The organism is Burkholderia sp. ZZQ-2, from assembly GCF_050768715.1.
Lineage (GTDB): Bacteria > Pseudomonadota > Gammaproteobacteria > Burkholderiales > Burkholderiaceae > Burkholderia > Burkholderia cepacia.
Genome location: NZ_LDVA01000385.1, coordinates 55,982 through 158,685 on the forward strand (window position 1 = coordinate 55,982; position 102,704 = coordinate 158,685).

Consider the following 102,704-nt stretch of genomic DNA (forward strand, 5'->3'; position numbering starts at 1 on the left):
GGCCTCGATCTCGCGATTCGAGACCGGCTCCACCTCGATTGGCGAGGCCGCGCGCTTTGGTCGCGAATGTTTGCGTTGATCGCGGCCGCCGGTGTCGTCAGTTATGCACTCAATCCCGCCGCCAAGGAAATCGCCGTCGCGTCCCTGGTGGCGTTCGGTTCGGCAGCCGTGGCGAGCGCAGTCGTGTTTCAACTCGCACGTCGCTTTCCGATACTGGCGCGCGCAAACGGCGCGAACGTCGCGGGCGCGGCTGTCGACTCCATCATCTTTCCGCTTATTGCGTTCGGGGCCGTGTTTCCGACGATCGCCGCGTTGCAGTTCGTCGCCAAGGTGGCTGGCGGCGCCTTGTGGTCGTGGGTGGTGTTTCGAAACACTCGATCGGTTCAGGCGGGAATCGCGAGCAATGTGGTCGATCGTTGAGGACGGGTTTGCTTTTCGCGGCATTCGCTACGTTCGAATGCGCGTCTGGCAGGACGCCCAAAAGCAACAATCCCGACCTGTTGCGCCGTACTCCATCGCCATGCGCTTGCCGTCCGAATAGCGGCGACGACGTTTTGATAGATGAAGGCCGAAGCGCATCCAGCATCTTGCGCCAGCTTCAGCGCCTGACTCACCTGCTCAAGAAAGGGAAACAGCGCGATGACGTTGCGAGGATGACGCGGATCGGAACCTATCGGGCGGGAACCCTGGCCAAGCGTCTTACAAGCAGTGCTGCAAGCACCTCCAGCTGATACACGATCGCCACGACGTTGTACGCGATGAGGGCAAAGTCACCAAAATCCACCGGGTGCATGTGATAACCGATTCGGTGGTTATCGATGATTTTTTCGAACGAGGCAATGGCCGACGGCAAGCTGACGACGCTCCCGCAGATCAACAGAACGCTGACTCCCGCAACGTATTTGATTCGCGCCTTTTGCGGCAAAACGCAAGTTGCGAGAAGCAAGCCGATGCCGCCTGCGGTGGAAAAAAGAAAAGACCACGCTATAGGCCAATCCACGGCCCAATCCAGCAAAAAATGGATAAACACAAGCCACGACAAGATCAGCAGGGGCATCGCCGGCGCGACTCCAGCGAGCAGATAAAACGACGCCCTCACCACCCTGAGAGTCGTCATAACCGTAATCTTTGGCCTTGAATCGGTTTGCCGTTCCGTTGTCTGGGCAACGGGTTTACTCTTTGACCGCATGGATTCCCCGAGAAGCCTCGAATTCCAAATCCTGTGGAGCCCATCAATTTACCGTAGAACGCCGCTCCGCCAATAGCGCGCGCAAAACGCAACCGGAAATTTGACCGCCCGCTCCTTTCGGCGCATTGGCGCGGCTGCGTTCATTCACTCGGATTCCCGGCACCGCAATTTTCGACTGCACGAAGTACGGCACTCGGCATGTCTACGCGATCGCGATACCGTCGGCCGGAATGCCCCCCGCTCGTGTGAGCGATGCAGCTCAAGCACGACTTCGAGTTGTTCCCGACTGGATGCTCAAAATGGATGGATGGCGAGCAGAACGCTCTGGAGGGAGACGACGAGGCTCGAATCGACGCTATTGCGCCTGATTGCCTCCCGCAAAGCAAAACAGGCGCCTAGGCGCCTGTTTTGTTAATGCATTCGGTGGGGTGGCTGATGGGACTCGAACCCACGACGACAGGAATCACAATCCTTATACATTTTTCATATATATCAATACGTTAGCGTCAAACATTGGAACATGTGGCGCCGGCAATACATTCTCTGGTAAGAGGCGGCATCCCGATCTTCCAGAAAAATTTGCTCGCTTCGGAGACGGTTTGCACACCATCCCGGGCACCCGGACGGCACTGAAGATCCTCGCGCAGCGTCGACGAATGACTAGCACGACCGTCCTTTCAAACGTCCACCGGACCACCGCTTGGCCTACGGCTTAGAAGAACGGCAGATTGAAAATTGAAGGAAACGAAAGCGATGTAAAATCAACGACTTAAAGCGATAGCCAACTCCTAACAGGCGGCGCTTTCGTACCCACTTTTGCCGTTTCGTAGGCACTTAGGGCACAGAGTGGGCACACCCAAGCCTCCGACTTTCGCGTCGGTTTCCCGCCATAGAAATACAGGCCGCAATCGCGGCCTGACAAATCGGTCATTTCTCGGGTTCACACTTCTGAGGGACAAGCGCCGGATGCTTCGGCTTGTTGATTCCTTTTGAAGAATGACTGGCAGGTAAATTTTCGTGCATCACGCAATTTGAAATCTGCGCGTGATTATCTACAAAAACTTGAGTCGATCCGCCGTCTTTCGACGAATCTTTCTCTTTATCTTTTTCCGGCGAAGGCACGTAAGTAAGATATGCATGAATAAGCCCAAGCCCCAAGATGCCAAATGCCACAACCGCAATCCACTTGACAATTCTAAAGGTTGGCTCCCCTCTTTTCACGCGCTTCCATTCCTCACTCAGGACTGATTTCGTCGTGTCCAGCAACTCCTTTGTAAGGCGCTCCTCCTCACTTTTTCGATTGCCACCCGTATACGCAGCTATCAGCCCCCCTCTGAAATTGGATACCTGACGAATCAATTCCGCGTGCTCTTTAGGGTTCAATCGCAAAACTATTCGATGCTCGACCGACTGTAGACCCTGTATTAGTTCGAAATTATCGTCAAGGAATTTTTTCTGTTCGTCCGGCTTCCCTGCCTTAGATCGATATAACGCCGTAACCTCCGTCGCACCAGAAATGAATTGCGAAACATCTTTTCGAAGCTCATCAATCCAAGTTTGACGAAACTCTGAGGTTTTCTGCTCTTTCGTCAGCACCGTGGATACAAACACCACGAGCCCGGCGATAGCCGCGGCGACAATTGAGCCAACTGCGGCATCAGGCAACTGCATAAGCAAGCCCCCTTTAATAATTAGGGCACATCCTTACGAATCATCCCTCAATATTGCAAGAAAATACATATCACCAGCGCGCCGATCAAACGCTCCGTATTCATATATGGGGCAAGCGATTATGGTGAATTTTACGGGATTCCGCTTTTTCAGATAACCCCTCAAACTCGAAAATCCCCTGTCAGTATGAATATGAAGATTAAATTCCTTCTTTGATATCAAATTTAGCGCCTTCGCCTTTGATATGCCACCATTCCCGGAATCCAAACTACGAAGTGTAATGGGTATTTCAACCGGATCGCCCAGAGTTCGAATAGAAACGACCTCGTGAAATGCGGCTGATGTGCGGTGATCAAAAACAAATGTTGACAGCGCTCGCTCGGCAGACAAGGAAACCTCCACATAGCTTCCGTCTCCTTCGCGCGCTCGAATGGCCGACGCTATTTGATCGAACTCCTTGACAATAGACCTATCACCATAAGCTCTAGTCTGACGAGCATCCACTTGATCGAAAAAATCTTGATACGGAATAGGTTCCTGCGCCCCTGCCTTATAATTTATTAATCTTTGCTCTACTTGATCGACCAAATTTTCTCGCTCGATCTGATCAGGCGCCTGCGCCTGCTCATATGCTGGCGTTACGGCACCATCAATTCTCTTAACGATTTCACCGCTATCATCGTCGCTACCCAATAAATCCGCAATGAATCCACCCTCACGGGTTTGGTTCATCAAAAATTCTGTCGACTCATAATCCGAACGCCGAAGCCTAGCATTCTTTACAATACCAGAAGTCTTTATATCGAGATAGGCCCTATCTATTGATGCCTGAATATGACCAAGAGTCTTAGTGAATGTGCGCAATTGAATTGCGTGATTCTTCGCGATTGGCCCATCGAAATGGATTGAAATTTTACTCTTTCTCATAATACCCCGACGAGGAGCGACCCCTCGGCCTCATAGTTGCGTTAGAATTATTCAAACTGCGACTGGAGGATAGCACATTACAACAAACAGAGTTCAAACGCGATAGTGTGATTTTTAGCGGACCAATTCACGTTCGCATTATTACAATATCAGCATTCGATTGGACCAAAAAGCTTTCCCCTTCCTTACACCGCGAAGCGTTATGCTGAAAATGGCGTGACGCTGAATCACTTCGGCTCGGCAGCCATCTCGTCGGCCGGATAGAACTGCAACATTGCACGCACTGCCTCAATGTTCGGCGTCGTCAGCCACTCCTCCCAGTCGTCGGGCCGCAGGATAACGACCGCGCGCTTCTCGTCGTCCGGCTTGTGCATCCGAGAAAAAATCGGGTGCCCCTCGCCATTCACCGTGATCATGGACATCGTGTGATGCTCAGCCCCGTCCGGGCTCGTCAGCGTTCGCCAAATGCCAGCGACGCACATCGTTCGCCAGTCGGTCAACCCGATCCGGTGCCACACGTTCTTCCCCGTCTCGTAGCACGGCTCGTAGATCCAGTCGGCCGGGATCAAGCAACGGCGCCCGGCGCGCCAGGCCGGCCCGTACAACGGCGACTTCCCGAGGTTGTCGTCGCGCACGTTCATGGTGCTGCGCATGATCGGCGGCTTCCGGCCCTGCTCCTTCGCCTTTTCGATGTTGGCCTTCTGCAGCGCTCGCGGCCAGAAGCCGAAGCCGGCCGCCAATGGTCTGAGCTTTCCGTCGACATTCGCGACGATCGGCGCGAGGTAGTCCTGGTAGATCTCCGGCTTCCACGGGAAGTCGCGGTACAGGTCGCTGAACGGCTCGATCCTCAGTTCGCGGATCTCGTAGTCCTCGTGCGGCGCTCGGTAGTTTGTACACATCGCCCGTCCCCATTTTTCCGGCCTTGACTAGGGTAGCTTATCGCGAAATATACTGTGCTTTTATACAGTGGTGATGGCGTGATCAAGCCGGAGTGGGCTTACATCTGGGAGTACGTGTTCCAAGGCGACAAGACGCGCCGGAGGACGCCTATCGAGCTCACGAAGCAGGAATTTGAACTGTGGATCGATCAGGACGAGAGGTCGACGTTCCTGAGCTCGTGCACGCCGATCGAGGCCACCCGAATTGATCGCAACCGCGTGCCGCTCACGGATCCGCGCTTCAAGTTGAAGCCCAAGATGCCGGAATTTGATGCGCCGACCGATGCCGAGCTGCGAGCCCTATGGCGCGAGTACACGGACTTGCAGGTGCGATGGCTGATCCTCGAGATTCTTGCTCTTCGAAAATCGCTGGACAGGGTTCAGGAGTGGTTCGACTACGTCGACAAGAACATCCCCGACCGCGGGGAGCTGAGCGGTGGGAATGGAAAATTTCAGGAGCTGCGCCACCTTCTCCGGAAGGAAAAGGGGCGCGCCGGGATGATGTGACGCGCAGCAGCCATGGCTGCGAGCTCGCCAATTGTGGAAGGTTTCAGCGCGCGGCCGCCGTCAGGGCGTCGTAGTCGCGCTCACACTGCTGGCCGGCGATGCGGGCGCGGTCAGCGTACTCTGCCAAGTCGCCCGCGCGCTGGTCAGCGCGGCTGAGCACGTCGGCAAGCAGATCGAGGGCGTCGCCGGCTGCCGGGCTTCCGGTTGTAGCGGCGGGATGGCGGGCGGCTGCGACGAGCTGGTCGACGCGCTGCTGCAGGCTGCCAGCGGCAGCACGAGCAGCAAAAGCATCCGCCAGCGCAGCCGTACGTTGTTGGTTCGCATCGTTTGCGATCTCCTGTTGTGCCGCGGTGCGGCGTTGTTCCTCGGCGCGCGCGGCCGCGACGGCGTCGATCTGCGCCTTCTGCGCGGCCACGACCGTCGCGCGCGCACCGTCGGCGTGCCCCTTGAAGTAGCCGCCGGCGAGGCCGACGACAGCCGCCACAATGACGGCCAGCCAAACACGTGGATCGAACCAGGTCATTTCGGCTCCTTCGCGTGCAGTTGCTTCAGCTCGTCCGGCGAGTAGACGAAGCCCGGCAGCAGGAACGCCTGCACGCTCCAGACGGGATCGCTTTCCTCGTGCCGGCCGTGATCCTTGCCCCGGTGATGGAGCGCGCACAGCAGCAGTTGGTTGTAGGTCGAGTCGACGAACGCCTCCGGCCGCGCCGGATCGAACGCCTCCCAGTCGAAGCCCTGCGTCAGCCGGATCACGTCCCAAACTGGGTGCTGGCGCGGGATGGGCACGATGCGCTGCAGCTTGTGGCTGAACATCGTGTCGACCTGGTTCAGTGCGACGCCGCGGATCCACTTCCAGTCGATCGCATGCGAGAACGCCCACTCGAAGAACCGGTGGTGCGACTCGACGGCCTGGTCGTCACCGCAGACTGCGCAAACGTAGCCGCCCGCCGCTTTCATCGCGCGCTTGCTCGCGCGGAACGTCGGCGACTCGGCGCGCGGCTCGTGATCTGGATAGAAGACGTCCTCGGCAAGCGTGCGCCGCGTCTCGTGGGTTTTCGTGGTCGTCATAGATCGCGCTCGCACAGTGCACGCTCTTCAGCGCGCCGTTTCACCAGACCCGGAAGTACGCGGCCGCCGGCCGTCACCCACTGCGGCCGCCCGTTGTCCGCCTCGTTCATCGCGCGGCACGCGCCCTTCCAGTCACCGGCGTTGAACCGCTTCGCCGTCGTGCTGCCGCAGTACGCACCGGCGCCCACGTTGTAGGCAAAGCTCACAGCTGCCGCGAGCTGGTTCGTGTGCCCCTTCAGACCCGGCGTGCACTTCAGCACCGGCTCGGCATGCTCGATGAGCCGCTGCTCGAGGCGCGCGTGGCACTCCTCCGGCGTGAATCGCTGCCCGGCGTGCACGTCCTTCGTGTCGCCGTTGCACGCCGTGATGATCCCGATCGGATCGGGCCGCGCGACGAGCTCGAGCCCCTCGAATTTCGGGACCATGGAAAAAAGAAGGGCTGCCGCAGCAGCCCCTACAACGCTGGCAAGCGTCTTCTTCGGAACGTTAACCATCGAGCAATGCCCTCTTCCCTTTGTTCTTGACCAGGTAGTACGCCTGCAGCCCTATGTACGCGATGGTCGCGACGGCTACCCACCAGTTGATGTCGTGGCTCGTAAGCCATAACCAGAGATTGCCGCCAACCGCCGGCACAGCCTTTGCTGCGCTCGCAACGACCTCGCTCTTCATCAAGCCCCCGTAATGAAAAAGCCGTCCGAAGACGGCTGGTAATAACTCGTTACGCCCATTGTTGGCCTTTACATGCGCCAGTTCCAACGGAGAAAAACCATGTCAGGTATTATTTCGTCGTTAAAAAATAGCGACTTGAGGGAATTAATGGCTCGCGGCTTTATCGGCTCAATACTTTGCGGACTTCTCCTGTCTTGCGCAGCTTGCGGCGGCGGCGATGGATCGTCGGCCTATGCCGCAACTCCTGCTACGCAAGAGCAGAAGTCTGTACTGATCGAAGCATATGGCGACAGCACTACGCTCGGCGCCCAAACAGTCGACGGAGTTTTGACGACTACGCAAAACAGCGAGCCTGCGCAGCTGCAAGCCCTTCTTCAGAAGCGCTTCGGAACGTCTGTCACCGTAAAAAACGAAGGTGTCGGCGGAACGCAGGCATTTCAGCTCCTCTCGGGAACAGACGGGAAACATCCGGAATGGAAAATCCAGATGGAACAATCGAAGGCCCAGGTAGTATTGTTGAACTTCGCGCTCAACGACTTCTACTACTGGAAAGCTCCACAGCCTGGCGAGTACGAAGCGTCACCGAGCGAGTATGCGAAGATTCTCGGATACCTCATCCAGACCGCTCGAGACGCAGGGAAGATCGTAGTGCTGCAGGAACCTAACCCCACTTGCAAGCAGCCCGATCCCGGCACGATTATTCAGTATGTTGAAGCACTTCGATCAGAAGCTGCACTTCAAAATGCCCCGCTCGTCGCCCAATTTGAGTTCGATCAGACAACCCCGGATTGGAAAAGCATGATGACCGATTGCGCGCATCCCGACGATCAGCTCTACGGAATCAAAGCCAAACAGACATTCTCCGTTGTCGAGCCGATCGTGGAATCGATCATTGGTCGTTAACCAATTCGATTGCTCCCGATGGAAACTGAGCAGCATACGAGATCCATCGGGAGTCCGTTTCATCAACGAGCCCTTGATGAGGCCACACCTCAATATCCTGCGCGCATCCGAAAGATGCGATGATGGTCGTTTCGGATTCGTCAGAGAACGCGACGCTGATTTTCATATGTCCCTCAGAATGAGTATGCGCAGACATTGACCACGAAGTTCAACGTCCCGGCGGACACGCCTGCGCGATAGTAAAGCGTTTGAGGAGTCACAATCGGGATTTTCGGAAATGAGGTTGTCAAGGAGCCACTTGCTGTTGGACTCGTCGTGCCAATCGCCACACGACCGACTTCAATAGAGCTTCCACATACGACACCATTTGTTCCCGCACCTGCCGATGACGACGAGATCGTATAGTCCCCTCGGCAAAATCGTGCATTGGGAGGCAACGCAGCAGCAGCCGAAAAAGACGTCAACGATGCCTGAGCCGTCGATGTTGAGAGGACAGTGTTATTCCCTATCCCGACTTCACGATCGAGCTGCAGGCCAGGGACGAACTGCCCGTTCCCATTCGTCGGCCAAACGCTGACGAGCGCCGTTGCTGCGATACCAGCCGGTGGATTGGAGCCGCCATATACGCTTCCAAGAACGGTTGAGGTGGCATTGCTTGCGAACAATTTGCGAGCGCCAGTGGACGGGTTGTAACCTGCATATAGACCGACATATCCCGACACAGGGGCCGATCCGGTATCCATCCCCGTCGTCGCGAGGTTGATCGCCTCGTTGAAGTTCGCGAGCTTGTAGGCCACGCCACCGAGCGCTGTTTCGACGACAACCTCATCGGCGGTGAACGTCGCCGATGTGCTTGCCACGGGGACGCCCATTGCGGCGTTGCGCATCGAGCCGACAACGGCGCCACTTGCTCGCTGCACGAAAGCCGTGGTCGCAAGCCTCGTGCTGTTGTCTCCAGCAGCAGCAGTCGTTCCGAACTGGTTGAACAACTCCCCAGCCACGTCCCACTTCACGCTACTTTCGTTAATCAGCTCGAAGAAACCGTACACACCAACAGCGAATGTGTAAGTGTCGGCCCCGCTAGTAGGCACATTCAATTGCCCCGGCTTATTTGCCGTAAGAACGGAAGCAATCGGCCCGGCGTACTTGAACACACGGATTGCGGATCCGCCAGGAAAGGCGGTTGCATCCGGCAACGTCAACGTGCCGTTTCCGTCCCAAGTAATCATCGCCCCGATGTCAATGGCACTCAGGGTAGCGTTGCCAACATATCCTCTCGGAGACCGATAATTACCGAGGGCCTGCTGCACAAACGCCGTCGTCGCCAGTCTCGTGGTGTTGTCAAACTGAGGTGGTGTTTGTGCGATCGGGCTCCGCGTGTAGTGCGAGATTACAGTCCAGTTTGAGGCGTCAGAAACGAGTTCTACCGTTGCACCGACGTCGAGTGAAAACGAGGACGACGCTGACGCTTGGTTGTAGATGCTCGCGGAGGCGGTTGAGATCGTGACGGGGGTCGAGTTGTTCGTCACATTGGTGATGCTATACACCAAGTTGTCGGTCGATGGAGCAGGCAAAGTCACGGTGATTGGCCCGTTACCGCCCACCTCGATCCACGACCCCGAATCGGAGGCAGCCAAAGCGCCACCCGTTATAAACTTCCGTACCTGAAAGTTTCCTTGCGCACGCTGTACAAAAGCCGTCGTCGCCAGTCTCCCGCTGTTATCGAATTGCGGCGGCGTCTTCCAGTTCGCGCCTGCCATCACAGCCGCATACAGAAGCGCTACCGAGCCGCCGACCAGTTCCCAATGGTCGATCCCGTTCGACTGCAACGCCATCGTGTCGCCGGCGTTCAGGACGATGGTTTTAGATCCCGTCGCCGGGATAGTGTCCGAACCCTGCGCGGAAAACGTAACCCCAGCGCCGGCCATACTATAGACCTCAATTCGGGCACCGCCAGGAACTGCTGAGGCGGGCGGCAACGTTAGCGTGAATGCCGACGGGCCACCCGTATAGATCACGGCACCGCATACCGAGGCCGGCAATGTAGCCGTCGCCGTATAGACCACGAATCCGCTGGCCTTCAACCCTTGACGTTGAATAAACGCTGTCGTCGCCAGCCTCGTGCTGTTGTCGAACTGCGGAGCCGTGATCCCAGCCGCGTTGATCGCTGCTTGCAAGTTCGCCAGGAGCGCCGCAATCGTGCCATCGTCGACCGAATTCTGGCCGGAAAAGTTAGCGGTGAACTGCGCCAGCACCGCCGCCATGATCGAGCTCTGGCGCCACACCTTGTTGAGCTGCGCCGACAGGGCGGTGCCGGACTGGAATCCCGACAGACGGGCCGCCAGCGCCGCGTACGTCGCCTGGTCGATAACGTTCGGGGAGCTGCCCCCACCGAACACGAGAAAGTCGTTCGTTGCCATCAATGCTCCGAGCATAAAAAAAGCCACCCGAAGGTGGCTTGCAGACAATGCGATTGGCGGTTAAACGGGCCTGCTCCAGGCTCCGACATCGAACCCGGCCACAAGCTGATTGCTCATGTCGAATCCGAACAGGGGTGATCCGTCGACGGTCGTGACGACCGTGTAGTTGACCCGAACACCTTCGGGCTTCAGGGGGATGTATCCGCCGGAAAGCAGCGCGAGGAACGTCGCCGGCGGGACCTTCCCGGCAATGCCGATCGTCATCGACATGTCCTGGTGGTCCTCGATGAACACGTGCGTGCCCGCGTCGAAGATGCTGTTCAGGATCGCCGCGCTCTGCTCGAGCGTCCCATCCCAGTGGTTCGCGCCGATCTTCGCGCGGATGACCAGCCGGTACGTGTCGTCGTCCAGTACGGTCAGCCCCGAATCTGGATCGAACGGTCCCTTCCAGGTGCCCTGGTCGAAGCCGAGGCCTGCGATGTCGAACGAGAAATAAACGCCTGTCAGCGGTGTACGGATCTTCCGCGACACTCCAACCCAGAGCCCGACGTCGTCCAGCTGGACGCCTACTGCGTTATCGAGATCGAACCTGCCGGGCATGCTCTGCAGCACGCCCATCTGGTCTACGAGCGGCTGTACGAGCGATTCGACGGTCGCCATGAACCGCGGCTTGTCGCTGTGCTCTGACGTGATCAGCGCGGTGTATTCGGTCAGGTCAGCCATCAGGTCACCACCAGCGTCACGTTCGCCGGCGTGCACGACGCAGCCTCGTTGAACAGCAGCGCGACGTCCGGCGCGCCGGGGCCACGCGGACCAGAGAGCGTCAAACCAGACAGCTTGAACGTCACCCCGCCGCCCACACTATTCGCCGCGGTCAAAGCGTCGCCCCATTCGACGCTGCCGGACAGGCCGCCGCCGATCTGCACGCCGTTGATGTAGTCCGACACCGCCTGCTGTATCTGCTGACCCGCCTGCGTCGTATATCCGCCGAGCGCCTTGATCGTCACGGTTGCCCCGATCGGTGCGCCTGTCGGTCGGAAGAAGCTGATCGTGATCGGCCGGCCATAGATGTCTGCGACGACGATCGACGTCGTGCCGAACGTGCCAGCGCCTGGCGTCTTCTTCGCCGCGATCGCATTCGCGATTGCAGTCGCGTCGCCACCCTCGACGACGAGCGAAATCGAGTGCGACGGGATGCCGTTGGAGTCGGTCGCGCTTGTGTCGTTTTCGTATGCGACGTACCGCGTGACGCCGGGCACGTTCGCCACTGCACCGATGATGCCGTCGAGAACCGTGAGTGATGGCAGCGCGGTCGACACCGTCTGCCGCTGCCGCAGCAGCGGATCCTTTTCGACTGGGGCGCCCTCGGCAGCATCCGCCGGGTTCGTCACCGACTGCCAGCCGAGCGCTGGCGTCGCGATCTGGTTGATCGTGCCTGCGCGCGCGGATACGTCGCCGATCGTCGCGCACGTCGCCGTGACGGTGATGGTGCCGCTCGGCGGAATCGTCACGGTGGCCGGCAGCATCCACTGCACGCCATTGGCGTCTTTCGCCGCGCCATTCGTGATCGTCTTGCCGGCCTGGCCGATCAGCACGAGGTCGGCGCTCGAGTACGACGCGACCTTCCGCGCGATCCCATTGATCTTGACGTTGCTCGACAGCGCGTCGCCCTGCGCGGTGGCGGGGCTGAACGACCGGTAGATCGCGATGGCGACCGAGTTGACGTCGCTGATCGCCTTCGCGAACACACCGAGCAACTGGCCGTCCTGGCTGTCCGGCTCCAGGTACGTGTCGGCGCCATAGATCGAGCGGAACTGATCCTGCAGAAACGCGAACGCTTCCGCGTACGTCGGTGCGGTGATGCCGTTCGCGTCGATGGTGGGTGCGAGGGTCGTGATAGTCACAATGTCGCCTGTACCGTGGTGTTGCCGTAGATGGTGTTGATCGTCGCGGTAACCGTCAGCACGCGCGTCTCGGGATCAGCCGTACTCGAGTAGCTCGTAAGTTCGGTTACACCCTGTGTGCCGAGGATGCACGTGCGGATCGCCGCGTCGTACTTGCCGCTGGTGTACTTCCCGAGTACGTCGGTGTCCCACGGCATGCCGGCCGTCGTGTCGAGGAACCATTCGCCGCGCAGCAGGCGCAGGCGCGTCAGTACGGCCTGCGCGACCGCCTCGGGTGTGTTCACGAGGAAGTCAGCCGCGCCCCCACCGAAGACGTAGTCGCCTTCAGCATCGAGTTTTCGGTATCGCATGGGAGTCTCAGTTGACCGGGCCGGTGTTGCCGCCCTGCGGATCGGAGTGCGTGTGCGTGTCGTCGACGCGCTTACCATTCGCCGTGATCTGGCCGATCACGTTGAGGATGCCGTTGAACACCGCGGCGGCGCCGCTCGCAGCGCTGCCGACCATGCCACCGACGAACGTCAGCAGCCCGGTGATCGTCACGGCCGCCGAGAACGTCGACAGCGGCGCGACGACGTCGAAGCCGCCCGGCGCGACGATCTTCACCTTCTGCAGCGTCGGGTTCAGGTCGATATACGTCGCGCCGTCGTCGCTGCGCAGTTGCGTCGAGGTGCCGCTGACGCCGACGAGCGCGCGCGGCCGCGAACGAAAGCCGAGCAGCGCGAACCCGTCCGACAGGTCGTGCATGCGGAGCTCGGCTTGCTCCTGCACCCCGCCCGACTGCCACCACGCATCGATGCATCGCGAGGCGAACACGACAAGGCACTCATCGCCCTGCTTGACTGGGAACGTCAGCGTACAATTTCCGCCAGCTGGAAACTGGACCGGGCAGTCGACCAACAGCGGCAGCGCAACGCTCTGGATCGTGCCGTCGATGCCGCGCACCTGCGCTTTGATCGCCGGCTGCACGCTGCACGTCGGCGGCCGATCGGCGGCACTTTCGAACGACTGGATGATGCCGGGCAATGCTGTCCAGACACCCGCGCGCACGCCGTCGAACGCTTCACGCAGTGCGACCTCCGGGTCGCCTACCCTTTCACGTCGATCCATGGGATGAAAATGAAAAAACTGCTGTTGACCGCCGCGCTGCTCGCGCCGCTCGCCGCCATCGCTGACGACGCCTACGTCTACCCGTTCGCCGGCATGAAGGTCGGCGTGACGGTGGACAATCAGTTCCCGACGATCCTGTACACCGCTCAGAAGTGCGACCTGCCACTGGCGAACGCGCAGAACATGCGGCGCTACGAGTCCTACCGTGGCGTCTGGGACATCGGTTGCTGGGGCGAGACGATTGACGGCGACGCCGTGATCATCGTTCCGAAGATGCCGACGAAATCCATCCCGCTCAATACTCTGGCGCGGGCCGACGTCAGCAGCTACATAAACTCGGCAAAAATGACCATCAAGGCGCTTCCGACGTACGGCCGCTAGCCGAACCTCTTGATCACGTCGGCGGGTGGCACCGCCGCCTTGTCTTTGAACGAGTCAGGCAGCACAGTGACGTCGGCTGCGAGGCAGACCACGCTCGTGTACCACTCTTCGCCGCGCGTGTCTCCACTGACCTCCGCGAGCATCACGTAGTAGAAGCCGTCGTCCTGCAGCTTCGCCTGCATCTCGATCCGCTCGTTCTCGGCCTGCTGGCCCACGTTCAAGCTGTACTCGTACTGCTGAATGCTCGCGTTGTCGAGCCAGATCAGCCGGCCGATCTTTACGCTCGGATTCAGCAGCATCTTCACCTCGATGCCGTTCGCCGTCTGCTGCGGCAGGCCGACCATGCCAGTCGCAGAAGTAATCACCGGGATCTCGCCAGGCATGTATGCCGTCTCGGGCACCATCACCACCTTGCCGTCTTGGATGCTCCAGACGGTCTGCGTGGTGCGCGCGGTCCATCGCATGAAGTCCCGCGCCATGCCAAACATCACCTTGCCTCTCGGCAGCGGATTCGATGGCAATTCTGGTAGATAGCCCTGCTGCACGCCATACTGGCCCATCGCAGTGCATACGGCCGCCACATGGTCGGCCGGCGTCGACCCGGCCGCGAGCGTCGTGTTCACCACGGCGAAGTTGTACGCGGAGTCGCCGTCCGCTGCGGTGATGTCGATGAATGTATCCGTCTGGCTCTCGCGCCCGCGCCGTACCTGCTTGATCTGTCCGTCGAAGATGATGCCGTAGTTGCCCTCGTAGCCGGCCTGCAGCACGACGCGCGTGAATTCCTTACTTTGGGCTCGTCGTGCCGTATTCGCGGACACGTTGTAGACGCGGATCCGCGCCGAGTTCGGCGTCTGCAAATCGCCCCGCTGCACGCGGAACACGATCCGCAGCTCGGACAGGTCGAGTGCTTCTCCGCTGTCGAAGCCGATGATCAACGATACCTTCCGGCCGAATTGCTGAACGCTCATTGATCCGTTACCCAGAAAACGTGCGACCCGATGCCGAGATCCTCGTACGTCGGAACGTCGTCAGGATCAGCGGCGCCCTGCACCCACAGCCGCCCTTGAAACCCAAGGTGCTTGTACTGGCCGAGCAGGTCTATACCGGTAACCAGCGGTATGCCCGATACCAGGGGATTGTCCGATGCGTCAGCGATGTCGAGCACCCACCCCGCGCCGCCGGCCTTGCGGTACTGGACGGTCAGGCGATAGTCAGTCCCGCTCAGCGTCACGGTGAAGCGCTCCGGGCGCGGAGAAAACGGAATCTCGAAGAAGCTCGGCATCACATACTCCCCGGCGGCACCGCGCCGCCCGGCGCTGGCGTCGCGGGCATTGCTGCTTTCGTACCGCCATTGCCCGTTTCAGCCGTCGAAGCCGGATCGGCCTGGTTCTCTTTCGGAGGAAGTTTCGTAACCTGCGTCGACACGATCCGAATCTGCTTGAGCGTCGCCGTCAGGATCAGCGCGCTCGACGTCTTGGCGTCAGTCGTGAGCCGCAGCCCCTGCAGAAGCATGTTCTGGTAGAAGCGGCGGCTCGTCGTTACATCGAACGGCGTGCGCGACTGCTGTAGCGCAAGCAGCTGCGAGTAGATCGCATTCACGTACTGCGCCGATGGCAGGCCACCGCCATCGAACGTCGCTTCCGCTGCGCCGAGCAGTGCCTCGTAGTCGGCATTGCTCCAGCCGCAACGTATCGCGACATCCGGCTGCCGCTTGAAGGCGTGATCGGTGATCTGCGCCCCTTGCTCGACCGGATGCTCCGTGATCGTGAGCTCGTCGTTGTAAACCTCCTCGATCGCGACCTGCACCGTAATGCTGCCGATCTTCTTCGGCGAGATCATGATCATGTCGAGGATCATGCGACTACCCCCTGAAGGTTTCGAACCAAGTCGGAATTCACCGCACGCTGCTCACGCTCAACTGCCCGGCCCGCTGCGGCTGGATCACCAGCGCCGTCCACGTGAATCTGCGTGGTCTGGTTCACCTCGACCTTCGTCGCAGCCGCCGACGTGGCCGCGGCTTGCGCCATCGCAGCGGCCGGCGTCTGATAGGTCGCGCGCGTATTGCGCAGCGCCGCCTCCATCTCGGCAGCCGAGATGCTCGCGCGGTTGTTTCCCTTGCCAGCGTAGTAGCTGCGACCGGTATCCGGATCTGCCACGCTCGCCCACTCGCGCGATGCTGCCCGCAATGCCGCGCGCAGGTCACCGCTTCGCCCTTCCACGTAGTCGGCGATCGCGCGCCGCTTGTTGCGCACCAGGTACTGTTCGAAGATCCGATCCTGAAGCCGTCGATCGAACATCTCGTTGCCTTTCAGCTTCAACCCACGCGCAGCTTCGGCCAGCGTACTGCCGATGATTTGGTAGCGTCCGGCCGCGTTGAATTGCCCAGCACGCTGCGCGGCCATGACCTGCGCCAGCGTCATGCCCTCGAGGTTCTCAGTGCCGGCACGGTAACCGCCGCGCGCGCCGCGATTCACGCTGTTGTAATCGCCTTCACCGCGTGCGATCAGCTTGCCGAACGCCGTATCCGCGAGCTGGCCGAGACGGCCGGCGAGACCGCTGTCGTCGGGAATGGAAACACGCTCAATCTGCGGCGCCGGCAGCTGCGGCGGCTGCGGCGGCTGAGTCAGATTTTTCGGACCGGACGTTACCGAACTCGGTACAGATGCCTTTTCGCCAGGCTGCGCGGGCGCTGAAGCCGGAACAGGCGCACCTGATGGAGCCGGAGCCGGAGCCGCCGCCGGTGCCGCTGCCGGGGCAGGAGCCGGTGTCCCCGACGACTCGCGAACGGGAGTCGGTTCCGGCGCACTGGACGGCGCCTGAGTTGTTGGCTGATCCGAGCGCGGCGGAGTCAGTTTCGCGCCGCCGCCGTCCTTCACGCTGTCTATTTCCTCCTGCGTGTAGCCGCCAGTCGCGTCGAGGCCGCGGCGATCCGTTCCCGTCAGCACGTCCCAAATCGAGCGGAACCGGCCGCCGGACGCCTTCGAAATCCAACCGTCAACCGAGTCGCGCAGCGCATCGCCGATTTTCCAGCCAGCGAACGCGGCGCCGGCAATCGCAGAAAGCCGCCCCAACAGCGTGATCAGGCCGCCGACATTTCCAATCAGGCCGGAGATAACGGAAGCAGTACCGGTGCCCGCCGCGCCCATCGCGCGAAGCGCCGCCGCGGCTTTCCAGATGCCGCGCGCGATCTTGAACACCCCCAGCGCATTCAGTGCCACGCCCAGCAACAAAATCTTCGTCGACCAGCCGTTGGTGCCGTGGTCGAGCTCGACAAACTTGTCGGCCAGCCAGGCTAGCGGCGGCCCCATTGCTGCGGCCGCCTTCACGACAGCGTTCGCGACATCGGTGATCCGATTCGCGATCTCATCGCCGTGCTCGTCCATCCACCGTTGAAAGCGATCGAGGCTCGGCCCGATCTTCTGCAGCATCGAGCCCTCGACACGGATGCCGAGATTCTCGAACGACGTGCCGAGGCCGCGCAGCTGCGTCATGAACCGGTGCGAGTCGTCCGCAGCCTTGTCCAGACCCGTCGTCTGCGACATCTCGCGATACTGCTTCAGGAGCTTCTCGAAGTCCCCGTTGCGCATCGCGAGCATCAGGTTCTCGTCAATGCCGAGAATGTTGCCGTATTGGCTGGCAAGCCACGTCGGCTTGTTCGCTAGCGACTTCCCGAGGTCCGACATGATGTCGACTGTGTCGCGCAACTCGCCGTTTGCGTTGCGCGTCTGCACGCCCAGCGTCGCGAGATAACCCTCGCCCGCCGGGTTGTTGCGCAGGAAGCGCGCAAGGTTCTCGATCGTGCCGGTGGCCGCCTCGGCGGAAACGCCCATGTTACGGGCGGCGAACTCGAAGCCGCGCAGGTTGGTTGCCGATGCGCCCGTGCGCTGCGACACGAAATACAGGCGCTCGAGCTTCGACGCGAATGCCGCGACGCCGGCGCTCACCGTGAGCGCGGCGCCGGATACGGTCGCGATCAGCTGCTTGACGCCCTTCGTCGTGCCTTCGACGCCTTCCTTGAAGTTCTTCAGGCCCTTCTCGTCGACCTTGAAGCCCAAAGCCACGAGAAATTCACGGATGACTACGCTATCGGCCATTTTTTAATCCGATGATGGGTATCATTTCAGGTCGATACCGTCTGACATCTAAACCGCGTATGTCACGAACAAAAGCACTCACGCAGGATCGTCTCAAACAGCTACTTCACTATGATCCTGGAACTGGCGAATTCACGTGGCGCGTATCTCGCGGAACCGTGAAAGCTGGATCGAAGGCCGGCAGCAACAACCAAGGGTACGTTGACATCAGCATCGACGGAGTAATGCACAAGGCGCATCGCCTCGCGTGGCTGTACATTCACGGGAGATGGCCGGACGACGAACTCGACCATCGAGTCGGTCGCCGATCTGACAATCGAATCACTCAGATCCGCGAAGCTACGCATGCCGAAAACATGCGCAACCGAGGCGCATACGCGTGCAACAAGTCTGGCTATGCCGGAGTCGACTGGCGACCCAGTAGAGGCGTATGGCGCGCTCGCATTGGTCTCGACGGGAAGCAAATCCATGTCGGGAACTTCGCCACAGCGGAGGAAGCGCACAAAGCGAGAATTGCACGGCTGAAGGAGATGCAGGACGAGTTTAGGCGCCTGCCTCTTGAATCCTACTCAGATGCTCCTGAATAAGCGCTTGATTCTCGCCCTGAACCGCTAGCATGTCATTCATCAGCGCAATGTCGGCGAGGTCCAACGTGCCATCCTTCAAGCTCTCGTAGCTACACATGCCGCGCATGACCGGATACAACAGCCAGTCCTCTCCTCCCGGAAGGCTCCGTAACTCTAACGAGCCGAGGTCTCGCTCGCCCCGGGGCTGGAAAGGAGACCTTGAATAAAATTGCCCAGGTTCGCCACCACAACGCGCACGACGAGCGGCAGCATCACGTCGATTCCGATGTCGTCGAACATCGACGTCTTGTGAGCGATGTTCCAGACCTTCGCCCAACCGGCGCCCTGCCAGCGCTCGACGACAGACAGGCACGTACCGAAGACGAATTCAGCGTCCTCGTCCTTCAGGCTGGCCAGCGCATCAGCGAACGGCTGCAGCACCGGCGCGATTGCGTCGACGAGCGTCAGCAGCTCGCGCGGCTGGTCGACTACAGGCGCCGCCTCCTCGCCGCTGGTGAGCGCCGCAAGCGCGGCGTTCGCGCGGGCCTGCTCGCGCGCGACATCGGCCTGCTCGAGTTCGGCGTAGAACTTCATCAGCACCGGAATCATCGGCGGGATGATCGGCGCGATGCGCCGCGACACGTGGAACTGCTGCATCGCGCTCAGCTTGCCGATCGCGTATCGCACGCTGTTCAGTTGGACTTCGGTCGTCATGCTCAGTACGTCCCGAGGATGTTGTCGATCTTGATCGAGTCGAAGACCCATTCGACGATGTCGCCGTCCTTCGCGTATTTCAGATCCGGCGCCTTCTTGAACGCGCAGCTGCGCGCGGTCATCACGTCGCCGGCCGCCGTCTGCCGAACCTCGATCAGGTTCTTGCCCCACAGGCGACTGTCGAGCGACTGTGCGTCGTACAGCGCCATCAGCTTCGCGTTAATCGGCGCGGTCTTCAGGTAGCGCAGCGTGACCTGACCAGACTTGTCGGCATGCAAGCTGTGCATGCCCTCGCCATCCGAGCCGATCGTCATCGTGTTCTTGTCGCCCGCGCGCACGATCGTGATGCCTTCTTCCGCGGTTGCTTCGCCGTAGCCGAGCGAAAACGCGCCGCCCGGGCCCACGATCGTCGCCGCGACGTCCTGAAAGCTGTAAGTCGTCATGTTGAGATGCCCCTGTTAGCGATTGACGTTGACGAGGATGTCGACGCTGTGGATCGCGCCGGCTTCCTTCGCCGCGACCTGGAACGTGACGGACTTGCGCGCCTCGCGATCGGCCTGTGACTGTGTCGCGATCGGCGGCGCATAGACGTAGTAGCCCTGTGCCAGCGTGTCGCCCTGATTCAGCGCGCCGAAGCCGGCCGAGTTCCATACGCCCGGCGCGAGATACCCGTTGTTCACCCCCGCCTCGCCGGCCGCGGAGATCGTGGCCGCGATCGTGGCGTTGCCGCCGTCGGTCTGCGGGATCTTCGTCGGGCTCTGGTACAGAAGGTTGTAGACGTCCGTCTCGATGCGGTTGCGGAACCAGATCGCGTTGTATACCGAGTCGATAAACAGGCCGCTCGGTGTAACGCCGTACTGGATGATCGACGTGTCGTTGCTGTAGTTCACGAACACGTTGCAGTTCTTCGCCTGCAGGGTGTTCGCCTGCGTGCTGGTCAGCTGTTCGGCAGCGACGCTCGGCTCCTGCTTGAACATCACCGTGATCGTCGTGTTGTTCCCGTCGAAGTTCACCGTCAGCAGCCGGCCAAGCAGCGACGACACCGCGTACGGCGTCGCACTCGAGTACTGCACGGCCGTGTACTGGAGATTCAGCGCCTTCAGCTTGCTTGCGATGTCGGTCGACACAGTCGAGTCGAGCACCTGCGGGTTCTGCGTCGTGATGCCATAAATATGGCGCTGGTCGGCCTCGATGAGCGTTGCGACCGCGATGTGCTGCGTGTCGGTGATCGACGCGTCGGCAAAATCGAGGCCGAGGAACTGGTTCGCGAAGCGGTCGAGGAACACCGCAGCAGCGTCGACCGGCTGTTCCGGTGCAATGCCGGCGGCCGGCGTACCGGCGAGGCTGCTGGTCAACGCCAGCATGGACGAGACATCCGTGCCACTGCCCGGCGCGGTCGCATACCCGACGGTCGAACTCGTGCCCGACGTGCTCGAGGTCACCACGAACTGCGAGCCGCTCCACGCGAGCGTCGCGCCGGTCAGCTTCGCGTTGATCACCGTCGCGACCCCATTCAGGTTAGTCTGCGCGGAGAAATCGAGTGCCGTGACAGTCTTCGCGGTGCCATCGATAGTGATGTTGAAGGCGCCCGTCGTGATCGCCTTCCAGACAGTGATGTCCTGCTGCGCCGTCGACAGGACGCCACCACGCAGCGACCCGGACGTCGCCGTCTTCGCCCAGCGGCCGATCAACAGTTCCTTCGGCTTCGGTTTTTGGTTGAAGTACAGCGCAGCGGCGTAGTACTCCGGCGTGTTGGTGCCGAAGTCGGGCGTCACCTCGTCGATGCCGCCGTACGAGCGCGCACGCTCGTTCGTATCGATGATGGCGGACGGGCCGAGAATCAGCCCGGTGTTCATGTTTGCGCCCTGCGCCGCGAGTGCGGCGAGGTTGATCGTCACGTTGATCAGACGCGACACAGGGAGACCAGTTGCCATAAGTAGCCCCAAAAAGAAAAGCCGCATTTAAGCGGCCAAGTAAAAACAAATGCGGAAATCTACGACTGATAATCGACGGCGAACGCGTAGGGTTTTCGTCACCCAACATCCCCAATTTTGGAGATGCCTACGATCACATTTCTCTGACAAGATCATTCCCGCGCATTCCAATCGGTATGCGACGACGATAAGGAGACCATCATGGGCAACCCTGCGGCAGCAAAGGAGCATGTTTACTGGTCGATCTGGCACGAGGGCGTTCCCGTATTTTTCACTCCCGACCCAAACGCTCAGCTCACTCAATACATTCGGTCAACCGCAGAAATGAGAGCTGCAATCATGGCCACCCAGGCGCACAACGGCGTTGCGCGAAATCTCATTGCAGGACTCAATGATGACGAGCTACAGCAGTTGATTTTGAGTGCGCCTGCAGAGATAGGCGCAATGACTTTCGCTCACGATACGATGAGTGGCCATTTCCACTGGGTCTGCTATCACGAAGGGTATCTCCCCGAGTTTCGCCAATGGAATTCAGATCAAAACTATGCGGCAATTCGAGCGCAATACCACTCCGTTCAAGATCACAACCCTGACGCACGAAACTTGCTTGCGGCAGTCGACAACACATGGATTAAAGCCTTGATCGACAGCTATTAATTCAGCCCGGGCCAGATGCATCTCTGCATAGTTGCCTGGCCCTTCATTCCTTTATCTCGAAAGCCACCGACTTCAGATTGAGAACCGCATAGGAACGCGTAATCTTGCGGCGCAGCGTCACGGTCATGTCGTAGCGCCGCACCCATTGCTGGTTGACGAGGTCCGGCGCCGCGCGGATCGGGCCGACGCCGACGAATGCCATGTCGTGCAGCTGGAGCTGCTCGCGGTTCTGCGGGATCGCGAGTCCGTCGGCGAGCCGCTGCGCGTAACCCTTCGCGCGCGGCCCGTAGAACGTGCACATCACGTCGACGTCCTGGTGCCGGATGTACGTGTCGTGCCCGTCACCCGTGCCGTCGTGATGAATCGCCGGGCCCGCGTCCGGCTCCTGCTCCTGCACGCCGAACGCGCACCAGTCGACGGACGGCTCAGGCTGCTTCGGCACGGTCGGCTGCCAGCGCGGCCGCACGAGGTCAGGCGGCAGCGCCGTGACGCCCGCAATCAGGTCGTGCACCAGATCGTCAAGGGCATCGTCCTCGGCCGGCGGCGCATCGACGGCTGGCGCCAGGTATCCGCCGGTCGAGCTGTCGTTCATGGGGTCATCCCGAAAGAGGCTTCAGGTCGCACGTCGCGCAGACGAAGCCGCGGCCGAAGTGCGAATAGTCGTTCACGTTGACGACGGTGTAGGTGCGCCCCGCCCACACGACTTCGTCGGCGTCATGGCCGGCACTCCCGTCCATCAGCCGGAACATCGTGTGCAGGGTAATCGAGCCGACGATCCGACTGCCGTCAGCATTGCGGTGCAGGATGTCGCCCTTGTCGCTCGTCACGACGGCGGCGAACGGCGTCGATGCCGCGGTGTTCTGTGCGCGGCCATGGCTGTCGACCGTCTGCGACATGCGATTGCAAATCAGGCCCGTATCCATGAAATCGGGATCAAGCAGGACCTCGGTTACGTCGAGGAAGGCCATAGCGCGGGCACCAACGAAAAAGGGCCGCTCGTTGCGGCCCTTGGATCGGAGAGACTGGGAACTACTTCTTGCGGACCACGTATGTGATCGCGTTGCGATATTGGGCCGTGTCGACCAGCGTGTTCTCACGCGTGACGCCGCGGCGCCGACGCGCGGCCAGCGTCGATTCGGCCAGTTCGGGGGCGATGTTACTGTTGACCTTCGCGCGCACGGAATTCTGGCCCGCGAGGCCCGCCAACTTGAGCCGACGCTCAACCTGTTCGAGGTCGCCGTCGAGCGCCGCCTCGACGCCCTTCTGAAGCTGCGGCTCGAACTTCGGCCGCGCGTCCTGCACGCCTGGCACCAGGTGCGGGCGCGCCGGTATGTTGTTGGCCGGCGAGCCGTTTTCCATGATGTATCCGATCTCGGCGTTGCTGAGCGGCTCGCCCTCATCCTTCCGGCCAGCGGTGCTGTCCGGCACGCCGACCAGCACCTCCTTCTGCACGAGCCCGCTGATCGACTTCAGCACCTCGTCGAGGCGGTCGATTTTCATGCCGTCCATGGGATTCTCCCGATGGGCAGCGACAGCATTACAGCTGCATGCCGCCCGAGCCCATCATCAGCGCCATGCTGAGATAACGAACGCCGTACATCGTGGCGTTCCAGAAGCCGCCGTCCTTGATGGCGACGGCCTCGGTGTTGTAGCTGGCGCTGACCTTGTCGACGGCCTTCGACGACTGCGGCCCGGTCACCTGCCCGGGCACGCCGCCGACTGCCGCCGTCTTCTGATCCTTCAACGCCAGCGCGAGATGATGCGCAGTAACCAGCGCGACGCCCAGTTCAGTCAGCTCGCCCCAGCGATCGGCATTGACGAGCGAGACCGCGACCGTCATCCAGAATTGGACGAGCGAGTCGGGGTACGTCGTCGTGTCGTTGAACTCGGGAAACGACTGTCGGAACTGGGCGATATCCACGTGTCACCTTGCCAATATGCGGATGCCCGGCGCGCGCCAGCATGGCGCAGCGCCGGGAGGCCATTATGCCTTCTTCCCGCTGCCGGACTTCTGCGCCGCGCCGTCGGCTGCGCCATCCTTCGCGGCCGCCGCGGCGTCCTTCTGGGCTGCGTCGAAAGCGGCAACCCGCGCGGCGAGATCCTGCTCGCTCGCCGCAACCGCAGCTTCGCGCGTGTCGAGCGCCGCCGCGCGGTCGTCCAGGCCCTTGCCGAACGTATCGAGCTCGACGCGCAGCTTGTCGAGACGATCGGACTCGGCTTGGAGGCTCGCCTTCGCCGCTGCGGCTGCCGTCGCCTGATCGGTTGCGTCGCCCGGCGAGCCAGCCGAATCGGCGGATTTCTCCGGCAGCGGGCCGGTGTGCGCCTTCGCGTACCAGTGCTCGGCGATGAAGTCCTCGACCTCCTGCACACCAGCCTCGACGCGGCGAATGACTTCCTCGCCCTCGCGGGCCAGCCGGATCGTGAACGCCGTCAGAACGTTGATCTTCGCCATGTCAGATACCGTCCCGGTAAGCGGCCGTCGTGCCGTAGCGCCATTCGACGCGGCCGATACGCGACCAGTAGGTCGTGATCTGGAACAGCGAGCGGTACTCGAGCGGCGTGCGCTGCAGGTCCGTCATCGGGAACTGGACGTACTTCTTGTCGCTGTTGTACGCGACCATCCGATCCACGGTGCCGAGCTGGCCCTGCGTGCCACCGGCGCCGGCGCCGATCAGCCACTTGAGCTCGAGGATTTCCAGCGGCGTGCCCTGCTGCGTGCAGATGTTGTTCTCGAGCAGGTACGTCAGGATCGACTTGTTGCCGGCGTCGCTCACGATCTGCGATGCAACCCAACCGAGTTTCGCGGGCGGCAGCATGAGGCGGTTCGGCTTCACCTTCCAGCCGGACGCCTGCCATGCCGAGGTCAGGATCTCGTTGACGTCTTTGAGGATCTCTTTCGGCGTCTTCGTCTCCCACTGCGGCGTGCCGGCGGCGCCGTTCGCGACGTTCGAAACGCTCCCGACGGCGCCGATCGAGTTCACCAGTCCGGTGAAGCTCATCTGCGGATCGCCGTAGTACACGATCTGGTCGAGGTCCATGTTGCGCTTCATGTTCATCGCCTCGACCTTCTGCGAGTCGATGGGCATGCCGAGCGCTTGCGATTTGATCAGCTCGGGCACCGTGTACTTGACCTCAGCACCCCAGAGCAGCATCGGCTGTGCAGTCTTGCCGATGTCGACCGACGGGCCTGCGAGCGCGTTGCCCTCGTTCGAGATCCAGTTCAGGCCGTTCGGGTTGATACCGCCGCTCATCCCGAACGCCGAGTTCGTGAACGACGCGACTTCGTCGGCCGCCGACACGTCACTGCGGATGTAGATGTCGCGCGACCAGGTGTACTCGACGAGCGGCTCGTTCAGCGTCTGGTCGAGGCGTTCCAGCTGGCCGACGAGGAACGCGCCGGTCGAGTCGATCGTCTGGCGATCGTACGTGTACTGCTGGTCCTGCGTACGCGCGCGGATCAGCCGGCGCGTCGCGTCCGCGACGGCCGCCGACATCGGGATCGAGGCCCCGGCCCGGCGCAGGTGCTTCAGTTCGGACATGTCCATGTAATGGCTCCAGAAATGCAAAAGCCCCGCGATTGCGGGGCTTCGGGTGAAGCGCTGTTCAGCGCCGGATCAGATGTTGACGGCGATTTCGACGATGCCGTATGCGTCGGCCGGGCCGGTGAAGTACCAGTTCGCCGGCATCGCGACGGTGTTGGTGCCGTCGACTGCCGCTTCGAAACCACCGAGCGGCTTGCCGGCGGCGGCCGCCGCGACGCGCACGTACACCGTACCGTTCTTCGTGGCCGGCGCGGTACCGCCCAGCGCGGCGTCGAAATAGCCGCGCTTCAGGATGTCGGTCGGGCCGCTCGTCGGCGGCGTCGACGTCCCGAGCGGATCCGTGCCGTTACCCTGAATCGGGTACGCGCGGAGGTTCACGCCGTACACGGACGCCGCGGTGTCGGCGGCATTGTTAATCGGCTGGATCTTGCCGTTCACCATTTTCACGGGAACGCCGAACGCGGTCGGCGGTGCCGTCGGGTCGATCAGTTGCGTCTCGATCGTCGCGACTTCGGCGCGCTGAAGGTCGCCGGGGAAACCCGCCGGCATGCGGTACTGATAGGCTTGATACGAGGGCATGTCGGCTCCTTTACTTGCGGACCTTCCAGAATTCCGCGTGGATTGCGTTGATGTCTTTCCGCTCGGCCTGAGTGGAATCGTTCGTCCGGCGCTGCGTGACGCCAGAGTTCTTGCCGCGCACGACTTCCGACGCCGCATTGAAGAACGCCGTCACGGAATCGCAGGTCATGCTGGCCACGTTCGCGCCGCCGACGACCGACTTGACCAGTTCGGCGTTCTCGTTTTCCAGCGCCGCGCGCAGTGCGCGGCGGCGCAGCACGCAGATGGCGTCGACCGTCTTCTTGCGTGCAACCTTCGCGTCGAAGGTCGGCAGCCGCACGCCCGGCGCGAGGATCTCGGCGCGCGAGAGCGCGTCCTGGAACTGGTCGCGCAGCGCGGTGCTGTCGCCAGTACGCGTGCCGGTCTTGTCGTCGTCGCCTTCGCCGGCACCGTCGCTGTCCATCGTGCCGGTACCGTCCAGATCGTCGTCATCGCCGTCACCGTCGCCGGTCTGCGTGCCCCCGCCTTCGAGCTTCGTCACGCGATCGGCGAGCGCGTCGATCTTGCCGTTGGTGGCTTGGATCGCGTCGAGCACCTGCTTGAGCGGGTCGCCTTCGCCACCACCCGCGCCATCGTCGCCGGTGGCCGAAACGCCAGCCTTCGGATCGGCGCTGGTACCGGGCATATGGATATGAATCTGGGGCTGGCCGTCGCCACCCTCGCCGCCTTCGTCGCCGGTCATCTCGCTCGCGACCTTCTCGAACGCTTCGGAATCGCGCGTCATGAACGCCTTGCGCAACGCGTCGACGAACTTGGAGCCTTTCTTGGTTGCCATGCTTGCATCTCCTGTCGGGAGTAGGTTGGAACTGCTATCCCCGATCGAACACACGGGGCCACAGCGGGCGCTTTTCACGAGGGCGACGTGGTTGCCCACGATCACCACCTGTCGCGCCCGCCCAGGCGCAATCTGTTCGTAGTCGGCGTCGTAGCCGTTGCTGACCTGTGTGAGCGCGTCCGCACCCTTGCTCTGGACACGTCGGATCGCCTCGGCGTCGGTGATCAGCAGGTCGGCGAGCATCAGCTCGGCCTGGTCACCCTCACCTTGCCGTACGTTGCGGACCGTGCCGCGCGCCACCGACATGTAGTTCGCCGGCGTCACAAAATCCGGCGGGTGGTCGATCGTGATCGGCTTTCCTTCGAAGCTAGCGAGCGTCTCGGGGCTGAACAGCACGTCGGCCGTGCGCTCGGCGACGATGACGCCGTCCTTCGCCTCGATCTCGGGCAGCTCGAAATAGGCGTAGTCCTGCGCGCCGACGCGCGCGATCGGCACGGCCTCGCAGAGCAGGAAACCTTCCGGCGTGATCGACTGCCGCTCGCCGAGTTGCTCGGTCGCATATACGCCCGACGCGGTGATGCCGTCGCGCGTATGCGCGCGTGCGCGCGCGCCGCCGGCGCCGCAACCACAAGCGTGGTCCGCCGTTGGAATTCGAATGGTCCGCATCTGGATCGAAATTGGAGGTACGTCGTTGATTCAGCAGGGAATCTGCAAGTCGCGAGGACTTGGCTATAATGCGAACTGGGACGGTCGCCGGAGGTGAGCCGACTGCCGAAAGGCAGGGGGTGCCTTATTTAAACGACGGCCGGCCCTATTCCCCTTCCCGCACCAGGCCTTGGTTGTAGTACCGATGGCCGTCGTAGAACACCTTCACCGTGATCACCGCCCGATAGTTCTTGCCGTCCAGCTTGAGCGGAGCCGAGTACGTCTCGACCGCCTTGACGTTCGGGTCGCCGCGCTTGTCGGGCTGCGAGTCGATCAACCGAGCCTTCGTCAACAGGTCCGGCAATGCCGGGATGGAACGCAGCACCTCATCGTGACCGGTCGCCACGGTGTGTCGGATTCCACCGTTCGTCACCTCGATCTGGTTGCCCGTCGCCACGTTCTTGAACTTCTTCCCAGCGAACTGCTTGCCGTAGGCGATCGCCTTCTGGCGTAGTTCCTTCATGCTGGTGAAGTCGCCAAGCTCATTGCCCTTCAGCGTCGTCGGCGGGGCCACCGTCGGCCCAGTGGCCCCGCCTGCTCCGAACTGTCCGTTCGCGGCTCGCCGATGCTTCGATTCCTCCCACGACGCGTCATACGTATGGAAGTAGATGTGCAGATGCTTGGGCATTGATCAGTCGGGTTTAACGGGCGTGGCCCGGCTGGTACGGTGTGCGCGCGATTGCTGAACGTTCAGTGTTCGATGCTGGTTCGGACGCCGCGCGCGATGACGCTGCGGACTCGCTCGTAGTTGGGTTCGGTCCGGGTGAGACGACACCAGGCGGCCAGTAGTCGGACATACAGCGGCAGCCACCATGCAGTGCGCACGCATACGCGCAAAGTGATTCGATTCGCCATTTCAGTCCTTCGGAAGCACGACTTCGGCCCAGCATCGGCAGTTGTAGATGCAGCCCGGATGCGCCCGCGCGCCGGTCCGCTTATCCGCGATCGGCGGCTTGTCCCACGTGAAAAACTTGCCTTCCAGCTCGCGATGGTCCTCGCGCACGTCCGAGTCTCCCGACGTCCGCCAGAAGTAGCCGGGACTGCCCACGTCGAGCGCGCGCGCCTCGGTGAGCGTCGCGGCCGTGCGACTGACCTCGGTTCTCGCGATCGTGTCGGCCCGGCTTTTCGCGACCCGACCGGACTCCTGAATCGACTTCGAGATCTGCGCGGCGCGCGTGCCGTCGACGATTCCTTCCAGCGTCAGCCGGTGCACGCGCTCGGCTGCGTCGAGCGGAATGGACTTGATCAGCCGCACCTGCTCGGACAGGAGCGCGCGCATCGTCTCGCCGGTGGCCGCGCCGCGGATCTCTTCGCGCAGCGCGCGCGACATGTCGGCGGCCTGCTTCATCCACATCTGCTCGTCGCGCCGATTCAGGTCGGCGATCATGCGCGCCGCGGTCGCCTCGGCCCAAGGCGCGAGCGCCTCGGCGTACCGACGCAACAGCTCCTCGATCGTCGGCGCATACGACGCGTCATCGGACGGAAAGCCGTTCACGAGCACGCCGACCTGATGGGCGATCTTTCGCAACTGGCTGCCGTACTGCCGCTCGGCACCGCTCAGCCGGACAGGGTTCTTGCGCCGGTCGCGCTTTCGATCGAGGGTGAGAATCATCGACGTCGGAAGAGCCTGCGAAGCAGAGAGTCGTTCGTACGTGAGGCTGCGCCCGGCGCCGGGCCGACCGGAAGCGTTGAATCAATTCCCGGCGGGTCCTCGCCCTCTTCGTCGCGCTCGGCCTGTTCGATCGCTTCGTCAGGGATGTCGCCGAACATGCCGGTGTCGGGCGACGACGCCTTCAGCTCGCGCATACCCTGGCTGCGCGGGATCAGGTCGGCGTCGACGGCCTTCGTCACCGAATCGACCGTCTTGTTGCCGATCTCTGCCTTCTCCGCGGCCGACATCTCCTGCAGCGGGTTGAACTCGTACGAGAAGTCCTCGGGGAGCGGCTGCCCGATTTCCGAACGACACATCACGTCGAGCAGCCCGTGTAACGGATTGCGCAGCCGCCGCTCCTGCCGCGTGTGCACCTTCTCGTGATACAGCAGGCGCGAACCTTCGCCGGTGTCGCTCAGGCCGGCCGGCTGCTGGCCGAACAGGCGATCGAGCGGAATGCCCGTCGCGCCGCTGAGCTGCATCGCGAACTGCAGCATCACGTCGGACAGCCCGCTGAACGTGTACTGGTGCGTCTCGAACTTGTCGGTCGCGTCGATGAGGGTGATGCCCTCGTTCGACTGCCCGAGCCGGATCATCTCGACCTGCTTCAGCAGGCCGTTCAGCGCCGGGCCGCCGGCCGCGATGATCTCGCGCAGCTTCTCGACGCTCAGTGTGCGAAGGTGCGCCTTGTAGACGAGCTGGCCGGCGCCCACAGTCGCACTGTCGAACGCGATGAGCCGGTCCCACATCGGCTCGAGGATCGACAGACCCCAGCCGTTTTCGCTGATGCGCTGGTAGAACGGCAGCGCTTCGCCGTCCATCCGCAGCACGCGCGAATGGTGAATGCGCCCCTGCGGCAAACCGATCGCCGTCGGCAGCACGTCGTAGTACTTCGGCATACCGAGATCGGGGCCGAACTCGGTCACGACCTCGCCGACCGGCGGCGCAACCATCCAGCGGTCGAGCACCAGCAGCCCCTTGAACTGCCCCTTCCCGATCGTCTCGCGCCGAAGCGGCTGCGACATGTCCTGGCCGTCGATCAGCATCACCGCGATCGCACCGCCGTACAGCTGCGCCCATTTGCCGGTGTCGCAGAGCTGGTCCCAGATCGCCTTACGCGTGAGCGCCGTCTCCATCTTCGACACGTCGGTCGGATCGAGCCCGGACATCTCGATGCCCTTGCGGGTCATGTCCTCCGGGATCGCGTCCACCGCGGCGCGCACGATCCACGAACCGCGATAAGCGGCTTCCAGCCAGACGCGGTTGCGGCTCTGGTACGTCAGCGTGTACTGCGCCGCCGACGCCTGGTTGTCGGCGCCCCATCCGAGCCGCGCTTCGAAGTTGGCGAACGAGTCAACCGTGCGATGGGCATGCGTTGCCGCCGGCGCGCGCGGCGGCCGCGTCTGTTGCTTCCGTTTCGACATTCCGGGAAATCCTGTCGTGCTCAACCGGCAAGCCGCTCCCAGACCGACAGGTCCTTCGCGCCTCCCAGCATGTCGTTGATTGCGTCGACCATCGGGTCAATCTGGTCGTCGTGCATGTGCGTGTCGTCAGCGGTGAACGAGTCGCACTCGGTCAAGAAGTCGCTGACCCATGGGGCATCCAGCGGCACGCCGACGTTGCCGGCGTCGATATGGCTCACAACATCCATCACGCGCGTCAGCTTGTCCTTCACGCGCTCGATGCCCTCGATCGGGATGCCGCCCTCGGCCTGAATGTCCTGGATCAGCCCGGTGCCGCTGGACTTGTCCTCGACCTTCATCTGACGCAGCACCGGTGCGCCCGGATCGTCGGCGCCGATGGCCGCATGCTTGTTCCAGAAGTCGATCGCGCGACGCTTCAGCTCGGGCGCCTTCCACTTCCCGCGCACCAGGTCGATCAGGTACAGACGGTTGTCGTACCCAAGCCCCCAGCACTCGAACACGCTGTAGTCGTTCCGCTCGGCGGTCTTCTGCGCGGTGTCCGCGAAGATCTTCCGGTACTGGAGCTGCGGCAGCGCGCCGTAGCGCAGGAACTTGCCGCTCTGGATGATCCCGCCGCCCAACGGCGACGGCCGCTGCATGTACTGGCCGTTGAAGACGTACGCATCGGCCTTCTCGGACGCGAGCAGCTCCTGCAGCGGCTCCTTGTACGGCCAGTAGCTGTAACGGCCGTCCTCGTCTCGCTCGTCGCGCTCGACGCGGTCGCGGATGTGCGCGGGCAGCTTCGCGACGTACTCGTCCGTGATCAGCGCCGGGATCTCGATGAACTCCCAGTCGCCCGGCAGCTTGCGCGCCTTGATGAAGCCTGTCGGATCTTCCTCCGCGAGCCGCTGCATGATCACGATGATCGGCGTGTCCGGATTCGCCTTCCGGCTCTTCACGGTCGACTGCAGCTTGCGGTTGGCTTTGTCCCGGTTCGTCTTGCTGTACGCGTCCTCGACCTTCAGCGGGTCGTCGATGATGATCGCGCCCTGCCAGCCGTCGGCCATGTGCCCGGCCCGGAAGCCAGTGATCTGACCGCCGAGAGAAACCGCGTACACGCCGCCGGCTTTCTTCCCGTCGACGAGCACGTTCCAGCGCTTCTTCGACTTCGCGTCGTCAGCCACCTTCAGCGGCCAGAGTGCCTGGTACTCGTCCGATGCGACGATGTCGCGCGCCGTCTCGCTGTTCAGCAGCGCGAGGTCGTCCGAGTAGCTGATGTGCAGGAACCGCGCGCGCGGGTTCAGCGCGAGGCCGCGCGCGATCAGGTTGATCGCGACCAGCTCAGTCTTCGACGAACCCGGGGGCACGTTGATGACGACGTTCTTCAGCGTGCCGTCGATCACGCGCTGCACCGTATCGGCGATCAGCACGTGGTGCCAGTTGACGCGGAACTTGATCGCCTGCCGGTGCTTGAAGAAGTACCGGCTGAAAAACAGGTGATCCCGCTCGCACTTCGCCTTCAGGACGGCCCGCTCGATGGCAGGGTCAATACTCGTCTTCGAGCTTGGCGACGGCGTCTGCGACCTGCTTTTCATCGACGACGACCGTCCTCTGATCGATTGGGGCGCCGTCCTTACCGGTGTGTTCGAGCCGGTGCTTGTTCGTGAATGCGTCCCCTGATTCCTTGGCTGCCTGTTCGAGCAGTTGAGCCATCAGCGGGATGTTGCCGCGCTCCTCGGCGACGCCGACGGCGCGATCGAGCTTGCGCAGGCGCACCGCGCGGTGCGCGACGCCGATGCGCGAGGTGTCGTTCAGGAATTCCTCACGCGTGCGCTCGAAGATCACGCGGTACTTCTTGCTGAGCGTCTCGCCCGCCCGCTTCGTCGGGTCGTAGCGCTCGCACTGCTGTGGCGACACCTCGACGCCGAACTCCTCCCGCACGGCCTTCGCGGTGCGCGAGATCGTCTCGAAGCACGCCAGCGCCTGCACGATGTACACCTTGATCGCGTCGGAAAGTGCTGCCATAGCGGGAAACGTTCGGGTTATGCGGCCCGCAGAATGCAGGTGCCGCAGGCGCGCGCGATGTCGGCGTGTCCGACCTCGGGCGCGCGCCGGGCCGCATCGACCAGCTTCGCCGTGTCACCCGCGCCGCCGGCCACGCCGTAGCGCCGGACAATGCCGACGAACTCCTCGACGTCGTGCCCGCGGATGCCAAGCTTCGGCATGCCGTCCTTCGTGAAGGCCGGCGCACCGAACTCGTCGGTACGCTGGCCGATGTGATACAGCTCATGCTCGACCAGCGCGCACCACTGCAGGTCGTTGCAATCGCGCGCGTAGTGCGCGTCGAGCGTGATCAGGAAGGCCGGCACGCGGCCGAACCATTCGAGGAACTGCTGCTCCTGCCTGGCGCGCTGCCAGCCGCCGGCGCGGATCGTCACCTCTTCGCACTGGCCGACGACGCGGCGCATCTGACGGACGTTCTCGACGGCAGCCCAGAGATAGGCGACGTCAGCGTCGACCAGGTGCGCGTGGTCGGGATTGTGCAGCGACGCGCCCGCTCGCAGGAGCGTCTCGTTCACCCACTCGGCGACGCCGTCGGCCGGCACGATTCTCCGTATCCAGTTCAAGTCGTCAAACAAGCCGTCAGGCGGCGATGGGCGAGATATTGGCAACATATTCGCTTTCGCAGCAGATCTGATCATCTTGTGATATCTGCAGTTTGATTCAAATAATTAAACAATCAAGCCAATTCCGCCAATTTTATTAAAAAAAGAAACTATTAAAATAATTCAACAACATTGACTGAAATCACTTAATTAACGCAATATCTCCATGGCCGCGAACGCAGCTGCGGACACCCGTCTAATAAGCGCTAACAGGAGAGCATTAATGACCACAGCACGAGCAACAGAGCAGGCCGTCGAACTCGTCAAAACAGCACTCGCATCCGGTTTAATCGCGCCCGCCACCGGCGACCGATGGTTTATGGACCCAACCAAAAATGGCGAGGAGCTTGGAAAATTTGTAGGTGCATTTGTCGCCAAGATCGCCAAGGAAATAGACGCCCTGTAGCAAATCAGGTGTGACTTATTAAAAGCCGAGAAAGTGACAAAGCCCGCTGGCTTTCGCTCAGCGGGCTCGGAAATTCTGGTGCCAGCAGGGCGGCGGAAACCCGTCTGCACCTTTCGGCGCGCTGGCTGATCACCTCGCTGCGTCTTTCCCGCCGGCACCGCTAAGGCCGAGCCAAGTATAGCGCGGCACACCACAACGAAAAAGCCCGCTGGCTTGTCGGCTCAGCGGGCTTTGGTCGCAACTCTGCAATCTGGCGAAAATCTACACCCTATCCGCCACATTTGCAAGGGGAATTTTCGCTGTACCCCTTACGCCTCAACAGCCTCCGCGATCGTCACGTTGTTCCGCTCGAAGAGCGGAGTCAGCCGCGTCACGGCCTGCTGCTCCAGTCCGACCAGGCGCTTCCTGATGATCTGGGCGTTCCGCTCGAGCGTCCGAATCGTGACGTGCGTCTCCTCCGAAATCGCCCGATATGACAAGCCGTCCTGACGCTGCCGAGCCTGAGAGTGCCCAGCAATCAGCGCCATGATCGCGTCGCTGTTCGTCACGGTAAGCGACGGTCGCAGGTACGTTCGCATCTCGACCAGCGCGCGCTTCCACTCAGCCGACGGCGGGATTCCAGGGTCAGCCGCCCGCGTCGCGCTTGCCGGCCGCGCCGGCATGCCGCAGGCATAGCGGAGCCACACCGCATTGCGCTCCGGCTTCAGCAGATGGTCGTGCACGGCCGCGACGACCATCGCGCACTGGGCCCGGATTTCGTCACCGCTAAGCCCGTCGAAGTTGATCGTGCCCGATGAGCTGCCGTACAGGTAGTCGAGAAACTCAGCTTGCCGAGCAGTCAGGCGGCCGACGGATTCAAGGATCTGGATCAGCGCGAGGCGGAACTGTTGCTTCTGCCGCGGCGGCAGCGACGTCACGAGAAAGCTGACGTGCAGCGCCTGTTGCGTGTTCTCGAAGATGGCGATCACCGGCCACCCCGCGTCATCATCGCCAGCGCCTGGCGCGTGCTGAGCTCGGCCATGTACCCCGACAGGTTGCTCGTGAAGTCCGGCCGGATGCGCGTGTCGACGTGCGTGCCCGGCGAGCGGCTCGTGCCCGCGAGCGAGTACATCCGGCCGCGACTCTCCGAATGGCAGTCCAGCCGCGCGAGCGCAACGTCGAGCGCGAGCAACTGGCGCACCGACGAAACGGGATGCTTCATGCGGCGTGCGAGGTCGTGCGCCGAATACCGAACACCGGGCTTCATGGCCGCGATGATGGCGTTGATCGTGAGTTTTCCGTTTGCTTTCAAGGCCCCGCTCCTTATGCTGACTTCAGATTCAATTCGATCGCCTCGATCCGCACGCCCGGCGTGCGCGCGTAGCGCTTCGACACCCAGAGGTCGACGACCTGGCCGTCGTCGACGTACACCACCCCGTTCATCCCGTCCTTCAACGCCTTGACAACGTTGTCCGCGTCCGGCTTCTTCGTCGCGCCGATGGCGCCGGCGGCCGCCTCGCCCTGTCGCTTGTTCGACCAACTCGCCGGGATCGGCAGGCCGATGTGCACGATCAACCGAATCGGGCCGGCGTACGGCGCGGTGCTGCGCATCGCCGCGCGCGCGGCCATCTTCACGAGGTTCTCGTACCGCTCGGTTTTCTCGGGCGTGTAGGTCGTGACGTGCGCGCCGCGGCGAGCGAACTTCGGGCGCCCTTTCGCCGCCGGGTTTCCCGGAACGACGAACTCGACGCGCTGCGCGACCGGTGATGCCGCGATGAGCGACTGCTGGGTCATGCCGTCACCTCGCCGGCCACGTCGTCGGTCACCAGCACGCCGCTGATCGGGCGCAGCCACGCATCCGGAATCCATCCGGTCTTGAGCTCGCACGGACGAAACGTGAGAACGTCCGTCCCCGGGATCGGCGTCGGTGCCTCGACGTACCAGCAGAAGCCGAGGCCCAGGTAGTCGCCGTAGGGTGCCTTCACCTCGACGATGCGGTCGCGGGCTTTGCCACGCGTGATCACGGCCATGTCGCCGACTTTGCAGTTCATCGCCCTTCCCCCATCAAAGCGCCGGCCGCGATGGGCCCGGCAGTGTTGCGAAATGCGCGGTTGTGGTCGTCCCACCACGGGCCGTCGCCGGCCGCGTCGAACACGCGCAGCTTGAAATCGAACGGAGGTTCCTCGCGGCCCTGCTCGATGCCGAGCGTGCCGCCGTGCTCGACGATGCCGGTCCACGAGCGCCACCAGTCGCCGACGGTGCGCGTGCCTGTCGCGGCCGTTGCGGTGCGCGCGGCGAGGAGATCGCCGAGGATCAGGTCGAGGAATCCGACGTTGAGCGGTTGCTCGGAGCGCTCGCGCTCGCGGCGCTTGCGGCCCGTGGCGATGGCCGCGCGCAGGTCGGAGGCCGTCACGCCGCGCGCGGGCCAGCTCGCCAGCCGCGCGTCATCGGCGGCGAAGCCGACGCCCGACGAGCGAAGGATTTCGACGAAAGCGGCGGCGATCGGCGCATCGTCGCCTACTGCCTGTGCTGTGCCGCTGCCGCTTGGGTTTACATCTTGGTTATTGGTTGTTGGTTCTTGGTTAGTTTTAGAACCGGTTATGTCTGGGGGGGCGCTGGCATCCGGATGGGAACCCGGAGAAAACCCACTGGGTTTTTCTTGGGTTCCGGACGGGTTAGGTTTGGTACCCGACCCGCTACCTGTTCGCTTCTTCGGCCGGCCGCCCTTCTTCCCGTTCTCTTGGGCCGTTTCTGCGCGCGAACGGTACGCCGCGATCTCGATTTCGCAACGATCGTGCACATACCCGGCGTCGGTCTGGGTGAACTTGAAGCGCAGCAGATTGGCAACCGCGCGACGCTCCTCCTCGGAGCTGACGCCGACGGCATAGCACACTGCATCGAGATCGAGCGGGAGTGGCTTCTCGGTGTCGTAGTAGACGTCGATCAGGTCGCGATAAATCCAGCGCTCGACGCGGGTCATGTTGACCGTGCCGGACCGGAAATCGCCGATGTGATGGGGGTAGTAGTTCACGGCGCCCTCCGTTCAGAGAGCGCCGGCAGTGGATGTGTTACTTGCGCCGCTTGGCGAGCGCAATCAGCGCTTCGGCAACTTGCTCCGCGCATTCGAGCGGAAACACGACCTCTTCCCGCACGACCTGTTGCGAATCGACGTCCATCGAATTGACGATGATCTCGACCTTCCCGTCGCTCGTGGGCGCCACCATGATCTCCGGTCGCGCTTCGATCAACAGCTCGAGCGGTAATGGTTGATCCTTGCTTTCCGACATATTTGCGTCCTTGCTCCGCCATAAAGAGGAGCCGGGCACGCGTCATCTGGCAGACGGAAATGACGCACCGGTGCGCACCGGTCGCCCGACGAAAAAATCGATGATAAGGCATCGATACGCCCTCAATGCGAAAGCGGTAGCTGAGAGGATTCGAGAGTTCCTTCATGCAGGCTCGGCAAGATTCCCAATGGGCCATTCGACGCAATCCATGACGTCCTGCTAGGATCACAAACTCCATAAAACGAGGTGACCAATGAGCAAATACGTGTTTCATGCGAACGACTGGACGGTAAATTTTGAGCCGATCTCGAAAGGCTCCGGGACTTGGGCATCGAAATGGACTGCAGCGCGTGGCGGGCCAACGTCCGTCGGCCAAATTCAGCGTGATGTCGAAATTCGGTCCTCTGGCGAAATCGCACTGCACGGATCCGCAACCGAAGCGGCAAACCGCGCGAAGGAGGAATGGCTCAATGACCACGGGCCGATTCGACATGAGGAAGGAGCAGCGTTCTTCGAGCCTGCAGTGTTTGGCAAATGGCACATCGGACTTGGGGTATGGGCCTGCGACATGACCCACACCGCGCCAATTTGGTCGTTCAGCGGGAACGCTGTTCAAGCCTTTGAGAATCGCGAAGAAAAATTCTCGAGTGGCAGCTTCCGATTTGCGACGGTCGAAGAGGCCTTTGCCGATGCGGAAAGACTGTTGAGCGAGCGGTACGGTCCGCGCGACGAGTAACGAAACAGGCGCGGCTTCCGCGGCACGCATGATCGCCTTGGTCAGTGTGTGGCCGCCCTTTTGGTTGCCGATCGGTGCAGCGAGCGGCCATACGCATTCGGGCGCCCACATCTGGCCTGCGCCGACCGTGATCGTCGTTGGGCTAAGATCGGCGAATCGCATTCGTACGCGACGGACCATAAGACGAGAAACCAGATGCCAATCGTGACCGTAACTGCCGCAATCGCCGGCCTGAAGAACGCTATTGATTTGGCCAAAGCAGCCATCGCCGCTCGCGACGAGCTGAAGCTCGCCGAGATGCAGCAGTCGATCAATGATCGCGTGATCGACGTCCAAAACGCGGCGCTGGCGTTGCAGGAAAAGCAAGCGGCCGCCCGTGATGAGATCGACGAATTGAAGGAGCAGGTCCGTACGGCAAACGCAAAGGCAGCTGACCTCGAGCGCACCCTCGGCGAGCGCGCAGCGTACAAGTTGTACGAGGTTTCCGATCGGGCTTTCGCCTACCGCTTCGTAGGCGATGACGAGCCCGAACACCTCATCTGCCAGCCGTGCTACGACGGCCCAGCTCACCGAAAGACAGTCCTCAAATTCAATCCGATCAACGGAAGATACGCTGCCCATTATGTCTGCCCGACGTGCAGGAACATCGTACGTGGATAGTTTCGATGCGACGCTCATCGTGCCGCCTGCCGCTGGCGTGACACGGTGAAACTGGGCGCCGACACATGCCGCACGCTCGGACATTTCAGTCACCACGTGCCGCCCTCCTTCTGGTTATCGATCGGCGCCGCCTCGGGGCGTACGCGCTCGAGCATCCAGAGCTGGTCGGCCCGGAACGCGAGGTAGTCCTGCGGGGGATCGCGGAAGATGAAAAGGTGCTTTTCCTCGACGATGCCGAGGTAGGTCATGGGGCGCCCGAGCTTGCGGGCGAAATGCTTGCCGACGTCGCGGTGGCTGAGCGTCAAGGTCATGCCGCCGCCTGCCGCTGGCCGAACGCCTGCTGAACGAACTCGCCGATCGCCTGCTGGCTGAGCCGACGGTATTCCTCGATCGCCTTGCGCTCCTGGATGGCGAGCCACTGTCGCGGGTAGTCACAGCCCGTGAACATGCAGAACAGGTGCAGCTTCGTCGCCGGGAACGGACGGCGGCCGGCGACCAGGTCGGCGAAGTGCGGATAGTGGATCCCGCAGTTCAGCGCGAGCGTCTTCCGGTCGAAGCGACGCAGGCCCAGCTCGAGCGCGCGCGTCAGGCAGTCCTCGAAGCTCATCGCCTCGACTTCCCCGTCCGGCAGCGTCGCGGCTTGGACCCACGGCGCGAACATCCTGAATTCGGTCTGGTTCATACGAAAAATCAATCGTTACCCAGTTGATTACCCACTTGCTTACCCAGTTGGCGCCGGGGCGAAATAAAGGCCAGGAAAACACCTGGCCAGCTTTCAGCTAATGCGAACCATCGCCATCAGTCGACGCCTGTACGGAGCGCGTCGCGCTGCCCCCCTTCTGCAGTGCACGCGCCCAAACGTCCCAGCTCAGTTGCTACGGCGGGATCAGGCCAGATCAGGTGCCAGTCGGTGGGACGAAAGTCCCTGTATGGGATGCCGACGGCATTCCCCACGAGAACGCAGTTCTCAGGTCTCATTGCATTTGGGGAATGCAGCCACTTGTGAATGTGTGGCTGCTTTTTGCCGATCAGGCGGGCAAGTGCGGACTGCGACCCAGCTTTCTGGATCGCTGCAAGCAGAGCCGGCACGGAGCAATTGGTCGGTTTCATGCGGCAATACTATAACCAAAGTTATTCATCTGCAAGAACTTTGGTTATTTGCCGGCTTACAACCAAGGTTATAGGATGCCCGCTATGGAAAATCCTGAATTCGGGCGCCGGGCGAAGGAACGTCGCGAGGCACTGGGCCTATCCCAGAAGCACGTCGCGGAACTTGTCGGCGTATCGCAGCCGGCGATCGCCAAGGTTGAAAGAGGCGGCAGCACTACGACCACGAACGGGTTCGCACTCGCGCGCGCGCTTCAAACCACATTGGAGTGGCTCGAATTCGGCGATGAAGCTGAGCCGGTTCCGCCAGGCTACGATCGGCTCGACGAGATTGGCCGCGCCAAAGTCGAGGCGTACATCAGTGGGCTGTTAGCACAATCAGCTCCGCACCGTTCGTCTGCTCAGGACGAAGACAGGCCCGTCGGCGACTGATCCTCCACGCTTCTTGTGGAAGCGGCTCCAGCGATGCATCCCAGAATGAAAACTCCCGCGTAACGACAGGCCGCTTCATTCTTCCCGTGAAACCGAACGCGGGCTTCTCGAGCAGCACATCCCATCGACCATCTGACCGCAGCCGCTGAATCGCCACGATCGTGCCGACCAGCGCAGGGTTCCTGCTCGTCACCACCCTAGCCAAGTCCCCGGGCCTGCAGCGCAGACGCGTCTTCAATTCTTCTTCCACAGGACGCCCTCGTCTTCGGTTTGTCACGATACTGTATGCATGTACAGTAGTTTATCCCCAGTTCCCGAAATCTTTCAACTGTTGTCAGCAGGCGCTTACCAGTCTGCTCGTCGCCGCGTTGTTACAAATTTCCGCACCACTCGATAACTTTGGTTGTTGACACGTCGATAACCTTAGTTATAATTCCCATCAACGCGGCACCGACGCCGCGCCACCGCCTCCAGCGGATCGCTCTCTAACAATCGAAGGTATGCCGGGACCGCACACGCGGAGCAACCGGCCGGCGCGATCAGCGTCGTGAGTCAGGACAGGCGCAGCGCGCTAGGCCGATGTTTGGCTACCGCTTGCAGGCTTGAACGAACCTGACACAAGACAGCCAGCACCATGTGACCGATGGCTTCGTAATCGGAACAAACCTCGCGCGGCCCGGAGCCGGCTCGGCCGGGAGTAGTCGGGCGCGCGAGTGATGCAGTTCTGACCGGTGGCGGTTCTTCTTCTGAGGCGTCACCAGTGAGGGCTGCGCACGCAGCGTTTCAGTTCAAGACAGAAATTCAGTTAGCAATCCTACTTTTATTTGGAGGATGCGATGCATAGTCCTCGAACCCATCAGCACAATCTCCGCGTTCTCCCGGCCCGCGCCGAGCAGCACGCCGACCAGCTGCAAGCCGCGGCAGACGATGCCGCGCTGGCGCGCGACGAGCGCAATGAAGCGATCGCCGATGCCGTCACGTTCGACGTGCTGCCGTTCTCGACTGAGCAGATCGCCCTGCTCGACGCTGCGCTGCGCCGCGGCTACATCGAGGACGTGTACGAGGTCTGGAACGTCTGCAAGAACGTGCTCGCCGCCGAGATCAAGCGGCGCGTCGCCGATGCAGATCTCGCCGTCGCGCCGCGTTTCGCCAACGTCTACTGCTCGGGATGCGGCCAGATATTCGGCCCGGGCAATGCCGGATTCTCCAGCTGCGCCGACCACGCCGGGCGTTGCGCACTGGACGACTGACCACGCAACACGAGGAAGAACATCCATGCGAATTACTACCGATGTGCTCGCGACACTGAGCGCAGCAGAAACGACCGGGAACCAGCTGAAGCTGGTTGGTCAACTCGAACGCTCGCTTTATGAGCGCACGAACAAAGTGCTCGAAGCAGCTGGCGGGAAATGGAACCGCAAGGCCAAGGCGCACGTGTTCGACGGCGATGCTGGTGACGCTATCGAACAGATCATCCTGACCGGCGAAATCACGATCCCGCAGGACTTTGGATATTTCCCGACGCCGTCCAGCGTGGTGGATCGCCTGATCGAACTCGCGGACGTTCGCAACGGACACCGCGTCCTTGAACCGAGCGCAGGCCGAGGAAACATTGCCTGCGCATTCCGCGACACGGCCGTGGACTGCTACGAGCTCCTGCCGGTGAACGTCGACGCGCTCAAGGCGCTCGGTTACGACCACTGGTCCATCACGCTCGCCGACTTCCTTGCCGTCGAGCCGTCGCCTGTCTACGACCGCGTTGTGATGAACCCACCGTTCGAAAAGCGCGCTGACATTCATCACGTTCGGCATGCCCTCCGGTTTCTCGTGCCTGACGGACGGCTCGTGTCCGTGATGTCGGCCGGCGTCCTCTTCCGCACTGATCGGCTGACGTCGGAATTTCGCGCGCTCGTCGACGAACGTGGCGGCTCGATCGAAGAACTGCCCGAAGGCGCGTTCAAGGCTTCCGGGACGATGGTCAATACCGTCATCGCCGTGATTCCCGCCTGACCAACCGCGCCCGCACTGCGGGCAATCACACCACACCGAGGGACCACATGAACGAGATCAAGCACACGCCGGGGCCATGGATCTGGGCGCCCGACTACAAGGGCCTGTATGGCGCCGGACCGAGCAACGCAGTTCTCGATCACGAGTTCTGTGAAGGGATGTGGCTGGCCCACGTCGAGCAGCGAGAAGCGAATGCGAAGTTGATCGAGACCGCGCCCGACATGGCCGCCGCCCTCGAAATGATCGCCGCAGAGGACGACGCAGCGCGGCACAACGGCACGCCCCTGCTCACGTCCGGCGTTCGCATGACGCTCGACGCCGCCCTGATCAAAGCCGGCCGCAAGGCTGCGCCGGAGCCGGTGCGGATCGTGACGATCGCGGGACGGGGGCTGTGATGCGCTTCGACACCGAAGAAGCTTTCTTTCGCGCGACCTACAACATGGCGGGCATATCGCCGGCACAGATGGGTGAAAACGCGGAGATATCCGTGCGTACCGGTGAGGACGTCCGCTATGCGGTAACTAGCGACGCAGTGAAGCTCGTGCGCGCTGCGTTCGGCGTTCACCAGCGTTGCATCGCTCAGGTCGACGGAAACTCGACGCTTCTCGAATACCGCCTTGTCGGCGCTTCGCGCGATCTCCCGGAGGGTTGGAAGGTCGTGGTGATGGCTGAGCGCGGTGCACTGCGCATCGACCTCTACAGCCCCGACGATGAGCGTGTCGAGTTCCCGGGCATCCACCGCGACGAACTCGCGGGGCAAGTCTATGACGCAATTCAAGCCGCGCTCGCTGGCGCACGGGAGGCATGATGCGCGCCCCTCTCAACAGCCTATCGCCTGTATTGCGCGATTACAAGCGATCGCCTGTATCGCGCGTGCGCTACGTGATCGAAGGCGCGGCATGGGCATTCGCGTACGGCGTCGCGATCGGCGCGCTCTGGTTCGGTGCTGATCTGGCCGGCCCCTACCTGCGGAGTCTCGGATGACGCCCTTCGACCTCCTCGGTGCGCTGCTCGACCGGGTATTCGAATGGAATCCCGTGGCCGGTTACCTTGTCGCACTCGCGATAGCCGCCGTGTGCACGTTCGTGCTTGCCCGGCTCAACGCAGACGGCACGGCCGTCACCGCCCTCGTCATGAGGCCCGCATGAGCCGCTTCATCGATCACGCTGACCTCTTCGAGCGCCGGCACCCGCGTGCTGCGCGCGCGCTCGTTCTCGCGACCTTCATCGCGGTTGCAGCTATCGCGATCGCAATCGACTGCTTCAGCAAACGCTTGGGGATTCTCTAAGCGCCACCGTCGCTCCCCATCGACGTCACGTTGTCCACCACATCCAGCGCGCTGTTCGATGCGCGTCTCTCGTCGTTCAATCTGGAGTCCCAAGACATGAAAACCATCGACACCCTGCCCGTCGAGTCGTCGCAGATCCACAGCATCGGCTACGACGCCGAAACCGAAACGCTTGCGGTCCGTTTCAAGGATCGCAAGACGAATGCACCGACGTCGCTGTACCACTACACCGGCTTCACGCAGGCGAACTTCGACGCGCTCAAGGGCGCCGACTCGCTGGGCTCGCATTTCTACAAGCACATCAAGCCGTTCCCCGAGCGCTTCCCGTACGTGTGCATCGAAAAGATGCCGGCGCCGGCCGCGGAGGCCACCGCCGAAACTGCAGGTGCGGCATGACTCCCTCGGTCTACACCGTGCGCGCGTCGAGCTGGGCCGGCCTGTTCGATTGCGCGTATCGCTGGGAAGGCATCCACCTCCTGAAGATGCGCAACGTCGTCGGCCTGCGCGCGGCGCTCGGCACCGCGATCCACGCCGGCACGGCCGTCTTCGACCAGGCACGCCTCGACGGCTCCGGTCTGACGGTCGACGACGCGGCAGGTGCCTTCGTCGACAAGCTGCATGATCCGGAGAACGAATTCGACCCGGCGCGCGACGACTTGAGCTTGTCGGAAGCCGAACGCATCGGCCTCTCGCTCACCACGAAATACTGCCTCGAGGTCGCGCCGCGCTACGACTTCATCGTCGTCGAAATGGAGACGAAGCCGCTCGACATTGAATGCGGCGGCGGCATCACGATTCGCCTGACCGGCACGATGGACCGGGCACGCGTGCGCCGCACAGCGCTCGGCCCGGGCATCGCCGACCTGAAGAGCGGCTCAGCCGCGGTGCAGAAAGGTGTGGCGGTCACGAAGGGACACGGCCCGCAGATCGGCACCTACGAGATGCTCTACGAGCACACGACTGGCGAGCTGATCGCCGACACCGCCGAGATCATCGGCCTGAAGACCAAGGGCACGCCCGAGGTGGCCACCGCATCGGTGAAGGACGCCAAGCGCGTGATGATCGGCACCGAGGACGAGCCCGGCCTCATCGAATTCGCGGCCGACATGTTCCGCACCGGCCGTTTCTTCCCCAACCCGAAATCGCTGCTCTGCGACGCGAAGTACTGCCCGCGGCACGGCATCTGCAAATTCCACGAGTAACGAGGCACCCATGAATGCACCCGCACAACTGAGCGAAGTGAAGGCAGCCGGCGGCGTGCCGGCGCTGATGCCGGACCAAGCCGTCGACATGTTCACCGAGCGCGGCTTTGTCCTGGCCAACCGCATCGCCAAGGCTTACGCGAGCAGCGATGCTGTTCCGGCACAGTTCCGGTCACACAACCTGAAGAAGGCGAACGGCGAGGAAATCTGGGTCGAGAACCCGTCTGCGATCGGCAACTGTCTCGTCGCGATCGAGGTCGCGCGCGCCGTCCGCATGTCGATTACCGCAGTGATGCAGAACGCCGACATGATCGAAGGCAAGCTGCGGTGGTCGGGCAAGTTCGTGATCGCCGCCATCAACGCGTCGGGCCGCTTCACGCCGCTGCGCTTCCAGATGATCAGCCGCGGCAAGATCACGGCCAAGTACAAGGAAAAGACCGGCTGGAATCAGCAGGCTCGGAAGCCGATCTTCGAAGAGCGCGAGGTCGAGGTCGATGACATCGAGTGCATCGCCTGGGCACTTCCGCGGGGCACACCGGAACCGCGTCTCGCGCCCGAACAGGTTCGCCAATACGCGGGCCGCATGCTCGACCTTTACCGTGACATCGGCATGCCCGTGATCGAATCGGCGCCGGTCAGCATGCGAATGGTCGTCGAGGAAGGCTGGTACGGGAAGGCCGGATCGAAGTGGCAGACCGGCCTGCGCACGCTGATGTTCCAGTACCGCGCCGGCAGTTTCTTCGGCAACATCCACGCGCCCGACATCGTCATGGGCATGGGTCGCACTTCCGAGGAAGAAGCCGACATCGTGGACGTCTACCCCGACGGCTCCTTCACCGTGCAGACCACGACGCTCGACACCCTGCGAGCGGGCCCGGCACATCCGGCCGAAGAGGTACGCCGCACCACCGTAGCGGCCCCCTCCACGCCGACCGACGAGCAACCTCCTGAAGACGAAGGCGACAACGCAGGCCAGAGGGAAGCCCGGGCGTCGGATGAGGTACCGGGCGACGCTGATCACGCACCGCAAGGCGGCTTCGACTTCGACGTGAGCGGCCTGGTGCTCGGCATCCGCGAGGACATCGAGTCGGCCAAAACCCCCGAGGATCTCGACCTCGCGCGCAGCGCGATCAGCGGCGTGCCTGACGAAACCGCCAAGGCCGAACTAAACGCCCTTGCCTCGGCGCGCATGCGCGCCATCACGGCGGCGGCTGATCAGGCGGCCACCGGCAAAGCGTCGTCTCAAACGACCGCACCGGCCGGCCGCCGGGCACGCGGCCCGATCAGCGCCGATTAACCCCCTCTATCGCCGCCAAGGATTTCGACATGACCGACAAGAACGTTCTCCAGATGACCGCCGACAGCATCGGCAAAGACCTGCTTTCCGCGTTGGTAACCGAAATGAAGCTAATGCCCGACATCTGGGTAAAGCTCTCCGAGAAAAAGCAGAACGACGTCATCGACAGGCTGAAGGCACGCGTCGACCACAACGTGAAGATGGCGACGCACCTCATCGCCAGCAACGGTCGCATCGTCGTGCAGGGCGACCTCGACCAGATCACGATCAAGGACGGCGTCAAGGCGGTCGTGAAATTCGGCGGCTCTCAGCCGAACCTGCACGAACTCTACGAAGCAAGCGGCAAAGCCGTCCTGGTCGTTGTCGCGAACCCCGACGAGCACACCGGCGGCATGGACGAGATCCGCGGCGAATCGGATCAGCGCGGTTTGGACCTCGGCCGCGAGTACACCGACCAGGACGGCGACGGCATGGACGGCGACAAGCCGGATAGCAACGTCGTCGACGCCGATTTCCGCGAGGTGCCGAAGCTTGGCGACGGCCCGACCCAGGCGCAGCTCGACGAGCAGCATCAGGCCGGCCGGCAAGCGGCCGCCGAAGGCAAGCCCGAGAGCGAATGCCCCGTGATGGCCGGCGAGCTGTGCATCGCATGGATGAAGGGCTGGAAGGAGTGGCATGAGGAACAAGCCGCATCCGGCAACGAGGATCCGCTATACGCCCAAGTCGAAGCGTTCGTGATCGAGCAGCAGAAGGTGACGATTTCGAGCGTGCAGCGCCAGTTCAAGATCGGCTACAACCGCGCCGCGCGGCTGATCGAGCTGCTCGAAGCCAAGGGCGTCGTCAGTGCGATGGATTCGGACGGCGGCCGCACGGTGCTGCGGCCGCGCGAAACGCAGGGAGAGGAATCGTGAAAATCACCGACATCTACGTGGCGAACGTGCTCGGCATCCGCACAGCGGATATCCGGCTCGCGAAACCGGTCACCCTCTTCACCGGCCCGAACGGTGCTGGGAAGAGCAGCCTGCAGGAAGCGGTTCGCATGGCGCTCACTGGCGACACCGTGCGCGTCGCGCTGAAGAAGGAATACGGCTCGCTCGTCACCGAGGGTGCGGACGGTGGCCAGATCGTGGTCGCGTGCGGCGAGCAGGCGAACAGCGTCACGCTGCCGTCCGGGAAGCTCAAGCGCGAGCTCGCCGAGGATCCTCGCCTTCCTCTGGTGCTCGACGCGCAGCGGTTCGCGCACCTCGGCGCGGCCGAGCGCCGGACGTTCCTGTACGACCTGATGGGCGTGAAGATCGGCGTCGACGAAATGCGCGCCCGGCTGCTCGACAAGCTCGGGTTTCGCACCGACGCGGTACCGGCACCAGCCGCCGCGCGGCTCGCGGCCATCACGCCGATGCTGCGCGCCGGCTTCGAAGCGGCGCAGAAGGAGGCGGCCGACCGCGCGCGCGGCGCGAAGCAGTCGTGGCGCAACGCGACCGGCGAGACGTACGGCAGCCAGAAGGGAGCGACCTGGCGCCCGGCACCGGTCGAATTCGACGAGGCAGCATTGCGGAAGCTCACGGGCGACCGGGCGACGCTTGACGATCGGATCGGCGAACTGCAGCAGCAGATCGGCGCTGCCGACGCGGCGGACACTGCGGCACGTGCGCGTGCATCGAAAATCGCCGATCTGCGCACGCGCGCCGCCGGTTACGCGAAGGCGGTCGAGCTTGCGCAGCTCGCCGACGAACAGGTCGCCGAATTCCTGCCCAAGGTCGAAGCGCTTCGTGTGCGCGCCGGCGCGGCGCCGGCCGGTACCAAATGTTCGTGCCCCGAGTGCGGCGCACTTCTGCGCTACCTCAACGGCGTGCTGTCGGCGGCGGCCGCAACCGGTGCGCGAGACGCCGACGCAGCTGCGAAGCTACCCGAGTACGAGCAGGGCCTGAAGACGCTGCAAAACGCAGCCGCAAACCGCAAACGCGATCTCGAAGCGGCAGACGCGGCCGCGACGCAGTTGCGCGCTCTCGAAGACGATTCGGCGGACGGTAGCGCGGCCGCCGCACGCGAGAGCGGCGACACCGCGCGCTCGGAGCTGGCCGACCTCCAGCGCCGCCGCAAGCAGCTCGACACTGACATCGCGACGCTACGCGAAATCGAGCGGCGCGCCGCCGGCGCCGCCGACCTTGCAAAGCAGGCTGCAGCGCTGCACGAAGACGTCGCCGCGTACGAGGCGATCGCCGACGCACTCGCGCCGAACGGGATCCCGGCCGATCTGCTCAAAGAGGCACTCACGCCGATGAACGAGCGCCTGACGGACCTCGCCGAGATGTCCGAATGGGCCGACGTGACGATCACGCCGGAGATGGAGATCTTCGCCGACGGACGCGCCTACGCCCTGCTGTCCGAATCGGAACGCTGGCGCGTCGACGCGCACATCGCCGCGGCGATCAGCCACTTCTCGGGCCTGAAGCTGCTCGTCCTCGATCGCGCCGACGTCCTGGTCGGCCCGGAGCGCGACCGGCTGCTCTATTGGCTCGACGATCTCGCCTACAGCGAGCAGATCGACACGGCACTCGTGTTCATGAGCCTGAAAGCGCCGCCCGGCGGGCTGCCTGATTCCATCGAGGCTTTCTGGGTTGAGGGCGGTCAGGTGGCGCCGGCCACGCAGCATGCAATACGGGAGGCAGCATGAGAGAGGACATCGAGAAGTATCTCGCCGCCACGTCGGAAGCCACAGCGAAGGCCGTGGCGACCGGAACCGGGCTCCCGCATCTCGACGTGACGAAGGAGCTGAACCGGATGCTCGGCGAGGCCGTCGTCGAGCGCGAAAAGCGTGCCGGCGGCGGCAACGAGTACGTGTACTGGCTCGCGCGCGCAGCGAAGCCGGCCACGCCGACCAGCAACACACCGGCCGCCGCCGCAGCGCCGGAGCTGGTATCGGTCGGCGTGGTCGAGAAGTCGTCGGACCCGAATGCCGGCGTCATCGACGTCGTGCGGATCATCGCGGACCTACGCGCCGAAGTCGAACGCCTCACCGCCGAGCGCGACGCCGCGCAGCAAAGAGCCGACACCTGGCGCGCGAATACCGCGGCGCTCGAGGCGCGCATCGACGAGCTGACACTCGGCCCGGTCGGCGCACGCGCGCCGCTGTTCGTGACGGTCGGCAGGTATTGCAAGCCGAAACGTCACACGTCGCTCGAGAAAGCCCAGCGGCGTGGCAGCGCGCTCGTGCGCAGCGAGAAGGAATCCGAGGTGCTTGTGCTCGAACCGGTCGGCCGGATCGTGCGCGGCACGCAGTGGATGGCGCGATAACGCCATCCCTCTCCCCCAAAATTCACTATTGAAAACACCATGAGCCACTTTTCAGTACTCGTCATCGGCAATGATGTCGAGACGCAACTCCGGCCGTATCACGAGTTCGAATGCACCGGCGAAAACGATGAATTCGTGCAGGACGTCGACAAAACCGACGAAGCACGCGCCGAATTTGGCGAGCAGACCGAGACGCGCCTGAAAGCTCCGGACGGCTCGCTGCACAGTTTCTTCGACAACGGCGGCAACTGGCGCCCGGAATTTTCTCAGCCCGATCCCGACGCGCCCTCGTTCGCTCCTGGTCGACGGATGCGATTCGTCCCGCCGGGATACGAGCTTGTCGAGGTACCCACTGCGCAACTGAAGACGTTCGGCGATTGGCTGGCCGGCTGGTACGGCTTTACGTGCGTTCCGTTCGGAGAAGCGCCGGATACGGACGGCGTGCACAAGTTCGGATACGCCATGCTCGACGAGAGTGGGAACGTTACGAAAGTCGTCAAACGCACCAATCCTCGGAAACAGTGGGACTGGTGGGTCGTCGGCGGCCGATGGTCAGGGTTTCTGCAGCTGAAAGATGGCGCAACTGGCGCACGCGGTCGCCCTGGGCTCATGGGTGCATGCGCCGACGACGGCCCCGGCCGAGCAGACGTCGCTCGCAAAGGTGACATCGATTTCAACGGTATGCGAGACGCGGCCGGCAAGAAAGCCGGCGAACGCTGGGACAAGGCGGCCGCTGCGCGCGGCGATGCAACGTGGCACGACTGGGAGCACGTACGCGAGGTTCTGCATGCAGGCGACATCGACGCCGCACGCAAGGCATACCACGCTCAACCGGCCATGAAGGCAGTGGCAGCCGCGCTCGATAACCCATGGCATGGCGTCGACGAGTACCTGACGCCGCGCGACCAATACGTGCAGCAGGCCCGCGACAGCTCGACGGTGACCTACGCTCTCGTGAAGGACGGTCAGTGGGCCGGGCGCGGCACGATGGGATGGTTCGGCATTTCGCATGACGAACGCGACTGCGACGACTGGAACCGGAAGGTCAATGATCTGCTCGACAGCATGCCCGACGACACGATCATCACGGTCGTCGACTGCCATATCTGACCCACCATGAGCGCTGCCGACAAAAAGACGCCGTGGAACCCGTCGCGCCGCGCGACGGCCCGCGTCAAGAACCCGCTTCCGGCTCCGACAAGTTGCCCTTACGACGGCGGGCCCGTCGAGATCGTGAACAACTCTGCGATCTACGGACGCGCATACGGCGACTGGCCGTGGGCGTTCCTCTGTCGTTCCTGCCGGGCATACGTCGGCCTGCACCCCTTCACCGCCATTCCACTCGGCACGCTGGCCGACGAGCCGACCCGCGAAGCACGAAAACGCGCGAAAGCTGCCTTCAACCCGATCTGGCAATCCGGCGCGATGACGCGCACCGACGCATACATCTGGTTGGCACAACAGCTCGGCATCGCGAACCACGAGGAATGCCACATCGGCTGGTTCGACGTCGCGACATGCGATCGCGTCGTGACTGTCATTCAACAGGAGTTCCCCCGATGACCGATACGCAAGACCCACTCTGGCGCGCGCTCTCGCGCCTCGAACACGCCGAGCTGAGCGACAACGATCGCAACCTGTTGCGGCCGGCGTTCGCCGCGATGCACGGCAGCCACGCAATGCGCATCCCCGAGGAGATCGTCAAGCTGATCCGACGCCTCGACGCGGCGCTACCGAATACGACGGAGGCATGACATGTTGCTGGACAAGATCAGCGGCGCCGACGCCGCGTTTCGCGGTCAGATCGAAGACCTGTACTGGGGCGGGAAGGTTGGCCGCGAGCCGCATCCGGTGCGCGGATACGGTTGCGACGTTCTGCCGAATGGATGGACCGAAATCTCGTGGGACGAATTCGCGAAGTCATCGTTCTTCCGCTACTCGCCGATCGCGACGGGCTGGTTGCGAACGCTCCTCGGCGACGCACGGATGTTCTTCATGCACGACCAGATCAGCTACGCGCTGATCGGCGATTACTGGGGCGGCACCGTCAGAGTTTTCCGATTCGGCTGCAAGCATGTGATGGACCGGAAGAACGTCGGCAACTTCATGAATCAGTACACCTGTACGAAGTGTGGCTTCAGCGAAACCATCGACTCATCGGACTGAACGCCCACATCTCACCCGGGAGAACATCATGCTGCGCGCCCTTCTCTTTTCCATCAGCAGCCGCCTGCCGTGCCGAATCATCAGCGATGCCGGCCGCCCCTACCTCGAGCGCTACTACCTGGTCACGCTCTTCGGCGTGCGCGTGTACCTGCACCGCTTCGTCGACAGCGATCCCGATCGCGGGTTGCATGATCACCCGTGGCCGTGGGCCTTCTCCCTGATCCTCACCGGCTGGTACTACGAGCAGACGCGCGCCGGCACGAAGATCGTGCGCTGGTTCAACGCACTGATCGGCGATTCGTTCCATCGCGTGATCCTGCCGCGCGACCACGGCGTGCACGAGTGCTGGACGATCTTCGCGCACCGCGCGCGCCGCACGAAAGAATGGGGCTTCCTGCGCGACAAGGGACAACTGGGCCGCGTGTACACCGCACACAAGCCCGGCGCAGACGACCAATGGTGGAAGCGCGCCGCTCGCGGCCGCGCCGAACCGCAGCGAATGCCTCGCTGAACAGACAGAGCATCACCGCGTGGTTTACCTCGGTCCGCGCGGCATTCGAAGGGCGCCGAATTTATCGGCGCCCTTCTTTTTTCGACTTCCCGTGATTCCCATGAACATTCGTCGCGAATTCAAGGTTTTCGGCTTCTGCTCCGGCCTCGGAGCGGGCATGAAAGGTTTCAAGAAAGCTGTCTCGCACGTAGGGACAATGACCGGCACGTGGCGCGTGCTTGGGGGTATCGACAACGATCCCGCCGCGTGTCGCGACTTCCGCACGATTGTCGGTGTCCCGTGCACGCTCATGGACCTCTTCACACGCGAGCAGTACACCGCGTTCCACAGTGCTGAGCCGCCGGCAGGCTGGCGAGAAGCGACGCCGGAAGACGTGCGCCGCGCCGCCGGTTACGAGCACCCACATTGCGTGTTCATCTCGTCGCCGTGCAAGGGCGCGTCCGGGTTGCTGTCGGAAACGCTCAGCCGCACGCCGAAATACCAGGCGCTCAACGAGCTGACGCTGCGCTGCGTCTGGCTGATGTGCGAGGCATGGAAGGACGATCCGGTCGAGCTGATCGTGTTCGAGAATGTGCCGCGGCTCGCGACGCGCGGCCGTCACCTGCTCGATCAGATCGGCAAGATCCTCGAGCACTACGGCTACGCCGTGAACGAGACGACTCACGACTGCGGCGAGATCGGCGGTCTTGCGCAAAGCCGCAAGCGCTTCCTGCTCGTCGCGCGTCAAATGGCGAAGGTGCCGGCGTTCCTGTACGAACCGCCCCTGAAGCGCCTTCAGGGCGTCGGCACGCTGCTCGGCCGCATGCCGTTGCCGGGCGACATCGGTGCGGCCGGCCCGATGCATCGCGTGCCGTCACTGCAGTGGAAAACGTGGGTGCGCCTCGCGTTCGTCGAAGCGGGCAGCGATTGGCGCAGCCTGAACAAGCTCGCGATCGAGAACGGTCACCTGCGCGACTACCTGATCGTGCCGGACATGCACAACGGCGTGCTCGGTGTGAATCGCTGGGACGAGCCGAGTGGAGTCGTCGCCGGCGCGAGCCGCCCCGGCAACGGCTCATTCTCGGTCGCAGACCCGCGATTTGCGCAGAGCGCGAAGTGGAACGACGGCCACGCCTATGGCGTGCTGCCGTGGGATGACCACTGCGGCACGATCGCGGGGCAGCAGACACCGGGACAGGGCTACTACACCGTCGCCGACCCGCGTCACGGTGGCCCGGCGAAGCACAACAACGAATTTCGGATCGTGCCGTGGGATGACGCTGCAGGTGCGGTCACCAGCGCTCACGGCACCGGCCAGTGTGTGCAGGATCCGCGTTCGTCAACCGGGTTCGAAGGCGCCGGCAAGTACCGCGTCACGGGCTTCGACGAGCCGGCCGGCACGGTCATCGCACGCAGCGACAGCGGCCAAGGCGCATTCGCGGTCGCCGATCCGCGCCCGGGCATGCGCCGCGAGCGCGGCGACGCGTACCTGACTGGCGGCCACTACGGCGTCGTCGGCTGGGACCAGCACAGCGGCGCAGTGTCGGCCGCCGCCGGCCACGACAACGGCCGCTGGTCCGTCGCCGACCCGCGCATGCCCGCGGCGAACGAGAAGACTGTCGCCGTCATACGCGCGCTCGACGGCACGTGGCACCGGCCCTTCACCACGCTCGAACTCGCCGTCCTGCAATCGCTCGTGGAACCGGAGGAGCAACTTGAGCTCGACGGCCTTTCCGACCAGGCGTGGCGCGAGCGCATCGGCAACGCCGTGCCGCCCGACGCAGCGCAAGCGATCGCCGAAGTAATGGGCACGACGCTCCTGCTCGCCGAATCTGGCGAGACGTTCCAGCTTTCATCGACGCCAGTCTGGGTGCGCCCGATCGCGATCGCCCTGACGGTCGCGCCGCAGACGTTCTGACCAGCGAGGACAACCACCGTGACCGACTGGATTGACCGCTGCCACTTCGACGACTGCCGCGAGTTGGTGCGCAGCCTCATACCATCGTTCCGCGCCGAACGTCACTTTCGCGCTACCTCCAGGTTTCCTTTCCATCGCGGAGCGTCTTCATCGAGATAGACCATTTCCGTCGGTGGATTGTTGAAAAGATTGTCTCGCAACGCCTGGCCGATCGCATCTCGCACAACGTCTGCAGCACAGTTGTACTGCTTCGCTTCCGCAATTGGACGAGGGATGTCGACGCTAATTCTCAAGGATTTCTTACTGTTTATCCGAAAAATGTTGACAACATAGCTAGCGGCCGCGCCGACAAAGACGGCGCGATGTGCAGCCTCTCCATCGTCAAGTCCGATTGGGAAAAAGGTGAAGTCAGCAGTTCCAAGTTCGAGTTCTTCCACGACAAAGCCCTCCGATTCGTTGGACGAGTCTGCATCGTGCCACGGAACGAAATTCCCGCAAATAACGAAGCCTTTACCAACCGCTTACCTTTCGGCATTTTTGGAGAATTTTTTGTAACAGTCTCAATGTTCACAGCAAAACGTAAAGGAAATCTACTCACTGAGGACCTTCCTAATGACCACCCGCAACAAAAATGGCCGCACCGATGTGCTGACGGCGCAAGCGGCACTCGCGGCAATCGAGACGTTCGAAATCGTCGGCGAAAACAATTCGTCGCGCGACCCGAATGCCGACGATCGCTTCATCCTGACCGAGTACATCGCGCATGCGTTCGACGGCTACCCAGTCGATCAGGCCGCCGCCTCGGCCACTGAAACAGGTGCGGAAGGCGCGGTCTACCAGATCCTGACCGAAGAAGGCGCATGGCTTGACGTACCACAGCAGATCTACGACCGCACCAAGAGCGATCCCGCTCTCACGCGCATTGTCTACCGGGCACCGGCGCGCGCCATTCAGAAGGTGGACGGCTGGCAACCGATAGCTACGGCACCGAAGGATGGCTCCGAGATACTGCTGAGCAACGGCACCCACGTGCAGCAAGGCTGGTCGGTTCACGACGAAGGCGGTACCACCGAGCACCGCGACATGGATGGCCGATATATCGGTCAAACCGACAGCGACGGCTACATCGGATGGTGGGACGTGGGTGGCGGCATCCAGCCCGAGCCTGATCGATGGATGCCGATGCCGGAAGAGTCCCACTCGCCCGCTATGGCGGCGGAGGCGGTGGCGATCCCGGCCGGCTATGCGCTCGTGCCGATCGATCGCTCCTACGATATGCGGGCGAAGGCACTCATCGCCTTCAACACTACCGAGCAAGCCGGGAAGGATCGAGACGATGCGCTCGATGCCGCATACCGCGCCGAGCTTGCCGCCGCCCCGCAGCCCGCGCAGGCAGACGCTCAGGTCGGGCTGACGAACGATCTGCGCCAGCGTTGCCGAGAACTGCTCGAACTGAATGAAAAAGGCGAGTCACCGCAGGTCGCCCTTCGCGTTCTCGCCGACACGTACCACCCCGATATTTCCGCACATGACCGTCGGTCGATGGCCGTATCGCAGACGCATATCGAAGCGCTGCGCGCCCTTCTTGCCGCCCATCCGGGCCAGCCGGAGCCGCGCGCTGAGGCGTCCGATGACTGGATCAGCGTTACGGCACAGCGCCCGTGCGATGCGGGGATTGCTTCATGCGATGACGTTCTCGCATGGAACAACGATCCTGGCTTTCCGACAATCGTCGAGGCGCACTTCGTCAGCCCGGGTTTTCCCGAGTACACGCACTGGAAGCGTAAGCCGATAGGCCCTGCCAATATCGCCCGCACTGGAGCCTCAGCATGAGCAAATTTCATAAACTCGACGCGTTGATCCTCGCGTCGATCGACGACACCCCGAAAAAATTCGCAGCCGTCAATACTGGCGCAGTGCGCGAAGAAAGCGAGCGGCTCGCGCGCGAAGAATGCCGGCCGACCACATTCGGTGAAGTCGTTGGCTGGCGCATCGTTGACCGGCGTCTCCAGGCAGTGCGCAAGACCGGGAAGATCCGATCGACGTCGAAAGGATGGGTGCGAGTATGAAGAGCACCGACGACATGCTGACCGAGATGGAGCCGATCGTATCGCGGTGGATTCGCGAGTGCGGCACCTGCATGGATGGCGCAAGTTATGCGGCTGCGCTGGAGCTGGCAGCATACGTCGCCATTCACCGCACCATGCCTGACGGTGAGGCGTGGCGACCGATCGAAACTGCGCCGGCCGACACGGAAGTGGTCGTGTTCTGGCTCGATCCGGAATCTCCCGAGCACCCGGAGCGCTACGACTTCGACATGCTCGACGATGGCTGTTGGCGCCAGTGGACCGATCACTACGAATGGGCGCATTCCGTTGCGCCGGCTGGTAGCCGGCTGCCTCGCGAACAGCCACCGTACACGCACTGGAAACCACTCGGCACACCTACGCGCGCCATCGACGCCACCCACTCCGGAACGTAATCATGGCCGATTCTGTCGCGCGAGGAAGTTGAGGCGCAGCAACCGACTACGACCAGTTCAGTGGCGCACACCGTCGACTAGAAACCAAGTTCGCGCCTCAAGCGCTGCGGCAACGGCCCGGGCTAGCGATGCGCCGCAATTGGGGCACTCATAGTGCTCCTCGAATGGAGCGCCCCTCCGTGTAACAACCCCAACCAATTCGAGATGCCGCGGCTGCAAATCGGCAGATTCGCCATGGATAGCGACGCACTCTCTGCATGGGGTCACGGTCTTCATGAGTACCGGCTTAACCATTCTTCGGAAAACTGTTTCGCGTAGGCGACCGCTTCGGCCTCGGTGTCGAACTCGCCAAGTTTCCGAAAGGCCGCCTCGCGGCTGAATCCCACCTTCGTCACTTCGACCTGCGCGGCGAACTTGCCGTCGTCGGTCGGGCGTGGCGTGCAGTTCATCTCATACCCACGCATCAGGAAAACCGTCTTCATCTGGTGCTCGCTGGAAAAAACCGGAGGAATCGTAGCATGTCGACGTCGACACGGAACCCGTGGACGACCGGCGAGATACGTCTGCTCGCCCGCCTCTATCCGTCCCACATCCCATCCAAAGCGCTCTACGCGGCGTTTCCGCGACATCCGCGGAAGTCGGTGCAGACCTATGCGCGGACGGTGCTGAAGATCTCGCGGCCGCCGCGCGACCACAAGTCGGTCGCGGCGCCGGCATGGAATCACATGCGCGCCATTCTCAAAACGGAACAGCTGTCGGTTCGCGAGTTGGTGAAGCGCTGCGGAGTCTCGCAGCAACGCGTCAGCGAACTGCTGGCGATCCACCGCACCGAGGTGCACATCGTCGATTGGATTCCGCCCGTCGGTCGAGCGCAGTGGCGCCCTGTTTGGGCTGTCGGAAATGCGCCGGACGTGCCGTGCCCGGCAGCGATCAAATCGAAGGCAGCGCGCGCCGCCCGAAGCGCCATGAAGCGCAATCCGTTTCTCACTGCGGCCGGCCTCGTGACGATCCCCGTCGGCGAGCCCGGCCGGATCTTTCAGCAATCCATGGACGACACCGACGAGGAGCTTGCGGCATGAGCGAGAACAGCAAAATCGAATGGACGGACTCGACGTTCAATCCGTGGGAAGGCTGTGCGAAGGTCGGCCCCGGATGCGACCACTGCTACGCCGAAGCACATAACGCGCGGTTCGGCGGCGGTTCGGCCGTGAACTGGGGCCCGGGCGCGCCGCGCCGCCGCACGTCGGCCGCGAACTGGCGCAAGCCGCTCGCCTGGAATGCTGCGCACGCCGACTTCTTCGCCGAGCACGGCCGTCGCCAGCGCGTGTTCTGCGCGTCGCTCGCGGACGTGTTCGACAACGCAGTGCACCCGATGTGGCGCGCCGACCTGTTCGAGCTCATCAAGCGCACGCCAAATCTCGACTGGCTCCTGCTGACGAAGCGGATCGGCAACGCGCGCGAAATGATCCAGGCCTCGGTCGAGTGCCTGATGGACGCTGACCGCGACTGGCCGTGGCCCAACGTCTGGCTCGGAGCGACGATCGTCAACCAGGCCGAGGCCGACCGAGACATCCCGAAGCTGCTCGAGGTGCCGGCACGTGTGCGCTTTCTTTCGATGGAGCCGCTGCTCGGACCTGTCGACCTGACATCGATACCGTGGCGGGGCCATCGTGTCAGCGCGCTCCAAGGATGGAGCAGCACCGAGCACGGTCTGCACTGGGTGATCGTCGGTGGCGAAAGCGGAGCCGGCGCGCGGCCGATGCACCCGGACTGGGCCCGCTCGCTGCGCGACCAGTGCGCGGCCGCCGGTGTGCCGTTCCTGTTCAAGCAACACGGCGAATGGGCGCCAGGCTCTGGCGACTTCGGCGAGGGCCGTATTGAAACGGCGGCTATCGCGCTTGACGGTCGAGTCGCCGTCGGCGGCTACCGCGTAGATGACTACCCGCGCGGCGCCACGAGCGGCGATGGCTGGTCCATGGTTCACCGCGCAGGCAAGCGCACTGCCGGCCGGCTGCTCGACGGTCGCACGCATGACGAATTCCCGGAGGTCATCCGATGACGCAATTACTTTGTCGGCAACCCTTCAAAGTCATACTCCTCGAAGATCTTCGCATCCGTGTCCGCAAGCACGCCGCGCGCCGCGGGCGGTCCTTCGAGATAGATTCCGCTCGCATGCTCCGGCGCAATACCCTTCGGATAAAAGTGGACATGCATTTCCCTCGTGTACTCCGGATGTCCGCGCATGCGCTCGTTCACCATTTCGATGTATTGGACGCGCGTCAAACTGGGCTTTGCCATGTCGATCTCCGGGATCGTTGTTCGGGAATCCTAGCATGACCGAACGCCCTACCTTCTTATATCGAGACAGCCGTACTCGTGATCTTGTTTGCCAAGTCGAAGCACAATTTATTCGCTTCTCCAATGGTCCTGAACAATCCATCGAAGTCGGCCGCATCCATCTTGCGATGTCTGGCAATTGCCTCTTCAAGATCATTTCGCAGCTGACGGATGGCGGACCTAAGCATCAGTGTTGGCCTGACGAAGTCCGGCGAAGGGAGATCGTGAAGCGGAATTTCATTAAGAACCCGCTCCATACCGCGAACCTCGTCCATTTCAAAGCGCGCCATTCCGCTGGCAACACGGTGCAATGCTGCGCGATCTGGCAATTCGCGTTGAACATAGCTTGTGACACTCGTCACGCTTTCGGCTATTTCTCGAAGAATAGACGCGACTTCTTTTCGCCTACGTCGCTCGCTCGCGACCTGCAGTCTGCGAGCGCTGTAGCCGGCCCACACAATTGCGACAACCGACGCAACGGCCTGAACCCACGATGCCGTACCTGGATGACACTCAATCCAACCGTCAATGCATACCATGCGTGAACTCCCGATTTTATTTTCCGGCCCGATGGTACGGGCCATCCTCGAAGGTCGCAAGACGCAAACGCGGCGCGTCGTGAAGCTGCCGCACAACAACCCGCTCGGTGTGTGGGAACCGACGAAGGCCGGCGGCGGCTCCGTGAAGTATGTCGGTGGGACGCCCGCGCCAGAGCTGGCCGCGATCTGGCACACGCGTACCGGCGATTGCTACGTCTGTCCGCATGGTGACGTCGGCGACCGTCTATGGGTTCGCGAAACGCACGAGGTGCGACGCATTGGCACCGAGACGTTCGAAGGCGGCCGCTCGATACGCCGCTATGCCGGCCTGGCTTACCAGGCTGACGACGGCCGCGCCGAGGTCGACATCGATCTCAACACATTCCAGGCGCTCGACGCCAAGGAATCCCGCGGCTGGTCACCGTCCATCCACATGCCGCGATGGGCGTCGCGCATCACGCTCGAGATAACCGGCGTGCGCGCCGAGCGCCTGCAGAGCATCAGCGAATCGGATGCGCGCGACGAAGGCGTGACGATCGAGGACCATCACATGCGCGGCTACTGCACCGGCGCCTTCCGGCCGCCGAGCATCCGCGCTTTTCACGATCTCTGGGACAGCCTGAACGCCTCGCGCGGGTACGGCTGGGACACGAACCCATGGGTCTGGGTCGTGGCATTTCGAAGGATTGCATCATGAGCCTCTACCTCACCACCCCGGAGCTGGCCGAGTTGATCGGCTGCAAGCCGCGCAGCCACGCGTGCATGAAACGTTGGCTTGAGCGCAATCACTGGCCGTTCGCGGTCAACATCGCCGGCGTACCGCTCGTCGCGCGCGAGTACTATGACGCCCGCATGAACGGCACCGCCCCCTCGACACCCGCGCGCCGGCACCGCACCGCCGCGTCAGAAGAACCGAACTTCGCCGCACTGTAATCATGATCGGAAGACGGAAACGGCCGGACGGGTTGCCCTTCCGGCTCTACGCCCATTACGGGAAACACAAGGTCAGCTTCGGCTACAAGCTGCCCAATGGCAGATGGGCATTCCGCCTGTCGGCCCCGGCCCACAACAAGGAAGCCCTCGCCGAGATCCGCAAGCAGGCGATCGAGCGCGCGGAGGCGCTCAACGGGAACGCGATCGAACCCGGCACGGTCGAGGCGCTCGTTGCGCGGTACTTCGAATGGCAGGACGGTCTGCCGCACGCAGACGAGCGGCGCAAGGCACAGTCCACGCTCGACGAGAACCGCGTCGAGGCGAAACGCCTGATCAAGGTCTTCGGGAAGATGGCGCCGGCCGCCATCAAGCCCAAGCACGTGTATGGCTACCTGGACAAGCGCGCGCAGCTCGGCGCGCCGGCGAAGGCGAACAAGGAAATCGCGCTCCTGTCCGCGGTCCTCGAATATGGCCGGCGCCGCGGCGAGCTCGAAACGAACCCGTGCCGCGGCATCGAGTACAACCCGACGCGGCCGCGCCAGAGGTATGTGACGCAGGCCGAGATCGAGCTCGCGGTCGAGGTCGCGCGTTCCCGCCGAAGCGTCGGCGACCAGCATCCCAGCTCGGCATACCTGATTCTCGCGCTGTGCGTGCAGGCCGCATACCTGACCGTCAGCCGGCCGACCGAAATGAGGGAGCTACACCGCCAGAGCATCCGGCCGGAAGGCGTCGAGGTGCCGATCGGGAAACGCAAGGCCGGCGAGCAGCAGCGCGTGAAGCTCGTGCTGTGGTCACCTGAGCTGAAAGCCGTGATCGATGAAGCGCTCGCGCTGCAGCGCACGTCGAGCGTGCACGTCTTCGGTAACACGGCCGGCCAGGTGTATACGCGCAGCGGGTGGAACACGAACTGGTCGCGGCTGATGGGCTACTGCGAGAAGGAGGCGCAGGCGCGCGGCGTGCCGTTCGAGCGCTTCGCGCTGCGCGATATGCGGCCGGCCGCTGTGACCGATCGCCAGGAGGAAGGCGACGACAGAATCATCGATGCGACCGGCCACGCAGACGAACGCATGGTGAGAAAGACGTACGATCGTCGGCGCCAACGCAAAGTGCGCGCGACTCGATAGCCCTACGACAGTTTCCCGTGGCAGCGTTTGTATTTAGCGCCACTGCCGCACGGGCAGCGTTCGTTCCTGCCGATCTTTCGTTGTGCACGGTGCGGGGCCGGGCGCGCAGTCTGCCGCGCCGGTTGAGCGCGAGATTGCGACGCCACCGGGGCCTGCGCTGAAACAGACGCACTGGCTTGTTGGGTATCGGCGTGAATGAGATCTTTCAGCGTATATCCGGAACTCGCCTGCAGGAGTGCCAATGCCGCTATTAGCAACCCGATAAATACATACCACTGGTCTTTATTCGAGGGAAGCCACGATAGCAGCTTCGCCGCGCCGGGCGCCTGCTTTTCGGCTTCTTCCTTGAACTGATCTGCTGACCATCCGTCCTTTCGAGCCGCGAGCGCAATTTGCTCCAACATCTCGAGGCGCTTATGCGGAAACTCGCCTGCGTGCGCGAATTGAATCAGGCCGTCGAGCACGCCGTAAATACCATCAGGAATCGAGCCCATGCCGCCGCACTTTGGGCACGGCCCCGACTTGCAGCCAGTGAATAAATTATCGTGAACCCCGTTCTCCATCTTCATGCCAGATGGAAACGTTGTCCCGCATCGATCACAAATCGCTGGCAAGCGAGCCATATTCGCCCCGGTATAAGACGCAAAAAGGCCCGCTCTTTGGCGGGCCATTTCTGCTTTATCTTCCAAGTTTTGGAATCTCATCTTCCAAAACTTGTAACACGTCAGCTTGATTCTGCTGCAAGTGCTTGAATTTGTTGGGGTGGCTGATGGGACTCGAACCCACGACGACAGGAATCACAATCCTGGACTCTACCAACTGAGCTACAGCCACCACTGTTACTGCTTTTTGTTCTTCGCTGCTTTTGTGTTTCAGCAGCGAAGAACAAGATTATACGAACACTTTTGAATCTTGCAAAGCTTTTTTTTCAAAAACTTCTTCGGCCTCGTTCAGATGCGCGCGCGCCTCGTCGAACACGGCCAGATCGCCGCGTGCGAGCTTCTTGTTGTCCGACAGCACACGACGCCAGCCACGTGCACCGGGCATGCCGCGATACAGTCCGAGCGCATGCCGCACGATCGCGCCGAGGTAGGTGCCGCGCTTCAGTTCGGCCGCGCAGTATTCGATCAGCTTCGCCTCCGCCTCTTCGCGCGTCGGCGTCGCTGCCGTCGATCCGTAGAAGCGTGCATCGACCTCCGCGAGCACGTACGGGTTGTGATACGCCTCGCGGCCGAGCATCACGCCATCGACATGCTCGAGATGCTGCGCAACCTCGTCGAGCGTCGTGATGCCGCCGTTGATGACGATCTCGAGCGAAGGAAAATCGCGCTTCAACCGATACGCATAGTCGTACTTGAGCGGCGGGATCTCGCGGTTCTCTTTCGGCGACAACCCTTTCAGGATCGCATTGCGTGCATGCACGACGAACGTTTCGCAGCCAGCCTCGGCCACCGTGCCGACGAAGTCGCGCACGAATGCGTAGTCCTCGACCGCGTCGACACCGATCCGGTGCTTGACCGTAACCGGCACCGACACCGCATCGCGCATCGCCTTCACGCAGTCCGCGACGAGCTGCGGCTCGTTCATCAGGCACGCGCCGAACGCGCCGCGCTGCACACGCTCGGACGGACATCCGCAATTCAGGTTGATTTCGTCGTAGCCCCACTGCTCGCCGAGCTTCGCCGCGCGCGCAAGATCGTCGCGCTCGCTGCCGCCCAACTGCAGCGCGACCGGCGATTCGTTCGGCGTGAACGCAAGATGCCGCTGGGCATCGCCGAACAACAGCGCGCCCGTCGTGATCATCTCCGTATACAGCCACGTATCGCGCGTCAGCGTCCGGTGGAACGAACGGCAATGACGGTCGGTCCAGTCGAGCATAGGCGCGACGGATACGCGGCGAGGGGGAAGCGAGGACGGTACGGACATGGATTTCGGGCAACAGGCCAGGCGGCGCGGAAACAACCCGGTATTTTACCGCAACAGCGTGCAGGCCTGCCCGGCATGCACGCTACCCCTCGCCCAGCTCCGCATCGACCGCCCGCCGCGCCTCGTTCAGCACGCGCTCGATCACGCGTCGTTCGGTCAGCAGTATCCCGTCCACCTTGACGAGCCGCCAGTCGATCCGCACGGCATCGCCCTGCAGCACGCGGTAATGCGCATGCTCGCCGTCCCAGACCTGCTCGGTCTTCACCTCGATCTCGAAGCCGCGGTACGGCTCGCTGAAATCGCCGAGGTCGCTGCCTCTCGGTTCCATCGCACGCTCCGTGGCGACGCAGCGCCGGCCGCCCGCGCGGCCGGCGCCGTGCGCTCAATCGTATTCGTCGGACAAAAAGGATTTGCCATCGGCCGTCAGGTCGACCCGGTCGGCCGCCGCCTGATAGATCAGCCCCTCGTTCAGCAACGCGTAGACGACGTCATCGAACGCAGCGGGAACCGGCCGGCTTTCACCGAACTGGTCGATCCACTTCAGCGCCTCGATGGCTTCGGGGGAAAGGATGGGGGTCATGCGTGGCCTCCGGCATCGGTGTCGCTCCATCCTAGCACTTCGTCCGGACGTCGAATACCAAGGCAAACGCGCTGCGCAAATGCCGGGCGGCGCCAACGGGCAGGTTGCCCGCGGCGCCGCACCGGCGCGGGACACGCGCTCAGAGGCGTGCGATCGATACTTCGGTCGATTTCACGAGCGCGACGACTTCCGCGCCGACCTTCAGTTCGAGTTCGTCGACCGAACGGGTCGTGATCACCGACGTGACGATGCCGAACGGCGTCTCGACGTCGACCTCGGAGACCACGGATCCGCGAATGATCTCCTTCACCTTGCCCTTGAACTGGTTACGTACGTTGATTGCAGTGATGCTCATCAGGTTGATCGCTCCGAAGAAAAAGATCTCAGAACGGGCGGCCGCTGCCGCCCGGATTTAAACGGCCCAGCGGATCTGCCCGACCGGTCGAACGTTGTCTGCCTCGTGCACCTCGCCCTGTGCGTCCGTACCGGGCCCGCCGGCGAGCACGCGTTTCAGCACGCGGTCCTCCAGCGCCGCAAACGCGGCCGATGCGCGGGCGCGCGGCCGGTCGAGCGGCACCGGCTGATCCAGCGCCACGCGCCCCTGCTCGATGAGCAGGATGCGGTCGCCGAGCGCGACGGCTTCCTGCACGTCGTGCGTGACGAGCAGCGCGGTGAACCGATGCTCACGCCACAACCGCTCGATCAGTGCATGCATCTCGATGCGGGTCAGCGCGTCGAGCGCGCCGAGCGGCTCATCGAGCAACAGCAGTTGCGGCCGGTGAACAAGCGCGCGGGCCAGTGCCACACGCTGCCGCTGGCCGCCCGACAGTTGCGCGGGCCAGTCGTTCGCACGCTCCAGCAGGCCGACTTCGTCGAGCACCGCGCGCGCTTTGTCGCGCGCGCCGCGTCCGAGGCCCAGCATCACGTTCTGCAGCACGGTCTTCCATGGCAGCAGGCGCGCATCCTGGTACATGATCCGCGTGTCGAGCACGCCGCCGCCTTCGCCACGCGTCACGAGCGCGCCGCTGCTCGGCTGCTCGAGCCCGGCGACGAGACGCAGCAGGGTCGACTTGCCGCAGCCGCTGCGGCCGACAATCGCGACGAAGCTGCCGCGCGCGATGCCGAGCTCGACGTCGTCGAGCACCGTGCGTGCGCCGAAGCGCTTGCTGACACCCGACAGCGTCACCGCGTCGTCGGGTGCCGGGCTTCCTGCCCGCCGCCGCGCGAGCGGAACGATGGACGCACTGCCGTCACGGTCGAGGATCGCCGCATCCCGCGCGTCGCCGTCTGTGACACGCGCCTGCGCCAGTTCGACCTCGAGGTCTGCGCCGGCAAGCGGGCCGTAGGCGGCCGCCGAAGTCGTCGCATTCATGCCTTTGCTCCTGATTGATAAGCCGGGTGCCAGCGCAGCGTCACGCGCTCGAGCCATTTCGCCAGCACGTCGGCCAGCTTGCCGAGCACCGCGTACAGCAGGATGCCGACCACCACCACATCGGTTTGCAGGAATTCACGCGCATTCATCGTCATGTAGCCGATGCCCGACTGCGCCGAGATCGTTTCCGCGACGATCAGCATCACCCACATCAGCCCGAGCGCAAAGCGCACGCCGACGAGAATCGACGGCAGCGCACCGGGCAGGATCACGTCGCGGTACAGCGCAAAGCCGCGCACGCCGTAGCTCTTCGCCATCTCGATCAGGTTGGCGTCGACCGAGCGGATCCCGTGGTACGTGTTGATGTAGACCGGAAAGAACACCCCGAGCGCGACGAGGAACAGCTTCGCCTTCTCGTCGATGCCGAACCACAGGATCACGAGCGGAATCATCGCGAGCGCCGGGATGTTGCGGATCATCTGGATCGTCGAATCGAGCGCGACCTCGGCCGCCTTCGACAAGCCGGTCGCGAGCCCCAGCGCGAGGCCGACACCGCCGCCGATCGCGAAACCGAACAGTGCGCGCCATGTGCTGACTTTCACGTTCGCCCACATTTCCCCCGACGTCACGAGCGACCAGGCCGCTCGCACGACCGCCACGGGTTCGGGCAGCACGCGGGTCGACAGCCAGCCGATGCGGGCGCCGACTTCCCATGCCACCAGCAGTGCGAGCGGCACGAGCCACGGCGCGACGCCGCGCCATGCGCGGGCGGCCAGGGCCGCCCCCGTCGCCGACGTTTTCGTTGTCATCGCAGGCCTCCTGTCACTCAGCTCTGGGCTGCCTTCGGCAGATAGCTGTTGCCGACGATCTCGCCGAACGGGCCGGACAGCGGGCCGGTCGCCTTCGCCGCGCCGTTGCCCTTGATCAGCGGGAACACGAGTTCCGCGAAACGGTACGACTCCTCCAGGTGCGGATAACCGGACAGGATGAAGGTTTCGATGCCGAGATCCGCGTATTCGCGCATGCGCTCCGCGACCTGTTCCGGATTGCCGACGAGCGCGGTACCCGCGCCGCCGCGCACGAGGCCGACGCCGGCCCACAGGTTCGGATACACCTCGAGTGTCTCGCGGCCGCCGCGCTTGCCGCCGTGCAGCGCGGCCATCCGGCGCTGGCCTTCCGAATCCATGTTCGCGAACGCCTTCTGCGCGCGGGCGATGGTTTCGTCGTCGAGGCGGCTGATCAGGCGCTCCGCGTCGCGCCATGCTTCGTCCTCGGTCTCGCGCACGATCACGTGCAGACGAATCCCGAACTTGATCTTGCGGCCGCGGGCTTCCGCGCGGGCCCGAATATCGGCGATCTTCTTCGCGACGGCCTCGGGCGGTTCGCCCCAGGTCAGGTAGGTGTCGATGTGATCGGCCGCGATCTGATGCGCGGCCGGCGACGAACCGCCGAACCACAACGGCGGATGCGGACGCTGCACGGGCGGATACAGCGCCTTGCCGCCCTTCGACTGCAGGTGCTTGCCGATGTAGTCGAACCCGCCGTTGTCGTGCGACGCGGACAGCAGCCCGCGCCAGATGTTCAGGAAGTCGTCGGTGATTTCGTAGCGCGTGTCGTGATCGGCGAACAGGCCGTCACCCTCGAGTTCGGCGGCATCGCCGCCCGTCACGACGTTGATCAGCAGGCGGCCGCCCGACAGACGGTCGAACGTCGCGGCCATCCGCGCCGACAGCCCGGGCGACGCGATACCGGGGCGGATCGCGACCAGGAACTTCAGGCGCTGCGTCGCCGGGATCAGGCTCGACGCAACGACCCACGCATCCTCGCAGGAACGGCCGGTCGGCAGCAGCACGCCCTCGTAGCCGAGCGTGTCGGCCGCAACCGCCACCTGCTTGAAGTAATCGTAATCCGCGGCGCGTGCACCTTCGGCCGTACCGAGATAGCGGCTGTCGCCGTGCGTGGGGATAAACCAGAACACATTCATCTGCTGCTCCTGCTTGACTGTCCTTGCCGGAATTTGAAAAAACACCGCCCTGCTCGCGTCGCGGATCAGCGGCGCATGCATGGTGTGCGTTCGAATCGGGATGGTTCGCCGGTCAGGCCGTGCAGCGGGCGAGGACGCGATTGCACGGCTGTTTCTGGGAAATCAGTCTAGGGATCGGTACAGGGCTTTGGAACGATTTTTTTGAGCTTAGGTTTTCCGCTTTCGTGATTAGCACGACGCTGGAGCGAATATCACCGCGGGCGGGCCCTATAATGGCGCACCTATCCGAATAACTCCGCGCGTACAGCCCCGGCCGTGCGCGCCTGCGGTGCACTCATCGATGCAGAAAGTCATCCTGCCATTCCTGTCCGGCTTCCTGGCCGCCCTGTTCTTCCGCGAAGCCACGCTCGCACTCCTTCATACGGCCGATCTGATCGCCGCAACCGGCTTCTCCACGCAGCCGTTCGCGCCGCTCGGCATTCCTGAATTTGTCGCGAATGCGCTGATCAGCGCGTGCTGCGCGATCCCGATGGCGTGGCTGCTGCGCGTCTCGCCGGAACGCGAGGCATCGTGGATCGGCGCGCTGGTGTTCGGCGGCATCGTACTGACGGCCGCCCGCGTGTTCGCGATCGATCCGCTGCGCGGGATCTGGCCGTCGGGCAACATGATGCCCGTGCTCGCCGCCGGCTTCGCGGCAAACGCGGTATGGGGCTTCGGCGCGCTCGTGTTCATGCGCGCGTTCATGTCGGACGACGCCGGCGACGAGTAACGCGGGCGCAAGCGCTACGCCCTTCGGCCGCCGGGCGGTCGATATCCATGCAAAAGGCCGCCTGCACCTGCAGGCGGCCTTTTCGTTTCCGGCTCGCGCGTCGGTCGGCCCGACGTCAGTCCTGCAGATTCCGCAGCGGATGCGTGTCAGGTGTCCACGGGCTGTCGAACATCGCGAGCACGTCTGCACGATCGATATCGGCGGACGACTTGAAGCGCCAGACCGGCTGGTGGTCCTTGTCGACGATCAGCGCGCGCACACCTTCGATCACGTCGCCGCGCGCGAACGTCGAGCGTGTGAGGTCGAGATCGCGCCGCAGGCAATCGGCCATCGTCGCGCCGCGTGCACGTTCGACGACTTCCAGCGACACGGCCATCGACAGCGGAGACAACTGTTCGCGCATCGCATGGGTCGCCTTCTCGACCCATCCGTCGACGGCCGCGCAATCCTGCTCGGCGTCGAGCGACGCGAGAATCGCGACGATGTCGGGCTGCGCGAAATGCCGGTCGATCCCCGCGCGCGCGTCGGCGAGCGCCGACGTGTCGGGCGTCGGCACGACCTTGTGTGCGGCGGCCGCCTCGGCTACGCACGCGACGGCCTGCTCGCCGCTGTCGATGCGCGCGTGGCGCAGCGTGTCGAGCAGCGCCGGCAGCGCGGCATCGGGCAGATAGACGTCGGCGAGCTGCGCGTACAGCGCGCCGGCCGCGTCGAGCGTCGCGCCGGTCACGGCGAGATAGCGGCCGATCGCGCCGGGTGTGCGCGCGAGGAACCAGCTCATCCCGACGTCCGGGAACAGGCCGATACGCGTTTCCGGCATCGCCATCTTCGTCGAGTCGGTCACGACACGCAGGCCGCCCGTGTGGCGCGCCGCCTGCGAAATGCCCATGCCGCCGCCCATCACGACGCCGTGCATCAGCGCGATGTAAGGCTTCGGATAGGTGAAGATCGCGTGGTTCAGCGTGTATTCGTCGATGAAGAACGTATCGACCGCATCGCGGTCCCCGCGCTGCCATGCGTCATGGAAGAAGCGCACGTCGCCGCCCGCGCAGAACGCGCGCGGATGCGGGCTGTGCACGACGATCGCGACGACCTCGGGATCGTCGCGCCACGCGTCGAGCGCCTGCTGCATCAGCCGGATCATGCCGACCGACAGCGCGTTCAGCGCCTTCGGGCGGTTCAGTTCGAGAAAGCCGATGCGGTTCGCGACATACGCGCGTACGTCGGGCTGGGCGGATTCGGCGGAAACGGCAGCGGAAGTGGGAGTGGAATCGGTCATGAGGGCCATCCGGCAAATGGCAGTCGCACGCTCAGTGCGCCTGCATCTTCGAAAACAGGTTCAGCACCACGACGCCCGCGATGATCAGGCCGAGGCCGATCACGGCCGGCAGGTCCGGCACCTGGCGATAGAGCAGCATCGCGACGAGCGTGATCAGCACGATGCCGGCACCCGACCAGACGGCATAGATGATGCCGACGGGCATCGTGCGCAACGTGAGCGACAGGCAGTAGAACGCGATGCCGTAGCCGGCGACGACGAGCGCCGACGGCCAGAAGCGCGTGAAGCCGTCCGCCGCGCGCAGCGCGGACGTGCCGACCACTTCCGCGACGATCGCGATCGCGAGCCATGCGTAACCGGGAAGCTGCATCGCTCAGTTCCTTGCGAGGGCCAGCAAGGCGTAGTCGTGGCCGAGCTCGGCACACAGCACCTCGACGACGAATTCGTGATCCGCGCGCTGCGGCAGCCCGGACGCGGTGATCGAGCCGATCACGCCGGCGCCGGCGACGGTCAGCGGAAACGATCCACCGTGCGCCGAATATTCGGCGATCGGCAGCCCGTGCTTGTCCGCCAGCGTCGCGCCCGCCTGCTGCATGCGCAGGCCGATGGCGTACGAACTGCGGCGGAAATGGGCGACGACGTTGCGCTTGCGGCGCACCCAGTCGGCGTTGTCGGGCGTGGCTCCGGCGAGCGCTGCGTAGAACAGCGGCTGGCCGAACGTGACGATGTCGAGCGCGACCGCATGGCCGCGAGACGCCGCGAGCGCATGCATCCGGTTGCCGAGCGCCCACGCGCGGGCCGAGTCGAAATGGGGAAACACGAGCGCCTGTTCCTGCGCGCCGATCGATTGCAGATCGTGAGCGATGTCCATGAATCCGTCGATGCAGTAATGAGAGTTGCAACGGCGCCGATGCGATCGCGCACGGCGTCGCTGGCGAAGAGGCGAAACAAACCGTTCGATTCTAGCGCACGCGCCCGACGTACCGTCCCTACAAGACACGACACGCGATTGTCAGAAAGTGCTTGCACACGTTCGGGTAACTCCTTATAATTCATTTCTTCGACGGACGCGGGGTGGAGCAGTCTGGCAGCTCGTCGGGCTCATAACCCGAAGGTCGTAGGTTCAAATCCTACCCCCGCAACCAACGTCCCGATTCATGCAAAAAGCCCGGCTCAGTGCCGGGCTTTTTGTTTTTCCGTCGCATTTCCCTCCCCTCTTCGCGCATCGGCACCTTCCGCTTCGCGCGACACGCGGCCGGCATGCGCAGGCGTTCAAGAATGCCGCGACCCGGTGATACACTCGCATCACCTCGTCCCTTCCACTCGACATGAAATTCTGCTCCGTCTGCGGTCACGAAGTCATCGCGCGCATTCCTCCGGGCGACAACCGCGAGCGCTTCGTCTGCGATCACTGCGGCACGATCCACTACCAGAATCCGCGCAACGTCGTCGGAACGGTCCCGGTCTGGGGCGATCAGATCCTGCTGTGCCGCCGCGCGATCGAACCGCGCTACGGGTTCTGGACGCTGCCCGCGGGCTTCATGGAAATGGGCGAGACAACGGCCGAAGCCGCCGCGCGCGAAACGCTCGAGGAAGCCGGTGCGCGCGTCGAGGTGCAGAACCTGTTCACGCTGCTCAACGTGCCGCACGTGCACCAGGTCCACCTGTTCTACCTCGCGCGGCTCACCGATCCGGGATTCGAAGCCGGCGAGGAAAGCCTCGAAGTGAAGCTGTTCGACGAAGCCGACATCCCGTGGGACGAAATCGCGTTCCCGACCGTCAGCCAGACCCTGCGATTCTTCTTCGCCGATCGCGCCGCCGGCGACTACGGGGTGCACACCGGCGATATCTTCCGCTCGCTGCGCAACGGCTGAGCCCTCGCCCCATGGTCCCCTGGCTCGGCCCGGACGATCCGTTTCCGCCCATCGAACGCGCGCTCGGCCCCGCAACCGGCGCGCCGGGGCTGCTCGCCGCGAGCGCCGACCTGCTGCCGTCGCGCCTCATCGACGCATACCTGCGCGGCATCTTCCCGTGGTATTCGGACGGCCAGCCCGTGCTGTGGTGGAGCCCCGACCCGCGCATGATCCTCGTGCCGGCCGAGTTCAAGGTGTCGCCTTCGCTGCGCAAGACGCTGAAGCGCGTGCTGCGCGAGCCCGAATGGGAAGTGCGCGTCGACCACGACTTTCCGGGCGTGATGCGCGCCTGCGCGCAGGCGCCGCGCCGCGGCCAGCGCGGCACATGGATCACGGCCGAGATCATCGATGCATACACGTCGCTCTACCGGTCCGGCAACGCGCACAGCATCGAGACCTGGCACGACGGGCGACGCGTCGGCGGCCTGTACGGCGTGTCGTTCGGGCGGATGTTTTTCGGCGAGTCGATGTATGCGGACGCGACCGACGCATCGAAAATCGCGCTGGCCACGCTCGTCGCGCACCTTCGCGAGCAGGGGCTGGAAATGATAGACTGCCAGCAGAATACGTCGCATCTAGCGTCGCTCGGCGGCCGCGAGATCGCACGCAAGGCCTTTGTCGCTCACGTGCGCAGCGCGGTAGCCGAACCGCCGATTCCGTGGCAGTTCGACAAGCGCGTGCTCGCCGCGCTGACGGGCCGCGCCGAAACGGTGCCCCCCTCCGGGATCGAGCGCTAGCGCGGCACTCCCTCCCTGCAACGAGAGCTGCCCATGACTCATCCGACTGAGCTGCCGCTTTCACCGCTTTCGGCGCTGCAATTCTATGCAACGGCGCCCTATCCGTGCAGCTATCTGGACGGCCGCGTCGCGCGCTCGCAAGTCGCGACGCCGAGCCACCTGATCAATTCCGACATCTATACCGAGCTCGTGAAGGCCGGCTTCCGGCGTTCGGGCGTGTTCACATACCGTCCGTACTGCGACGGCTGCCGTGCCTGCGTGCCGGTGCGCGTGCCCGTCGACGCGTTCGCGCCGTCGCGTACGCAGCGCCGGATGTGGAAGCGGCACCGCACGCTCGTCGCGACGGTTTCGCCGCTGCACTACGACGAAGAGCACTACGCGCTCTACATGCGCTACCAGTCCGCGCGCCACGCGGGCGGCGGCATGGATCGAGACAGCCGCGACCAGTACGAGCAATTCCTGCTGCAGAGCCGGATCAATTCGCGCCTCGTCGAATTCCGCGACCTCGACACACCGGGCGGCGAGCCCGGCAGGCTGCGCATGGTCAGCATGATCGACATCCTCGGCGACGGGCTGTCGTCCGTTTACACGTTCTTCGAGCCCGACGACCAGCACACGAGTTACGGCACCTACAACATCCTGTGGCAGATCGAACAGGCCAAGAGCCTCGGCCTGCCCTACGTGTATCTCGGATACTGGATCCGCGAGAGCCCGAAGATGGCCTACAAGGCGAACTTCCACCCGCTCGAAGGGCTGATCGACGGCCGCTGGAAGATACTCGATCCGGATCGGATCGACCTGCCGCCCGTCGACGCGGCACTGGCCCGCGCGCCATTGCCGGGCGGACATTCCGGCTCGGGCTGACGCGCGCTGCGGGGGCAAGGACGCGAAGCGCGCCCCTGCCGCTCAACTCCCGGTAAAATAGCGGGTTGTCATTCATTCCGGCTGTCCGCCCTATTCCCGTGTTCAGTTCCCTTTATCCGCTGGCCCGCGCATCCCTGTTCAAGATGGATGCGGAAGACGCTCACCACCTCACGCTGCGCGCGCTCGGCGCGGCCGGCCGCACGGGCCTTGCCTGCGCGCTGTCGGCCCGCGTGCCCGACGCGCCGCGCACCGTGATGGGGCTCACGTTCCGCAACCCGGTCGGCCTCGCGGCAGGCCTCGACAAGGACGGCGCGGCCATCGACGGCCTTGCGGCACTCGGCTTCGGCTTCATCGAGGTCGGTACGGTCACGCCGCGCCCGCAGCCAGGCAACCCGCGCCCGCGGATGTTCCGCCTGCCGCAGGCCGAGGCGCTGATCAACCGGATGGGCTTCAACAATCACGGTGTCGACCAGTTCGTGAAGAACGTCCAGGCCGCCCGCTATCGGGGCATCCTCGGCCTGAACATCGGCAAGAACGCCGATACGCCGATCGAGCGTGCCGCAGAGGATTACCTGTACTGCCTCGAGCGCGTGTACCCGTTCGCGAGCTACGTAACGATCAACATCTCGTCGCCGAACACGAAGAACCTGCGCCAGCTGCAGGGCGCGGGCGAGCTCGACGCGCTGCTCGCGGCGCTGAAGGACAAGCAGCAGCGCCTCGCCGACCTGCACGGCAAGCTCGTGCCGCTCGCGCTGAAGATCGCCCCCGATCTCGACGACGAACAGGTCAAGGAAATCGGCGACACGTTGCTGCGCCACAAGATCGAGGCGGTCATCGCCACCAACACGACGCTGTCGCGCGCGGCCGTCCAGGGCCTGCCGCATGCGGACGAAGCCGGCGGCCTGTCGGGCCGTCCCGTGTTCGACGCGTCGAACGAAGTGATCCGCAAGCTGCACGCCGAAGTCGGCAGCGAAGTGCCCATCATCGGTGTCGGCGGCATCTTCTCGGGCGAGGACGCCCGTGCGAAGCTCGCGGCCGGCGCAGCGCTCGTGCAGCTCTATACGGGCTTCATCTACCGCGGCCCCGCGCTCGTCGCGGAGTGCGTGAAGGCCGTCGCCAGCGAACGCGCCGCGTAATATAGGCATAAACAAACGATATTTAGAGGTCGATTGCATTTTTGCTATCATCGGCCCTCATTATCAGAATCAATGACCCGGACAGGGCAAGGAAACACACGATGAAGATTGCGCTGCTGAAGAAGCTGCTGGTTGCCGGCCTGATCGGCACGTCGCTCGCTGCCGCCACCGCGCATGCGGCCGACCTCCTCGACCAGGTGAAACAACGCGGCACGCTGCGGGTCGGCCTCGAAGGCACGTTCCCGCCGTTCAACTCGAAAAACCCGCAAGGCGAACTCGTCGGCTTCGACGTCGACATCGCGAAAGCCGTGGCCGCGAAGCTCGGCGTGAAGGCGGAATTCGTGACGACCGAATGGAGCGGCATCATCGCGGGTCTGCAGGCCGGCAAGTTCGACGTGATCTCCAACCAGGTCGGCATCACCGACAAGCGCAAGGAAACACTCGACTTCTCGCCGCCTTACACGTTTTCGTCCGCGCAGCTGATCCAGCGCAAGGACGACACGCGCGAGTTCAAGTCGCTGGATGACCTGAAGGGCAAGAAGCTCGGCGTCGCGCTCGGCACGAACTACATGGACATGGCGAAGTCGGTGCCCGGCATCGACGTGAAGACGTACCCGGGTGCGCCCGAGTACCTGCGCGATCTCGCGGCCGGCCGCCTCGACGCCGCGCTCAACGATCGCCTGATGCTCGCGTACCTGACGAAGAATTCGCAACTGCCGCTGCGCCCGGGCGCGAACGTCGGCTCGGCGAACCCGTCGGGCATCCCGTTCAAGAAGGGCAACCCGAAGTTCCAGAAGGCGATCGACGACGCGATGGCGCAACTTCAGGCCGACGGCACGTTCACGAAGATCTCGGACAAATGGTTCGGCATCGACGTGACGAAACCGATCAAGTAAGCACGCCTGCATTTCCCGCCTGACGGCGGGCCGGAAAGGGCGGCATCCGTGACGATGCCGCCCTTTGTTTTATTCGTCCGGTTTATGATTGCGCTTTCGCGCACGCATTCGATTCGTATTCCATGTCGACAACGTCCCTGCTCGTCCAATCGCTGCCGGTGCTCGCCCAGGGTGCCGTGCTGACCGTCAAGTTCGCCGTGCTGTCGATGGTGTTCGGCCTGCTTGGCGCCGTCGTGCTCGCGATGATGGGCATCCGGCAAAGCGAAGCGCTCGACGGCTTCGAACGCATCTGGGTCAACGCGCTCGCGTGGCTGGCACGCGCGTACGTGAGCCTGATGCGCGGCACGCCGCTGCTCGTGCAGATCTTCGTCATCTATTACGGGCTGCCGAGCCTCGGCATCTCGCTCGACCCGACGCCCGCCGGCGTCATCGCGCTGTCCGCGAACGTCGCGGCTTACATGTCGGAAAGCATGCGCGGCGCGATCAACGGGATCGCGCGCGGTCAATGGCTGGCTGCGTACAGCCTCGGGCTGTCGTGGGGGCAAACGCTGCGCTACGTGATCGGTCCGCAGGCGCTGCGCATCGCGGTGCCGAGCCTGTCGAACAGCCTGATCAGCCTGATCAAGGACACGTCGCTCGTGTCCGTGATCACCGTGACCGAACTGCTGCGCAGTGCGCAGGAAGTGATCGCGGCAACCTATCAGCCGCTGCCGCTTTATCTCGCCGCAGCGGCCGTGTACTGGATCCTGTGCCAGATCCTCGAATGGGTGCAGCGCTGGTACGAAAAACGCCTGTCGCTGCCGTCGCGGCACTGAGCACCGGCCGTTCGCCGGGCCGCCCGCGTGCGCCCGGCGCCTTCCTTCCCGCTTACTCGCCCGAATAGCGCACGCCGAGCGCCGCTCGCGCGGCATCGGTCATCGCGATCATCTGCCGCGAATGATCGTGCGTCATGATCGGGCTTTCGGTCTTGCCCGCACGCAGCAGGTCGCAGAAGTGTGCGGTCTCGTAGTTCAATCCGCCGCCTTCAGCCGGCGCGTCGAGTTCGACGGTGCGCCCGTCCGCATAGCTGATCGTCGCGCGCACCGGGTTCCACCACTTCTCGTGAATCGTCACGTGGCCGCCGGCTGCGGCGATCAGGGCGTCTCCACGTCCCATCACGTCGAGCCCGCAAAAAAGCTGTGCGATCCCGCCGTGCGCATGCACGCTGTTCAGGCTCGCGAACAGGTCGACACCCGTCGCGCCGACGCGGCCGAGCGTCTGTACGTCGAGCGCCTCACCGAGCCAGTCGACCGCGAGAAAGGCCTCGTAGATCCCGATATCGAGCAGCGCACCGCCCGCGCGATCGAGGCGATAGACGGAATGATCGCCGGGTACCGACGACGACGCGCACCCTGCCCGCACGAGCCGGATCTCGCCGATCGGATCGTCCTGCAGGTGCGCGCGCAACTGACGGTACAGCGGGAAGAACGGCGGCTTCATCGCCTCCATGAAAAGCTGCCCGGCGTCGCGTGCCGCCTGCAGCACGGTGTCGAGCTGCGCCGCGTTCAGCGTCGCGGGTTTTTCGCACAGCACGGCCTTGCCGGCGGCAAGCGCGGCCAGCGTGTACTGCGCGTGACTGTCATGGAGCGTCGCGATGTAGACCGCGTCGATATCGCTCGCGAGGAGTGCTTCGAGGCTTGCGGCAGGTGAACCGCCGTGCGCGCCGCAAAAGGCTGCCGCGGCGTCTGCGCGGCGGGCCCAGGCACCGGCGAGCGTGGCGCCCGGCACATGTGCGAGGCTTTGCGCGAAGCGGCGCGCAATGCTGCCTGCACCGATGATGCCGAAGCGCACCGGGCGATGGTCGTTGTCGTTCATCCTGATCTTCCGTGTCGGTCGTATGACGGTGGCCGGCACGCTGCCGGCCGGACGTCATGATAAACGGCCCGGCGGCACACGGATGAGCGAAACGCGCCGCGTCAGGCGCGCATGGGCACGTCGACGGAGAAGTCGCGCGAGATCTCGTCGGCGCTGAAATCGATCAGCGCGAGCGAAGCGGCTTCGGCTTCGCGCGGATCTCGCCGCTCGATTGCGTCGACCACGCGCGCGTGCGCCTTCACCACGACATCGTGCGCGCCCTCCTTCTGCACGACACGCGGATTCACGAGGCGCACCGCGCCGCGTACGATCGCCGCCATCTGCTGGAAGAACTGGTTGCCGCTCGCCTGGACGATCCGCGTGTGCAGCAACTCGTCCGCCGTGTCGTAGCCGGAATCGCCCGGCTGCAGCACCTTGAATGCATCGAACGCTTCACGAATGCCGGCGATGTCCGCCGCCGTTGCGCGCACCGCCGCCTGCGCGGTCGCGCGCGGTTCGATCAGCATCCGGAATTCGATGACGTCGCGCATGAACTGCGGATCGGGTTTCGCCCGGAAGCGCCAGCTCACCACGTCTTCATCGATCATGCGCCAGTCGCGCATCGGCCGCACGCGCGTGCCGACTTTCGGACGCACGTCGAGCATGTCGCGCGCAAGCAACATCGACAACGCTTCCCGCATCACGGTGCGACTCACATCGAACTCTTTCGACAGCACGTCCTGCGGCGGCAAGATGCCGCCGTACTTGTCTTCGACGATACCCGAGACAAGCCCATCCATCACTTTGGCGACCAGTGACCGGTCTTTGCCCTGCTCCATGACACCTCCCCGTGCGTCGATTTGCGAACACCTGCTCCGCAGTTCCGCCGGCCCTGGTTACGACTGTTCTTATGATCTATAAGTTGATGAGTTCGAGGACATTTCGCTATCTGGTAAACACCTGACAGGGTTATCCCTCTTTTTGACGGGGTGATTTATACGGCTAAAAATAAGGCCCGGGAAGCGCATTGCGCCTACCGGGCCCCGAATTCCACAAGATTTAAACATTCAGTTCATTACGGTACTTGGCACACCGTTACGGACTGCTTTCTATATCTTTCAATTAGCCGAATAAACGATCGTTTCAACGCCGTTTTCCGTGCCGAGCAAGCACAGATTCGCGCCGCGCTCGGCGAACAGGCCGACCGTCACGACGCCCGGCCATGCGTTCACCTGCGCTTCGAAACCGCGCGGGTCGGCGATCTGCAGCCCCTTCACGTCGATGATCTCGTTACCGTTGTCGGTGATGTACGGCGCACCGTCCTTCGTCACGCGCAGCACGGGCACGCCGCCGAGTGCGGTCACGCGCCGGCCGATCGCCGTGCGCGCCATCGGCACGACTTCGATCGGCAGCGGGAACGCGCCGAGCACCGGCACGCGCTTGCTGGCGTCAGCGATGCAGACGAACGTGTCGGCCACCGATGCGACGATTTTCTCGCGCGTGAGCGCACCGCCGCCACCCTTGATCATCGCGCCGCCCGCGTCGATCTCGTCGGCGCCATCGACGTACACCTGCAGCGAGTCGACCTCGTTCAGGTCGAACACCTTGATGCCGTGCGATTTCAGGCGTTCGGTCGTGGCGACGGAGCTCGACACGGCGCCGCGATAGCGTGCCTTGACGACGGCGAGCGCGTCGATGAAGCAGTTGGCGGTCGAGCCGGTGCCGACGCCGATCACGGCGCCTTCCGGCACGTTCTGGATCACGTAATCGGCGGCGGCCTGGCCGACGAGGCGTTTGAGTTCGTCTTGAGTCATGGAGTGGTAAAGCTGCGGGATTGCGGAAAACCGCCAGTTTACCGGAGTCGGATGGCGGCCCGCGTTTTTCGGCGTGCGGTGCGGGTTCAGGGCTCACCTGCCGCGGGCGCATAGTCCGCGGGTTGCGTGCCGGCGAAGTACTTGTCGAGCAACGCCTGCGCAATCGCATCGGTTTCGGCGTCCGGATCACCTGCGTAGTCGGCCGGCCTGAAATGCATCTGAAACGCCGCGAACACGCGTCGCGTACGTGCATCGAGCACGCCGTCGGTGGCCACGTCGTAGCCGTAGCGCGCGAGCTTGAGCTGCAGTTCGCGCACGTCGACCGGCGCATGCGGATCACGACCGGCGAGCCGCGCCGCCACGGTCGGGGCGTCCGGCCACGCACCGACGCCGGCCTGCGCCAACGCGTGCCACGGGAACAGCGGCCCCGGATCGATCTTGCGTTGAGGTGCGATGTCGCTGTGCCCGACCACACGCGTCGGCGGAATCGCGTAGCGCGTGACGATGTCCTTCGACAGCCGGGTCAGTGCGGCGACCTGCTCGGGCGGATACGGCTGCCAGGTGCGGTTCTGCGGATCGAGCGGGCCGCGGTTCACGTTCTCGATGCCGATCGACACCGCGTTCAGCTCGGTCGTGCCCTGCCACTCGCTGACGCCCGCGTGCCATGCGCGCTCCGATTCCGGAACGAGCTGGTAGACGACGGGCAGCCCGCGCTCGATGCGCGGCTGCGGCGGGATCACGTAATGCACGCTGACCGAATCGCCCGTCAGCGTGCGCAGCGATTTCGCCTCGTCGCTTTCGGTGTAATGCATCACGAGAAAGCGGATCCGCGAATCGGCACCACGCGCGTGCAGGCTCGTGTCGGCATAGTAGGTGCCGCGTTCGACGAGCGTCGGCGACGTGCAGGCAGCCAGCAGGCACAGCACGGCGCAGGACGCGCCTATGCGGAACAGGGTCATCGGTCGCGTGCTCCGGAGGGCCGCGTGCCGCACCGGATCGCGGCACACGTCGTTCGGGTCATTCGAGGCCCGCGCAAGCCGCGCGGGACGGGCTGCGTCAGCCCTTCACGCGCCGCTGGCGCACGGCTTCGTACAGGCACACGCCGCTTGCGACCGACACGTTCAGGCTTTCGACGCTGCCGGCCATCGGAATGCTCATCACTTCGTCGCAGGTGTCGCGCGTGAGCCGGCGCATGCCTTCGCCTTCCGCGCCCATCACGAGCGCGACGGGGCCGTCGAGCTTCGTTTCGTAGAGCGTTGCCGAGGCTTCGTCCGACGTGCCGATGACCCACACGCCGGCGTCCTTCAGCTCGCGCAGCGCACGGGCGAGGTTCGTCACCGTGATGTACGGCACCGTATCGGCCGCGCCGCTCGCCACCTTGGCGGCGGTCGCGTTCAGGCCGACCGCACGGTCGCGCGGCGCGATCACCGCGTGCGCACCGGCCGAATCGGCGACACGCAGGCATGCGCCGAGGTTGTGCGGATCGGTGACGCCGTCGAGCACCAGCAGCAGCGCGGGGCCCTGGATGCCGTCGAGCAGCTCGGACAGGTTCTGCGCGAGCGGGATGTCCTCGACACGCGCGACGACGCCCTGGTGGCGCTCGGTATGCGCGAGGCCCCACAGGCGCGTTTCGTCGGCCGCGATCAGCCGCACGCCCGCTTCCTTCGCGGCGTGCAGGAAGTCCTGCATGCGGCGGTCGCGGCGCGTCTGGTCGTACAGCACCTCCGCAACCGTCGATGCATCGTGCCGCAAACGTGCGGTCACCGCATGAAAACCGTAAAGAACCTTCAGACGTGACATGACTGGAACAACCTTCGATCAAACGTGCGGCCGCGCGACGCGCGCAGCCGCGATCCATGGAAAAGGAAAGCGCCGCGTTGCCGGCCGATGACCGGTGACGCGGCGTCTCTCGATACTGCAGGGCGTGCACATGGCGCCGCCCCGAACGCTCAATACTTCTTGCGGGCGCGGGTCTTCTTCGCGGTCGGCTTCGCCGCCGCACCGCCGCCGCCGTTGCCGGCACTACCGCCCTTCTTCTTCGCGGCGGCACGCGCGGCGCGCGCGTCGTTCACCGCGACGCTCGGCGCGCTCGCGGCCTTCTTGCGGCGCGGCGCGGGTTCTTCCGCCTGCGGCAGAGCACGGACACGCGGGCCGTTACGGTCGATACCGCCGCCAGCCGAAGCCGGCGCGGGCGACGGGCGCGGCGCCTTCACCGGCGTATCGCGCACGAGGCGGAAGTCGATCTTGCGCGCGTCGAGATCGACACGGCTCACCTGTACGCGCACGCGATCCGACAGGCGATAGCGGATGCCCGTCCGTTCGCCGCGCAGCTCGTTCTTGATTTCGTCGTACTGGAAGTAGTCCGAGCCGAGTTCGGTGACGTGCACAAGCCCTTCGATGAAAAGCGTGTCGAGCTGTACGAAGATACCGAACGACGTGACGCCGTTCACCATCCCGCCGTACTCCTCGCCGAGCTTGTCGCGCATGAAGTAGCACTTGAGCCAGGCCTCGACGTCGCGCGATGCCTCGTCCGCGCGGCGCTCGTTCGCCGAGCAGTGCAGACCGAGTTCTTCCCAGATCGCCGTATTCGGGCGCGAGCGGCCGCGCGTTTCGTCGTCGGCCTGCTGCATCGCACGGGCGCGCGGCGACAGCGCGGTGTTCAGCTCGAAGCCGTCCGGCGCCTTCGGCACGTATTTCCTGCCGGACAGGATCGCGTAGATCGCGCGGTGCGTGAGCAGGTCCGGATAACGGCGGATCGGGCTCGTGAAGTGCGCGTACGCCTCATAGGCCAGGCCGAAGTGACCGATGTTGTCCGGGCTGTAGACCGCCTGCTGCATCGAGCGCAGCAGCATCGGCTGCAGCATCTGCGCATCGGGCCGGTCGCGGATCTGCGCCATCAGCGCCGCGTAGTCGCTCGCATGCGGCTTGTCGCCGCCGCCGAGCGACAGGCCCATGCCGCGCAGGAACGCACGCAGGTTCTCGAGCTTCTCCGGCGTCGGCCCCGCGTGCACGCGGTACAGGCCCGGATGCTTGTTGCGCTTCAGGAAATCGGCCGCGCAGACGTTTGCGGCCAGCATGCACTCCTCGATCAGCTTATGCGCGTCGTTACGCTGGCGCGGCACGATCTGCTCGATCTTGCCCTGCGAGTTGCAGACGATGTAGGTCTCGGTCGTGTCGAAGTCGATCGCGCCGCGCTTCTGCCGTGCGGCGAACAGCGACTTGTAGACGCCGTACAGATCCTGCAGGTGCGGCAGCAGGTCCGCGCGGCGCGCGGCCTCCGGCCCCTTCGTGTTCGACAGCACGGCCGCGACTTCGGTGTACGTGAGGCGCGCAGCCGAATGGATGACGGCCGGGTAGAACTGGTACGCCTTGATCTCGCCGCGCCCGGTGATCACCATGTCGCACGCGAGCACGCAACGGTCGACCTGCGGATTCAACGAGCACAGGCCGTTCGACAGCTTCTCCGGCAGCATCGGAATCACGCGGCGCGGGAAGTAGACCGACGTGCTGCGCTCGAGCGCGTCGGCATCGAGCGCGCTCCCAGGCTGTACGTAATGCGACACGTCGGCGATCGCGACGATCAGCCGGTAGCCGTCGCCGCGGCCGACCTTCACCGGCTCGCAGTAGACGGCATCGTCGAAGTCGCGTGCGTCCTCGCCGTCGATCGTCACGAGCGGCACGTCGCGCAGGTCGACGCGGAAACGCAGGTCGGTCGGCCGCACCTTGTCGGGCAGCGCGGCGGCTTCGTCGAGCGCCGGCTGGCTGAATTCGTGCGGCACGCCGTACTTGCGCACCGCAATTTCGATTTCCATGCCCGGATCGTCGATGTCGCCGAGCACCTCGACGACACGGCCGAGCGGCTGCGAATGGCGACTCGGGAAATCGGTCAGCTCGACGACGACGACCTGCCCGACCTTCGCCTTCTTCACGTTCTGCGTGATCAGGATGTCGTGGCCGATGCGCTTGTCTTCCGGTGCGACGATCAGCGCGCCGTTCTCGTTGAGCAGGCGGCCGATCACGCGCTTGTTCGCGCGCTCGGTGACTTCGACGACGTGCCCTTCCGGGCGGCCGCGGCGATCGTAGCCGACGATCCGCGCGAGCACGCGATCGTTGTGCATCACCTTCTGCATTTCGCCGTTCGGCAGGAACAGGTCGTCCTGGCCGTCGTCGCGGATCACGAACCCGTAGCCGTCGCGATGCCCTTGCACGCGCCCGGCGACGAAGTTCGACGGATGGGTCAACTGGTAGTGGCCGCGCTTGTCGAGGCGGATCTGGCCGTCGCGCTCCATCGCGGCGACACGCCGGAAGAACCCCTCGCGCTCCTGACGCTTGATCGACAGTGCTTCGGCGATGTCGTTGGCGGCCAGCGGCGCGTCGCTCGTACGCAGCACGCCGAGAATTTCTTCACGGCTCGGAATGGGGTACGGATATTTGCTCAAGGGTTTGTCGATGATTGTTCTCGTTGCGTTGACTGATGGTGCACGGCATCAACATAGAGGTGTCCTTCAGACAGTTCTATATTGACGGCGGCGGGTCATTCTATCACCCGCCTGTGTCGCCAAATGACGGGGAATGCCGCCGACAGGCGCGGTGGAGCCCGGTTTGCAGTGCATCGCAAAAAAGTGTTGACACGATTAATTGGGGCGCTATAATTTCGCTTCTTTGCAGCAAGCAGCTACTGCAAAACGTGCCCAGGTGGCGGAATTGGTAGACGCACTAGGTTCAGGTCCTAGCGGTGGCAACATCGTGGAGGTTCGAGTCCTCTCCTGGGCACCATCTGTTTTCTAAAAAGGTCGGCTTCTAGCCGGCCTTTTTTCATTTCAAGCCCAGGAAGCAAAGCGCCTGCGCGCTTTGCGCGAGGACTCGAAAGGCTGCGCTTGCAAGCGCAGCCGGGGTCGCGCATGTGTGACCGAGTCCTCTCCTGGGCACCATCTGTTTTTTGAAAAGGTCGGCTTCCAGCCGGCTTTTTTTCATTTCAAGCCCAGGAAGCAAAGCGCCTGCGCGCTTTGCGCGAGGACTCGAAAGGCTGCGCTTGCAAGCGCAGCCGGGGTCGCGCATGTGTGACCGAGTCCTCTCCTGGGCACCATCTGTTTTTTGAAAAGGTCGGCTTCCAGCCGGCCTTTTTTCATTCTCAGCGCCAGGAAACGAACGCCCGACTTACTCGCCGATGAACTTGCGCAACAGCCGGGTCAGCTCGTCGAACTCGGACTTCGAAAATTTCCGCAAGCGGGCATTGAGCACCTTCGGCGCAATCTCCGGAATCTGCGCGGCAACCGCCTGCCCCGCTTCGGTCAGCGCGAGGTTCACCACCCGCCGATCGCTCACGCTGCGCGAACGCTCGACGAGCCCCTTGTCCTCCAGCTTGTCGAGCACGCGCGTCATCAGCCCGGTGTCGACGCCGAGCAGCTTCGACAATTCGAAAGGCGTCGCCGCGCTGCCGGTCCGCAGGGACAGCAGGATGCCCATCTGCTGCGCCGTGATATCGAGATCCTTCAATGCCGCATCCATCTCGGACGTGATCAGGTTGCGCGCTTTCACGAGCACAAACCCCACGCTTTCGGTGTGCAGGAAATTCTTCGGCGTGTAGTGTTCCATCGTGCTCGCTGAGTCGCATATTGTTGACCCACACAATAATTGCGACATCACGATTTTTCAAGACACGCGGCACCCCGCATACGCGCCGCCCGCACCGGCTCAGTGCCCGCCGGCCGCCGCGGCTCCGGCTGCCACCCCCTTGCCCGGCTTCGTCACCCAGACCAGCGGGATGATCAGCACGAAAATCACCGACGACAGCCAGAAAACGTCGTTCAGCCCCAGCATCGTCGCCTGCGCATTCAACGTCGTCTCGAGGAACGTCAGTGCCTTCGGCGCACCGGCATCGAGCGCGCTCTGCACGCCGGCAACCGCGCTCGCGAAGATCGGATTGTTCACACTGCCCTGCTCGGCGAGTTGCGCGTGATGCAGGATCGTGCGGTCGTTCCAGGCGGTGCTCGCGAGCGACGTGCCGACCGCACCCATGAAGACGCGCGCGAAATTGGACAGGCCGGCCGCCGCCGGGATGCGCTCGGGCGGCAGCCCCGACAGGATGATCGACGTGAGCGGCGTCATGAAGAACGCCGTCGGAATGCCCTGTAGCAGCGTGGGCACCACGAGCGTCCATGTATCGACGCCCGTCGTATAGCGCGAGCGCATGAAAAACACGCCGGCAAACCCGAGAAACGCAAACGTGACGAGCACACGCATGTCCGATTTCGGCATCACCTTGCCGACCATCGGCGCGAGGATCACCGCGAAGATACCGAGCGGCGCGGTGACGAGGCCCGCATTGACCACCGGATAACCGAGCGAGCCCTGTATCCATTGCGGCAGGATCACGAGGTTGGCGAAAAATACCGCGAACGCAATCGAAATCGCCACCGTTCCGCCGAGGAAATTTCGTTGTGCAAACAGCCTGAGATCGACGATCGGACGCGCCTCGGTCAACTCCCAGATCAGGAAGAACACGAAGCCGACCACCGCCACGATGGTCAGGATCCAGATCGTCGACGAATTGAACCAGTCGAGATCCTTGCCCTTGTCGAGCATGACCTGTAGCGCGGCGACCCACACGACCAGCGCGATCAGCCCGACCTTGTCGATCGGCAGCTTGCGGGCCGGCGTTTCCTGGTTGCGATAGAGCACCCAGATCACGGCTGCCGCGAACAACCCCACGGGCACGTTGATGTAGAAGATCCACGACCAGCTGTAGTTGTCCGTAATCCAGCCGCCGAGCGCGGGGCCGGCAATCGGCCCGACGGTCGCCGTCATCCCCCACAGGGACAGCGCGCTCGAACTCTTCTCCTTCGGGAACGAAGCCAGCAGCAACGCCTGCGACAAGGGCACGAGCGGCCCGGCCACGGCACCCTGAACGATCCGGGCGGCGAGGAGCACGGTCAGGTTGGGCGCGAGCCCGCACGCAGCCGACGACAGCACGAACAGCAGGATCGCGCAGACGAACAGCCTGACCTGCCCGACCCGCTGCGTCAGCCAGCCGGTCAGCGGGATCGACACCGCGTTGGCCGCCGAGAACAGCGTGATGACCCACGTGCCCTCGTCGATGGACACGCCCAGATTGCCGGAAATGGTTGGAATCGCGACGTTGGCGATCGACGAATCGAGAACGTTCATGAACGTGGCGAGCGCCACTGCCAGCGTTCCCAGCATAAAGCGGGCGCCGGCCAGGGGCGCCGGCGTACCAGGACTTTCGGACGGCTTCATCGGATGTCCTTCTGATCGGGCGCCACGCGAACAGCCCCGGCGCCGAGCAAAATTAACTGACAAGTCAGATAAGTGATTGAAAAAATGCGATCGACGTGCCGCGCGGGTGTTGCTCACGCTTACGTCAATCGCTGACTTCGATATTTCTGCGCTGACTATATTTGACTATGCAATCAAATGCAACCCGAAGGCATCGATCGACCGCACATGCATGGACGCGCCGCGATCACGGGCGGCCCCGCCCTTATGCCCGCCAGCAGGATCGATAGCAGAATTTATCGGTTATCGTCCGCTCGCCCTGTTGGTACGTTAGCCGGCTCGCTTCAATGCAACGAACCAGACAAGGAGCACGATCCATGACGCCGATGAACCGCCGCGCATTCGCGCGCGCGATGCTGGCCGCAGGCCTCACTGCCGCCGGCGTCCGAGTGCGCGCCGAGAACGCACCCGATGTGCTGCGCATCGGCTACCAGAAGTCGTCGACACTCATCACGCTGCTCAAGATGCGCGGCGCGCTCGAGCAGGCGCTGGCGCCGCTCGGCTTGCGCGTGTCGTGGCATGAATTCGCGAGCGGATTGCCGCTGACCGAAGCGCTCAACATCGGCGCCGTCGATTTCAGCGCCGACGTGGCCGACACGGTCCCGGTCTTCGCACAAGCGGCCCATGCGCGTTTCGTGTACGTCGCACAGGAAGCGCCTTCGCCGAAAGCGCAGGCGATCATCGTCAAGCAGGACAGCACACTGCGTACGCTCGCCGATCTCAAGGGCAGGCGCATTGCGGTCACGAAGGCGGCCGGCAGCCATTACCTGTTGCTTGCCGCACTCGCACGCGCGAAGCTCGGGCCGGCCGATGCGACGATCCACTACCTGACGCCCGCGGACGGCCGCGCGGCGTTCGAGCGTGGCAGCGTGGATGCATGGATCACGTGGGATCCCTATGTCGCATCGGTCGACCGCAATCCCGACGTACGGATTCTCGCCGACGGCAACGGACTCGCGTCATACCAGCGCTACTACCTTGCGTCGACCAGCTTCGCCACTGCGCGGCCCGACGTCGTCCAGATCCTGTTCGACCAGTTGTCGCAGGCCGGCACGTGGCTGCGCGACCACCCGCAGGACGCAGCGAATACGCTTGCGCCGATCTGGGGGCTCGACGCGGCGACGATCGCGCGCGCGAACGCGCGGCGCAGTTATCTCGTTCGCGCCGTGGTCGCGCAAAACTTCGGCGAACAGCAGAAGATCGCCGACACGTTCCTCGCGGCCGGACTGCTGCCGGTGCGAGTCGACACGAGTCAGGCGCAGCGCTGGAACTTCGACGCGAAACGCGCGATTCCGGTCGGCGCGTGAGAATCCGTCGCACGAGGGGCAATATTTTTATCGCTTTGAATGAAATTGTGTTGACAGGCTGCGCCGACACGCTAGAATAGCGGTCTTCGCATCGCAGCAAGCGAAACGTGCCCAGGTGGCGGAATTGGTAGACGCACTAGGTTCAGGTCCTAGCGGTGGCAACATCGTGGAGGTTCGAGTCCTCTCCTGGGCACCATCTGTTTTCTAAAAAGGTCGGCTTCTAGCCGGCCTTTTTTCATTTCAAGCCCTGGAAGCAATGCGCTTGCTTGCTCCGAGCGGGGCGTCGAAGGGCTGCACTTGCAAGCGCGACTCGGGTTACACATGTGCGACCCAGCCCCTCCCGCCTGACCTTCCACTTCCTAAAAAAGCTCGTTCCAGTCGGCCCGCCTGCATTCCCGGCATCCGGAGGGATCAGCCCGCGCACATCCGCCCATCACAAGTTCAACGATGCACGTCGGTCGCTCCCGCGATGTTTGCGCACCTCGCTCGATGCCCAAACAAATCCGTCAAATTATTTTCGTTCGCGACCTCAAATCCTGTTGACAGCCGCCAAAGACGCGCTATAATTTCGCTTCTTTGCAGCAAGCAGCTACTGCAAAACGTGCCCAGGTGGCGGAATTGGTAGACGCACTAGGTTCAGGTCCTAGCGGTGGCAACATCGTGGAGGTTCGAGTCCTCTCCTGGGCACCATCTGTTTTTAAAAAGGTCGGCTTCTAGCCGACCTTTTTTCATTTCCGGCTCCGGAAAAACCTCCCTCCTCATCTTCGCGAGCAGACCCAGTCGCTTCGATTTGCGCCGCCAGCGCAAGCAAACCGCGACGGCATGCTGCGAATCCGGCGACAACCCACTACCCCGGGTTCATGCCACCACCCACGCCACCTTCCGCCTGAATGACCGGGCTTCCGCGATCCATCCTCGATTCCGGACGCCCCGCATTACCATCCCCGCCCCCACCTCAAACCGGGATTTCCCTAGGCTGACATGTCGGCGTTCACGCGGTTAAATAAATCAACGTGATTTATTTAATGCGCCGCTGCACGGCGCGCCATGGAAGGAGACGCCATGAGAAGCCCGCACTTCGGCCAGGGCAGCAATTCGGCCAACGTGCGCCGTTACAACGAGCGCCTGCTGCTGAAGACGCTGCGCCGCGCAGGCAGCGCGTCAAAGGCCGACCTCGCCCGCCTCGCGAACATGACGGGCACGGCGGTCGGCAGCATCATCACATCGCTCGCCGACGCGAAGCTGATCGAATTCGCGGGCCGCACCGAAGGCCAGCGCGGTCAGCCGGCTTCGCTGATTCGCCTCGACCCGCGCGGCGCGTTCGGCATCGGCGTCCATCTCGACCGCATGCGCATCGAAACGGCGCTCGTCAACTTCGCGGGCGACGTGCTCGGCCGCCGCTCGCACGACACGCTGCTGCCCCCGCCCGCCGACGTGCTCGAGATCGTCCGCCACGACATCGAAGCGATGCAGGCCCTGCTCCCCGACCACGAGCGCGCCCGCCTGGCCGGCATCGGCGTCGCGCAGCCCTACAACCTCGGCGCGTGGATGCGCGAACTCGGTCTCGCACCCGACACGTTCCGCGCGTGGGAAGACGTCGATTTCGCAAGCGACCTCGGTCGCATGCTGTCGCTTCCGGTATTCGGCGAAAACGACGGCAATGCGGCCGCGATCGCCGAGCTCTTCTACGGATACGGCCGGCAGTGCGACGACTTCGTCTATCTGTTCATCGGGCCGGCGATCGGCGGCGGCATCGCGATCGACGGCGACTGCCTGCGCGGCCTGACCGGCAACGCGGGCGACATCGCCGTGATTCCCGTGCCGCCGAGCCGGCTCGCTTCCGCGCCGCCGCCGCGTGGCCCGTGGGACATCCTGCTCGCGCGCGCGTCGCTGCATGCGCTCGTGCGCCATCTGCGCCATCACGGCGAGACGGTCGACAACCGGGCCGATCTCGAAGCCTGCATCGCTCGCGGCCTGCCCGCCGTCGACGAATGGATCGACGATTGCGTCGACGCGCTCGCACCTGCGTTGCGCGCGGTGCTGTGTGTGGTCGATGCGCCGGTGGTCGTGCTCGACGCCGATACCGACGCAGGCCTGCTCGACGCGGTGACAACGCGCCTGCGTGCCGCGCTCGTGGCCACCGCGCCCGAAGCGCGCGGCACGCCGGTGCTCGTACGCGGCACGTTCGGCGCCGACGCCGGCGCGATCGGCGCAGCCACGCTGCCGATGTATTTCAACTTCTCCCCGCGGGCCGGCATCCTCAAGGGCGCCCGCACCGACTCGCAGGAGGTCAACCATGTCGCGATCTGAGTCGCCCCGTCCGCTGCTCGAGATGCGCGGGATCAGCAAGACGTTCCCGGCCGTGCGCGCGCTCGACAACGTGAGCCTGACCGTCTATCCCGGCGAGATCCACTCGCTGATGGGCGAAAACGGCGCGGGCAAATCGACGCTGATGAAAATCCTGTCGGGCGCATACCGCGCCGACGCCGGCGGCGAGATCCTGATCGACGGCGAACGCATCGACATCGACGGCCCGCTTGCCGCGCGCGATGCGGGCGTCGCGGTGATCTACCAGGAGCTGTGCCTGTCCCCGAACCTGAGCGTCGCGGAAAACATCTACATCGGCCGCGAATTGCGGCGCGGCAACCGGCGCTGGGGCACGATCGACCGCGCGGCAATGGCACGCGGCTGCGAGGACGTGCTCGCGCGCCTGGGCGCATCGTTCGGGCCCGACACGCTCGTCGGCACGCTGTCGATCGCGGAACAGCAGCTCGTCGAGATCGCGCGCGCCGTGCACACCCGCGCACGCATCCTCGTGATGGACGAGCCGACCACGCCGCTGTCGTCGCGCGAGACCGAACACCTGTTCCGCCTGATCCGCCAGTTGCGCGAGGAAGGTCTCGCGATCATCTACATCAGCCACCGGATGGCGGAGATCTACGAATTGTCCGACCGTGTGTCGGTGCTGCGCGACGGCACGTATGTCGGCACGCTCGAGCGCGCATCGCTGTCGGCCGAGCGTCTTGTCGCGATGATGGTCGGCCGCGACATCTCCGGCTTTTACAAGAAGGAACACGCGCCGTACGACCCCGGCCACCTGCTGCTGTCGGTACGCGACATCGCCGACGGCGCGCGCGTGCGCGGCTGCAGCCTCGACCTGCACGCCGGCGAAGTGCTCGGCATCGCGGGGCTCGTCGGCGCAGGCCGCACCGAGCTCGCGCGGCTGATCTTCGGCGCCGAACCGCGCGTGCGCGGCAGCGTGAAGGTGGGCGAACGCACGTTCGGCGCGCACTCGCCGCGCGACGCGATCGACGCCGGCCTCGTCTACCTGACCGAAGACCGCAAGCGCCAGGGCCTGTTCCTCGACATGAGCGTACGCGACAACATCAACATCTCGGTCTGCAACCGCGATGCGCGGCTCGGTGCGCTCGACCTCGCGCGCGGCGCCGAACGTGCACGCGACGCAATTGCATCGCTGTCGATCCGCGTCCCCCACGCGAACGTCAACGTCGGCGCGCTGTCAGGCGGCAACCAGCAGAAAGTGCTGCTGTCGCGCCTGCTCGAAACGAAGCCGCGCGTGCTGATCCTCGACGAACCGACGCGCGGCGTCGATATCGGCGCGAAATCCGAGATCTACCGGATCATCAACGAACTGGCCCGCGCCGGCGTGGGTGTGATCGTGATCTCGAGCGAACTGCCGGAGATCATCGGCGTCGCCGACCGGGTGCTCGTGATGCGCGAAGGCGAGATCGCGGGCGAGCTCGGCGGCCACACGCATACGCCCATCACGCAGGAAGCCATCATCGCGCTCGCCACCGGCTCGCAGGCCGAACTCGCCGACGCGCACTGAGCCCGCCCTTTCAGTTCACTCTTACATTCAGGTTACCGACATGATCAACCCGACCAAGCAGCGGAACCTCGCTTCCGCGACGGCCCATCCGGTGGGCAACCGTACGCCGCTGTTGCGCGGCGCCGATCACCGCGCCCGCATGCAGTCGCTGATCCGCACCGCCGGCATGCTGCCGGTGCTGCTGGTTCTGTGCATCGGCTTCGGCTTCCTGACCGACGGCTTCTTCACGCTGCAGAACCTGTCGATCGTCACGCAGCAGGCGTCGATCAACATCGTGCTCGCCGCCGGCATGACCTTCGTGATCCTGACGGGCGGCATCGACCTGTCGGTCGGCTCGGTGCTCGCCGCCGCGGCCGTCGCGGCGCTGCTCGCGTCGACCATTCCGGGCTGGGGCTGGCTCGGCGTACCGTTCGCGCTCGTCGTCGGCCTCGTGTTCGGCGCGATCAACGGCGGCCTGATCTCGTTCCTGCGCCTGCCGCCGTTCATCGTCACGCTCGGCGCGATGACGGCCGTGCGCGGCGTTGCGCGCCTGATCGGCAACGACACCACCGTGTTCAATCCTCAGTTGCCGTTCGCGTTCATCGGCAACGGCACGATCCTCGGTGTGCCCTGGCTCGTCGTCATCGCGTGCGCGGTCATCGCGATCTCGTGGTTCATCCTGCGCCGCACGGTGCTCGGGATGCGCATCTATTCGGTGGGCGGCAATCCGGAAGCCGCGCGCCTGTCGGGCATCAATGTGCGGGCGATCCAGATGTTCGTCTATGCGGCGTCGGGCCTGCTCGCCGGGCTCGGCGCGGTGATGTCGGCCGCGCGGCTTTATGCGGCAAACGGCCTGCAGCTCGGCCAGTCGTACGAACTCGACGCGATCGCCGCGGTGATCCTCGGCGGCACGAGCTTCGTCGGCGGCGTCGGCTCGATCGTCGGCACGCTGATCGGTGCGCTGATCATCGCGGTACTGACGAACGGCCTCGTGCTGCTCGGCGTGTCCGACATCTGGCAGTACATCATCAAGGGCCTCGTGATCATCGGCGCCGTTGCGCTCGATCGCTATCGCCAGCGCGACTCGGCGCGCACCTGATCCTTCCCGTCGATTCAACCTTGCGGCGCAGGCCGGTTCGCCTGCGCCCGTTCACCAACAACTCGGAGACACAACGACATGCTCAAGCACAAAGCCGCCCTGACCGCCGTCGCCTGCGCACTCGCCTTCGGCGCTTCCGCCGCACACGCGGCCGACAAGCCGCTCAAATCGATCGGCGTCACGGTCGGGTCGCTCGGCAATCCGTACTTCGTCACGATCGTCAAGGGTGCCGAAGCACGCGCCAAGCAGCTCAATCCGAATGCGAAGGTCACGGCCGTCTCGGCCGACTACGACCTGAACAAGCAGTTCACGCAGATCGACAACTTCATCTCCGCGCACGTCGACATGATCCTGCTCAACGCGACCGATCCGAAGGCGATCGAGCCGGCAGTGAAGAAAGCGCAGGCGGCCGGCATCACGGTCGTCGCGGTCGACGTCGCCGCGGCGGGCGCAAACGCGACCGTGCAGACCAACAACGTGAAGGCCGGCGAACTCGCGTGCGACTACATCGCGAAGAAACTCAACGGCAAGGGCAACGTGATCATCGAGAACGGCCCGCAGGTATCGGCCGTGATCGATCGCGTCAACGGCTGCAAGGCCGTGCTCGCGAAAAACGCCGGCATCAAGGTGCTGTCGAGCGACCAGGACGGCAAGGGTTCGCGCGAAGGCGGGATGAATGCGATGCAAGGCTACCTGACGCGCTTTCCGAAGCTCGACGCGGTGTTCACGATCAACGACCCGCAGGCGATCGGCAGCGACCTCGCCGCGAAGCAGCTGAACCGTCCGGGCATCGTGATCACGTCGGTCGACGGCGCACCCGACATCGAGGTCGCGCTCAAGTCCAACACGCTCGTGCAGGCGTCGTCGAGCCAGGATCCCTGGGCCATGGCGCAGCAGGCGGTCAACGTCGGCTACGGGATCATGAACGGCCAGAAGCCGGCCAATCCGATGATCCTGATCGAGCCGACGCTCATCACGCGCGACAACGTGAAGACCTACAAGGGCTGGAGCTCGCCGCGCTGATCGCGCCGCCTGTCCGCCCGCGCAACCGGGCGGTGCCGGGCCGTGTCGCCACGCGCGACGGCCCCGCACTGCCCGCCTTTTCGGATCAACCGCTGTACGGCCGTGCGCAACGCCACGGCACAAGGTTTCGACATGACGACGACGTTCCCCCGCCTGATCGTATTCGGCGAAGCGCTGACCGATTTCATCCGCGACGACGCGCAGCACTGGCACAGCATCGCCGGCGGCTCATGCTGGAACGTCGCGCGCGTCGGCGCGCGACTCGGCGTGCCGACGGCCTTCGCCGGCACGGTCAGCCGCGACATCTTCGGCGACGAACTGATGCGCAAGAGTGCCGACGCCGGGCTCGACCCGCGCTTCATCCGGCAGGTCGATCGCGCGCCGCTGCTCGCGATGGTCGTGTCGAAGCAGCCGCCCCACTATTTCTTCATCGGCGAGAACAGCGCCGATCTCGCGTTCGATCCGGCGGACCTGCCCGCCGGTGCGCTCGATGCGGCCGAGATCGTGCACGTCGGCTCGCTCGGCGTCGTTCGCGAGCCGCTCGCGGCGCGCCTGATCGAAGTCGCGCAGGCCGCGCGAACGGCCGGCAAGCGAATCTCGTTCGACCCGAACTTCCGTGCGCCGATGGCCGCGCCGTCGTATCGCGACACGCTGCGCCGGCTGGCCGGGCTCGCCGACTGGATCAAGGTGTCCGACGAGGATTTGCGGGGGCTGTTTCCCGAACTCGATGAAGCCGCCGCGCTCGCGCAACTGCGCACGTGGGCGCCCGACGCAACGATGCTCGTCACGCGCGGCGCATCGGGCATGCAGCTACTGCATCGCGACACCGTGCTGTTCCAGCCCGCGTTCCCGACCGAGGTGGCCGACACCGTCGGCTGCGGCGACGCAAGCATCGGCGGCTGGCTCGCGAGCCAGCTGGCGCGTCCCGACGCGTCAGCCGCCGAGCATCTGCGCTACGCGGCCGCGTGCGCGGCGGTCGCCTGTGCACATGCAGGCGCCTATGCGCCGACGGCGGCCGAAGTGACCGACATGATCGATCGCACTGCCGACACTGCAGTTTCGCAATAGCACCTACCGGTGCACCGCCCCGTCACGCGGCGGTCGGTCCGCCGCTGCCGTCCGGCGGCGTCCCGGCCCGCAGCAGCTGCAGGCTCTCGTCGACGCTCAGTTCGGACATCGCATCGTCGTGAAGCGTATCGTCGGCCGCGCGGCGCAATGCATGCAGCGTGTGCACCTTGAGCCGCACGAGCGCGAGCCGCAACCCGCGCGCCGCGCATTCGGCCGCAAAGGTGCGCAACGATTCGATCGTCGTGCCGTCGACATCCGGCGTTTCCTCAAGGCTCAGCATCACGGTATGCGTGTCCGGCGCGGCCTTCATCAACGCACGCACACGGTTCAACATCCGGTCCGCATTCGCGAAGAACAGTTGCGCCTCGGGCCGCACGATCAGCACGCCCGGCACCGGCTTCGCGTCGGCGTGGCTCGCGATGTCGACGAAATCATGGCTGTCGCGCAGCCTGCCGAGCACGCTGACGTTCGGCTCGGACAACTTGCGCAGCGTCAGCAGCAGGCTCACGCCGATGGCCGCGAGCAGCCCGTGCAGCACACCGAGCACGAGTACCGCGAGCAGCGCGGCGATCACGACGAGCCGGTCGCGATGCCAGGCCCAGTACGGCCGGAACACCGACGGATGCAGCGAGTGGCTGACCGCGAAGATCACGATCGCCGCGAGCACGGGCTCCGGCGTGCGCGCGAGCTGCGGCAGCAGCAGCCACACGATCAGCGCGACCACGCCCGCCGCCCACAGGCCCGCGAAGCGCGACTGCGCGCCGGCCGCTTCGTTCGCCGAGGTCGCAGAATACCCGGCGCCGACCGGCATCCCGTGCAGCAGGCCCGACACGAGATTCGCGCAGCCGAGCGCGACGAGGTCGCGGTTCGGCGACACGCTGTCGCCATGCTTCAGCGCGAAGTTGCGGATCGATCCGTACGACTCCGCATACAGGATCAGCATCAGCGCGAACGCAAGCTCGACGGTCTGCATCCATGCGTTGCGGTCGAGGGTCGGCAGGCCGAACTCGATATGCCGGAAGTCGATGTGGCCGACGATCGCAATGCCGTATCGCTGCCAGTCGACCGCATAACCGGCCGCGATCGACAGCACGATCACGACGAGCGTCGCGGGCACCCGCGTGCTCCGTCCGAGTGCGAACAGCAACGCCAGCGCGGTCGCGCCGAGCACGACGCTCGCGAGATTCGCGTGCGGCGCACCGCTGATCAGGTCGAGCGCGACATGCGGCGCATCGCTGTGCTGCACGGAAATCGCGAGAATCTTCGGCAACTGCTTGATGACGATCGTCAGCGCGAGGCCGAACGTGAAGCCGCGCAGCACCGGCCGCGCGACGAAATCCGACATGCCGCCGAGCCGCGCGGCACCCGCCAGGATGAACAGCACGCCCGTCATCGCGACGAGCGCCGCCGCCAGCGCGAGCTGCGCGGCAAGCGCCATTCCCGACTCCGCGAGCACGGTCGCCGCGAGCACGGCAGCCGACGACGACGTCGACGACACGATCGCGAAACGGCTGCTGCCGGTGAGCGCATAGACGACGAGCCCCGACAGCAACGCGATGAGACCGGCCTGCGGCGGCAGGTTGGCCAGCCCCGCGTACGCGACCGCCTCGGGGATCAGCAAGCCCGCGATCGACAGGCCGGCCAGCGCGTCGAGGCCGATGCGCCGCGTCGGCGGCGGCGAGGCCGCGTCGAGCGCGGAGAAATGCTCGGCATGCTGCGGGCCGGCATCGGGGCGGATCGGGGCAGTCGTCATGAGGTGCTCAGGGCCTGACGGCGATGACGCCCGACCAGCCGGGCAGATAGCGTGCATCCTGCTCGTGCGCGCGATGCAGCGCGATATCGAGCGCCTTCGCGAAGTTCTTGCGGATCTGGTCGAGCGACACGTGCTGGCGCAGGTAGTCGGCCCACAGGAATTCGCTGAACGGCGTCGCGTCCTTCGCGTAGCCGCCCGCGGTGCGCAGCTCGCCGGCGAGGCTGCGGTACGGATCGTCCACGAGCGCCGTCAGCACCTTCGGCAGATTCGCGTAGTCGCGGCGCGTGCCGTCCGCGCCGAACGGATGCACCCACTGGTTGTGTTCCATCATCCGCCAGAAGATCGTGTCGTCGAGCCACGACAGGTCCTTCAGCAGCATCGCGTTCACGCGCGCCTCGCCTTCCTCGATCAGTGCGAGGCCGAGATGATGATGATCGGTGATGTAGTGCAGCCCGCCCGGGCCGAGCACGGCCGGGAACCAGTGCGATTCGATCGCGGTCTTGCGCGCGCGCTTGCTGAGCCCCTTCCAGTGCTTGCGCTTCGCCTTGACTTCGCGATAGCCGACCGTCATCTGCGTGGGACGCAGTTCTTCCAGCTTGACGGGAATCAGGTGAACATCGGTGCCGAGTGCCATGGTCGTACCCCATGTTGCGAAATTCCGGCAACGATACTCCTGAACGCACGAGCCGTTAATACGTCATGACCTCGATACGCATCCGGTTGACGATCCACGACAACTGCCCGTGTACGCACGCGCCGCGCTACACGCGCAGGTCGTTGCGTTCGAGACGATGTCGAATGTAGGGAATGCCATCGTGCACGACGCTCACCCGGCGCATCCCGAGCTTGCGCGCGACGTTCAACGAGCCGCCGTTGGCCTCCGCGATATCGGCGATCACGCGCGGCAGGCGCACGGTGTCGAAGGCGTGGCGCACGACGGCCGACGCGGCCTCGCTCGCGATGCCGCGCCCCCATGTTGCACGCACCAGCCGCCAGCCGATCTCGACATCGCGCGCGCCATCCGCATAGTCCGGAATCAGCAGGATCCAGCCGATGAACGCATCGGGCGCGGCCTTCTCGAAGATCGACCAGTAGCCGAGGCCCGGCGGATAGTCGCGCGTGATCCGGTGCGTGACGAAGCGCCGATGCTCGACGGGATCGTGCCACGGGCCCGCGATGTGCCGCGTGACCTCAGGATCGCGATCCATCGCGATGCAGGCATCGAGATCGGCCAGTACGCGCGGACGCAGCCACAGCCGCGCAGTTTCGAGCACGGGCAGCGTGGCGGCGGAAGGTTCAGTCATCTGGACTCCTGATTCGGTGACGATGCTCACCGGACGCATTACAAAACAGATACAAACAGCCTTCCGGAATGATACAGAGGCCTGCCGCCGGTTTCGCGCAGCGCCGTTGCCGAATCCGAAACAGTTCATTTCCTAGGGATTATTCCCGATTCGGCGTTATCGCGCCCCACATCGCCAAGCGCCGCGGCCTACACTCGATCCATGCCCCCGCACCGCGCGCAAGCCGGGCCGGCATCCGCATGCACATCGTAAGCGCGCAAGCCAACGAGGAGACTTCGGACATGAGCTGGACCCGCGAACAACGCAACGTGACGATCGCCGCCTACCTGGGCTGGACACTCGATGCGTTCGATTTCTTCCTGATGGTCTTCGTGCTGAAGGACATCGCCGCCGAATTCGGATCGACGATTCCCGCCGTCGCGTTCGCGCTCACGTTGACACTCGCGATGCGTCCGCTTGGCGCGCTGATCTTCGGCCGGCTCGCCGACCGCTTCGGGCGCCGCCCGACGCTGATGGTCAACATCGCGTGCTACTCGCTGCTCGAACTCGCATCCGGTTTCGCGCCGAGCCTGACCGCGCTGCTCGTGCTGCGCGCGCTGTTCGGCGTCGCGATGGGCGGCGAATGGGGGGTCGGCTCCGCGCTGACGATGGAAACCGTGCCGACCCATGCACGCGGCTTCGTGTCGGGGCTGCTGCAGGCCGGCTATCCGAGCGGCTACCTGCTCGCGTCCGTCGTGTTCGGCCTGTTCTACCAATACATCGGCTGGCGCGGGATGTTCATGGTCGGCGTGCTGCCCGCGCTGCTCGTGCTGTACGTGCGCGCCCACGTGCCCGAATCGCCGGCGTGGAAGCAGATGGAGAAACGCCCGCGCCCGAGCCTCGGGGCCACGCTGCAGCAGAACTGGAAGCTCACGATCTACGCGATCGTGCTGATGACCGCGTTCAACTTCTTCTCGCACGGCACGCAGGATCTCTATCCCACGTTCCTGCGCGAACAGCATCATTTCGATCCGCATACCGTGTCGTGGATCACGATCGTGCTGAACATCGGCGCCATCGTCGGCGGCCTGTCGTTCGGCTCGATCTCGGAGCGGATCGGCCGGCGTCGTGCCATCTTCATCGCTGCGTTGATCGCCCTGCCCGTGCTGCCGCTGTGGGCGTTCTCGAGCGGCCCGGTTGCCCTCGCCGCGGGGGCGTTCCTGATGCAGATCTCGGTGCAGGGTGCGTGGGGCGTGATCCCGGTTCACCTGAACGAGATCTCGCCCGACGAGATCCGCGCGACCTTCCCCGGCGTCGTCTACCAGCTCGGCAACCTGCTCGCGTCGGGCAACGCGACGATGCAGGCCTCGCTCGCCGTTTCGCACAACAACAACTACAGCTTCGCGCTCGCGCTCGTGGCCGGCATCGTCGCCGTCGTGATCGCCGTGCTGATCCTGTTCAGCCGCGAGCGGCGCGGCATCGACATGACGCAATCGGTCAATACGCGTAGCACGGTCGCCTGATCCCGCGCATTGCCGCATTGCACCATCGCGCGTGCCCCGCCCTGTCGAAGGCGCGCGCGATACTTTCCGCATTCGCACATCGAACTAGAGGAATTTGTCCAGATTCCCCGCTTGCCCGCTCCGCTCGCCCTTTTTTATCTTAATAAAAACGACTGTTTGAATCAGATAATCAAATCACCAGTTCGCGGCCGGGCGACCGGCATGGGAGGCGGGACATGGCAGTAAGTCAGGAGGGGCGGCCATCCGCGGGACGGCCGTCCGGGGCAAGGTCATCCGGCACTCGGCAGACCGGCGGGACGAAGGCGCGCATCCTCGATGCGGCCGAGGACCTGTTCATCGAGCATGGCTTCGAGGCGATGTCGATGCGCCAGATCACCTCGCGCGCGGCGGTCAACCTCGCCGCGGTCAACTACCACTTCGGCAGCAAGGAAGCGCTGATCCACGCGATGCTGTCGCGCCGCCTCGACCAGCTCAACCAGGAACGCCTCGGTATCCTCGACCGCTTCGATGCGCAACTCGGCACGCACATCACCTGCGAGCACGTGCTCGGCGCGATGTTCATTCCCGCGCTGAAGGCATCGCGCAATCCCGAACGCGGCGGGCCCGGGTTCCTGCGGCTGATCGGCCGCGCGTACACCGATCCGTCGCCGTTCGTGCGCAACTTCCTGACCGCGCACTACGCAAGCGTCGCGGGCCGCTTCTTCGACGCATTCCAGCGCGCGTTGCCGCACCTGCCGCGCACGGAGCTCGGCTGGCGGCTGCACTTCGCGATCGGTGCACTCTCCGGCGCGCTCGCCGGCGCCGAAACGGAAAGCCTGATCGACGAGTTCTCGCAAGGCCGCACGATGAACGACGTGCAGATGATCGCGCGGCTGTCGTCGCTGATCGTCGCCGCGCTGAAAGCGCCGATGCCCGACAGCGCGCAACTGTCGATCTTCGCGGCCGTGCTCGACGATGCAGGCGCAAGCGAAGCGTTCGGGCTGCCGTCGTCGGGCGCGGCCACCGCCGATACGGCGACGCTGCATTCCACGAACTGAGCGCGCGAGGCCGCGCGCGGCTTCCTGTTCACGATTTGATTGAAACGCGCGGTCATGCGGAGCGCCGAGGCGCCCCGCCGATCGACCGTGCGGCACGGGGCACGGGCCGGCGCTGAAGCGCCGGCCTTCGCCGAGAGCAAAGACCGGAGACATGTCATGTCATCTTCCGCAGCAACCGCAGCGGCCCAGGTTCCGCCGAACACCGACGGCATCTGGTACGCGTCATATCCGCCCGGCGTCCCGCACGACATCGACGTCACGCAATACGCATCGCTCGTGCAGTTCTTCGACGAATGCACGAGCCGCTTCGCCGAGCGCGTCGCCTATGTGAGCGCGGGCGCATCGATGACCTATCGCACGCTCGCGCAGAAAGTCGACGCGTTCGCGTCGTATCTGCAAAGCCTCGGCGTCAAACCTGGCGACCGCGTCGCGATCATGCTGCCGAACACGTTCCAGTACCCGGTCGCGCTGTTCGGCACGCTGAAAGCCGGTGCGATCGTCGTCAACGTCAATCCGCTCTATACCGCGCGCGAACTCGCGCACCAGCTGAAGGACAGCGGCGCGCAGACGATCGTCGTGTTCGAGAATTTCGCGCGCACGCTGCAGGATGCGCTGCCGGAAACGCAGGTGAAGAACATCGTCGTCACCGCGCTCGGCGACCTCCTCGCCGACGGCTTCAATGCGAAAGGACGCCTGATCAATTTCGTGCTGAAGCACGTGAAGAAGCTCGTGCCGGCCTACCACCTGCCGCAGGCCATCCGGTTGCGCTCCGCCCTCGCGCTCGGTGCGCGAAGCAAGCCGCAGCCCGTGCAGACGACGCGCGACGACCTCGCATTCCTGCAATACACGGGTGGCACGACGGGTGTCGCGAAAGGCGCGATGCTCACGCACGGCAACCTGATCGCGAACCTGCTGCAGGCGAAGGCCTGGATCGCCGACCAGGTATCGGGCGACGTCGAAACCGTGCTCACGCCGCTGCCGCTGTATCACATCTATTCGCTGACGGTGAACGCATTCATCTTCATGGGGCTCGGCGGGCGCAACATCCTGATCGCGAACCCGCGCGACATGACGATGGTGATGAAGATCATCCGCAACGAGACGTTCACCGGGATCACCGGCATCAACACGCTGTACAACGCGTTCCTCGACAACGAGGAATTCCGCAAGCGCGATTTCTCGAAGCTGAAGCTCGCGATGGCGGGCGGGATGGCAATGCAGCGCGCGGTCGCGGAACGCTTCCAGCAGGTGACGGGCCGGCCGGTCGTCGAAGGCTACGGCCTGACCGAATGCTCGCCGATCGTCACGATGAACCCCGTCAACCTGAACGACATGGCCGCATTCAGCGGTTCGATCGGCCTGCCCGCGCCGTCCACCGTCGTGCGCTTTCGCCGTGAGGACGGCACCTGGGCGCCCGTCGGCGAGCCGGGCGAGCTGTGCGTGCGCGGCCCGCAGGTGATGCGCGGCTACTGGCAGCGCCCCGACGAGACGGCCAAGGTGATCGACGCCGACGGCTGGCTCGGCACCGGCGACATCGGCGTGATGGACGAACGCGGCTTCATCCGCCTGATCGACCGCAAGAAGGACATGATCCTCGTGTCGGGCTTCAACGTGTACCCGAACGAGATCGAGGAAGTGCTGGTGATGCATCCGGGCATCAGCGAAGCCGCGGCGATCGGCATTCCGGACGAGGTACAGGGCGAACGGATCAAGGTGTTCGTCGTGCGCCGCGACCCGTCGCTGACGACCGACGATGTGCTCGCGCACTGCCGCAAGAACCTCACCGGCTACAAGATGCCGAAATTCGTCGAGTTCCGCGACGCGCTGCCGCAGACGAACGTCGGCAAGATCCTGCGCCGCGCGCTGCGCGACGAAGAACTCGCCAAAATCAAGGCCGCGAAGCAAGGTTGAACGATCCGTCGCCCAGGGAGACGCCGTCGATGAACGAAGGAAAGAAGCACCACGCGCGGCATGCCGCCGCCGTGGCAGTCGCCTGCCTGCTGTCGCTCGGACAGGCGGGCCTGCATGCCCAGGAAACGGCCGATGCCGCAAGCGCGGCCGCGGGCATCGCGCTGCCGGCGGACCTCGCGAAAGTCGCCCGCGAGCCGGTCGCGCAGCAGGCGCGCTGGCTGCGCACGGCCGCACAGCGCGGCACGCTCGCGCAACTCGACGACGCGACGCTCACGGCGCTCTTCAAGGCACTCGATCCGCTCGCCGTGCCGCTCTATATCCGTAACGGCCCCAACGGCTATCCGTCGTACCAGTTCACGATGGTGCGTCAGGAGCGCATCAGCGGAAAGTGGTCCGATACGCCCGACCGCATGCTCGTGAAGACCACCCGCGAGCCGCTGCGCGTCTATGCGAAATGGCTGCCGGGCGGTGCGCATGCCGGACAGGAGACCATCTACGACACGACGCAGCGCAAGGACGAGATGTACGGGCACCTCGGCGGCCTGCTCGGCAAGATTCCGCTGTGGACGGCACTCGACGGCGCACTCGCACGCGCGCAGTCGAATCACCAGGTGAAGGATCTCGGTACCGAGTTCATCACGAACCTGTACCTGACCGAAGGGAAGAAATACGTGGAAGCCGGCGTGCAGCGGCCGACCGATGTGGAAGCCAGGACGATCGGCGGCGTGCGCGTGGTCGCGCTCACCTACGAAACACCGACCGGCCGGCCGCAGTTCTACGCGAAGAAGGAAGTCCTCGGGCTCGATCTGCACGCGCCCTATTTCCGGACCGTCGAGTCCTATGACAACGACGGCAAGATCTTCGAGCGGATCGTCATCGAGAAAATCGCGCCGGCGACGCTCGACGACACCGCATTCGACCCGAAAAACCCCGACTACGCGTTCTGATGCGCGCCGGCGGGGCTGGCCTCGGGCTCAATCGTCATCGTCGCCGCCATGGTGCCGGTGCCAATGCTTGTAATAGTGCTTGCGCCACTTGCGATAGCGATCGTCGTCCTCGTCGCCGTAGTAGCCGTATCCATAGCCCGGATAGGCGACCACGGCCGGCTGCGGCGCCACATAGACCGGCGCCGGCTCGACATAGACCGGCGCGACCGGTACGCCGATGCCGACCGACAGGTCGACATGCCCCGCCATCGCACTGCCGGAAGCCAGCAACGCCACGACCCCGACCCACCCCGCCCATCGTCTCTTGTCCATGTTCTCAATCCCTGATATACCGGCCCGCCCGGCTCGCGCAGCCAATGTACGCGTCGGGCGGGAACCAAGGTGATACGGCGCTGCGAGAGTCGTAACGCGGCGTAACGAAATGGCATTGACCGTTCGGCCGAATCGCGAAAATGCGCTGGAACGTCTATAGTGGGTTACGGTTCGACACAATCACGACTGCGCGTTTCCCGATTGAACAGGGTAGAATCCCGCCAAACACCTTGTGGACGAACACGCCACACACACGCACAACATATTCTCTGACGCAGGCTCCTGCCGCACCTCAATGGCCAATCCCGCAGAATCCCATCCGCAAAACGACTTCATCAATTCGGCGCGCAAGGAACGTAAGCGTGTTGAAATCTATCTCGTCAACGGCATTCGTCTGACGGGGTGTATCGAGTCGTTCGACCAGTACCTGGTGATGCTGCGCACCCCCGTGGGTCTGCAAGGCATCTACAAGCGCGCGATTTCCACGATCCAGCTCGACACGGGCGGCTCGCGCCCGGGC

General features: G+C 64.0%; 125 protein-coding genes and 5 tRNA genes (1 of these 130 cut by a window edge). 59 read left to right on the plus strand and 71 right to left on the minus strand.

The features are described 5' to 3' along the window. On the plus strand, positions 1-420 hold the 3' portion of the coding sequence (locus ABY44_RS39260) for a VUT family protein (RefSeq protein WP_059682734.1). 99 nt of this gene lie to the left of the window's left edge; 420 of the gene's 519 nt are visible here — the last part of the coding sequence; its start codon lies off the left edge, out of view; it ends in the stop codon at positions 418-420. 250 nt (positions 421-670) lie between these two features. Here ABY44_RS39260 and ABY44_RS39265 read toward each other — a convergent pair whose 3' ends face one another. The 4 genes from ABY44_RS39265 to ABY44_RS39280 all read right to left on the minus strand — a co-directional run bounded on the left by ABY44_RS39265 (position 671) and on the right by ABY44_RS39280 (position 4,686). Further along, complete coding sequence (locus ABY44_RS39265; RefSeq protein ID WP_155637879.1) at positions 671-1,057, minus strand: hypothetical protein; 387 nt, start codon at positions 1,055-1,057, stop codon at positions 671-673. Between the two features lie 1,059 nt (positions 1,058-2,116). Further along, a complete protein-coding gene (locus tag ABY44_RS39270; protein ID WP_431643586.1) occupies positions 2,117-2,860 on the minus strand; it encodes a hypothetical protein in 744 nt (247 codons plus the stop codon). Positions 2,861-2,893: 33 nt separating this feature from the next. Continuing rightward, positions 2,894-3,592: a hypothetical protein gene (locus ABY44_RS39275; RefSeq protein ID WP_431643587.1), complete on the minus strand. Its 699-nt coding sequence runs from the start codon at positions 3,590-3,592 to the stop codon at positions 2,894-2,896. Between the two features lie 422 nt (positions 3,593-4,014). After that, positions 4,015-4,686 (minus strand): SOS response-associated peptidase family protein, encoded by a 672-nt coding sequence (locus ABY44_RS39280; protein ID WP_431643588.1) that lies wholly within the window; start codon positions 4,684-4,686, stop codon positions 4,015-4,017. Positions 4,687-4,767: 81 nt separating this feature from the next. Here ABY44_RS39280 and ABY44_RS39285 point away from each other — a divergent pair, with 81 nt between their 5' ends. After that, positions 4,768-5,232 carry a hypothetical protein gene (locus ABY44_RS39285; RefSeq protein WP_431643635.1) on the plus strand — a complete coding sequence of 155 codons (465 nt, stop codon included), beginning with the start codon at positions 4,768-4,770 and terminating at the stop codon, positions 5,230-5,232. Positions 5,233-5,275: 43 nt separating this feature from the next. On the opposite strand, the gene ABY44_RS39290 is transcribed toward ABY44_RS39285, so the two are convergent. From ABY44_RS39290 to ABY44_RS39305, 4 genes are read right to left on the minus strand one after another with little or no spacing between them, the layout of a single operon-like run. Continuing rightward, positions 5,276-5,755: a DUF2514 family protein gene (locus ABY44_RS39290; RefSeq protein WP_431643589.1), complete on the minus strand. Its 480-nt coding sequence runs from the start codon at positions 5,753-5,755 to the stop codon at positions 5,276-5,278. Next, positions 5,752-6,300: a hypothetical protein gene (locus ABY44_RS39295; RefSeq protein ID WP_431643590.1), complete on the minus strand. Its 549-nt coding sequence runs from the start codon at positions 6,298-6,300 to the stop codon at positions 5,752-5,754. The genes ABY44_RS39290 and ABY44_RS39295 overlap by 4 nt, the downstream gene beginning before the upstream one ends. Further along, entirely contained in the window at positions 6,297-6,794 is a 498-nt protein-coding gene (locus ABY44_RS39300) for a lysozyme (RefSeq protein ID WP_059863011.1), read from the minus strand. Before ABY44_RS39300 ends, ABY44_RS39295 begins: the two co-directional genes overlap by 4 nt. After that, positions 6,787-6,969, minus strand: a complete 183-nt coding sequence (locus tag ABY44_RS39305) for a hypothetical protein (protein WP_027791743.1) — start codon at positions 6,967-6,969, stop codon at positions 6,787-6,789. Before ABY44_RS39305 ends, ABY44_RS39300 begins: the two co-directional genes overlap by 8 nt. A 99-nt stretch (positions 6,970-7,068) precedes the next feature. Between ABY44_RS39305 and ABY44_RS39310 the strand changes: the two genes are divergently transcribed. Beyond that, positions 7,069-7,872 (plus strand): SGNH/GDSL hydrolase family protein, encoded by an 804-nt coding sequence (locus tag ABY44_RS39310; protein ID WP_431643591.1) that lies wholly within the window; start codon positions 7,069-7,071, stop codon positions 7,870-7,872. Positions 7,873-8,045: 173 nt separating this feature from the next. On the opposite strand, the gene ABY44_RS39315 is transcribed toward ABY44_RS39310, so the two are convergent. Genes ABY44_RS39315 through ABY44_RS39335 form a run of 5 tightly spaced genes read right to left on the minus strand, consistent with a single transcriptional unit; the run spans position 8,046 to position 13,303 of the window. Further along, positions 8,046-10,292 (minus strand): hypothetical protein, encoded by a 2,247-nt coding sequence (locus tag ABY44_RS39315; RefSeq protein ID WP_431643592.1) that lies wholly within the window; start codon positions 10,290-10,292, stop codon positions 8,046-8,048. Positions 10,293-10,352: 60 nt separating this feature from the next. Continuing rightward, a complete protein-coding gene (locus ABY44_RS39320) occupies positions 10,353-11,015 on the minus strand; it encodes a DUF2612 domain-containing protein (RefSeq protein ID WP_431643593.1) in 663 nt (220 codons plus the stop codon). Next, positions 11,015-12,196: a baseplate J/gp47 family protein gene (locus ABY44_RS39325; RefSeq protein ID WP_431643594.1), complete on the minus strand. Its 1,182-nt coding sequence runs from the start codon at positions 12,194-12,196 to the stop codon at positions 11,015-11,017. Before ABY44_RS39325 ends, ABY44_RS39320 begins: the two co-directional genes overlap by 1 nt. Then, on the minus strand, positions 12,193-12,546 hold the full coding sequence (locus ABY44_RS39330; protein ID WP_272545654.1) for a hypothetical protein: 354 nt from the start codon (positions 12,544-12,546) through the stop codon (positions 12,193-12,195). Before ABY44_RS39330 ends, ABY44_RS39325 begins: the two co-directional genes overlap by 4 nt. A gap of 7 nt (positions 12,547-12,553) precedes the next feature. Continuing rightward, positions 12,554-13,303 carry a Gp138 family membrane-puncturing spike protein gene (locus ABY44_RS39335; RefSeq protein WP_334046128.1) on the minus strand — a complete coding sequence of 250 codons (750 nt, stop codon included), beginning with the start codon at positions 13,301-13,303 and terminating at the stop codon, positions 12,554-12,556. A 9-nt stretch (positions 13,304-13,312) separates the two neighbouring features. Between ABY44_RS39335 and ABY44_RS39340 the strand changes: the two genes are divergently transcribed. Next, entirely contained in the window at positions 13,313-13,684 is a 372-nt protein-coding gene (locus tag ABY44_RS39340) for a hypothetical protein (protein ID WP_234743048.1), read from the plus strand. Here the strand turns inward: ABY44_RS39340 and ABY44_RS39345 are convergent. The 4 genes from ABY44_RS39345 to ABY44_RS39360 are packed head-to-tail and all read right to left on the minus strand — an operon-like array spanning position 13,681 to position 17,778. Next, positions 13,681-14,652: a phage protein gene (locus tag ABY44_RS39345; protein WP_431643595.1), complete on the minus strand. Its 972-nt coding sequence runs from the start codon at positions 14,650-14,652 to the stop codon at positions 13,681-13,683. The genes ABY44_RS39340 and ABY44_RS39345 overlap by 4 nt on opposite strands. Further along, positions 14,649-14,966, minus strand: coding sequence for a phage baseplate plug family protein (locus ABY44_RS39350; protein ID WP_059638706.1), 318 nt, complete (start codon positions 14,964-14,966; stop codon positions 14,649-14,651). Before ABY44_RS39350 ends, ABY44_RS39345 begins: the two co-directional genes overlap by 4 nt. Continuing rightward, positions 14,966-15,541, minus strand: coding sequence for a phage baseplate protein (locus ABY44_RS39355; RefSeq protein WP_060051521.1), 576 nt, complete (start codon positions 15,539-15,541; stop codon positions 14,966-14,968). Before ABY44_RS39355 ends, ABY44_RS39350 begins: the two co-directional genes overlap by 1 nt. Continuing rightward, on the minus strand, positions 15,538-17,778 hold the full coding sequence (locus ABY44_RS39360) for a mannosyl-glycoprotein endo-beta-N-acetylglucosamidase (RefSeq protein ID WP_431643596.1): 2,241 nt from the start codon (positions 17,776-17,778) through the stop codon (positions 15,538-15,540). Before ABY44_RS39360 ends, ABY44_RS39355 begins: the two co-directional genes overlap by 4 nt. A gap of 224 nt (positions 17,779-18,002) precedes the next feature. Between ABY44_RS39360 and ABY44_RS39365 the strand changes: the two genes are divergently transcribed. After that, positions 18,003-18,365 (plus strand): HNH endonuclease signature motif containing protein, encoded by a 363-nt coding sequence (locus ABY44_RS39365; protein WP_354006479.1) that lies wholly within the window; start codon positions 18,003-18,005, stop codon positions 18,363-18,365. Here the strand turns inward: ABY44_RS39365 and ABY44_RS39370 are convergent. Genes ABY44_RS39370 through ABY44_RS39385 form a run of 4 tightly spaced genes read right to left on the minus strand, consistent with a single transcriptional unit; the run spans position 18,322 to position 20,992 of the window. Next, positions 18,322-18,471, minus strand: a complete 150-nt coding sequence (locus ABY44_RS39370) for a DUF6889 family protein (protein ID WP_416360338.1) — start codon at positions 18,469-18,471, stop codon at positions 18,322-18,324. The two genes, ABY44_RS39365 and ABY44_RS39370, sit on opposite strands and share 44 nt — an antisense overlap. A 47-nt stretch (positions 18,472-18,518) precedes the next feature. Then, complete coding sequence (locus tag ABY44_RS39375) at positions 18,519-19,058, minus strand: phage tail assembly chaperone (protein ID WP_431643636.1); 540 nt, start codon at positions 19,056-19,058, stop codon at positions 18,519-18,521. A gap of 2 nt (positions 19,059-19,060) precedes the next feature. Then, the gene (locus ABY44_RS39380; protein ID WP_060276460.1) at positions 19,061-19,501 is read right to left on the minus strand and encodes a phage structural protein; all 441 of its coding nucleotides are present in this window, start codon (positions 19,499-19,501) and stop codon (positions 19,061-19,063) included. A gap of 15 nt (positions 19,502-19,516) precedes the next feature. Next, a complete protein-coding gene (locus ABY44_RS39385) occupies positions 19,517-20,992 on the minus strand; it encodes a DUF3383 domain-containing protein (RefSeq protein ID WP_431643597.1) in 1,476 nt (491 codons plus the stop codon). Between the two features lie 201 nt (positions 20,993-21,193). Here ABY44_RS39385 and ABY44_RS39390 point away from each other — a divergent pair, with 201 nt between their 5' ends. Further along, positions 21,194-21,649, plus strand: coding sequence for a hypothetical protein (locus tag ABY44_RS39390; RefSeq protein WP_431643598.1), 456 nt, complete (start codon positions 21,194-21,196; stop codon positions 21,647-21,649). 43 nt (positions 21,650-21,692) lie between these two features. Here the strand turns inward: ABY44_RS39390 and ABY44_RS39395 are convergent, their stop codons facing one another. The 14 genes from ABY44_RS39395 to ABY44_RS39460 form a co-directional block, all read right to left on the minus strand. After that, on the minus strand, positions 21,693-22,241 hold the full coding sequence (locus tag ABY44_RS39395; protein WP_431643599.1) for a phage neck terminator protein: 549 nt from the start codon (positions 22,239-22,241) through the stop codon (positions 21,693-21,695). Between the two features lie 4 nt (positions 22,242-22,245). After that, positions 22,246-22,617, minus strand: a complete 372-nt coding sequence (locus tag ABY44_RS39400) for a hypothetical protein (RefSeq protein WP_431643600.1) — start codon at positions 22,615-22,617, stop codon at positions 22,246-22,248. A 61-nt stretch (positions 22,618-22,678) separates the two neighbouring features. Continuing rightward, positions 22,679-23,158 (minus strand): hypothetical protein, encoded by a 480-nt coding sequence (locus ABY44_RS39405; protein ID WP_226112864.1) that lies wholly within the window; start codon positions 23,156-23,158, stop codon positions 22,679-22,681. A 28-nt stretch (positions 23,159-23,186) separates the two neighbouring features. After that, positions 23,187-23,570, minus strand: coding sequence for a DUF4054 domain-containing protein (locus ABY44_RS39410; RefSeq protein ID WP_431643601.1), 384 nt, complete (start codon positions 23,568-23,570; stop codon positions 23,187-23,189). A 63-nt stretch (positions 23,571-23,633) separates the two neighbouring features. Next, a complete protein-coding gene (locus ABY44_RS39415; protein WP_431643602.1) occupies positions 23,634-24,101 on the minus strand; it encodes an STY1053 family phage-associated protein in 468 nt (155 codons plus the stop codon). 1 nt (position 24,102) lies between these two features. Further along, a complete protein-coding gene (locus ABY44_RS39420) occupies positions 24,103-25,194 on the minus strand; it encodes a DUF2184 domain-containing protein (RefSeq protein WP_038795334.1) in 1,092 nt (363 codons plus the stop codon). 69 nt (positions 25,195-25,263) lie between these two features. Then, positions 25,264-25,770, minus strand: a complete 507-nt coding sequence (locus tag ABY44_RS39425) for a structural cement protein Gp24 (protein ID WP_431643603.1) — start codon at positions 25,768-25,770, stop codon at positions 25,264-25,266. Between the two features lie 10 nt (positions 25,771-25,780). After that, positions 25,781-27,250, minus strand: a complete 1,470-nt coding sequence (locus ABY44_RS39430) for a DUF2213 domain-containing protein (RefSeq protein ID WP_431643604.1) — start codon at positions 27,248-27,250, stop codon at positions 25,781-25,783. Between the two features lie 145 nt (positions 27,251-27,395). Beyond that, positions 27,396-27,917, minus strand: a complete 522-nt coding sequence (locus ABY44_RS39435; RefSeq protein ID WP_431643605.1) for a hypothetical protein — start codon at positions 27,915-27,917, stop codon at positions 27,396-27,398. Positions 27,918-28,145: 228 nt separating this feature from the next. Beyond that, positions 28,146-28,901 (minus strand): phage minor head protein, encoded by a 756-nt coding sequence (locus tag ABY44_RS39440; RefSeq protein WP_431643606.1) that lies wholly within the window; start codon positions 28,899-28,901, stop codon positions 28,146-28,148. Beyond that, a complete protein-coding gene (locus ABY44_RS39445; RefSeq protein WP_431643607.1) occupies positions 28,898-30,364 on the minus strand; it encodes a DUF1073 domain-containing protein in 1,467 nt (488 codons plus the stop codon). Before ABY44_RS39445 ends, ABY44_RS39440 begins: the two co-directional genes overlap by 4 nt. A gap of 20 nt (positions 30,365-30,384) precedes the next feature. Further along, on the minus strand, positions 30,385-31,938 hold the full coding sequence (terL, locus tag ABY44_RS39450; protein ID WP_431643608.1) for a phage terminase large subunit: 1,554 nt from the start codon (positions 31,936-31,938) through the stop codon (positions 30,385-30,387). Beyond that, positions 31,889-32,368 carry a DUF2280 domain-containing protein gene (locus ABY44_RS39455; RefSeq protein WP_060318069.1) on the minus strand — a complete coding sequence of 160 codons (480 nt, stop codon included), beginning with the start codon at positions 32,366-32,368 and terminating at the stop codon, positions 31,889-31,891. Before ABY44_RS39455 ends, terL begins: the two co-directional genes overlap by 50 nt. Positions 32,369-32,385: 17 nt before the next feature. Continuing rightward, positions 32,386-33,018, minus strand: coding sequence for a putative metallopeptidase (locus ABY44_RS39460; protein WP_431643637.1), 633 nt, complete (start codon positions 33,016-33,018; stop codon positions 32,386-32,388). A gap of 214 nt (positions 33,019-33,232) precedes the next feature. Here ABY44_RS39460 and ABY44_RS39465 point away from each other — a divergent pair, with 214 nt between their 5' ends. Next, positions 33,233-33,415, plus strand: coding sequence for a hypothetical protein (locus tag ABY44_RS39465; RefSeq protein WP_354006441.1), 183 nt, complete (start codon positions 33,233-33,235; stop codon positions 33,413-33,415). 308 nt (positions 33,416-33,723) lie between these two features. Here the strand turns inward: ABY44_RS39465 and ABY44_RS39470 are convergent, their stop codons facing one another. From ABY44_RS39470 to ABY44_RS39495, 6 genes are read right to left on the minus strand one after another with little or no spacing between them, the layout of a single operon-like run. Continuing rightward, positions 33,724-34,383, minus strand: coding sequence for a hypothetical protein (locus tag ABY44_RS39470; protein WP_431643609.1), 660 nt, complete (start codon positions 34,381-34,383; stop codon positions 33,724-33,726). Further along, a complete protein-coding gene (locus ABY44_RS39475) occupies positions 34,380-34,706 on the minus strand; it encodes a hypothetical protein (protein ID WP_136470459.1) in 327 nt (108 codons plus the stop codon). Before ABY44_RS39475 ends, ABY44_RS39470 begins: the two co-directional genes overlap by 4 nt. 11 nt (positions 34,707-34,717) lie before the next feature. Beyond that, positions 34,718-35,188, minus strand: a complete 471-nt coding sequence (locus ABY44_RS39480; protein ID WP_060276413.1) for a RusA family crossover junction endodeoxyribonuclease — start codon at positions 35,186-35,188, stop codon at positions 34,718-34,720. Next, on the minus strand, positions 35,185-35,445 hold the full coding sequence (locus tag ABY44_RS39485; protein ID WP_175899977.1) for a hypothetical protein: 261 nt from the start codon (positions 35,443-35,445) through the stop codon (positions 35,185-35,187). The genes ABY44_RS39480 and ABY44_RS39485 overlap by 4 nt, the downstream gene beginning before the upstream one ends. Further along, the gene (locus ABY44_RS39490; RefSeq protein WP_431643610.1) at positions 35,442-36,425 is read right to left on the minus strand and encodes a YdaU family protein; all 984 of its coding nucleotides are present in this window, start codon (positions 36,423-36,425) and stop codon (positions 35,442-35,444) included. Before ABY44_RS39490 ends, ABY44_RS39485 begins: the two co-directional genes overlap by 4 nt. Before the next feature lie 37 nt (positions 36,426-36,462). After that, positions 36,463-36,681, minus strand: a complete 219-nt coding sequence (locus tag ABY44_RS39495) for a hypothetical protein (RefSeq protein ID WP_431643611.1) — start codon at positions 36,679-36,681, stop codon at positions 36,463-36,465. Positions 36,682-36,934: 253 nt separating this feature from the next. Here ABY44_RS39495 and ABY44_RS39500 point away from each other — a divergent pair, with 253 nt between their 5' ends. Continuing rightward, positions 36,935-37,417, plus strand: coding sequence for a hypothetical protein (locus tag ABY44_RS39500; protein ID WP_431643612.1), 483 nt, complete (start codon positions 36,935-36,937; stop codon positions 37,415-37,417). Between the two features lie 195 nt (positions 37,418-37,612). After that, a complete protein-coding gene (locus tag ABY44_RS39505) occupies positions 37,613-38,077 on the plus strand; it encodes a hypothetical protein (RefSeq protein ID WP_431643613.1) in 465 nt (154 codons plus the stop codon). 89 nt (positions 38,078-38,166) lie between these two features. Here ABY44_RS39505 and ABY44_RS39510 read toward each other — a convergent pair whose 3' ends face one another. From ABY44_RS39510 to ABY44_RS39520, 3 genes are all read right to left on the minus strand, one after another. Then, on the minus strand, positions 38,167-38,388 hold the full coding sequence (locus ABY44_RS39510; protein WP_431643614.1) for a hypothetical protein: 222 nt from the start codon (positions 38,386-38,388) through the stop codon (positions 38,167-38,169). Further along, positions 38,385-38,759, minus strand: a complete 375-nt coding sequence (locus tag ABY44_RS39515) for a hypothetical protein (protein ID WP_021161594.1) — start codon at positions 38,757-38,759, stop codon at positions 38,385-38,387. Before ABY44_RS39515 ends, ABY44_RS39510 begins: the two co-directional genes overlap by 4 nt. A gap of 116 nt (positions 38,760-38,875) precedes the next feature. Then, complete coding sequence (locus ABY44_RS39520; protein WP_226189941.1) at positions 38,876-39,187, minus strand: transcriptional regulator; 312 nt, start codon at positions 39,185-39,187, stop codon at positions 38,876-38,878. A gap of 84 nt (positions 39,188-39,271) precedes the next feature. Here ABY44_RS39520 and ABY44_RS39525 point away from each other — a divergent pair, with 84 nt between their 5' ends. The 19 genes from ABY44_RS39525 to ABY44_RS39615 all read left to right on the plus strand — a co-directional run bounded on the left by ABY44_RS39525 (position 39,272) and on the right by ABY44_RS39615 (position 53,281). Then, complete coding sequence (locus ABY44_RS39525; RefSeq protein WP_060318105.1) at positions 39,272-39,616, plus strand: helix-turn-helix transcriptional regulator; 345 nt, start codon at positions 39,272-39,274, stop codon at positions 39,614-39,616. Between the two features lie 824 nt (positions 39,617-40,440). Continuing rightward, entirely contained in the window at positions 40,441-40,866 is a 426-nt protein-coding gene (locus tag ABY44_RS39530) for a hypothetical protein (RefSeq protein ID WP_431643615.1), read from the plus strand. Between the two features lie 25 nt (positions 40,867-40,891). Then, positions 40,892-41,626, plus strand: coding sequence for an SAM-dependent methyltransferase (locus ABY44_RS39535; RefSeq protein ID WP_431643616.1), 735 nt, complete (start codon positions 40,892-40,894; stop codon positions 41,624-41,626). Between the two features lie 47 nt (positions 41,627-41,673). Further along, on the plus strand, positions 41,674-42,021 hold the full coding sequence (locus ABY44_RS39540; protein ID WP_226112883.1) for a hypothetical protein: 348 nt from the start codon (positions 41,674-41,676) through the stop codon (positions 42,019-42,021). Further along, a complete protein-coding gene (locus tag ABY44_RS39545; protein WP_226112884.1) occupies positions 42,021-42,434 on the plus strand; it encodes a hypothetical protein in 414 nt (137 codons plus the stop codon). The genes ABY44_RS39540 and ABY44_RS39545 overlap by 1 nt, the downstream gene beginning before the upstream one ends. Positions 42,435-42,606: 172 nt before the next feature. Next, complete coding sequence (locus ABY44_RS39550; protein WP_196485736.1) at positions 42,607-42,774, plus strand: hypothetical protein; 168 nt, start codon at positions 42,607-42,609, stop codon at positions 42,772-42,774. Further along, the gene (locus tag ABY44_RS39555) at positions 42,771-42,914 is read left to right on the plus strand and encodes a hypothetical protein (protein ID WP_226112886.1); all 144 of its coding nucleotides are present in this window, start codon (positions 42,771-42,773) and stop codon (positions 42,912-42,914) included. Before ABY44_RS39550 ends, ABY44_RS39555 begins: the two co-directional genes overlap by 4 nt. Before the next feature lie 96 nt (positions 42,915-43,010). Continuing rightward, positions 43,011-43,310, plus strand: a complete 300-nt coding sequence (locus ABY44_RS39560) for a KTSC domain-containing protein (protein WP_060276386.1) — start codon at positions 43,011-43,013, stop codon at positions 43,308-43,310. Next, on the plus strand, positions 43,307-44,116 hold the full coding sequence (locus ABY44_RS39565; protein ID WP_431643617.1) for a RecB family exonuclease: 810 nt from the start codon (positions 43,307-43,309) through the stop codon (positions 44,114-44,116). The genes ABY44_RS39560 and ABY44_RS39565 overlap by 4 nt, the downstream gene beginning before the upstream one ends. Before the next feature lie 10 nt (positions 44,117-44,126). After that, positions 44,127-45,413 (plus strand): hypothetical protein, encoded by a 1,287-nt coding sequence (locus ABY44_RS39570; protein ID WP_301825935.1) that lies wholly within the window; start codon positions 44,127-44,129, stop codon positions 45,411-45,413. A 29-nt stretch (positions 45,414-45,442) separates the two neighbouring features. After that, positions 45,443-46,324 carry a DNA translocase FtsK gene (locus ABY44_RS39575; RefSeq protein WP_431643618.1) on the plus strand — a complete coding sequence of 294 codons (882 nt, stop codon included), beginning with the start codon at positions 45,443-45,445 and terminating at the stop codon, positions 46,322-46,324. Next, positions 46,321-48,087, plus strand: coding sequence for an AAA family ATPase (locus tag ABY44_RS39580; RefSeq protein ID WP_431643619.1), 1,767 nt, complete (start codon positions 46,321-46,323; stop codon positions 48,085-48,087). Before ABY44_RS39575 ends, ABY44_RS39580 begins: the two co-directional genes overlap by 4 nt. Next, the gene (locus ABY44_RS39585) at positions 48,084-48,707 is read left to right on the plus strand and encodes a 1-pyrroline-5-carboxylate dehydrogenase (RefSeq protein ID WP_431643620.1); all 624 of its coding nucleotides are present in this window, start codon (positions 48,084-48,086) and stop codon (positions 48,705-48,707) included. The genes ABY44_RS39580 and ABY44_RS39585 overlap by 4 nt, the downstream gene beginning before the upstream one ends. Positions 48,708-48,746: 39 nt before the next feature. Then, positions 48,747-49,817: a hypothetical protein gene (locus tag ABY44_RS39590; protein ID WP_431643621.1), complete on the plus strand. Its 1,071-nt coding sequence runs from the start codon at positions 48,747-48,749 to the stop codon at positions 49,815-49,817. A 6-nt stretch (positions 49,818-49,823) separates the two neighbouring features. Next, positions 49,824-50,270 (plus strand): zinc-finger-containing protein, encoded by a 447-nt coding sequence (locus ABY44_RS39595; protein ID WP_431643622.1) that lies wholly within the window; start codon positions 49,824-49,826, stop codon positions 50,268-50,270. Beyond that, complete coding sequence (locus ABY44_RS39600) at positions 50,267-50,461, plus strand: hypothetical protein (protein ID WP_176114282.1); 195 nt, start codon at positions 50,267-50,269, stop codon at positions 50,459-50,461. Before ABY44_RS39595 ends, ABY44_RS39600 begins: the two co-directional genes overlap by 4 nt. 1 nt (position 50,462) lies before the next feature. Next, entirely contained in the window at positions 50,463-50,873 is a 411-nt protein-coding gene (locus ABY44_RS39605; RefSeq protein ID WP_431643623.1) for a hypothetical protein, read from the plus strand. A 28-nt stretch (positions 50,874-50,901) separates the two neighbouring features. Continuing rightward, positions 50,902-51,384, plus strand: coding sequence for a hypothetical protein (locus ABY44_RS39610; RefSeq protein ID WP_431643624.1), 483 nt, complete (start codon positions 50,902-50,904; stop codon positions 51,382-51,384). 100 nt (positions 51,385-51,484) lie between these two features. Next, a complete protein-coding gene (locus tag ABY44_RS39615) occupies positions 51,485-53,281 on the plus strand; it encodes a DNA cytosine methyltransferase (protein WP_431643625.1) in 1,797 nt (598 codons plus the stop codon). A 101-nt stretch (positions 53,282-53,382) separates the two neighbouring features. Here ABY44_RS39615 and ABY44_RS39620 read toward each other — a convergent pair whose 3' ends face one another. Continuing rightward, positions 53,383-53,718 carry a hypothetical protein gene (locus ABY44_RS39620; protein WP_431643626.1) on the minus strand — a complete coding sequence of 112 codons (336 nt, stop codon included), beginning with the start codon at positions 53,716-53,718 and terminating at the stop codon, positions 53,383-53,385. A 175-nt stretch (positions 53,719-53,893) separates the two neighbouring features. Between ABY44_RS39620 and ABY44_RS39625 the strand changes: the two genes are divergently transcribed. Genes ABY44_RS39625 through ABY44_RS39635 form a run of 3 tightly spaced genes read left to right on the plus strand, consistent with a single transcriptional unit; the run spans position 53,894 to position 55,763 of the window. Then, positions 53,894-55,114, plus strand: a complete 1,221-nt coding sequence (locus ABY44_RS39625) for a hypothetical protein (RefSeq protein WP_431643627.1) — start codon at positions 53,894-53,896, stop codon at positions 55,112-55,114. Next, complete coding sequence (locus tag ABY44_RS39630; protein ID WP_431643628.1) at positions 55,111-55,350, plus strand: hypothetical protein; 240 nt, start codon at positions 55,111-55,113, stop codon at positions 55,348-55,350. The genes ABY44_RS39625 and ABY44_RS39630 overlap by 4 nt, the downstream gene beginning before the upstream one ends. Then, positions 55,347-55,763: a hypothetical protein gene (locus ABY44_RS39635; protein ID WP_124838978.1), complete on the plus strand. Its 417-nt coding sequence runs from the start codon at positions 55,347-55,349 to the stop codon at positions 55,761-55,763. Before ABY44_RS39630 ends, ABY44_RS39635 begins: the two co-directional genes overlap by 4 nt. 272 nt (positions 55,764-56,035) lie before the next feature. Here the strand turns inward: ABY44_RS39635 and ABY44_RS39640 are convergent, their stop codons facing one another. Then, the gene (locus tag ABY44_RS39640; RefSeq protein ID WP_124838979.1) at positions 56,036-56,245 is read right to left on the minus strand and encodes a hypothetical protein; all 210 of its coding nucleotides are present in this window, start codon (positions 56,243-56,245) and stop codon (positions 56,036-56,038) included. A 36-nt stretch (positions 56,246-56,281) separates the two neighbouring features. Between ABY44_RS39640 and ABY44_RS39645 the strand changes: the two genes are divergently transcribed. Both ABY44_RS39645 and ABY44_RS39650 read left to right on the plus strand, forming a co-directional pair. Next, positions 56,282-56,842: a hypothetical protein gene (locus ABY44_RS39645; protein WP_431643629.1), complete on the plus strand. Its 561-nt coding sequence runs from the start codon at positions 56,282-56,284 to the stop codon at positions 56,840-56,842. Beyond that, complete coding sequence (locus ABY44_RS39650; RefSeq protein WP_431643630.1) at positions 56,839-57,822, plus strand: phage Gp37/Gp68 family protein; 984 nt, start codon at positions 56,839-56,841, stop codon at positions 57,820-57,822. Before ABY44_RS39645 ends, ABY44_RS39650 begins: the two co-directional genes overlap by 4 nt. 5 nt (positions 57,823-57,827) lie before the next feature. On the opposite strand, the gene ABY44_RS39655 is transcribed toward ABY44_RS39650, so the two are convergent. Further along, entirely contained in the window at positions 57,828-58,061 is a 234-nt protein-coding gene (locus ABY44_RS39655; protein WP_226112901.1) for a hypothetical protein, read from the minus strand. A 35-nt stretch (positions 58,062-58,096) separates the two neighbouring features. Between ABY44_RS39655 and ABY44_RS39660 the strand changes: the two genes are divergently transcribed. The 4 genes from ABY44_RS39660 to ABY44_RS39675 are packed head-to-tail and all read left to right on the plus strand — an operon-like array spanning position 58,097 to position 60,696. Continuing rightward, positions 58,097-58,645 (plus strand): hypothetical protein, encoded by a 549-nt coding sequence (locus ABY44_RS39660; RefSeq protein ID WP_431643631.1) that lies wholly within the window; start codon positions 58,097-58,099, stop codon positions 58,643-58,645. Further along, positions 58,638-59,336 carry a hypothetical protein gene (locus tag ABY44_RS39665; RefSeq protein WP_431643632.1) on the plus strand — a complete coding sequence of 233 codons (699 nt, stop codon included), beginning with the start codon at positions 58,638-58,640 and terminating at the stop codon, positions 59,334-59,336. The genes ABY44_RS39660 and ABY44_RS39665 overlap by 8 nt, the downstream gene beginning before the upstream one ends. Next, positions 59,333-59,572, plus strand: a complete 240-nt coding sequence (locus tag ABY44_RS39670; protein WP_301825947.1) for a DUF4224 domain-containing protein — start codon at positions 59,333-59,335, stop codon at positions 59,570-59,572. The genes ABY44_RS39665 and ABY44_RS39670 overlap by 4 nt, the downstream gene beginning before the upstream one ends. 2 nt (positions 59,573-59,574) lie before the next feature. Next, positions 59,575-60,696 (plus strand): hypothetical protein, encoded by a 1,122-nt coding sequence (locus ABY44_RS39675; protein ID WP_431643633.1) that lies wholly within the window; start codon positions 59,575-59,577, stop codon positions 60,694-60,696. A 2-nt stretch (positions 60,697-60,698) separates the two neighbouring features. On the opposite strand, the gene ABY44_RS39680 is transcribed toward ABY44_RS39675, so the two are convergent. The 9 genes from ABY44_RS39680 to ssuD form a co-directional block, all read right to left on the minus strand. Further along, positions 60,699-61,400, minus strand: a complete 702-nt coding sequence (locus ABY44_RS39680) for an SEC-C metal-binding domain-containing protein (RefSeq protein WP_431643634.1) — start codon at positions 61,398-61,400, stop codon at positions 60,699-60,701. Positions 61,401-61,454: 54 nt separating this feature from the next. Beyond that, a tRNA-His gene (locus ABY44_RS39685) sits at positions 61,455-61,530 on the minus strand. 57 nt (positions 61,531-61,587) lie between these two features. Further along, positions 61,588-62,574 (minus strand): tRNA dihydrouridine(20/20a) synthase DusA, encoded by a 987-nt coding sequence (dusA, locus tag ABY44_RS39690; protein ID WP_021161571.1) that lies wholly within the window; start codon positions 62,572-62,574, stop codon positions 61,588-61,590. A 130-nt stretch (positions 62,575-62,704) separates the two neighbouring features. Next, positions 62,705-62,950 (minus strand): hypothetical protein, encoded by a 246-nt coding sequence (locus tag ABY44_RS39695; RefSeq protein ID WP_060172110.1) that lies wholly within the window; start codon positions 62,948-62,950, stop codon positions 62,705-62,707. Between the two features lie 54 nt (positions 62,951-63,004). Then, positions 63,005-63,202, minus strand: coding sequence for a hypothetical protein (locus ABY44_RS39700; protein ID WP_027787628.1), 198 nt, complete (start codon positions 63,200-63,202; stop codon positions 63,005-63,007). 139 nt (positions 63,203-63,341) lie between these two features. After that, entirely contained in the window at positions 63,342-63,557 is a 216-nt protein-coding gene (locus ABY44_RS39705) for a TOBE domain-containing protein (RefSeq protein ID WP_006476104.1), read from the minus strand. Between the two features lie 57 nt (positions 63,558-63,614). Next, positions 63,615-64,574: an ATP-binding cassette domain-containing protein gene (locus ABY44_RS39710; protein WP_059700123.1), complete on the minus strand. Its 960-nt coding sequence runs from the start codon at positions 64,572-64,574 to the stop codon at positions 63,615-63,617. After that, positions 64,571-65,383, minus strand: a complete 813-nt coding sequence (gene ssuC / locus ABY44_RS39715) for an aliphatic sulfonate ABC transporter permease SsuC (RefSeq protein WP_059526339.1) — start codon at positions 65,381-65,383, stop codon at positions 64,571-64,573. Before ssuC ends, ABY44_RS39710 begins: the two co-directional genes overlap by 4 nt. 17 nt (positions 65,384-65,400) lie before the next feature. Then, positions 65,401-66,558, minus strand: a complete 1,158-nt coding sequence (gene ssuD / locus ABY44_RS39720; protein ID WP_027787631.1) for an FMNH2-dependent alkanesulfonate monooxygenase — start codon at positions 66,556-66,558, stop codon at positions 65,401-65,403. A gap of 340 nt (positions 66,559-66,898) precedes the next feature. On the opposite strand from ssuD, the gene ABY44_RS39725 reads away from it, so the two are divergent. Beyond that, positions 66,899-67,327, plus strand: a complete 429-nt coding sequence (locus tag ABY44_RS39725) for a hypothetical protein (protein ID WP_006484223.1) — start codon at positions 66,899-66,901, stop codon at positions 67,325-67,327. A gap of 115 nt (positions 67,328-67,442) precedes the next feature. Here the strand turns inward: ABY44_RS39725 and ABY44_RS39730 are convergent, their stop codons facing one another. From ABY44_RS39730 to ABY44_RS39740, 3 genes are read right to left on the minus strand one after another with little or no spacing between them, the layout of a single operon-like run. Then, on the minus strand, positions 67,443-68,603 hold the full coding sequence (locus ABY44_RS39730) for an enoyl-CoA hydratase/isomerase family protein (protein WP_060172108.1): 1,161 nt from the start codon (positions 68,601-68,603) through the stop codon (positions 67,443-67,445). 31 nt (positions 68,604-68,634) lie between these two features. Further along, positions 68,635-68,973, minus strand: coding sequence for a DMT family transporter (locus ABY44_RS39735; protein ID WP_021161565.1), 339 nt, complete (start codon positions 68,971-68,973; stop codon positions 68,635-68,637). Between the two features lie 3 nt (positions 68,974-68,976). Beyond that, positions 68,977-69,474 (minus strand): heme-degrading domain-containing protein, encoded by a 498-nt coding sequence (locus ABY44_RS39740; RefSeq protein ID WP_060172106.1) that lies wholly within the window; start codon positions 69,472-69,474, stop codon positions 68,977-68,979. Positions 69,475-69,671: 197 nt separating this feature from the next. Here ABY44_RS39740 and ABY44_RS39745 point away from each other — a divergent pair. The 7 genes from ABY44_RS39745 to ABY44_RS39775 all read left to right on the plus strand — a co-directional run bounded on the left by ABY44_RS39745 (position 69,672) and on the right by ABY44_RS39775 (position 74,964). After that, positions 69,672-69,748: transfer RNA gene (locus tag ABY44_RS39745), tRNA-Met, on the plus strand. Between the two features lie 183 nt (positions 69,749-69,931). After that, positions 69,932-70,477 carry an NUDIX hydrolase gene (locus ABY44_RS39750; protein ID WP_021161562.1) on the plus strand — a complete coding sequence of 182 codons (546 nt, stop codon included), beginning with the start codon at positions 69,932-69,934 and terminating at the stop codon, positions 70,475-70,477. Between the two features lie 11 nt (positions 70,478-70,488). Further along, positions 70,489-71,253 (plus strand): leucyl/phenylalanyl-tRNA--protein transferase, encoded by a 765-nt coding sequence (gene aat, locus ABY44_RS39755; protein ID WP_059682745.1) that lies wholly within the window; start codon positions 70,489-70,491, stop codon positions 71,251-71,253. Positions 71,254-71,286: 33 nt separating this feature from the next. Next, positions 71,287-72,117 carry an arginyltransferase gene (locus ABY44_RS39760; protein WP_021161560.1) on the plus strand — a complete coding sequence of 277 codons (831 nt, stop codon included), beginning with the start codon at positions 71,287-71,289 and terminating at the stop codon, positions 72,115-72,117. 98 nt (positions 72,118-72,215) lie between these two features. After that, the gene (locus tag ABY44_RS39765; RefSeq protein WP_027787636.1) at positions 72,216-73,253 is read left to right on the plus strand and encodes a quinone-dependent dihydroorotate dehydrogenase; all 1,038 of its coding nucleotides are present in this window, start codon (positions 72,216-72,218) and stop codon (positions 73,251-73,253) included. A 101-nt stretch (positions 73,254-73,354) separates the two neighbouring features. Beyond that, a complete protein-coding gene (locus ABY44_RS39770) occupies positions 73,355-74,149 on the plus strand; it encodes a cystine ABC transporter substrate-binding protein (RefSeq protein ID WP_027787637.1) in 795 nt (264 codons plus the stop codon). Positions 74,150-74,271: 122 nt separating this feature from the next. Beyond that, positions 74,272-74,964 (plus strand): amino acid ABC transporter permease, encoded by a 693-nt coding sequence (locus ABY44_RS39775; protein WP_006484207.1) that lies wholly within the window; start codon positions 74,272-74,274, stop codon positions 74,962-74,964. 52 nt (positions 74,965-75,016) lie between these two features. Here the strand turns inward: ABY44_RS39775 and ABY44_RS39780 are convergent, their stop codons facing one another. The 6 genes from ABY44_RS39780 to rnr all read right to left on the minus strand — a co-directional run bounded on the left by ABY44_RS39780 (position 75,017) and on the right by rnr (position 82,235). Next, positions 75,017-76,003, minus strand: coding sequence for a Gfo/Idh/MocA family protein (locus tag ABY44_RS39780; protein ID WP_060172102.1), 987 nt, complete (start codon positions 76,001-76,003; stop codon positions 75,017-75,019). A gap of 101 nt (positions 76,004-76,104) precedes the next feature. Beyond that, entirely contained in the window at positions 76,105-76,821 is a 717-nt protein-coding gene (locus ABY44_RS39785) for a FadR/GntR family transcriptional regulator (protein ID WP_027787640.1), read from the minus strand. 279 nt (positions 76,822-77,100) lie between these two features. Next, a complete protein-coding gene (gene rpiA, locus ABY44_RS39790) occupies positions 77,101-77,796 on the minus strand; it encodes a ribose-5-phosphate isomerase RpiA (RefSeq protein WP_027787641.1) in 696 nt (231 codons plus the stop codon). Positions 77,797-77,882: 86 nt separating this feature from the next. Further along, positions 77,883-78,755, minus strand: a complete 873-nt coding sequence (locus ABY44_RS39795; RefSeq protein WP_060172100.1) for an N-acetylmuramoyl-L-alanine amidase — start codon at positions 78,753-78,755, stop codon at positions 77,883-77,885. Positions 78,756-78,852: 97 nt separating this feature from the next. Continuing rightward, positions 78,853-79,596 carry a 23S rRNA (guanosine(2251)-2'-O)-methyltransferase RlmB gene (rlmB, locus tag ABY44_RS39800; RefSeq protein WP_021161555.1) on the minus strand — a complete coding sequence of 248 codons (744 nt, stop codon included), beginning with the start codon at positions 79,594-79,596 and terminating at the stop codon, positions 78,853-78,855. Between the two features lie 149 nt (positions 79,597-79,745). Then, entirely contained in the window at positions 79,746-82,235 is a 2,490-nt protein-coding gene (gene rnr, locus ABY44_RS39805; protein ID WP_027787643.1) for a ribonuclease R, read from the minus strand. Between the two features lie 250 nt (positions 82,236-82,485). Between rnr and ABY44_RS39810 the strand changes: the two genes are divergently transcribed. Beyond that, a tRNA-Leu gene (locus ABY44_RS39810) sits at positions 82,486-82,572 on the plus strand. 381 nt (positions 82,573-82,953) lie between these two features. On the opposite strand, the gene ABY44_RS39815 is transcribed toward ABY44_RS39810, so the two are convergent. Next, positions 82,954-83,391, minus strand: a complete 438-nt coding sequence (locus ABY44_RS39815; protein WP_027787644.1) for a MarR family winged helix-turn-helix transcriptional regulator — start codon at positions 83,389-83,391, stop codon at positions 82,954-82,956. A 99-nt stretch (positions 83,392-83,490) separates the two neighbouring features. Then, positions 83,491-85,053 (minus strand): DHA2 family efflux MFS transporter permease subunit, encoded by a 1,563-nt coding sequence (locus ABY44_RS39820; RefSeq protein WP_060172098.1) that lies wholly within the window; start codon positions 85,051-85,053, stop codon positions 83,491-83,493. Between the two features lie 356 nt (positions 85,054-85,409). Between ABY44_RS39820 and ABY44_RS39825 the strand changes: the two genes are divergently transcribed. The 8 genes from ABY44_RS39825 (at position 85,410) to ABY44_RS39860 (ending at position 93,418) form a co-directional block, all read left to right on the plus strand. Further along, on the plus strand, positions 85,410-86,399 hold the full coding sequence (locus ABY44_RS39825) for an aliphatic sulfonate ABC transporter substrate-binding protein (protein WP_060172096.1): 990 nt from the start codon (positions 85,410-85,412) through the stop codon (positions 86,397-86,399). A gap of 109 nt (positions 86,400-86,508) precedes the next feature. Beyond that, positions 86,509-86,595: transfer RNA gene (locus ABY44_RS39830), tRNA-Leu, on the plus strand. A gap of 407 nt (positions 86,596-87,002) precedes the next feature. Then, positions 87,003-87,089, plus strand: a tRNA-Leu gene (locus ABY44_RS39835). Positions 87,090-87,461: 372 nt separating this feature from the next. Continuing rightward, the gene (locus tag ABY44_RS39840) at positions 87,462-88,709 is read left to right on the plus strand and encodes an ROK family protein (RefSeq protein WP_060172094.1); all 1,248 of its coding nucleotides are present in this window, start codon (positions 87,462-87,464) and stop codon (positions 88,707-88,709) included. Beyond that, entirely contained in the window at positions 88,696-90,249 is a 1,554-nt protein-coding gene (locus tag ABY44_RS39845; RefSeq protein ID WP_060172092.1) for a sugar ABC transporter ATP-binding protein, read from the plus strand. Before ABY44_RS39840 ends, ABY44_RS39845 begins: the two co-directional genes overlap by 14 nt. A gap of 40 nt (positions 90,250-90,289) precedes the next feature. Beyond that, positions 90,290-91,327 (plus strand): ABC transporter permease subunit, encoded by a 1,038-nt coding sequence (locus ABY44_RS39850; protein ID WP_021161550.1) that lies wholly within the window; start codon positions 90,290-90,292, stop codon positions 91,325-91,327. A gap of 78 nt (positions 91,328-91,405) precedes the next feature. Then, entirely contained in the window at positions 91,406-92,350 is a 945-nt protein-coding gene (locus ABY44_RS39855; protein WP_059700109.1) for an ABC transporter substrate-binding protein, read from the plus strand. A 132-nt stretch (positions 92,351-92,482) separates the two neighbouring features. Beyond that, positions 92,483-93,418 (plus strand): carbohydrate kinase family protein, encoded by a 936-nt coding sequence (locus tag ABY44_RS39860; RefSeq protein ID WP_059700107.1) that lies wholly within the window; start codon positions 92,483-92,485, stop codon positions 93,416-93,418. Between the two features lie 22 nt (positions 93,419-93,440). Here ABY44_RS39860 and ABY44_RS39865 read toward each other — a convergent pair whose 3' ends face one another. From ABY44_RS39865 to ABY44_RS39875, 3 genes are all read right to left on the minus strand, one after another. Beyond that, complete coding sequence (locus tag ABY44_RS39865) at positions 93,441-95,171, minus strand: SulP family inorganic anion transporter (RefSeq protein WP_060172090.1); 1,731 nt, start codon at positions 95,169-95,171, stop codon at positions 93,441-93,443. Between the two features lie 7 nt (positions 95,172-95,178). After that, positions 95,179-95,805, minus strand: a complete 627-nt coding sequence (locus ABY44_RS39870) for a ParB-like protein (RefSeq protein ID WP_060172088.1) — start codon at positions 95,803-95,805, stop codon at positions 95,179-95,181. A gap of 127 nt (positions 95,806-95,932) precedes the next feature. After that, positions 95,933-96,475: a GNAT family N-acetyltransferase gene (locus ABY44_RS39875; protein WP_027787653.1), complete on the minus strand. Its 543-nt coding sequence runs from the start codon at positions 96,473-96,475 to the stop codon at positions 95,933-95,935. A gap of 281 nt (positions 96,476-96,756) precedes the next feature. Here ABY44_RS39875 and ABY44_RS39880 point away from each other — a divergent pair, with 281 nt between their 5' ends. The 4 genes from ABY44_RS39880 to ABY44_RS39895 all read left to right on the plus strand — a co-directional run bounded on the left by ABY44_RS39880 (position 96,757) and on the right by ABY44_RS39895 (position 101,872). Next, a complete protein-coding gene (locus ABY44_RS39880) occupies positions 96,757-97,977 on the plus strand; it encodes an MFS transporter (RefSeq protein ID WP_027787654.1) in 1,221 nt (406 codons plus the stop codon). Between the two features lie 215 nt (positions 97,978-98,192). Next, on the plus strand, positions 98,193-99,014 hold the full coding sequence (locus ABY44_RS39885; protein ID WP_027787655.1) for a TetR/AcrR family transcriptional regulator: 822 nt from the start codon (positions 98,193-98,195) through the stop codon (positions 99,012-99,014). Between the two features lie 156 nt (positions 99,015-99,170). Further along, positions 99,171-100,925: an AMP-binding protein gene (locus ABY44_RS39890; protein ID WP_060084808.1), complete on the plus strand. Its 1,755-nt coding sequence runs from the start codon at positions 99,171-99,173 to the stop codon at positions 100,923-100,925. 29 nt (positions 100,926-100,954) lie between these two features. Beyond that, the gene (locus tag ABY44_RS39895; protein WP_060172086.1) at positions 100,955-101,872 is read left to right on the plus strand and encodes a DUF1571 domain-containing protein; all 918 of its coding nucleotides are present in this window, start codon (positions 100,955-100,957) and stop codon (positions 101,870-101,872) included. Positions 101,873-101,899: 27 nt separating this feature from the next. Here ABY44_RS39895 and ABY44_RS39900 read toward each other — a convergent pair whose 3' ends face one another. Beyond that, complete coding sequence (locus tag ABY44_RS39900; RefSeq protein WP_060172084.1) at positions 101,900-102,184, minus strand: PXPV repeat protein; 285 nt, start codon at positions 102,182-102,184, stop codon at positions 101,900-101,902. A 295-nt stretch (positions 102,185-102,479) separates the two neighbouring features. On the opposite strand from ABY44_RS39900, the gene hfq reads away from it, so the two are divergent. Continuing rightward, positions 102,480-102,704 (plus strand): RNA chaperone Hfq (gene hfq, locus ABY44_RS39905; protein ID WP_006416540.1); only part of this gene is annotated, 225 nt, incomplete at its 3' end.

Excerpts from the sequence above, each read along its gene's own strand:
- ABY44_RS39265 (WP_155637879.1), bottom strand. The coding sequence starts at position 1,057 with ATGCCCCTGCTGATCTTGTCGTGGCTTGTGTTTATCCATTTTTTGCTG.
- ABY44_RS39270 (WP_431643586.1), bottom strand. The coding sequence starts at position 2,860 with ATGCAGTTGCCTGATGCCGCAGTTGGCTCAATTGTCGCCGCGGCTATC.
- ABY44_RS39275 (WP_431643587.1), bottom strand. The coding sequence starts at position 3,592 with ATGAACCAAACCCGTGAGGGTGGATTCATTGCGGATTTATTGGGTAGC.
- ABY44_RS39280 (WP_431643588.1), bottom strand. The coding sequence starts at position 4,686 with ATGTGTACAAACTACCGAGCGCCGCACGAGGACTACGAGATCCGCGAA.
- ABY44_RS39290 (WP_431643589.1), bottom strand. The coding sequence starts at position 5,755 with ATGACCTGGTTCGATCCACGTGTTTGGCTGGCCGTCATTGTGGCGGCT.
- ABY44_RS39295 (WP_431643590.1), bottom strand. The coding sequence starts at position 6,300 with ATGACGACCACGAAAACCCACGAGACGCGGCGCACGCTTGCCGAGGAC.
- ABY44_RS39300 (WP_059863011.1), bottom strand. The coding sequence starts at position 6,794 with ATGGTTAACGTTCCGAAGAAGACGCTTGCCAGCGTTGTAGGGGCTGCT.
- ABY44_RS39305 (WP_027791743.1), bottom strand. The coding sequence starts at position 6,969 with ATGAAGAGCGAGGTCGTTGCGAGCGCAGCAAAGGCTGTGCCGGCGGTT.
- ABY44_RS39310 (WP_431643591.1), top strand. The coding sequence starts at position 7,069 with ATGTCAGGTATTATTTCGTCGTTAAAAAATAGCGACTTGAGGGAATTA.
- ABY44_RS39315 (WP_431643592.1), bottom strand. The coding sequence starts at position 10,292 with ATGGCAACGAACGACTTTCTCGTGTTCGGTGGGGGCAGCTCCCCGAAC.
- ABY44_RS39320 (WP_431643593.1), bottom strand. The coding sequence starts at position 11,015 with ATGGCTGACCTGACCGAATACACCGCGCTGATCACGTCAGAGCACAGC.
- ABY44_RS39330 (WP_272545654.1), bottom strand. The coding sequence starts at position 12,546 with ATGCGATACCGAAAACTCGATGCTGAAGGCGACTACGTCTTCGGTGGG.
- ABY44_RS39335 (WP_334046128.1), bottom strand. The coding sequence starts at position 13,303 with ATGGATCGACGTGAAAGGGTAGGCGACCCGGAGGTCGCACTGCGTGAA.
- ABY44_RS39340 (WP_234743048.1), top strand. The coding sequence starts at position 13,313 with ATGAAAAAACTGCTGTTGACCGCCGCGCTGCTCGCGCCGCTCGCCGCC.
- ABY44_RS39345 (WP_431643595.1), bottom strand. The coding sequence starts at position 14,652 with ATGAGCGTTCAGCAATTCGGCCGGAAGGTATCGTTGATCATCGGCTTC.
- ABY44_RS39350 (WP_059638706.1), bottom strand. The coding sequence starts at position 14,966 with ATGCCGAGCTTCTTCGAGATTCCGTTTTCTCCGCGCCCGGAGCGCTTC.
- ABY44_RS39355 (WP_060051521.1), bottom strand. The coding sequence starts at position 15,541 with ATGATCCTCGACATGATCATGATCTCGCCGAAGAAGATCGGCAGCATT.
- ABY44_RS39360 (WP_431643596.1), bottom strand. The coding sequence starts at position 17,778 with ATGGCCGATAGCGTAGTCATCCGTGAATTTCTCGTGGCTTTGGGCTTC.
- ABY44_RS39365 (WP_354006479.1), top strand. The coding sequence starts at position 18,003 with ATGCACAAGGCGCATCGCCTCGCGTGGCTGTACATTCACGGGAGATGG.
- ABY44_RS39370 (WP_416360338.1), bottom strand. The coding sequence starts at position 18,471 with ATGCGCGGCATGTGTAGCTACGAGAGCTTGAAGGATGGCACGTTGGAC.
- ABY44_RS39375 (WP_431643636.1), bottom strand. The coding sequence starts at position 19,058 with ATGACGACCGAAGTCCAACTGAACAGCGTGCGATACGCGATCGGCAAG.
- ABY44_RS39380 (WP_060276460.1), bottom strand. The coding sequence starts at position 19,501 with ATGACGACTTACAGCTTTCAGGACGTCGCGGCGACGATCGTGGGCCCG.
- ABY44_RS39385 (WP_431643597.1), bottom strand. The coding sequence starts at position 20,992 with ATGGCAACTGGTCTCCCTGTGTCGCGTCTGATCAACGTGACGATCAAC.
- ABY44_RS39390 (WP_431643598.1), top strand. The coding sequence starts at position 21,194 with ATGGGCAACCCTGCGGCAGCAAAGGAGCATGTTTACTGGTCGATCTGG.
- ABY44_RS39395 (WP_431643599.1), bottom strand. The coding sequence starts at position 22,241 with ATGAACGACAGCTCGACCGGCGGATACCTGGCGCCAGCCGTCGATGCG.
- ABY44_RS39400 (WP_431643600.1), bottom strand. The coding sequence starts at position 22,617 with ATGGCCTTCCTCGACGTAACCGAGGTCCTGCTTGATCCCGATTTCATG.
- ABY44_RS39405 (WP_226112864.1), bottom strand. The coding sequence starts at position 23,158 with ATGGACGGCATGAAAATCGACCGCCTCGACGAGGTGCTGAAGTCGATC.
- ABY44_RS39415 (WP_431643602.1), bottom strand. The coding sequence starts at position 24,101 with ATGGCGAAGATCAACGTTCTGACGGCGTTCACGATCCGGCTGGCCCGC.
- ABY44_RS39420 (WP_038795334.1), bottom strand. The coding sequence starts at position 25,194 with ATGGACATGTCCGAACTGAAGCACCTGCGCCGGGCCGGGGCCTCGATC.
- ABY44_RS39425 (WP_431643603.1), bottom strand. The coding sequence starts at position 25,770 with ATGCCCTCGTATCAAGCCTATCAGTACCGCATGCCGGCGGGTTTCCCC.
- ABY44_RS39430 (WP_431643604.1), bottom strand. The coding sequence starts at position 27,250 with ATGCGGACCATTCGAATTCCAACGGCGGACCACGCTTGTGGTTGCGGC.
- ABY44_RS39435 (WP_431643605.1), bottom strand. The coding sequence starts at position 27,917 with ATGCCCAAGCATCTGCACATCTACTTCCATACGTATGACGCGTCGTGG.
- ABY44_RS39440 (WP_431643606.1), bottom strand. The coding sequence starts at position 28,901 with ATGATTCTCACCCTCGATCGAAAGCGCGACCGGCGCAAGAACCCTGTC.
- ABY44_RS39445 (WP_431643607.1), bottom strand. The coding sequence starts at position 30,364 with ATGTCGAAACGGAAGCAACAGACGCGGCCGCCGCGCGCGCCGGCGGCA.
- terL (WP_431643608.1), bottom strand. The coding sequence starts at position 31,938 with ATGAAAAGCAGGTCGCAGACGCCGTCGCCAAGCTCGAAGACGAGTATT.
- ABY44_RS39455 (WP_060318069.1), bottom strand. The coding sequence starts at position 32,368 with ATGGCAGCACTTTCCGACGCGATCAAGGTGTACATCGTGCAGGCGCTG.
- ABY44_RS39460 (WP_431643637.1), bottom strand. The coding sequence starts at position 33,018 with ATGTTGCCAATATCTCGCCCATCGCCGCCTGACGGCTTGTTTGACGAC.
- ABY44_RS39465 (WP_354006441.1), top strand. The coding sequence starts at position 33,233 with ATGACCACAGCACGAGCAACAGAGCAGGCCGTCGAACTCGTCAAAACA.
- ABY44_RS39480 (WP_060276413.1), bottom strand. The coding sequence starts at position 35,188 with ATGACCCAGCAGTCGCTCATCGCGGCATCACCGGTCGCGCAGCGCGTC.
- ABY44_RS39485 (WP_175899977.1), bottom strand. The coding sequence starts at position 35,445 with ATGAACTGCAAAGTCGGCGACATGGCCGTGATCACGCGTGGCAAAGCC.
- ABY44_RS39495 (WP_431643611.1), bottom strand. The coding sequence starts at position 36,681 with ATGTCGGAAAGCAAGGATCAACCATTACCGCTCGAGCTGTTGATCGAA.
- ABY44_RS39500 (WP_431643612.1), top strand. The coding sequence starts at position 36,935 with ATGAGCAAATACGTGTTTCATGCGAACGACTGGACGGTAAATTTTGAG.
- ABY44_RS39505 (WP_431643613.1), top strand. The coding sequence starts at position 37,613 with ATGCCAATCGTGACCGTAACTGCCGCAATCGCCGGCCTGAAGAACGCT.
- ABY44_RS39510 (WP_431643614.1), bottom strand. The coding sequence starts at position 38,388 with ATGACCTTGACGCTCAGCCACCGCGACGTCGGCAAGCATTTCGCCCGC.
- ABY44_RS39515 (WP_021161594.1), bottom strand. The coding sequence starts at position 38,759 with ATGAACCAGACCGAATTCAGGATGTTCGCGCCGTGGGTCCAAGCCGCG.
- ABY44_RS39520 (WP_226189941.1), bottom strand. The coding sequence starts at position 39,187 with ATGAAACCGACCAATTGCTCCGTGCCGGCTCTGCTTGCAGCGATCCAG.
- ABY44_RS39525 (WP_060318105.1), top strand. The coding sequence starts at position 39,272 with ATGGAAAATCCTGAATTCGGGCGCCGGGCGAAGGAACGTCGCGAGGCA.
- ABY44_RS39535 (WP_431643616.1), top strand. The coding sequence starts at position 40,892 with ATGCGAATTACTACCGATGTGCTCGCGACACTGAGCGCAGCAGAAACG.
- ABY44_RS39540 (WP_226112883.1), top strand. The coding sequence starts at position 41,674 with ATGAACGAGATCAAGCACACGCCGGGGCCATGGATCTGGGCGCCCGAC.
- ABY44_RS39545 (WP_226112884.1), top strand. The coding sequence starts at position 42,021 with ATGCGCTTCGACACCGAAGAAGCTTTCTTTCGCGCGACCTACAACATG.
- ABY44_RS39550 (WP_196485736.1), top strand. The coding sequence starts at position 42,607 with ATGACGCCCTTCGACCTCCTCGGTGCGCTGCTCGACCGGGTATTCGAA.
- ABY44_RS39555 (WP_226112886.1), top strand. The coding sequence starts at position 42,771 with ATGAGCCGCTTCATCGATCACGCTGACCTCTTCGAGCGCCGGCACCCG.
- ABY44_RS39560 (WP_060276386.1), top strand. The coding sequence starts at position 43,011 with ATGAAAACCATCGACACCCTGCCCGTCGAGTCGTCGCAGATCCACAGC.
- ABY44_RS39565 (WP_431643617.1), top strand. The coding sequence starts at position 43,307 with ATGACTCCCTCGGTCTACACCGTGCGCGCGTCGAGCTGGGCCGGCCTG.
- ABY44_RS39570 (WP_301825935.1), top strand. The coding sequence starts at position 44,127 with ATGAATGCACCCGCACAACTGAGCGAAGTGAAGGCAGCCGGCGGCGTG.
- ABY44_RS39575 (WP_431643618.1), top strand. The coding sequence starts at position 45,443 with ATGACCGACAAGAACGTTCTCCAGATGACCGCCGACAGCATCGGCAAA.
- ABY44_RS39585 (WP_431643620.1), top strand. The coding sequence starts at position 48,084 with ATGAGAGAGGACATCGAGAAGTATCTCGCCGCCACGTCGGAAGCCACA.
- ABY44_RS39590 (WP_431643621.1), top strand. The coding sequence starts at position 48,747 with ATGAGCCACTTTTCAGTACTCGTCATCGGCAATGATGTCGAGACGCAA.
- ABY44_RS39595 (WP_431643622.1), top strand. The coding sequence starts at position 49,824 with ATGAGCGCTGCCGACAAAAAGACGCCGTGGAACCCGTCGCGCCGCGCG.
- ABY44_RS39600 (WP_176114282.1), top strand. The coding sequence starts at position 50,267 with ATGACCGATACGCAAGACCCACTCTGGCGCGCGCTCTCGCGCCTCGAA.
- ABY44_RS39605 (WP_431643623.1), top strand. The coding sequence starts at position 50,463 with ATGTTGCTGGACAAGATCAGCGGCGCCGACGCCGCGTTTCGCGGTCAG.
- ABY44_RS39610 (WP_431643624.1), top strand. The coding sequence starts at position 50,902 with ATGCTGCGCGCCCTTCTCTTTTCCATCAGCAGCCGCCTGCCGTGCCGA.
- ABY44_RS39615 (WP_431643625.1), top strand. The coding sequence starts at position 51,485 with ATGAACATTCGTCGCGAATTCAAGGTTTTCGGCTTCTGCTCCGGCCTC.
- ABY44_RS39625 (WP_431643627.1), top strand. The coding sequence starts at position 53,894 with ATGACCACCCGCAACAAAAATGGCCGCACCGATGTGCTGACGGCGCAA.
- ABY44_RS39630 (WP_431643628.1), top strand. The coding sequence starts at position 55,111 with ATGAGCAAATTTCATAAACTCGACGCGTTGATCCTCGCGTCGATCGAC.
- ABY44_RS39635 (WP_124838978.1), top strand. The coding sequence starts at position 55,347 with ATGAAGAGCACCGACGACATGCTGACCGAGATGGAGCCGATCGTATCG.
- ABY44_RS39640 (WP_124838979.1), bottom strand. The coding sequence starts at position 56,245 with ATGAAGACGGTTTTCCTGATGCGTGGGTATGAGATGAACTGCACGCCA.
- ABY44_RS39645 (WP_431643629.1), top strand. The coding sequence starts at position 56,282 with ATGTCGACGTCGACACGGAACCCGTGGACGACCGGCGAGATACGTCTG.
- ABY44_RS39650 (WP_431643630.1), top strand. The coding sequence starts at position 56,839 with ATGAGCGAGAACAGCAAAATCGAATGGACGGACTCGACGTTCAATCCG.
- ABY44_RS39655 (WP_226112901.1), bottom strand. The coding sequence starts at position 58,061 with ATGGCAAAGCCCAGTTTGACGCGCGTCCAATACATCGAAATGGTGAAC.
- ABY44_RS39660 (WP_431643631.1), top strand. The coding sequence starts at position 58,097 with ATGACCGAACGCCCTACCTTCTTATATCGAGACAGCCGTACTCGTGAT.
- ABY44_RS39665 (WP_431643632.1), top strand. The coding sequence starts at position 58,638 with ATGCGTGAACTCCCGATTTTATTTTCCGGCCCGATGGTACGGGCCATC.
- ABY44_RS39670 (WP_301825947.1), top strand. The coding sequence starts at position 59,333 with ATGAGCCTCTACCTCACCACCCCGGAGCTGGCCGAGTTGATCGGCTGC.
- ABY44_RS39675 (WP_431643633.1), top strand. The coding sequence starts at position 59,575 with ATGATCGGAAGACGGAAACGGCCGGACGGGTTGCCCTTCCGGCTCTAC.
- ABY44_RS39680 (WP_431643634.1), bottom strand. The coding sequence starts at position 61,400 with ATGAGATTCCAAAACTTGGAAGATAAAGCAGAAATGGCCCGCCAAAGA.
- dusA (WP_021161571.1), bottom strand. The coding sequence starts at position 62,574 with ATGCTCGACTGGACCGACCGTCATTGCCGTTCGTTCCACCGGACGCTG.
- ABY44_RS39695 (WP_060172110.1), bottom strand. The coding sequence starts at position 62,950 with ATGGAACCGAGAGGCAGCGACCTCGGCGATTTCAGCGAGCCGTACCGC.
- ABY44_RS39700 (WP_027787628.1), bottom strand. The coding sequence starts at position 63,202 with ATGACCCCCATCCTTTCCCCCGAAGCCATCGAGGCGCTGAAGTGGATC.
- ABY44_RS39705 (WP_006476104.1), bottom strand. The coding sequence starts at position 63,557 with ATGAGCATCACTGCAATCAACGTACGTAACCAGTTCAAGGGCAAGGTG.
- ABY44_RS39710 (WP_059700123.1), bottom strand. The coding sequence starts at position 64,574 with ATGAATGCGACGACTTCGGCGGCCGCCTACGGCCCGCTTGCCGGCGCA.
- ssuC (WP_059526339.1), bottom strand. The coding sequence starts at position 65,383 with ATGACAACGAAAACGTCGGCGACGGGGGCGGCCCTGGCCGCCCGCGCA.
- ssuD (WP_027787631.1), bottom strand. The coding sequence starts at position 66,558 with ATGAATGTGTTCTGGTTTATCCCCACGCACGGCGACAGCCGCTATCTC.
- ABY44_RS39725 (WP_006484223.1), top strand. The coding sequence starts at position 66,899 with ATGCAGAAAGTCATCCTGCCATTCCTGTCCGGCTTCCTGGCCGCCCTG.
- ABY44_RS39730 (WP_060172108.1), bottom strand. The coding sequence starts at position 68,603 with ATGACCGATTCCACTCCCACTTCCGCTGCCGTTTCCGCCGAATCCGCC.
- ABY44_RS39735 (WP_021161565.1), bottom strand. The coding sequence starts at position 68,973 with ATGCAGCTTCCCGGTTACGCATGGCTCGCGATCGCGATCGTCGCGGAA.
- ABY44_RS39740 (WP_060172106.1), bottom strand. The coding sequence starts at position 69,474 with ATGGACATCGCTCACGATCTGCAATCGATCGGCGCGCAGGAACAGGCG.
- ABY44_RS39750 (WP_021161562.1), top strand. The coding sequence starts at position 69,932 with ATGAAATTCTGCTCCGTCTGCGGTCACGAAGTCATCGCGCGCATTCCT.
- aat (WP_059682745.1), top strand. The coding sequence starts at position 70,489 with ATGGTCCCCTGGCTCGGCCCGGACGATCCGTTTCCGCCCATCGAACGC.
- ABY44_RS39760 (WP_021161560.1), top strand. The coding sequence starts at position 71,287 with ATGACTCATCCGACTGAGCTGCCGCTTTCACCGCTTTCGGCGCTGCAA.
- ABY44_RS39770 (WP_027787637.1), top strand. The coding sequence starts at position 73,355 with ATGAAGATTGCGCTGCTGAAGAAGCTGCTGGTTGCCGGCCTGATCGGC.
- ABY44_RS39775 (WP_006484207.1), top strand. The coding sequence starts at position 74,272 with ATGTCGACAACGTCCCTGCTCGTCCAATCGCTGCCGGTGCTCGCCCAG.
- ABY44_RS39780 (WP_060172102.1), bottom strand. The coding sequence starts at position 76,003 with ATGAACGACAACGACCATCGCCCGGTGCGCTTCGGCATCATCGGTGCA.
- ABY44_RS39785 (WP_027787640.1), bottom strand. The coding sequence starts at position 76,821 with ATGGAGCAGGGCAAAGACCGGTCACTGGTCGCCAAAGTGATGGATGGG.
- rpiA (WP_027787641.1), bottom strand. The coding sequence starts at position 77,796 with ATGACTCAAGACGAACTCAAACGCCTCGTCGGCCAGGCCGCCGCCGAT.
- ABY44_RS39795 (WP_060172100.1), bottom strand. The coding sequence starts at position 78,755 with ATGACCCTGTTCCGCATAGGCGCGTCCTGCGCCGTGCTGTGCCTGCTG.
- rlmB (WP_021161555.1), bottom strand. The coding sequence starts at position 79,596 with ATGTCACGTCTGAAGGTTCTTTACGGTTTTCATGCGGTGACCGCACGT.
- ABY44_RS39815 (WP_027787644.1), bottom strand. The coding sequence starts at position 83,391 with ATGGAACACTACACGCCGAAGAATTTCCTGCACACCGAAAGCGTGGGG.
- ABY44_RS39820 (WP_060172098.1), bottom strand. The coding sequence starts at position 85,053 with ATGAAGCCGTCCGAAAGTCCTGGTACGCCGGCGCCCCTGGCCGGCGCC.
- ABY44_RS39825 (WP_060172096.1), top strand. The coding sequence starts at position 85,410 with ATGACGCCGATGAACCGCCGCGCATTCGCGCGCGCGATGCTGGCCGCA.
- ABY44_RS39840 (WP_060172094.1), top strand. The coding sequence starts at position 87,462 with ATGAGAAGCCCGCACTTCGGCCAGGGCAGCAATTCGGCCAACGTGCGC.
- ABY44_RS39845 (WP_060172092.1), top strand. The coding sequence starts at position 88,696 with ATGTCGCGATCTGAGTCGCCCCGTCCGCTGCTCGAGATGCGCGGGATC.
- ABY44_RS39850 (WP_021161550.1), top strand. The coding sequence starts at position 90,290 with ATGATCAACCCGACCAAGCAGCGGAACCTCGCTTCCGCGACGGCCCAT.
- ABY44_RS39855 (WP_059700109.1), top strand. The coding sequence starts at position 91,406 with ATGCTCAAGCACAAAGCCGCCCTGACCGCCGTCGCCTGCGCACTCGCC.
- ABY44_RS39860 (WP_059700107.1), top strand. The coding sequence starts at position 92,483 with ATGACGACGACGTTCCCCCGCCTGATCGTATTCGGCGAAGCGCTGACC.
- ABY44_RS39865 (WP_060172090.1), bottom strand. The coding sequence starts at position 95,171 with ATGACGACTGCCCCGATCCGCCCCGATGCCGGCCCGCAGCATGCCGAG.
- ABY44_RS39870 (WP_060172088.1), bottom strand. The coding sequence starts at position 95,805 with ATGGCACTCGGCACCGATGTTCACCTGATTCCCGTCAAGCTGGAAGAA.
- ABY44_RS39875 (WP_027787653.1), bottom strand. The coding sequence starts at position 96,475 with ATGACTGAACCTTCCGCCGCCACGCTGCCCGTGCTCGAAACTGCGCGG.
- ABY44_RS39880 (WP_027787654.1), top strand. The coding sequence starts at position 96,757 with ATGAGCTGGACCCGCGAACAACGCAACGTGACGATCGCCGCCTACCTG.
- ABY44_RS39885 (WP_027787655.1), top strand. The coding sequence starts at position 98,193 with ATGGCAGTAAGTCAGGAGGGGCGGCCATCCGCGGGACGGCCGTCCGGG.
- ABY44_RS39890 (WP_060084808.1), top strand. The coding sequence starts at position 99,171 with ATGTCATCTTCCGCAGCAACCGCAGCGGCCCAGGTTCCGCCGAACACC.
- ABY44_RS39895 (WP_060172086.1), top strand. The coding sequence starts at position 100,955 with ATGAACGAAGGAAAGAAGCACCACGCGCGGCATGCCGCCGCCGTGGCA.
- ABY44_RS39900 (WP_060172084.1), bottom strand. The coding sequence starts at position 102,184 with ATGGACAAGAGACGATGGGCGGGGTGGGTCGGGGTCGTGGCGTTGCTG.